The 115343-nt window shown below is 44.4% G+C and carries 100 protein-coding genes, 5 tRNA genes and 4 pseudogenes (1 of these 109 running past the window's edge); 39 read left to right on the top strand and 70 right to left on the bottom strand.

What is annotated here, in order from left to right:
• The 4 genes and pseudogenes from H8A87_RS11690 to H8A87_RS11675 all read right to left on the bottom strand — a co-directional run.
• Window positions 1-177, bottom strand: a pseudogene (locus H8A87_RS11690) (Tn3 family transposase); its annotated part reaches 344 nt to the left of the window's first position; the annotation flags it as partial.
• Between the two features lie 176 nt (window positions 178-353).
• Window positions 354-494 (bottom strand): IS1 family transposase, encoded by a 141-nt coding sequence (locus H8A87_RS20485; protein ID WP_198690133.1) that lies wholly within the window; start codon window positions 492-494, stop codon window positions 354-356.
• A 50-nt stretch (window positions 495-544) separates the two neighbouring features.
• Window positions 545-1849: an aminotransferase class I/II-fold pyridoxal phosphate-dependent enzyme gene (locus H8A87_RS11680; RefSeq protein ID WP_198690132.1), complete on the bottom strand. Its 1305-nt coding sequence runs from the start codon at window positions 1847-1849 to the stop codon at window positions 545-547.
• A gap of 257 nt (window positions 1850-2106) precedes the next feature.
• Window positions 2107-2304 (bottom strand): annotated as a pseudogene (locus tag H8A87_RS11675) (RNA 2'-phosphotransferase); the annotation flags it as partial.
• 62 nt (window positions 2305-2366) lie between these two features.
• Between H8A87_RS11675 and H8A87_RS11670 the strand changes: the two are divergent.
• Complete coding sequence (locus tag H8A87_RS11670) at window positions 2367-2630, top strand: PIN domain-containing protein (protein ID WP_232370193.1); 264 nt, start codon at window positions 2367-2369, stop codon at window positions 2628-2630.
• Window positions 2631-2699: 69 nt separating this feature from the next.
• Here H8A87_RS11670 and H8A87_RS11665 read toward each other — a convergent pair whose 3' ends face one another.
• The gene (locus H8A87_RS11665; RefSeq protein ID WP_198690140.1) at window positions 2700-3926 is read right to left on the bottom strand and encodes an RtcB family protein; all 1227 of its coding nucleotides are present in this window, start codon (window positions 3924-3926) and stop codon (window positions 2700-2702) included.
• A gap of 143 nt (window positions 3927-4069) precedes the next feature.
• Between H8A87_RS11665 and H8A87_RS11660 the strand changes: the two are divergent.
• From H8A87_RS11660 to pyrB, 5 genes and pseudogenes are all read left to right on the top strand, one after another.
• Window positions 4070-4330 (top strand): annotated as a pseudogene (locus H8A87_RS11660) (RNA repair transcriptional activator RtcR family protein); the annotation flags it as partial.
• A 58-nt stretch (window positions 4331-4388) separates the two neighbouring features.
• A complete protein-coding gene (gene rnz, locus H8A87_RS11655; protein WP_198690129.1) occupies window positions 4389-5306 on the top strand; it encodes a ribonuclease Z in 918 nt (305 codons plus the stop codon).
• 38 nt (window positions 5307-5344) lie between these two features.
• Window positions 5345-5773: a carboxymuconolactone decarboxylase family protein gene (locus H8A87_RS11650; RefSeq protein ID WP_198690128.1), complete on the top strand. Its 429-nt coding sequence runs from the start codon at window positions 5345-5347 to the stop codon at window positions 5771-5773.
• A gap of 45 nt (window positions 5774-5818) precedes the next feature.
• Window positions 5819-5977 carry a hypothetical protein gene (locus H8A87_RS11645; protein WP_198690141.1) on the top strand — a complete coding sequence of 53 codons (159 nt, stop codon included), beginning with the start codon at window positions 5819-5821 and terminating at the stop codon, window positions 5975-5977.
• 56 nt (window positions 5978-6033) lie between these two features.
• The gene (pyrB, locus tag H8A87_RS11640) at window positions 6034-6975 is read left to right on the top strand and encodes an aspartate carbamoyltransferase (RefSeq protein ID WP_198690127.1); all 942 of its coding nucleotides are present in this window, start codon (window positions 6034-6036) and stop codon (window positions 6973-6975) included.
• A gap of 862 nt (window positions 6976-7837) precedes the next feature.
• On the opposite strand, the gene H8A87_RS11635 is transcribed toward pyrB, so the two are convergent.
• Window positions 7838-10156, bottom strand: coding sequence for an FdhF/YdeP family oxidoreductase (locus H8A87_RS11635; protein WP_198690126.1), 2319 nt, complete (start codon window positions 10154-10156; stop codon window positions 7838-7840).
• An 824-nt stretch (window positions 10157-10980) separates the two neighbouring features.
• Here H8A87_RS11635 and H8A87_RS19875 point away from each other — a divergent pair.
• From H8A87_RS19875 to H8A87_RS11615, 4 genes are read left to right on the top strand one after another with little or no spacing between them, the layout of a single operon-like run.
• The gene (locus tag H8A87_RS19875) at window positions 10981-11634 is read left to right on the top strand and encodes a helix-turn-helix domain-containing protein (RefSeq protein ID WP_232370192.1); all 654 of its coding nucleotides are present in this window, start codon (window positions 10981-10983) and stop codon (window positions 11632-11634) included.
• A gap of 10 nt (window positions 11635-11644) precedes the next feature.
• Window positions 11645-12127, top strand: coding sequence for a hypothetical protein (locus tag H8A87_RS11625; protein ID WP_198690125.1), 483 nt, complete (start codon window positions 11645-11647; stop codon window positions 12125-12127).
• On the top strand, window positions 12124-12822 hold the full coding sequence (locus H8A87_RS11620; RefSeq protein WP_198690124.1) for a VUT family protein: 699 nt from the start codon (window positions 12124-12126) through the stop codon (window positions 12820-12822). Before H8A87_RS11625 ends, H8A87_RS11620 begins: the two co-directional genes overlap by 4 nt.
• Window positions 12819-13562, top strand: a complete 744-nt coding sequence (locus H8A87_RS11615; protein ID WP_198690123.1) for a metallophosphoesterase family protein — start codon at window positions 12819-12821, stop codon at window positions 13560-13562. Before H8A87_RS11620 ends, H8A87_RS11615 begins: the two co-directional genes overlap by 4 nt.
• A 117-nt stretch (window positions 13563-13679) precedes the next feature.
• Here the strand turns inward: H8A87_RS11615 and H8A87_RS11610 are convergent, their stop codons facing one another.
• Both H8A87_RS11610 and H8A87_RS11605 read right to left on the bottom strand, forming a co-directional pair.
• Window positions 13680-14897 carry a DUF819 family protein gene (locus H8A87_RS11610; protein WP_198690122.1) on the bottom strand — a complete coding sequence of 406 codons (1218 nt, stop codon included), beginning with the start codon at window positions 14895-14897 and terminating at the stop codon, window positions 13680-13682.
• A gap of 71 nt (window positions 14898-14968) precedes the next feature.
• Entirely contained in the window at window positions 14969-15715 is a 747-nt protein-coding gene (locus tag H8A87_RS11605; protein WP_198690121.1) for a M15 family metallopeptidase, read from the bottom strand.
• A 238-nt stretch (window positions 15716-15953) separates the two neighbouring features.
• Between H8A87_RS11605 and pyrI the strand changes: the two genes are divergently transcribed.
• From pyrI to nrdG, 4 genes are all read left to right on the top strand, one after another.
• Window positions 15954-16418, top strand: a complete 465-nt coding sequence (gene pyrI / locus H8A87_RS11600) for an aspartate carbamoyltransferase regulatory subunit (RefSeq protein WP_198690120.1) — start codon at window positions 15954-15956, stop codon at window positions 16416-16418.
• 142 nt (window positions 16419-16560) lie between these two features.
• Window positions 16561-16947 carry a 2-iminobutanoate/2-iminopropanoate deaminase gene (gene ridA, locus H8A87_RS11595; RefSeq protein ID WP_198690119.1) on the top strand — a complete coding sequence of 129 codons (387 nt, stop codon included), beginning with the start codon at window positions 16561-16563 and terminating at the stop codon, window positions 16945-16947.
• A gap of 223 nt (window positions 16948-17170) precedes the next feature.
• The gene (gene nrdD, locus H8A87_RS11590) at window positions 17171-19087 is read left to right on the top strand and encodes an anaerobic ribonucleoside-triphosphate reductase (protein WP_198690118.1); all 1917 of its coding nucleotides are present in this window, start codon (window positions 17171-17173) and stop codon (window positions 19085-19087) included.
• 4 nt (window positions 19088-19091) lie between these two features.
• Window positions 19092-19556: an anaerobic ribonucleoside-triphosphate reductase-activating protein gene (gene nrdG, locus H8A87_RS11585; RefSeq protein WP_198690117.1), complete on the top strand. Its 465-nt coding sequence runs from the start codon at window positions 19092-19094 to the stop codon at window positions 19554-19556.
• A gap of 92 nt (window positions 19557-19648) precedes the next feature.
• Here nrdG and H8A87_RS11580 read toward each other — a convergent pair whose 3' ends face one another.
• Window positions 19649-20080, bottom strand: coding sequence for a YhbP family protein (locus tag H8A87_RS11580; RefSeq protein ID WP_198690116.1), 432 nt, complete (start codon window positions 20078-20080; stop codon window positions 19649-19651).
• 116 nt (window positions 20081-20196) lie between these two features.
• Entirely contained in the window at window positions 20197-20448 is a 252-nt protein-coding gene (gene bhsA, locus H8A87_RS11575) for a multiple stress resistance protein BhsA (protein ID WP_198690115.1), read from the bottom strand.
• A 271-nt stretch (window positions 20449-20719) separates the two neighbouring features.
• Between bhsA and H8A87_RS11570 the strand changes: the two genes are divergently transcribed.
• Window positions 20720-21106: a GIY-YIG nuclease family protein gene (locus H8A87_RS11570; protein ID WP_198690114.1), complete on the top strand. Its 387-nt coding sequence runs from the start codon at window positions 20720-20722 to the stop codon at window positions 21104-21106.
• Here the strand turns inward: H8A87_RS11570 and H8A87_RS11565 are convergent.
• The 6 genes from H8A87_RS11565 to H8A87_RS11540 all read right to left on the bottom strand — a co-directional run bounded on the left by H8A87_RS11565 (window position 21060) and on the right by H8A87_RS11540 (window position 27320).
• Entirely contained in the window at window positions 21060-21578 is a 519-nt protein-coding gene (locus tag H8A87_RS11565) for a GNAT family N-acetyltransferase (RefSeq protein ID WP_198690113.1), read from the bottom strand. The two genes, H8A87_RS11570 and H8A87_RS11565, sit on opposite strands and share 47 nt — an antisense overlap.
• A complete protein-coding gene (gene ubiT, locus H8A87_RS11560; RefSeq protein WP_198690112.1) occupies window positions 21572-21952 on the bottom strand; it encodes a ubiquinone anaerobic biosynthesis accessory factor UbiT in 381 nt (126 codons plus the stop codon). The genes H8A87_RS11565 and ubiT overlap by 7 nt, the downstream gene beginning before the upstream one ends.
• Before the next feature lie 370 nt (window positions 21953-22322).
• Entirely contained in the window at window positions 22323-23525 is a 1203-nt protein-coding gene (locus H8A87_RS11555; RefSeq protein WP_232370191.1) for an ABC transporter permease, read from the bottom strand.
• Entirely contained in the window at window positions 23522-24667 is a 1146-nt protein-coding gene (locus H8A87_RS11550; protein ID WP_198690111.1) for an ABC transporter permease, read from the bottom strand. The genes H8A87_RS11555 and H8A87_RS11550 overlap by 4 nt, the downstream gene beginning before the upstream one ends.
• Before the next feature lie 12 nt (window positions 24668-24679).
• Complete coding sequence (locus H8A87_RS11545) at window positions 24680-25651, bottom strand: HlyD family secretion protein (RefSeq protein WP_198690110.1); 972 nt, start codon at window positions 25649-25651, stop codon at window positions 24680-24682.
• Between the two features lie 1075 nt (window positions 25652-26726).
• Entirely contained in the window at window positions 26727-27320 is a 594-nt protein-coding gene (locus H8A87_RS11540) for a tyrosine-type DNA invertase (RefSeq protein WP_198690109.1), read from the bottom strand.
• 982 nt (window positions 27321-28302) lie between these two features.
• Here H8A87_RS11540 and H8A87_RS11535 point away from each other — a divergent pair.
• From H8A87_RS11535 to H8A87_RS11520, 4 genes are all read left to right on the top strand, one after another.
• Complete coding sequence (locus H8A87_RS11535) at window positions 28303-31296, top strand: inverse autotransporter beta domain-containing protein (RefSeq protein ID WP_198690108.1); 2994 nt, start codon at window positions 28303-28305, stop codon at window positions 31294-31296.
• A gap of 206 nt (window positions 31297-31502) precedes the next feature.
• Entirely contained in the window at window positions 31503-33200 is a 1698-nt protein-coding gene (locus H8A87_RS11530) for a sensor histidine kinase (protein ID WP_198690107.1), read from the top strand.
• A gap of 2 nt (window positions 33201-33202) precedes the next feature.
• The gene (gene btsR, locus H8A87_RS11525) at window positions 33203-33922 is read left to right on the top strand and encodes a two-component system response regulator BtsR (RefSeq protein WP_198690106.1); all 720 of its coding nucleotides are present in this window, start codon (window positions 33203-33205) and stop codon (window positions 33920-33922) included.
• A 58-nt stretch (window positions 33923-33980) separates the two neighbouring features.
• Window positions 33981-34379, top strand: coding sequence for a hypothetical protein (locus tag H8A87_RS11520; RefSeq protein ID WP_198690105.1), 399 nt, complete (start codon window positions 33981-33983; stop codon window positions 34377-34379).
• Between the two features lie 145 nt (window positions 34380-34524).
• Here H8A87_RS11520 and H8A87_RS11515 read toward each other — a convergent pair whose 3' ends face one another.
• The 16 genes from H8A87_RS11515 to rlmE form a co-directional block, all read right to left on the bottom strand.
• Window positions 34525-36528, bottom strand: coding sequence for a DEAD/DEAH family ATP-dependent RNA helicase (locus H8A87_RS11515; RefSeq protein ID WP_198690104.1), 2004 nt, complete (start codon window positions 36526-36528; stop codon window positions 34525-34527).
• A 169-nt stretch (window positions 36529-36697) separates the two neighbouring features.
• On the bottom strand, window positions 36698-37588 hold the full coding sequence (gene nlpI, locus H8A87_RS11510) for a lipoprotein NlpI (RefSeq protein WP_198690103.1): 891 nt from the start codon (window positions 37586-37588) through the stop codon (window positions 36698-36700).
• A 182-nt stretch (window positions 37589-37770) separates the two neighbouring features.
• Window positions 37771-39909, bottom strand: a complete 2139-nt coding sequence (gene pnp / locus H8A87_RS11505; protein WP_198690102.1) for a polyribonucleotide nucleotidyltransferase — start codon at window positions 39907-39909, stop codon at window positions 37771-37773.
• A gap of 258 nt (window positions 39910-40167) precedes the next feature.
• A complete protein-coding gene (gene rpsO / locus H8A87_RS11500; protein ID WP_198690101.1) occupies window positions 40168-40437 on the bottom strand; it encodes a 30S ribosomal protein S15 in 270 nt (89 codons plus the stop codon).
• 175 nt (window positions 40438-40612) lie between these two features.
• Window positions 40613-41560, bottom strand: coding sequence for a tRNA pseudouridine(55) synthase TruB (gene truB / locus H8A87_RS11495; RefSeq protein WP_198690138.1), 948 nt, complete (start codon window positions 41558-41560; stop codon window positions 40613-40615).
• Window positions 41560-41970: a 30S ribosome-binding factor RbfA gene (gene rbfA / locus H8A87_RS11490; RefSeq protein ID WP_198690100.1), complete on the bottom strand. Its 411-nt coding sequence runs from the start codon at window positions 41968-41970 to the stop codon at window positions 41560-41562. The genes truB and rbfA overlap by 1 nt, the downstream gene beginning before the upstream one ends.
• 75 nt (window positions 41971-42045) lie before the next feature.
• Window positions 42046-44796 (bottom strand): translation initiation factor IF-2, encoded by a 2751-nt coding sequence (gene infB / locus H8A87_RS11485; RefSeq protein WP_198690099.1) that lies wholly within the window; start codon window positions 44794-44796, stop codon window positions 42046-42048.
• A gap of 25 nt (window positions 44797-44821) precedes the next feature.
• The gene (gene nusA, locus H8A87_RS11480; protein ID WP_198690098.1) at window positions 44822-46330 is read right to left on the bottom strand and encodes a transcription termination factor NusA; all 1509 of its coding nucleotides are present in this window, start codon (window positions 46328-46330) and stop codon (window positions 44822-44824) included.
• 21 nt (window positions 46331-46351) lie between these two features.
• On the bottom strand, window positions 46352-46804 hold the full coding sequence (gene rimP / locus H8A87_RS11475) for a ribosome maturation factor RimP (protein WP_198690097.1): 453 nt from the start codon (window positions 46802-46804) through the stop codon (window positions 46352-46354).
• 224 nt (window positions 46805-47028) lie between these two features.
• Window positions 47029-47105, bottom strand: a tRNA-Met gene (locus tag H8A87_RS11470).
• Between the two features lie 58 nt (window positions 47106-47163).
• Window positions 47164-47253: transfer RNA gene (locus H8A87_RS11465), tRNA-Leu, on the bottom strand.
• An 84-nt stretch (window positions 47254-47337) separates the two neighbouring features.
• Complete coding sequence (gene secG, locus H8A87_RS11460; protein WP_198690096.1) at window positions 47338-47676, bottom strand: preprotein translocase subunit SecG; 339 nt, start codon at window positions 47674-47676, stop codon at window positions 47338-47340.
• Between the two features lie 179 nt (window positions 47677-47855).
• Entirely contained in the window at window positions 47856-49193 is a 1338-nt protein-coding gene (glmM, locus tag H8A87_RS11455) for a phosphoglucosamine mutase (protein WP_198690095.1), read from the bottom strand.
• Between the two features lie 34 nt (window positions 49194-49227).
• Window positions 49228-50085 carry a dihydropteroate synthase gene (gene folP / locus H8A87_RS11450; protein WP_198690094.1) on the bottom strand — a complete coding sequence of 286 codons (858 nt, stop codon included), beginning with the start codon at window positions 50083-50085 and terminating at the stop codon, window positions 49228-49230.
• Window positions 50086-50210: 125 nt separating this feature from the next.
• Window positions 50211-52127, bottom strand: coding sequence for an ATP-dependent zinc metalloprotease FtsH (ftsH, locus tag H8A87_RS11445; RefSeq protein WP_198690093.1), 1917 nt, complete (start codon window positions 52125-52127; stop codon window positions 50211-50213).
• Between the two features lie 48 nt (window positions 52128-52175).
• Complete coding sequence (gene rlmE, locus H8A87_RS11440; RefSeq protein ID WP_198690092.1) at window positions 52176-52805, bottom strand: 23S rRNA (uridine(2552)-2'-O)-methyltransferase RlmE; 630 nt, start codon at window positions 52803-52805, stop codon at window positions 52176-52178.
• A 134-nt stretch (window positions 52806-52939) separates the two neighbouring features.
• On the opposite strand from rlmE, the gene yhbY reads away from it, so the two are divergent.
• Window positions 52940-53233 (top strand): ribosome assembly RNA-binding protein YhbY, encoded by a 294-nt coding sequence (yhbY, locus tag H8A87_RS11435; protein ID WP_198690091.1) that lies wholly within the window; start codon window positions 52940-52942, stop codon window positions 53231-53233.
• A gap of 110 nt (window positions 53234-53343) precedes the next feature.
• On the opposite strand, the gene greA is transcribed toward yhbY, so the two are convergent.
• Window positions 53344-53820 carry a transcription elongation factor GreA gene (gene greA, locus H8A87_RS11430; RefSeq protein ID WP_198690090.1) on the bottom strand — a complete coding sequence of 159 codons (477 nt, stop codon included), beginning with the start codon at window positions 53818-53820 and terminating at the stop codon, window positions 53344-53346.
• A 273-nt stretch (window positions 53821-54093) separates the two neighbouring features.
• Here greA and dacB point away from each other — a divergent pair, with 273 nt between their 5' ends.
• Entirely contained in the window at window positions 54094-55542 is a 1449-nt protein-coding gene (gene dacB, locus H8A87_RS11425; protein ID WP_198690089.1) for a serine-type D-Ala-D-Ala carboxypeptidase, read from the top strand.
• 75 nt (window positions 55543-55617) lie between these two features.
• Here dacB and cgtA read toward each other — a convergent pair whose 3' ends face one another.
• From cgtA to rplU, 3 genes are all read right to left on the bottom strand, one after another.
• Window positions 55618-56796, bottom strand: coding sequence for an Obg family GTPase CgtA (gene cgtA, locus H8A87_RS11420; RefSeq protein WP_198690137.1), 1179 nt, complete (start codon window positions 56794-56796; stop codon window positions 55618-55620).
• A gap of 132 nt (window positions 56797-56928) precedes the next feature.
• Window positions 56929-57186: a 50S ribosomal protein L27 gene (gene rpmA, locus H8A87_RS11415; protein WP_010845218.1), complete on the bottom strand. Its 258-nt coding sequence runs from the start codon at window positions 57184-57186 to the stop codon at window positions 56929-56931.
• Between the two features lie 20 nt (window positions 57187-57206).
• Window positions 57207-57515 (bottom strand): 50S ribosomal protein L21, encoded by a 309-nt coding sequence (gene rplU / locus H8A87_RS11410; RefSeq protein ID WP_010845219.1) that lies wholly within the window; start codon window positions 57513-57515, stop codon window positions 57207-57209.
• A 250-nt stretch (window positions 57516-57765) separates the two neighbouring features.
• Here rplU and ispB point away from each other — a divergent pair, with 250 nt between their 5' ends.
• A complete protein-coding gene (ispB, locus tag H8A87_RS11405; protein ID WP_198690088.1) occupies window positions 57766-58737 on the top strand; it encodes an octaprenyl diphosphate synthase in 972 nt (323 codons plus the stop codon).
• Between the two features lie 28 nt (window positions 58738-58765).
• Here the strand turns inward: ispB and H8A87_RS11400 are convergent, their stop codons facing one another.
• Together H8A87_RS11400 and H8A87_RS11395 are read right to left on the bottom strand one after the other, a co-directional pair.
• A complete protein-coding gene (locus tag H8A87_RS11400; RefSeq protein WP_198690087.1) occupies window positions 58766-59146 on the bottom strand; it encodes a DNA-binding protein in 381 nt (126 codons plus the stop codon).
• Between the two features lie 75 nt (window positions 59147-59221).
• Complete coding sequence (locus H8A87_RS11395) at window positions 59222-59569, bottom strand: DNA-binding protein (protein WP_198690086.1); 348 nt, start codon at window positions 59567-59569, stop codon at window positions 59222-59224.
• Window positions 59570-59756: 187 nt separating this feature from the next.
• Here H8A87_RS11395 and H8A87_RS11390 point away from each other — a divergent pair, with 187 nt between their 5' ends.
• The gene (locus H8A87_RS11390) at window positions 59757-60023 is read left to right on the top strand and encodes a helix-turn-helix domain-containing protein (protein WP_099112671.1); all 267 of its coding nucleotides are present in this window, start codon (window positions 59757-59759) and stop codon (window positions 60021-60023) included.
• A 112-nt stretch (window positions 60024-60135) separates the two neighbouring features.
• On the opposite strand, the gene mdh is transcribed toward H8A87_RS11390, so the two are convergent.
• Window positions 60136-61074: a malate dehydrogenase gene (gene mdh, locus H8A87_RS11385; RefSeq protein ID WP_198690085.1), complete on the bottom strand. Its 939-nt coding sequence runs from the start codon at window positions 61072-61074 to the stop codon at window positions 60136-60138.
• Window positions 61075-61509: 435 nt separating this feature from the next.
• Between mdh and argR the strand changes: the two genes are divergently transcribed.
• Window positions 61510-61980, top strand: a complete 471-nt coding sequence (argR, locus tag H8A87_RS11380) for a transcriptional regulator ArgR (RefSeq protein WP_198690084.1) — start codon at window positions 61510-61512, stop codon at window positions 61978-61980.
• A gap of 100 nt (window positions 61981-62080) precedes the next feature.
• Here the strand turns inward: argR and mpl are convergent, their stop codons facing one another.
• Entirely contained in the window at window positions 62081-63451 is a 1371-nt protein-coding gene (gene mpl, locus H8A87_RS11375; RefSeq protein ID WP_198690083.1) for a UDP-N-acetylmuramate:L-alanyl-gamma-D-glutamyl-meso-diaminopimelate ligase, read from the bottom strand.
• Window positions 63452-63624: 173 nt separating this feature from the next.
• Between mpl and fbp the strand changes: the two genes are divergently transcribed.
• The 3 genes from fbp (at window position 63625) to ppa (ending at window position 69325) form a co-directional block, all read left to right on the top strand.
• On the top strand, window positions 63625-64629 hold the full coding sequence (fbp, locus tag H8A87_RS11370) for a class 1 fructose-bisphosphatase (RefSeq protein WP_198690082.1): 1005 nt from the start codon (window positions 63625-63627) through the stop codon (window positions 64627-64629).
• A 468-nt stretch (window positions 64630-65097) separates the two neighbouring features.
• Window positions 65098-68532, top strand: coding sequence for an inverse autotransporter beta domain-containing protein (locus tag H8A87_RS11365; protein ID WP_198690081.1), 3435 nt, complete (start codon window positions 65098-65100; stop codon window positions 68530-68532).
• 262 nt (window positions 68533-68794) lie between these two features.
• The gene (ppa, locus tag H8A87_RS11360) at window positions 68795-69325 is read left to right on the top strand and encodes an inorganic diphosphatase (protein ID WP_198690080.1); all 531 of its coding nucleotides are present in this window, start codon (window positions 68795-68797) and stop codon (window positions 69323-69325) included.
• Window positions 69326-69434: 109 nt separating this feature from the next.
• On the opposite strand, the gene H8A87_RS11355 is transcribed toward ppa, so the two are convergent.
• Genes H8A87_RS11355 through tamA form a run of 3 tightly spaced genes read right to left on the bottom strand, consistent with a single transcriptional unit; the run spans window position 69435 to window position 75321 of the window.
• Entirely contained in the window at window positions 69435-69782 is a 348-nt protein-coding gene (locus H8A87_RS11355; protein ID WP_198690079.1) for a gamma-glutamylcyclotransferase family protein, read from the bottom strand.
• Between the two features lie 2 nt (window positions 69783-69784).
• On the bottom strand, window positions 69785-73582 hold the full coding sequence (gene tamB / locus H8A87_RS11350; protein WP_198690078.1) for an autotransporter assembly complex protein TamB: 3798 nt from the start codon (window positions 73580-73582) through the stop codon (window positions 69785-69787).
• Window positions 73579-75321 (bottom strand): autotransporter assembly complex protein TamA, encoded by a 1743-nt coding sequence (gene tamA / locus H8A87_RS11345; protein WP_198690077.1) that lies wholly within the window; start codon window positions 75319-75321, stop codon window positions 73579-73581. Before tamA ends, tamB begins: the two co-directional genes overlap by 4 nt.
• A 137-nt stretch (window positions 75322-75458) precedes the next feature.
• Between tamA and msrA the strand changes: the two genes are divergently transcribed.
• Window positions 75459-76136, top strand: coding sequence for a peptide-methionine (S)-S-oxide reductase MsrA (gene msrA, locus H8A87_RS11340; RefSeq protein WP_198690076.1), 678 nt, complete (start codon window positions 75459-75461; stop codon window positions 76134-76136).
• A gap of 156 nt (window positions 76137-76292) precedes the next feature.
• On the top strand, window positions 76293-77624 hold the full coding sequence (locus tag H8A87_RS11335) for a hemolysin family protein (protein WP_198690075.1): 1332 nt from the start codon (window positions 76293-76295) through the stop codon (window positions 77622-77624).
• Between the two features lie 104 nt (window positions 77625-77728).
• On the opposite strand, the gene H8A87_RS11330 is transcribed toward H8A87_RS11335, so the two are convergent.
• Window positions 77729-77935, bottom strand: a complete 207-nt coding sequence (locus H8A87_RS11330) for a DUF1107 domain-containing protein (protein WP_198690074.1) — start codon at window positions 77933-77935, stop codon at window positions 77729-77731.
• A 338-nt stretch (window positions 77936-78273) separates the two neighbouring features.
• Here H8A87_RS11330 and H8A87_RS11325 point away from each other — a divergent pair, with 338 nt between their 5' ends.
• Window positions 78274-78831 carry a YtfJ family protein gene (locus tag H8A87_RS11325; protein WP_198690073.1) on the top strand — a complete coding sequence of 186 codons (558 nt, stop codon included), beginning with the start codon at window positions 78274-78276 and terminating at the stop codon, window positions 78829-78831.
• Window positions 78832-78956: 125 nt separating this feature from the next.
• Here H8A87_RS11325 and cysQ read toward each other — a convergent pair whose 3' ends face one another.
• The 12 genes from cysQ to hflK form a co-directional block, all read right to left on the bottom strand.
• A complete protein-coding gene (gene cysQ / locus H8A87_RS11320) occupies window positions 78957-79700 on the bottom strand; it encodes a 3'(2'),5'-bisphosphate nucleotidase CysQ (RefSeq protein ID WP_198690136.1) in 744 nt (247 codons plus the stop codon).
• A gap of 220 nt (window positions 79701-79920) precedes the next feature.
• The gene (locus H8A87_RS11315; protein ID WP_198690072.1) at window positions 79921-80541 is read right to left on the bottom strand and encodes a peptidylprolyl isomerase; all 621 of its coding nucleotides are present in this window, start codon (window positions 80539-80541) and stop codon (window positions 79921-79923) included.
• Between the two features lie 457 nt (window positions 80542-80998).
• Entirely contained in the window at window positions 80999-81451 is a 453-nt protein-coding gene (gene rplI / locus H8A87_RS11310) for a 50S ribosomal protein L9 (RefSeq protein WP_198690071.1), read from the bottom strand.
• 38 nt (window positions 81452-81489) lie between these two features.
• Complete coding sequence (gene rpsR, locus H8A87_RS11305) at window positions 81490-81717, bottom strand: 30S ribosomal protein S18 (protein WP_000135199.1); 228 nt, start codon at window positions 81715-81717, stop codon at window positions 81490-81492.
• Between the two features lie 4 nt (window positions 81718-81721).
• Window positions 81722-82039 (bottom strand): primosomal replication protein N, encoded by a 318-nt coding sequence (priB, locus tag H8A87_RS11300; protein ID WP_198690070.1) that lies wholly within the window; start codon window positions 82037-82039, stop codon window positions 81722-81724.
• Window positions 82040-82044: 5 nt separating this feature from the next.
• On the bottom strand, window positions 82045-82443 hold the full coding sequence (rpsF, locus tag H8A87_RS11295) for a 30S ribosomal protein S6 (protein ID WP_198690069.1): 399 nt from the start codon (window positions 82441-82443) through the stop codon (window positions 82045-82047).
• Window positions 82444-82632: 189 nt separating this feature from the next.
• Window positions 82633-83370: a 23S rRNA (guanosine(2251)-2'-O)-methyltransferase RlmB gene (gene rlmB / locus H8A87_RS11290; RefSeq protein ID WP_198690068.1), complete on the bottom strand. Its 738-nt coding sequence runs from the start codon at window positions 83368-83370 to the stop codon at window positions 82633-82635.
• Window positions 83371-83511: 141 nt separating this feature from the next.
• On the bottom strand, window positions 83512-85956 hold the full coding sequence (gene rnr / locus H8A87_RS11285; protein ID WP_198690067.1) for a ribonuclease R: 2445 nt from the start codon (window positions 85954-85956) through the stop codon (window positions 83512-83514).
• Between the two features lie 44 nt (window positions 85957-86000).
• Window positions 86001-86420, bottom strand: a complete 420-nt coding sequence (nsrR, locus tag H8A87_RS11280; RefSeq protein WP_198690066.1) for a nitric oxide-sensing transcriptional repressor NsrR — start codon at window positions 86418-86420, stop codon at window positions 86001-86003.
• 182 nt (window positions 86421-86602) lie between these two features.
• Window positions 86603-87901 carry an adenylosuccinate synthase gene (locus H8A87_RS11275; RefSeq protein ID WP_198690065.1) on the bottom strand — a complete coding sequence of 433 codons (1299 nt, stop codon included), beginning with the start codon at window positions 87899-87901 and terminating at the stop codon, window positions 86603-86605.
• 245 nt (window positions 87902-88146) lie between these two features.
• Complete coding sequence (hflC, locus tag H8A87_RS11270; RefSeq protein ID WP_198690064.1) at window positions 88147-89148, bottom strand: protease modulator HflC; 1002 nt, start codon at window positions 89146-89148, stop codon at window positions 88147-88149.
• A gap of 2 nt (window positions 89149-89150) precedes the next feature.
• Complete coding sequence (gene hflK / locus H8A87_RS11265) at window positions 89151-90386, bottom strand: FtsH protease activity modulator HflK (protein WP_198690063.1); 1236 nt, start codon at window positions 90384-90386, stop codon at window positions 89151-89153.
• 123 nt (window positions 90387-90509) lie between these two features.
• Between hflK and H8A87_RS11260 the strand changes: the two genes are divergently transcribed.
• Complete coding sequence (locus H8A87_RS11260) at window positions 90510-90647, top strand: hypothetical protein (protein ID WP_198690062.1); 138 nt, start codon at window positions 90510-90512, stop codon at window positions 90645-90647.
• A gap of 61 nt (window positions 90648-90708) precedes the next feature.
• Here the strand turns inward: H8A87_RS11260 and hflX are convergent, their stop codons facing one another.
• From hflX to tsaE, 6 genes are all read right to left on the bottom strand, one after another.
• Window positions 90709-91989 (bottom strand): ribosome rescue GTPase HflX, encoded by a 1281-nt coding sequence (gene hflX / locus H8A87_RS11255; protein ID WP_198690061.1) that lies wholly within the window; start codon window positions 91987-91989, stop codon window positions 90709-90711.
• A gap of 97 nt (window positions 91990-92086) precedes the next feature.
• Window positions 92087-92389 carry an RNA chaperone Hfq gene (gene hfq, locus H8A87_RS11250; protein WP_198690060.1) on the bottom strand — a complete coding sequence of 101 codons (303 nt, stop codon included), beginning with the start codon at window positions 92387-92389 and terminating at the stop codon, window positions 92087-92089.
• Window positions 92390-92497: 108 nt separating this feature from the next.
• Window positions 92498-93439, bottom strand: a complete 942-nt coding sequence (gene miaA / locus H8A87_RS11245) for a tRNA (adenosine(37)-N6)-dimethylallyltransferase MiaA (RefSeq protein ID WP_198690059.1) — start codon at window positions 93437-93439, stop codon at window positions 92498-92500.
• On the bottom strand, window positions 93432-95420 hold the full coding sequence (mutL, locus tag H8A87_RS11240) for a DNA mismatch repair endonuclease MutL (protein ID WP_198690058.1): 1989 nt from the start codon (window positions 95418-95420) through the stop codon (window positions 93432-93434). Before mutL ends, miaA begins: the two co-directional genes overlap by 8 nt.
• Before the next feature lie 51 nt (window positions 95421-95471).
• Window positions 95472-96812: an N-acetylmuramoyl-L-alanine amidase AmiB gene (gene amiB, locus H8A87_RS11235; protein ID WP_408646911.1), complete on the bottom strand. Its 1341-nt coding sequence runs from the start codon at window positions 96810-96812 to the stop codon at window positions 95472-95474.
• A gap of 14 nt (window positions 96813-96826) precedes the next feature.
• Window positions 96827-97291, bottom strand: a complete 465-nt coding sequence (gene tsaE, locus H8A87_RS11230) for a tRNA (adenosine(37)-N6)-threonylcarbamoyltransferase complex ATPase subunit type 1 TsaE (RefSeq protein ID WP_198690056.1) — start codon at window positions 97289-97291, stop codon at window positions 96827-96829.
• Window positions 97292-97486: 195 nt separating this feature from the next.
• Here tsaE and queG point away from each other — a divergent pair, with 195 nt between their 5' ends.
• Both queG and H8A87_RS11220 read left to right on the top strand, forming a co-directional pair.
• On the top strand, window positions 97487-98644 hold the full coding sequence (queG, locus tag H8A87_RS11225; protein WP_198690055.1) for a tRNA epoxyqueuosine(34) reductase QueG: 1158 nt from the start codon (window positions 97487-97489) through the stop codon (window positions 98642-98644).
• Between the two features lie 396 nt (window positions 98645-99040).
• Window positions 99041-99286, top strand: a complete 246-nt coding sequence (locus tag H8A87_RS11220; RefSeq protein WP_198690054.1) for a hypothetical protein — start codon at window positions 99041-99043, stop codon at window positions 99284-99286.
• Between the two features lie 10 nt (window positions 99287-99296).
• Here H8A87_RS11220 and H8A87_RS11215 read toward each other — a convergent pair whose 3' ends face one another.
• The 4 genes and pseudogenes from H8A87_RS11215 to H8A87_RS11200 form a co-directional block, all read right to left on the bottom strand.
• Window positions 99297-100730: a 4-hydroxyphenylacetate 3-hydroxylase family protein gene (locus H8A87_RS11215; RefSeq protein WP_198690053.1), complete on the bottom strand. Its 1434-nt coding sequence runs from the start codon at window positions 100728-100730 to the stop codon at window positions 99297-99299.
• A gap of 438 nt (window positions 100731-101168) precedes the next feature.
• Window positions 101169-101400 (bottom strand): annotated as a pseudogene (locus H8A87_RS19870) (IS1 family transposase); the annotation flags it as partial.
• Window positions 101346-101546 carry a hypothetical protein gene (locus tag H8A87_RS19865; RefSeq protein WP_232370201.1) on the bottom strand — a complete coding sequence of 67 codons (201 nt, stop codon included), beginning with the start codon at window positions 101544-101546 and terminating at the stop codon, window positions 101346-101348. The gene H8A87_RS19865 and the pseudogene H8A87_RS19870, both read right to left, overlap by 55 nt.
• Window positions 101547-101878: 332 nt before the next feature.
• Window positions 101879-101954: transfer RNA gene (locus tag H8A87_RS11200), tRNA-Gly, on the bottom strand.
• 385 nt (window positions 101955-102339) lie between these two features.
• Between H8A87_RS11200 and H8A87_RS11195 the strand changes: the two genes are divergently transcribed.
• Complete coding sequence (locus H8A87_RS11195; protein WP_198690050.1) at window positions 102340-105720, top strand: indolepyruvate ferredoxin oxidoreductase family protein; 3381 nt, start codon at window positions 102340-102342, stop codon at window positions 105718-105720.
• Window positions 105721-105765: 45 nt separating this feature from the next.
• On the opposite strand, the gene H8A87_RS11190 is transcribed toward H8A87_RS11195, so the two are convergent.
• The 4 genes from H8A87_RS11190 to orn form a co-directional block, all read right to left on the bottom strand.
• Window positions 105766-105975 carry a hypothetical protein gene (locus tag H8A87_RS11190; RefSeq protein WP_198690049.1) on the bottom strand — a complete coding sequence of 70 codons (210 nt, stop codon included), beginning with the start codon at window positions 105973-105975 and terminating at the stop codon, window positions 105766-105768.
• 272 nt (window positions 105976-106247) lie between these two features.
• Window positions 106248-106323, bottom strand: a tRNA-Gly gene (locus H8A87_RS11185).
• A gap of 53 nt (window positions 106324-106376) precedes the next feature.
• A tRNA-Gly gene (locus tag H8A87_RS11180) sits at window positions 106377-106452 on the bottom strand.
• 199 nt (window positions 106453-106651) lie between these two features.
• A complete protein-coding gene (gene orn / locus H8A87_RS11175) occupies window positions 106652-107197 on the bottom strand; it encodes an oligoribonuclease (protein ID WP_198690048.1) in 546 nt (181 codons plus the stop codon).
• Window positions 107198-107308: 111 nt separating this feature from the next.
• Between orn and rsgA the strand changes: the two genes are divergently transcribed.
• Genes rsgA through pdxR form a run of 5 tightly spaced genes read left to right on the top strand, consistent with a single transcriptional unit; the run spans window position 107309 to window position 115335 of the window.
• A complete protein-coding gene (gene rsgA, locus H8A87_RS11170; protein ID WP_198690047.1) occupies window positions 107309-108367 on the top strand; it encodes a small ribosomal subunit biogenesis GTPase RsgA in 1059 nt (352 codons plus the stop codon).
• Window positions 108368-108401: 34 nt separating this feature from the next.
• Window positions 108402-109382 carry an archaetidylserine decarboxylase gene (gene asd / locus H8A87_RS11165; protein WP_198690046.1) on the top strand — a complete coding sequence of 327 codons (981 nt, stop codon included), beginning with the start codon at window positions 108402-108404 and terminating at the stop codon, window positions 109380-109382.
• Between the two features lie 25 nt (window positions 109383-109407).
• Entirely contained in the window at window positions 109408-112752 is a 3345-nt protein-coding gene (gene mscM / locus H8A87_RS11160) for a miniconductance mechanosensitive channel MscM (RefSeq protein ID WP_198690045.1), read from the top strand.
• Window positions 112753-112764: 12 nt separating this feature from the next.
• Window positions 112765-113964 (top strand): MFS transporter, encoded by a 1200-nt coding sequence (locus H8A87_RS11155; RefSeq protein WP_198690135.1) that lies wholly within the window; start codon window positions 112765-112767, stop codon window positions 113962-113964.
• Window positions 113965-115335 (top strand): MocR-like pyridoxine biosynthesis transcription factor PdxR, encoded by a 1371-nt coding sequence (pdxR, locus tag H8A87_RS11150; RefSeq protein WP_198690044.1) that lies wholly within the window; start codon window positions 113965-113967, stop codon window positions 115333-115335.
• Window positions 115336-115343: the final 8 nt, after the last annotated feature.

Raw genomic sequence — 115343 nt, 5'->3', positions numbered from 1 at the left:
AATGGTGCCATGGGGTATAGTTCCATTGCGGTTTGCTTTGGCAAGACGTTTCAAGGCATCTGCAAGTCGGGCTTTACGTTCGACAAGCCACTCTTTCGGATCTGCCGGAACGGCCAGCTTCGCATTAGCCAGCGCTACTGGCATAGGGAGCAAAATTTTCTTTATATCTCCGTGACGTTACTGGCGAAGATAACGGTGCCATTTTGAGTTTGGTCGCAAGAAAGTCTGGCTCACCGAGAGCGATGTATACACTTTCCCAATAGCACAAGCAGCCACAACCTGCATTATACGATAGGGAGGAATATGGGGTCAGCTTGCAAAACGAAAATTTTCCTACGCTAAAAGCTTAAAGCCTAACGTGAGTTTTCGTTCGACTGAGCGTCAGATCCCAAATAACGCTGATGACCTGCCCGAGATGTTCCGTTACGTACAACGATTTCTGAAGACTGGCTATGAGGGCAGGTGACAGAAACAACAGGTATAAGAAACTCCACTTAAAACAATGGAGTTTATCGAATCAATACGCCAGATCCATTATCGGGTGTTAATTATCACTCACTGGTGATGAGATTAGACCCAGTTCGACTCCGCAAGAACTAATAGCATCTATACAAAAATTAAGTTCATCATAAGTAATATTTGCACTTAAGTTTATTCTTATTCTGGCTCTTGATTTAGCAACGGCAGGATAAACAACTGGATTAACATAAACTCCTATCTCATGAAGTTTCCTTGTAAGATCGAATGCTTTATCCTCTTCGTATACGACTATGGGCACTATACTGCTTTCCGTATTCAATAATTCAAAGCCATATGAACGAAGTTTTTTTATGAAATATTTTGTTTTCTCTTCAAGTTCACAAGATATTTCTGGATGAGCTTGAAGAATCTCGACTGCCTTGATTACTGAAGCAGATACGGAAGGTGGTATTGATGCTGAAAATATATAAGGACTGGCCGCAGTTCGAATTATTTTCGCCGTTTCTTTATCTGTGGCGACAAAGCCTCCAATGCCTGGCAGACCTTTACTCAAGCTACCGGTTATGATGCTAACCTTCGCGGTTACTCCAAACAGATCGCATACACCACGCCCGTTTTTGCCAATATGACCAGTCCCATGGGCGTCATCAACGATTATCTTAGCGCCATATCTTTCACAGAGAGGAACAATCTCACTGAGTGGCGCAAGATCTCCATCCATACTGAAAACGCCATCAGTTACCAGAAATTTTCTTTCGATATGAGCGTATTTTTTAAGAATTTTTTCGATACTATTAACTGAGCAATGACGGTAGGTAATAACTTTAGCACCACTTAATTTCAAAGCATCATTGATAGACTGATGATTTAGCATATCACTTAATACTATATCTCCCTCCCTGCAAAGGGTAGAAATGGCGGCTATATTTGCAACATATCCGGAAGAAACAGTAATAACCTCTTCAACACCTAAAAACCTTGCTAAATCTTCTTCTAATTTAATATGTAGATTATTTGTGCCATTTAATAACCTAACCCCACTGGAAGTAGTTCCATAATTTTTAATAGCTTCGATAGCACATTTTTCTATTTCTAGATTACCATTGAGACCAGAGTAATTGTAAGAGCCTAAGTGAATAACCTTATGTACATTTCTATCACTCTGATAACGACTAAAACTCACGAGGGAGTTCTTCTTAGCATGAGTATGAAATTCCCTTTCTAGCATACCCATAAACCCCTGATCATAAAAATAATTGAATCTTTCAGAAGCCTCCTCTAAAAATTCATTACCCTGACAGATCTTTCCATTAAAAAAATTCTTAGTGCTATTATCTTTAATATAGGAATTCTTTTTTATGTTAGCCATAATTTTATGATCTCCTTATCAATAGTATATAAGTATTACCGTCGTCAGACTGATATACCAGATAATTGGTTTAACGTAGGTGTGGCGGAGCAGAGATTACCACCATCAATTTTTGCAACAATATTCTAGTACCCGGCGCAACACGGTTATATTTACATTGATCACAAAAACCTAAACAGGCTCGACGATAGTATGTGAACATCATTCTCAGCACGTTCAGTTTACGACACTACATGTGGCACACTACCTATATTTCAGCGGGTGGCCGTACCGTGATATAAAATGGCAGGAGGGATTTTCTCTTGGTAGCCAATATCTACCAATTGAGTGGAATGCCCCTGTACTGCCCTGATACGCTTCTGATCCTCAGAAATGGCAAACCGTTTTTTGTCATTAGTGGCGACAATTTGTTCGATAAGCGGATGACTCAATCGCTTACCGTGCTTGGCAGCACACCTTTGCCCATTTCGACCCAAGCGTTGCATATCCGCTTTGATTGAATGGTTAAGATTAAATCTTGCTTGCCAAACGACAAAACAAGGGGCTGGAAAATATCGTCAACACGTTTATTGAATCGATTACTGTTTACGATTGGGACAGTGCCGCGGCAAAAACTTATGGCGAACTCCGTGCCAACATGGAACAAATTGGTCGTGTTATAGGCACGATGAATCAACTGATTGCAGCTCATGCCCTGAGTAAAGGGCTGACGCTTGTTACCAGTGATGCTGCATTTGGGATGGTTAATGGTTTCAATATTGAAGACTGGGGCAAATATTGACAAGTGGGACCGTGGTCCCACTTAACCGACTACCTGTCTACGCCCTAACGGGCAATACTCTTTTAATTCTTATCCTTTTACGCACACCACCTGACGCAAGGTATGCACGATTTCCACCAGCGATGACTGTGCTTCCATCACAGCGTCGATATCCTTATACGCCATTGGGATTTCATCGATCACGTCGCTGTCTTTACGGCATTCCACATGTGCAGTGGCACGCTTTTGATCGCTCACGGTGAAGCGTTTTTTTGCCTCGGTACGACTCATTACGCGCCCCGCTCCGTGGCTACATGAACAGAAGCTTTCTTCATTTCCAAGACCGCGGACGATATAGCTTTTCGCTCCCATCGAACCCGGAATGATCCCCATCTGGCCTTTACGGGCAGATACCGCACCTTTACGTGTCACCAAAACGTCTTCACCGTAATGCTGCTCGCGCTGAACATAGTTATGGTGGCAGTTCACCGCTTCCTGCTGTGTCGTAAAGGGTTTTGGGATCTCGCTTGACAACACTTCAAGCACGTGGTGCATCATCACTTCCCGGTTCTGACGAGCGTAATCCTGCGCCCAACCTACCGCTTCCATATAATCGTCAAAATAGCGGCTTCCTTCCTCGAAATACGCCAAGTCGCGGTCTGGCAAGTTAGCGATATGCTGCTGCATATCTTTCTGCGCCAGTGTGATAAATAAGTTACCAATGGCGTTACCCACACCACGGGAACCACTATGCAGCATCACCCAAACGCGATCCGCTTCATCAAGGCACAACTCGATAAAATGGTTCCCCGTTCCCAGCGTTCCCAAATGCTGATGGTTATTGGTATTCAACAGGTTCGGGTATTTATCAGTAATACGCTTAAACCCATCCGTTAACGTCGCCCAATGTTGATCCACAATCTCCGGCGCTTTATTCCAAGAGCCTTTATCGCGGCCTCCACGGTTTACAGTACGCCCATGCGGTACAGCGGCTTCGATGACATGACGGATATTCAACAAGCTATCTGGTAAATCAGATGCCACCAGCGAAGTACGCACCGCGATCATTCCGCAACCGATATCCACCCCAACCGCAGCCGGAATAATGGCACCGCGTGTCGGGATCACGCTACCGATAGTAGAACCTTTACCGACATGGACATCCGGCATTACCGCCATATGTTTGAAGACGAAAGGCATCTTGGCCATGTTCTGCAATTGGATAATGGCTTTTGGATCAACCGGTACTCCGTTCGTCCACATTTTTACGGGCGCGCCATTCTCTTGCGTCAATAAGTTATAAGCGTTAGTTTTCATTTCAGTTGTTGTCATTTTTGTTATCCTTTAATTTGTACCAGCCCGTTTTGAACCCATGCTATTTCAGTGTGTTGACCCTTATAATTATTGCTAATTGCGTGCCAACTTTGAAAGAAAGCAGAAATATTTTTTATCTATTTGAAAAACAGCCAGAATTGCCGATTGATAAACTGGAATTGCTCTACCAAACCAATGACTATGTTTTGGCAGAGAGAGTTAAAGAGGATGTTGAGCAAGTTTCACCACAGACGGAAGTGGTGTTGCATGAAATCCAGATTGAAGATCCGTGGGATTTTGAAGAAGTTTATACTACGCTGCTGGATTTTGCCGTTTGTTACCCTTTTGATATTGAAAACGAAGAGTATCTGGTACATATCACAACCGGCACCCACGTTGCGCAAATATCTTGCCCGATTCGGTCTGGATTAGGATAGCATTCAACATCATTAGGAGAACGACAACATGGAACTGAAATTCTTAGGCACCAGCGCAGGCATTCCCACAAAAGAGCGCAACGTTACCAGCCTGATTCTCGATCTACACGGCATCCGCAACACGCTGTGGATGTTTGATTGCGGCGAGGGAACGCAACACCAGATCCTCCATTCCCCCATCAAAACCTCCAAGCTGGAGAAAATCTTTATCACCCACCTGCGTGGAGATCATATCTTCGGTTTGCCCGGATTATTGTGCAGCCGTTCGATGGGTGGTTCCACCGACCCCCTCACTCTATACGGGCCAACTGGCATACGGCAGTTTGTGGAAACCGCACTGCAACTGAGTAGCTCCTTCCTGACCTACTCTCTGGAAATTATCGAAGTCCAGCCTGGCCTGCTGTTTGATGATGGCGAACTCAAAGTCACGGCTTATGCCCTGAACCACCGAGTGGAATGTTATGGCTACCGTATTGAAGAACTCGACAAACCCGGCGCACTTGATGCCCAAAAGCTAAACCAGGATGGCATTCCCCGTGGCCCGTGGATGCAAACTTTAAAGCAAGGCGGCACAGTAACGCTGGAAGATGGCCGCACGATTTGTGGCAAAGATTATTTAGGCGTACCGATTCGTGGCAAGTCACTGGCCATTTTCGGGGATACTGAACCGACACCGGAAGCCCTGAAACTGGCTGCCAATGTTGATGTGATGGTGCATGAAACCACGCTGGAAGATGCGTTTGCCGCAAAAGCCAATGAGCGAGGACATTCTACGACCAAACAAGCCGCAACATTGGCGCGTGATGCCAAAGTAAAACACTTTATCGCTACACATATCAGCGGGCGCTATGGTATTGAAGATTACCCGCGATTATTGGCGGAATGTCGGGCAATATTTCCGAATACCGTGCTGGCCGAAGATTTTGCGGTATTTACAATTAAATAAACCCCTTCAACAAAAAATAAAAGATCTGAGAGATAAGAATGAATTACGCAAAAGTTTCACCTCGCATTATTAATCCGTTATATAAAAGCTATGAAGAAATCCATGCCTCTGAATTAGATCAAGCACTTATTCTGCTGGTAGAAACACGGGTATCACAAATTAATGGCTGCGCTTATTGCTGTCACCTCCATGCTGAAGAAGGCCGAAATAACCATGGAATAGAACAGGTAAAACTGGATAAATTGCCCGCGTGGTTCAATTCCAATATCTACAGCCCAAAAGAAAAACTGGCATTGGAGTGGTGTGAAGCCCTGACAACAAATCCCAAGCAAAGCACGCTGGATAAAATCAAAGAACACCTTGATGCTGTTTTTACAGAAAAAGAGATTGTTGACCTGACTGCGGCTATTTCCCTGATGAATGCGTTAAACAGAATGGCAGTGAGTTTAGGTGACAGAAATGAGTAGCTAAAACAAAAATTTCTTCCGGCAAACCTTGCGGTGAATGCTATCGTGAGTATAATGCGCGACGATTTGCTGGGAGAAAACATGAAAGATTGCGCTGCAAACTCTGTTACAAAACATCAAGCTAACGAAAAACTGTCTGCTGGCAGCGTGGGCGTATTGTTTTTCCCATTGCTCAACCGAACATTTAAAAAGCCCCTCAATTGAGGGGCTTTTTTTTGCCTGCCCAGTCCGGCTAGAAGTCATAAAAGAGGAACGTAAACATGGCTAACCCGTTATATCGCAAACATATCATTTCAATTAATGAGCTGAGCCGCACAGATCTGGAATTGGTATTGCAGACGGCAGCTGCATTGAAAGCCAATCCACAGACTGAGTTACTGAAACACAAGGTGATCGCAAGCTGCTTCTTTGAAGCCTCAACGCGTACCCGTCTCTCTTTTGAAACCGCCATCCAGCGACTCGGGGCTTCCGTAGTTGGCTTTGCTGACAGCAGCAATACCTCATTGGGTAAAAAGGGAGAGACGCTGGCTGATACCATCTCTATCATCAGCCAATATGCCGATGCGATCGTCATGCGCCATCCACAGGAAGGTGCGGCGCGACTGGCTTCTGAGTTTTCCGGCCATATCCCTGTCATTAACGCCGGCGATGGCGCAAACCAGCATCCAACCCAGACTTTGCTTGATCTATTCACCATTCAGGAAACCCAGAACAGACTGGAAAATCTGAAAATCGCCATGATCGGTGATTTGAAATATGGCCGCACCGTTCACTCACTGACGCAAGCACTGGCTAAATTTAATGGCAACCATTTCTGCTTTATCGCTCCGGATGCGCTCGCAATGCCAAGCTATATCCTGCATATGCTGGATGCAAAACAGGTAAGTTACAGCCTCCACACTAACTTTGAAGATGTATTGCCTGAACTGGATATTCTGTATATGACCCGTGTCCAGAAAGAGCGCCTTGACCCTTCAGAATATGCCAATATCAAGGCTCAATTCGTTCTGCGCGCTGCGGATCTGGTGAACGTTAAAGAGAACCTGAAAGTGTTGCATCCGCTGCCGCGGATCGATGAAATCACGGTAGATGTCGATAAGACACCATATGCTTACTACTTCCAGCAGGCGGGTAATGGCATTTTTGCCCGTCAGGCATTGTTATCTCTGGTATTGAATGAAGATGTTGTCATAGACAAATGATGAAATAGATCGCTAAGAAGAATAAATAGCCATTAATATTATGATCAAGGATATTTTCTCTTGGTCATAATATTATTTTACTCAAGAATAATTTTTATTTCCCTCGCCTAATAAGTAATTATCTCCCTTATGATTTTTTTTGTTATTACTTATCTCAACTTTCTGACACGCAAATAAATATAACAACGAGTGACAATTAAAATTCCAATAATTAATTTCAAATATACGCATATTTACAAGTACTTTTCTTATTTTAACCTGTTATGAAATTAGGCTATTAGCGTGCCGTTTCGATAACTTCGCTTTGCCACATTATCTTGATGGTGAATATTTTATGGGGCCATATTGACGAATACATTATCCGATATTTTGTTCATTCTCAGCCCGATCCAGATTTTAAAGAGACGTTCATTTACAACCGTTCACGAACAAACTGAATGAGCATTAGAAATAATCTGCCAAATTTCTAAATATTCCGGCTGACAATAAACAGATTGACGATATTAAATCATGCAAAGGCAAAATAATTACCATCAACAATATGCACATATTTGGGTAGAGTCCGTTGAAATGGATATTGAAAAAATGCTAAGTCGTTTGGACAAACACAACAACGATGATCAGAAAGACGTAAAGAACTGCATTCCGTTCTAACGTTAACTCCAGAATCAACAGTAACGAATAAACTGCTGATGATTCATGCAGCTAACTGGAAAAAGAGAAAATAGAGAGTCACCATGGCACAATATTGATTGCAGCTATGTACTAGCCAGCTCGGTTTTTAATGAAGATCGTATCATTATCTCCAAAAACCGAGCTTGAATCGACGTACTTATAACTCACTGTTTTAAAAATAAACACATTATACAATACGCTGAAGTTCAAACCTATTCTGTTCAGTGAGAGATAATTTCACCGGCACAGATTTTGAGGTTGGTGTGCCTGTACCATCACCAAAACTCGTCATTGGGACTAGTGGATTGGTTTCTGGATAGTAAGCGGCAAGGTTTCCGCGTGGAATGGTGTAAGCAACCAATTTGAAGCCAAAAACTTTACGCTGAATACCGTCATTCCATATCGTTTCGATATCGACCAAATCGCCAGCCTGATATCCCGATTGAGCAATATCTTCTGGATTCATGAACAACACTTCCCGTTGACCATAAACTCCACGATAACGGTCATCCAGACCATAAATAGTGGTGTTGTATTGGTCATGAGAACGCAGGGTCTGCAACGTGAAAGGAACGTCAGTGCCATCAATTTGTGGGAACAGTGTTTTCGGCAGCGGTGCATGGCTGAACTCAGCTTTTTTGCTCGGTGTCGTAAAACGGAATTCGGCTGCGGCATTGCCAAGATAGAAGCCACCGGGGTGTTCACATTTTTTATTAAAACCATCAAATCCGGGAATGGTCGCCGCAATATAATCGCGGATTTTATTGTAATCCCCCGCCAATTCCAGCCAGTTAATCGTCGCTGTATTACCCACCGTCGCATTGGCAATGCCTGCAACAATCGCCGTCTCAGAACGTTGGGTATCAAATAACGGTTTATTCACTCCCTCCGAGGCATGAACCATGCTGAAGGAATCTTCTACCGTCACAAATTGCGAGCCTGTAGCCTGAATATCCTGTTCGGTACGACCCAGTGTTGGCAGGATAAGAGCGCTTTTTTTACCGGTAACAAGATGGCTCCGATTTAATTTTGTGCTGATGTGTACGGTCAAGTCACAGTGTTTAAGGGCTTCTTCTGTACGTGGACTATCTGGAGCCGCTGCCGCAAGGTTTCCACCCAGCGCGATCAGAACCTTGATTTCATCACGCAACATAGCGCTCAATGCTTCCACAACATTATGGCCTCGGGCACGAGGGGGTTTGAATCCAAAATGGGCAGCCATGCTATCCAAGAAAGGCTTGGCGGGTTTTTCATTAATTCCCATCGTCCGGTTACCCTGCACATTACTGTGACCACGTACCGGACAAAGCCCGGCGCCGGGTTTACCCAACTGACCAAACAGTAACTGAAGGTTGACGATTTCACGAACGGTAACTAACGAATGTTTATGCTGAGTTATCCCCATTGCCCAAGTACAGATGACACGTTCTGCGTTCTGGTAAATAGTCGCCGCTTCACGCAATTGTGCTTCGGTCAGCCCAGATTGATTCTCGATAAATGCCCATTCAGTCGCGGCAACTTCTTGCAAGTAAGCATCCACACCTTCGGTGTAGGTTGAGATAAATTCCAGATCAAAAATACCTGATTTGCCTTCGGCCAGCAGAGCGTTATGGGTTTCCAAAAGCGCCTTAACCATCCCCCGTACTGCCGCCATATCGCCGCCGAGTTTGGGCTGGTAGTAACGGTGACTAATTTCTCCCGCCATTGGGGTGATCATTTCGAGCGGTTTTTGTGGATCAGCGAAACGTTCCAAACCGCGCTCACGCAAAGTATTAAAGGTGACGATGCGAGAGCCATTCTCAGCAGCATGCCGTAAGCTATGTAGCATCCGAGGATGATTTGTACCGGGGTTTTGACCGAATATAAAGATGGCATCAGCATGATCAAAATCTTGCAGCCGAATAGTACCTTTCCCAACTCCCAAACTTTGCAACATGCCGTAACCGCTGGCCTCATGGCACATATTGGAACAATCAGGAAAGTTATTTGTTCCCAGTACACGGCCAAACAATTGATAAAGCCATGAAGCCTCATTGCTGGCCCGGCCGGAGGTATACAGCTCAAGCTGGTTAGGGTTATCCATCGCCTTGATATGGCCGGCGATCAGGGCAAAAACATCATTCCAGCTAATCGGCTCATAATGATCCGTCTCCGGATTATAGCTCATCGGTTCAACGACCCGACCTTGATATTCAAGGAAGTAATCACTTTGCTGGTAGAGTTTACTGACGCTGTGAGTCGCGAAGAATTCCCGATCAACATACCGACGAGTCGCTTCCCAATTTACTGCTTTAGCACCGTTTTCACAGAAACTGAAAAGACTTTTGTTGTCATCTCCCCACGCGCATCCCGGACAATCAAAGCCTCTGGGCTTATTCATGCGCATCAGGTTAACCATATTTTTTAATGCTTGTTTACTATCAAAGACAAAACGGGTTGTTGCCTCCAGTGAACCCCAACCACCAGCAGCCGAGTGATAAGGTTTTATTTTTGATTTGAATTTCATAAAAATCTCTATTTTTTTATGTCGTGGTCAACACAGACTGGCCACAGATTTACAGGTGAACCAATAACGCCGATCTCATTCATTAGCGGGTTACCACCGATGTAATCATAGGGGCGAACCGAGCAGCCATGCTCCGTAATATAACCAAAAACTAAGCTATGGCCACCTGTTTATAATCATACTCTTATCCATCCATTGTGGTAATTATTCCGTGGTTAGATCACGAAAAAACCGAGCAATTGCGTGATTAACACTTCTATCTCAACCCCTCCACTTGCCATTTTCACCCAAATATATTTATTTAATTACAATATGTTATTACCTTAATGGATTGCATTGCATAGCGCAGTACTATGAGAACCCTAAATTGGATTTGCTACGCATGTGGGTAAAATTTCGCGATGTTTAGTGGCGATAATGAGTCACAACAATAGTGTGATGGAGATCAAATATACGATATCAGAGGTTGGGAGGTGAGTAAGGTTTCTATTTTGATTAGGAAGTAAAGGTTTCTCTTATGGTCGAAGTTAGAGGCTGCTGAAGGGTCATCACGATAGCCCCTAGTTGTGCGCATTAACATCTCCCGATCGTTATACTCAACAAGTAAACGTTGAGCATAGCGATCAGGAAGACTATTTCTTGACACAAATTACCCACATCCCACCATAAAGACATCATTCCTTTCTTTTCATATCCCTTCCTTAGAATCCGACATGAGCTATGGGGTTTCCCTGATGCCGAGCACTTGTATTACAAAATCTTAATAGATAACATAAGATTATAAATATCAACGCACGACAATATATTATCAAAGAGATGATATAATGCAAGAATCGAACAATATAAAAACAACTGAAGCTGATGTTCTGTTGTCCAACATCGCACAAAACATTGATTTTTTGATGAAAAAAAACAATATAGATTCACAAGCTCTGAGCAGGTTGACAGGTCTCGGAATTGCCACTATCAACAGTCTCAGACGTGGTGTTGGAAACCCTACGATTGCTACCATTTCATCCATTGCGGATGTATTTGGTGTAAATATTGGTGAAATTACAGACAATAAATTATCTGAGTCAAATGGGAATGAAGAAATTATTTCATCAGTACCTCTAGTTCGTTATGATGAATTGGATGGCTATACATCTGGGAAAATAGTCAACACAAACTTATATAAAATCAGTATTCAATATGATCAAGAAGGCTCTATTTTCGCAGTAGAATTTTCAAATAACCTTTTATCTCCATACTTTGACAGCAACACCATCGCAATAGTTTCTAAAACCGAAAGCTTTTGTGACAGTGATGTAGTTCTCGTAAAAATTAAAGATACTCCCATCTGTTTTAGACAGGTTTTTGTAGGTGAAAGTGGAGTCTACTTTTCAATATTAGGAATTGGAAACGAACGAAACACAGTCTTAACTCAGAATTATACAATAATTGGGGTTGTGATTAAATCAATTAAAAAATTAAAATAGGAAATGCATCATGGATAAAATAATTGATTTTTTCAAAAAAACATTCAGACCTCGTTATATATATAGCTTGCAGAAATTCGATCCAATAAAAGAAAAGGGATTTTACATATTGAAAGAGTTAGGAACACATACATGCATAAAAGCAACAGCAGAAGATATTTTTGAAAGTGATTTATTATACAATATCAATCCTGCCGATCTCATATTCATAACACGGTTTGAAGAATATGATATGAGAGAAAAACAGAAATTCGAAATAATAGAAGAGACGAGAGACTTGTCATTAATAATACAAAATGCATATTCTCGCAGACAGATAAATGGAAAAGAACTACTTGTAGATCAGAATATAGTGGAAAAAATAGACCCAACGAGCCTTGTAAGAATAGCCTATATGTCGGGCTTAAAAGATGGACGAAGAATTTCTGATGAAATCTCAAGAGATGAAAAAATAAAATCATCTAAATCCGCAAGATTAAAGGTGATAAAATGACTCAAAATTATCCCAATGACCCAAAATTAAAATATAACTCATTATTCATTTCTTTATCCGTCACAATAATGATAACTTGTGATGTTCTTGTATATAAGACCCTAGATTTTAATGGCTTTAAAATTACATTTAGTGGAATTTTGTTCTCATTTTATTTCCTTATATCCACGATTCAGACAGAGGTTTATGGATACAGGCAAGGAGTAAAAACTGTCTGGACCATAGTTTTATGCCAATCAATCTTTGTAATGATTATATTTATAGCATCGCATACTCAGCCCGAAAATAATCAAATATCAATGAATTTTAAGTCATTGTTTGGTGAATTCTGGCGTGTTATGGTGGGAACATGGACTTCTGTACCAATTTCTTACTTTATAAACGGGTTCGTTATCTCTACCTTAAAAAAAGTTTTTCTTGGTCGATTTTTTTTCATCAGATATATCATTGCTTCAATGATTACTCAGGCATCTCTTTTACTATCAGCATACCCTATAAGCCTCTCTTCAAAATATAGCTTCAATGAATTAATCATAATAATTGCAACAACATGGTCTTATAAGGTCTTCATGTCCATCATCCTTCTACCTGTAGGCATTGTCTTGGCAGATAAGATAAAAAAATTAGAGTCAACAGATACATACGATTGGAACATATCATACAACCCATTTCATTTCAGAGGTAATAAAAAATGAAAGTTATTCACTTAACAGACTTACATTTAACCCGAAGCAGAGAACAAAGAATGTTTGATGTAAGTACTTATGATAACTTCGATTTTGTTTTTGAGGAAATACGTAGGATAAAAAGCCTTACGGTAATAGAATTAGTTGTAGTATCTGGTGATATTTCAAATGATGGAGATGTTGACTCATATAGATATTTTTTAAATAAAATGGAGTCTCTAAAAACACCTTATATTGCTATACTTGGCAATCATGATATCAAAAGTAACTTTGATACAGCACTTACAGAAGAAGAATCCGAATATATCATCACCTCTTGTGAATATAACAATAATACTTGGCATATTATTTCTGTTGATACTGTTGTCGAAGGGGAAGATTACGGTTTTATATCTAAAGATAATTTTGCAGAGTTAGAAAGAAAAATCATTAAAAACAGCGGATTTAATACAGCTATATTCATGCATCATCATGCTATACCGGTTGATACACCAATTGTTGATAGCTGCATGCTGAACAACGCCAAAGAACTATTGGAACTATGTGATAAATATAAGGTTAGGTTTATTGGCAGCGGACATGCCCACACACCTCGCACTTGGCATCATAATAATATGACAACATGTGTTGCTCCTGCTGTTGCATTCCAATGGCTATTAGGCACAGAGACAGTAAAAATATCAACAGGCTTTGGTTTCAATATCATAAATTTCTCACCAGATTTATCTATAACATCATGCATTTATTAGTATCTATAACCCTTAGCTACTCTAAAGTTTGAAAGTTGAGTCCGCTGGCAGTCATGTATTCAAAAGTGGTCATCCTCACTCTTTGGATACATGACTGAAAAAATTAACGAATCTAAGCTACATCCTCCCCACCACAAAATAAACAAATGTCCCCACGTAATTCCCAATCACATAACCCACAGTGCCAATCACCATTATCGGGCCGACCAGATTGATCCAGCCGCGGCTGATTGCCATTGCTGCCGCAGTCGTTGGCCCACCAATATTGGCATTACAGGCAAGGATGCTTTCCTCAAGGCTGAATTTAAATATTTTCCCCGCAGCAAAGGTCAGTATCAGATTGAGCATGACAATCACAAGGACGAAGGCAAAGAGCAGTGGCGCATGGTTGAGAATGGCTTGTATGGATGCCGGTATGCCGATCACGACAAAGAACATGTAAATGGCGTAAGTCCCCAACTCTTGGGTGCCATTCAGTTTGCTGAATGTCTCTTTAAATATAGAGACAATAATAAAAGTCACGGTGGTAAGAAGCAGGTATTTATCAGTGATCAGGCTAAAAATCAGTTCTTGATAGATGTTGTTTGGTTGCCCAAGCAGGACTTTTAACCATGATGAGAGCTGAAATGACAGTGCGACAATAAAAATCGACCATGCCAATGATAAGGCGATGTCTTTCAGGGCAATGTTTTTCGGTTGCCAATACGCGGCTGCCAGAGTTTGGGATTTATCCAACTTGGGATCATTTTCTACTAAGTCAGTATGTGGACTGCCCCAGAATTTTCTCGCTACTGTCCAGCCGGATAAGATCATCAGAATAATAAAATAGGCTGCCATCATAAAGTGATCAGCAACAATGGTAGATGCCACCATGCTTTGGGAAGTTTCCAGCTTGGCGGACATTGCCGCAAAGTTAACACCTCCTCCCGTGTAAGAGGCAGATATCATGCCGCTGATTTTATCTAATTCTGGTATGTAGGCCCTGAAAAGCCAGAAAGAAACAATCGCACCAATCATGGTAGCGATGGAAGAAATCAAGAACAGCATCAGTAACCGCCCACTTTCTTTAAGAATGCTATGCAAGTTAGTTTTAAATAATAATAAGGGGATCGCCAATGGCAGGATATATCCCCAGACAGCATCGTAAGCAGGTGCTTCGGTAGGAATAATATTTAAATTGGAAGAAAAGACAGCAATTATCAATGCAATCACTGCTCCCGGTATTTTAGATGCCCATTTAAAACGCTGCTCCGCCATTATGGCGGCAGCGACGGCTATCATAATAAAAGCCCAGAGCATTAATGAGTTGTCGGCTGCAATGAATGTGTTTTTCATTATTTTCCCTGAAGTTTATCAAATCAAAAATAGGATATTCACGCACGCATTCATTAAATTATTGACTTATTTTAATGATGTGGTGTTCCATCTATCGCACCATAAATGGCAGACTGATTTTTATAAAATGCCCACAAGGAGTTACCGTAATCATAATGCCACCATTCAGTCGGTAAGCTACTAAATCCAACTTGAGTCATGGCTTGATATAATAATCGACGATATAAGGTGGCTGGCATATTTTTTTCTGGCGCTTTTTCTAACGCCGCAGTATAAGAAAGCTCACTGACTTCATCAAACTCTGTACCCAAAAACAGTACTTGACCGGATTCCATATCGAAAAGTGTTACATCCACGGAACCGCCCGTCAGATGAGGAGTGACTTGATTTTCTTCCACTGATGCTGGAGCCACAAACTGCTGCAACAGCCGCTGCTGTTCTTCAGGCGATAAGTCAGTATATTGAGCCGCTATTTTGGCCAGTGTTTTATCTTGCAATGCCTGCTGAGTTTCCCGTGAACGCCAGCCATCCAATACCAAAATCCCTAAATGGGCAGGCAGTAATTGTGATGCCATTATGAGTTTTTCAGCTACGCTTTTTCTCACCAAGCAATATTCAATGGAGCCTTTTATTCCCGCAAAAAAATAAACCGATTGCTGCTTTAATTTATCTGTATCAATAATGATCTCTAAAGGCTCATGACATTCATAAATAGGGATTTCACTAATTACCGACCAATCAAAGCCTCTCCCCACTGCAATTTTTTCCACAGTATTTTTATCCACGTCTATATTTTCAGAAGAAATAGATAGCAACATATTCGACCTTACACTGTAATATTAGAATAGCGAATATTTAAACAACAATATTTTTACAGATTAGCAACAGAAACACATACCATCAAATTTTATTTTCGTTCTATCAATGATTTAAATCGTCTTTTAAATTAAAGAGTTCATCAGATGAAATGCCAAATCGTCTGTGACAAAATAGACCGTTTTCCTTAATCCCCTAATATCTGGAGGAGGAATACCGAAACGGTATTCATGACACAACATGACTCAAGACCATCAACTACAAGTAGAAGCCATTAAATGTGGCACAGTGATCGATCACATTCCTGCTCATGTCGGCTTTAAATTATTGTCGCTGTTCAAACTGACCGAAACAGACCAGCGCATTACCATCGGCCTGAATCTGCCTTCCAATCATATGGGTAAAAAAGATCTGATCAAGATTGAGAATACCTTCCTGACGGAGCAGCAAGCAAACCAGCTCGCCATGTATGCGCCACAAGCCACAATCAATAACATTGAAAATTATGTTGTCGTCAAAAAGTTGCCAATCAATCTGCCAGAGCAAATCGACAGTATCCTTGTCTGCCCAAACAGCAATTGCATCAGCCACAATGAGCCAGTCGAAAGTAGCTTCCGCGTGATGTCAACCAAAGATGATGTGGTACTACACTGTAAATACTGTGAAAAAGAGTTTGATCGCCAAGCCGTCATCAATAACGATTAAGAGTCAATTCAGGCAATTTATACTCAACTTGAAAGAGGAAGGGTATATAAGAATGTCCTGTATCAATTGATGCAAGTCCAGGGATCACTATAATGGCGATCTCGCAAAATTTTTCCATTTAGACGTTAAACAGGAGTTTCTAATGTCACGTTCTATTCATACCGAGAATGCACCAGCGGCAATCGGCCCTTATGTTCAGGGTGTTGATCTGGGCAGCATGGTTATCACTTCCGGTCAGATCCCTGTTGATCCAAAAACCGGTGCTATCCCTGAAGATGTTACAGCTCAAGCCCGTCAATCTTTGGAAAACGTTAAGGCTATCATTGAGCAATCTGGCCTGAAAGTAGCTGATATCGTAAAAACCACGGTATTTGTCAAAGACCTGAATGACTTCACAACCGTGAACGCGGCTTACGAAGCGTTCTTCTCTGAACATAATGCGCCATTTCCTGCCCGTTCATGTGTTGAAGTTGCCCGCCTGCCAAAAGATGTGAAAATCGAAATCGAAGCGATCGCTGTTCGCAGCTAATTTGCCGTTTTCTCAGCCCTGATAACCTCGGTATCAGGGCTGTTATTTTCTGCCTGGCTTTCTCTCTTCCCTCCCAGTTAACTCTCTCTTTCTTTGTTTTAGATCAACTTTGTAGGTTGTATATTAGCTTAAATAATCTATATATTGTGCTTAAATAATAATAAATCACTATATGTAGTATTTATGCACAAGATTATCCACATCCAACAAAAAACGAGCATTCATGTCATTTTCGCCTGTGGATAACATATCGAGGAGCCCTATTGTGAATTCCCATAAATGGCATGATCGGTTAGATCAGGAAATTCGCGGCCTGATCGAGCAAAATAATTTCTCGCTGCTCAATGAAAACGCCAATAAAGACAGTAAAGTGATCCCAACCCAGCGTGATTTATTGGCTGGGATCGTCGCCAGACAGTATGCCAAACAGCATATGCTGCCGCATGATGTGATTCTGGCGCATGAAAAGGGAGAAATTCACTATCATGATCTGGATTACGCCCCGTTTTTCCCCATGTTCAACTGTATGCTGATCGATTTACAGAGCATGTTGACCGACGGCTTTAAAATGGGAAATGCAGAAATTGAGCCGCCCAAGTCCATTTCCACAGCCACTGCGGTTACTGCTCAGATCATCGCGCAAGTAGCCAGCCATATTTATGGGGGCACGACCATTAATCGCATTGATGAAGTCCTCGCGCCTTTCGTGAAAGCCAGTTATGACAAGCATCTGGCAATTGCGAAAGAATGGAAGATTACGGAGCAAGCCGCCTACGCAGAGGCTCGCACAGAAAAAGAGTGTTATGACGCTTTCCAGTCTCTGGAATACGAAGTGAATACGCTGCATACCGCCAACGGGCAAACGCCGTTTGTCACATTCGGGTTCGGATTGGGAACGTCAAAAGAATCCCGTCTGATTCAGATTTCTATTCTGCGTAACCGCATTGCTGGCTTGGGAAAAAACCGCAAGACCGCCGTCTTCCCTAAATTGGTTTTTGCCATTCGTGATGGGTTGAATCACCGATTTGGCGATCCCCACTATGACATCAAATTATTGGCGCTAGAGTGTGCCAGTAAACGCATGTATCCCGATATTCTCAATTATGATCAAGTGGTCAAAGTGACGGGATCGTTTAAAACACCAATGGGCTGCCGCAGTTTTCTCAGCGTTTATGAAGAAAACGGGCAGCAAATTCACGAAGGACGCAATAATTTGGGGGTAATTAGCCTGAACCTGCCCCGCGTTGCGCTCGAAGCTAAAGGTGATGAAACCGCTTTCTGGCAACTTTTGGATAAGCGTTTGTTGCTCGCGAAAAAAGCCCTGATGACTCGAATTTCTCGCCTCGAAAATACTAAGGCTCGCGTTGCTCCGATCCTCTATATGGAAGGTGCTTGTGGTGTACGCCTAAAAGCCGATGACAATATTGCCAGGATTTTCAAACAGGGTCGCGCGTCTATCTCGTTGGGCTATATCGGCATCCATGAAACGATAAATGCGTTATATGGTAACCATATTCATCTCTTCGATGATGAACAGCGCCAACAGAAAGCTATCTCCATCATTAAACGTTTACGTCAGGCAGTTGATCAATGGAAGCTGGAAACGGGCTATGGGTTCAGTCTGTACAGTACGCCAAGCGAGAATTTATGCGACCGTTTCTGCCGTCTGGATACCGCCGAGTTTGGTGTGATTCAAAGTGTCACCGATAAGGGCTATTACACCAACAGCTTCCATCTGGATGTGGAGAAAAAGGTTAATCCTTACGATAAGCTGGATTTTGAAGCCCCCTATCCACCATTGGCAAATGGCGGCTTTATCTGTTACGGCGAGTATCCCAACCTGCAACATAATTTGAAAGCGTTAGAAGATGTTTGGGATTACAGCTATTCACGCGTTCCTTACTATGGCACCAATACGCCAATTGATGAATGTTACCAATGTGGTTTTACAGGAGAATTTGCCTGTACCAGCAAAGGGTTCACCTGCCCTCAATGTGGCAATCATGACTCGGCCCATGTTTCAGTGATCCGCCGTGTCTGCGGCTATCTCGGCAGCCCCGATGCCCGCCCATTCAACACTGGCAAACAAGAAGAAGTGAAACGCCGCGTAAAACATCTCGGCAATGGACAAATGGGTTAATGCCATGAATTATCATCAATATTATTCGGTTGATGTGGTGAATGGCTCTGGAACCCGCTGTACGCTGTTCGTGTCAGGCTGTTTGCATCAATGCCGTGGTTGCTACAACCAAAATACGTGGCGGGTTGATTCAGGTCAGCCTTTTACGCTGGTGATGGAAAATCAAATCATCGCTGATCTGAAAGATCAGCGCATTAAACGACAAGGTTTATCATTATCCGGCGGCGATCCCCTGCATCCCCATAATGTCCCCGCCATACTGCAACTGGTTAAGCGTGTAAAAGAAGAGTGCCCAGATAAGGATATCTGGCTATGGACAGGCTATGTCCTCAATGAATTAAACGATATTCAGCAAGAAGTTATCAGCTATATCCATGTGTTGGTGGATGGGAAATTTGAACAAGCGTTGTATAACCCCACGTTAATTTGGCGGGGCAGCCATAATCAGGTCATCCACTATTTGCGATGACGAATAATGATAATATCCACGAACTACTATAACTGGATGACGATGCACTGAATGACAATGTACTGAATGACAATGTACTGAATAAAGAGGCATTAACGCTGCCAATGCAATTTTTTGCCAAAACCGAGGGTATTATCCACCATTTTTATTTCATTCAGATTGAGTTGCCAGATAGGAGATTTGGCTGTTAGCGCGATCGGAAAACGGCGGCAGTAACGTGCTCTGGCAACAGTTTCGGCTTCACCTGCCAACAGAATCACTTCACCGCGAAATTGGATGCCCTTGATTTGAGCAATGTTACGTGTTTGACCAGCCACAGTACCTGCAACGACAGGATTTTTTTTCATCATCTGACCGTGACGGGTGTCAGATTCAGTCATAAACCAAAATACCATGCTATCGGCATCAAAGACATAAAAGCAACTCGCACACCATAAATCTTGGGTTGAGGAAGTGCAAAGCGTGAATACATGTTGTTTGGTGAGATATTGGCAAATAATTAAATTTTTTTTATTTAAGTCCATATAGTTCCATGCCGTTATTTTAATCTACCACTAACAGAACACGACTGAACTTTGTCCGGTTACGTGCTCTGAATTTGACTAGATAAACCAAGAGGATTATATGGAAACACTATAAATTATTTATAGATTTCAGCAACTCCATTGAGTTTATTTTGACCATTTGCAAAAATAACACGGAAATAGGCTGCACCAGCTTTGTCAGCTTTTTTGGATAACTCTTCGGTCAGGCTATCTAGTGTAGCTGCACCAGTAACTGAGACAACACCAATTTTATCACCTTTAGTATCTTTAACTTCAGTAGCGGCAAGTGAACCAAATGAAATAGCACCTAATGCTAAAATAGCTACGATATTTTTTACAACTTTCATCTTTCGATCCTCTGTTTACTCTTAAAATAGGGTCTATCCCCTTGTGATGTGGATCATGTTATACGCCTGCTTAGAAAATGATAATTAGCAATTCTTGCTATAATTTTTCAATTATTTTGAATAAAAAACACTATCATTACTTGCCAAATTGCATATATTTTAAAATAATTCATCAAGTTACCTTGATAAAACACCAAAAATTCAGCCCATAATCAAACAACACATTAATTTCACATGGTAATCAAACAATGAAAATCATTAAAAATAAATAATGAATATTAAAGTATCTAATTGGTATATCTACCTGATCAGAACAAAAAATGGCTCCTTGTATACCGGAATCACCACCGATATATCTCGTCGATTTATGCAGCATGCATCTGGAAAAGGCGCAAAATTTCTAAAGGGAAAAGGGCCATTGACGCTGGTCTATCAAAGTTTGGTAAGAGATCGGGGAGTGGCGTTGAAGGTAGAATATCGCGTGAAAAGACTCCGTAAACAACAAAAAGAGAGGCTGATTATAAATCAGCCTCTCTGTATAACGACTTATTTGATAACCATCGGTTTATCTGAGAAGTTTTTCGCCCAATCAGCGAACCCTCAAGAAGCAATCACCCAGACAGCGACCATAAATTCTCAAAATGAGGGGGATAAGTAACCAGACCATGACAATCTCCCAGTGAAATATCAGCCAGTGTGTAGATCAGGAAATAATCTTCACAATCAGGCCACTGGCAATACAATTGATATTCATTGGCAAGATTGAAACCAAAACGGTGGTAGTACGCGGGATCCCCTAATACCACAACCGCTCCATATCCAAACTCATTTAAGCTATCCAGCCCTTCATAAACCAATTTTTCACTAAGCCCATGATGACGGTATTGTTCATCCACCGCCAATGGTGCCAGACCAACCCACTGGTGATCTTCACCATTGATATCAACTGGCATGAAACCGGCATAGCCAACTACATGACCTTCATCGTCAGTCGCAACAATGCCCAGTGTCAACAAACCATCTTCTCTTAATTGATTAATTAACTCAGCTTCTGCCGATGTCTCAAAAGATTGACGCAGCAAGCGATCAATCCCCGCAGCATCGACCGGAATTTCGACCCTGATTAACATGGCGATAACGCGCGATCGTGCTGATCGGCGCCCTCTTTCTGTCCCGCTTTGATAAATTCAGCCAGACGCAATAAACCAAAGCGAAGAATGGATGGCATAGACTCCAGTTCAATGGAATCCGTCAGATTTTTCACATGCAGTCCCAATTCTGTGTTTCCTTCAATCTGTAAACGACGCTGAAAAAACAGTGTATCAGGATTCTCCCAGCGAGCAGCCAAAAACTCCAGTTCCCCTTCAGCCAATGCCTCTCGAAATTGCCAACCAAGAAACTGTTCCAGCGCCTGACACTGTAAGACAAAAGGGGTCGTTTTCAATGGGAAACGCAGTAATGCAGTCCCTTGATTTACCAAATGGGAGTGGATTTTATCTAACACAGCTCAGACTCCTTTTCGTGCAAAGTGACGTGCTATTCTGCCAAAATCCTGCTGTATTTCCCGATCCTACATCAAGAATCGATAATAAATTCCTTATCACAAAACGTCCACAAAACAAACTCCGGAAAAAGTCATTTTTTTGAACATGAGGGCGTTGTCCATGGCAGTCGTACATGACAACCCTACATGATGACCAGCATACCCCTGTGACATTTGCACGGAAACTGCCCCAAATCAATATATTTCATTATTTGGCTCACTACAGTTGTCGCTGGTACAGTGAAAGAAACACAGGAGATAGGGGAAACAGCCTGCATGGGTGACAGATATTTCCCCACAGTTATTTTCCCACAATGATTCAATATCAATATTAGCTATCAGCCTGCTCGGTTTTTCCCCTTGTAGGTAAAAACCGCTTAATGCGCTGGCCGGTATCCCGCCATTCCCCATTACGCAACATACCGACAAAAATGCCCAAGATCATATACATTACGCCAAGAAGCAGCATCATGCCGATATCCTGAAACACACTGTGCAATGACAACCCCATTTGGTTGACCCCTGCGATCGCTTTTGTCGCCCATGTGGATGGCAAAGCCGATGAAACCACTCTTACCCAATCTGGCATCGCCTGAAGCGGCCAAATCGTGCCTGAAATATAGAAGATAGGTGTAGTAATAAAGGCCAGTGTCAGGTAGATCATTTCCACGCTGCGCAGGCACTCTGTGACCAATTTGCCCAGCCCCAATACTGCCAACAGGAATGGGAATGTCAGTAGCAGCACGAGGTAAATCGGTGCATCTTGTCGATACCCCAACACCCACGGCCACAGGACAAAAAAGATCACCGACAGGAACAGCCAAATGGGGATCAAGGCAGACAATGCCCCCAAATAGACGGGGAGCGGCGGATTGCCTTTAGGCGTGCCACGTATGGCAATACTGGCGCGAATACAGGCAATTAATAAGGAATGCTGCAACAACATGACCAACAAACCAGGAAACACTATCGCGGCATAGCTGACACCCGGATTAAATAATCCGATGGTTTCTCCTCGAATAGGTTGCAGCAAGATTTTCACCTGCTCTATGCTAAAACCCGCTTTCAAAAGCAGTACGCCGTTATACTCTGACAAGAGTTGCTGATAGGCCAACGCCAAATCTTGCTGGATTTGCCCATTGGCAAGGCGATTGGTGGCATCCCCATAAACGGGAACTGTCACGTTTTGCCCATTCAGCAAATGTTTTTCAAAACCCATAGGTACGATAATAATGGCAAAGATTTCTCGCTGTAGCATGTCACGACGGGCATCACCGAGATTGTTATAGCTTTGGGTTTCAACTTTCGCCGTAGAATCGATATGGCGGATCAGCGCGCGGCTCGCATGGCTGTTATCCTGATCGATCACCGCAACAGGTAAGTCCCACAAGGAAGGACGAACGTAGACCAAACTCATCACACACAACGAAACGATCAATAATAACCACATGGGCTTTTCCAGCATGCCCAGAAATACGTTGCGAAATGTCTGCCAGTACAATTTCCAATTTACTTGTCCATTACCCAGCATCATGCGGCTCCTTCTGATTGGTTAAGTCGCTTCCACAGGCGATTGCGGATCAAGAAGCCACAGACCGCAGGATAGATCAGCAATATCAGGCAAACATGCAGGATAATCTGTAGTGATACTTCCCGCAGGAAGATATCAAACATGGCATTCAAAGCATGAGTTAATGGTTCAAGATTAGAAATAATCCTTGCCGGCAAGACCATTGATAGCTCAGGCACCACCATGCCAGAAAAAGTCATCGCGATACTGACTAACATCCCAATCAAGGAGTAGGCGGTTATTGCGCTGCTGGTGAAGGTAAACAGCAGTAGACCAATGCTTTGCGCAGCAATGACATAGAAAAAACCAACAATCGGCATGTACAACGGATTGCCCGTCACTTTTGCATCAGAAAAAACAACCAGTGCCGTGATTTCCACCATCAGTAACAGTGTGAAAATCAGGGTATAAGGCACCAATTTTCCCAATAATGCCCCCACGAAAGATTTTGTGCTCAAGAGCTGCTTTCCTCTGGCCATTGTGTAAATGGTGCATGTCACCACGAAAAGCTGTAATAGATGGATGATCGCCGCAAATTGTTGGTAATAAATATAACTGCCGCTGGCGTTAAACAGGCTGTCATAGGACATGGTGGCTTTAGCTAGAGGGGGAAGCTGCCGACCTATTTCGGAAGCAATAATTGCACGATATTTTGCATTCGTTTCCGCCATCAATCCGCTGAAATCTTGAATTGAGTAACGCCCTGCACCATAAAACAACGCATTGTAATACATGCTCACCGCAGGTTGCTTTCCACTTAAGGCATCTTTTTCAAAATTCTCAGGGAAATAAAGCAACGCATAATCCTGAGCACTGCTCAGGCGCTCCAAAGATTCTGTCAGGTTATTGTCATAAGATTTGATATCCGCATGGGGTGCGGCATTTAAGTTACGACTCAATGTACGGGACAGAGTACTCTGATCATTGTCTACCACCGAAACAGGTAAGTTGAACAGCGTTCCTTCCGAAAAATTTGCACTGATTAGGATAAACAGCAACAGAGGGAACAACCAACTCAGCCAGTGAAAAATCGGGCTGTGAAGTGCAGCCCTGAGTTCTCGTGTAAACTCCAGTTCAAAACTGCTCCACGCGGCTTTTCTGTTCATCAGGCCGCCACCTTACTTATTCCAAAGCCACAATGCGCTCATGCCAGGACGTAACCCATCAACGGGTTGCAATGGGTATAACCGGATCTCAAACGTTCTCAGGTCAAAATCCCCCGTAGCACGGGTTGCACGTTTTGTCGCATAATCTCCCATTGGCGCGATATAGCGGATTTCAGCCTCAATCTCTTTGTTGTCCAGTGCGGGTACACGCAGTTTAATTTTGTCACCCTTGCGAACTTTCGCCAGAATATCTTCGCGCAGGTTATAGACAAAGTAAGCCTGTGGGATACGCACCAATGTCACCAATGGACTATTGGCATTAAAAAGTTGGCCAACTTCTGCTGGCAGTGGCCCGACTTCACCATCAACGGGGGCTTTTACCTGTAGATCATCGTTCTGGATTTTCAATTCACGCAGCTTTTCTTCTACTTCATTCAATGCCGCCTGATACTGTTGTCGTAATTCGATACGATCTCCGTTTTTCCCTGCATCCAACTCTGCTTTAGCCCCCAGCATTTTTTGGTAGGCAATATCCCGTGCATTGCGCGCATTATCCAGTTCACTGGTAGATATATAACCTCTGGTTGACATATTGCTGAAACGATCAAATTCACGTTGTGCGTTCTTGTACCCTGACTGAGACTGTGCAAGGGTAGCCTCTAAATTGCGAATACTTTCCTCACGTGTCCCATGCAGGGATAATTCAAGTTTTGCCTTAGCCTGATCACGAGCAGCTTGCGCCGCAGCGACTTTGGCGACCAGTTCAGGACTGTCAAGGCTTACCATCAGTTGCCCAGCGTTGACATCATCTCCTCGCTCAACATTGAGTTTAACGACCCGACCAGTGGCTTTGGAAGCAACGATGATTTCTGGCGCATCGACTTCTCCTTGCAATAACAGCTCTTGGTTGTGGGAACGGAAAAGCACTGCCATTGCGATCAGGAAAATAATTAGTAATATTGTGAAAAGTGTTCTTTTCTTCATTATGTTCTGTAAGCCTCAAGCGTACTATCAGGTCAAAGGTCTCTATAAAATTAACGACATAGTGTGACACTACGGAGTAAGATTCTTTTTAGAAATCAGTGCGCCTGATCACTGACAAAAAGAAAATTCCCATCAAAAAACACCAAACAGCCCAATTCAGTCTAAATATTAAACACCACCCAAATTTTAGCACTTCTCAGCCAAACCACCCTCAATATAGTTATAAATATCGACATAAATCAGATTAATGCCAATTAATAATATATACACAATAAAAAATACCATAATATCAGCATTATATTTCCATCAAAACAAAGTATTTAATATATCATCATTTAAATTAAAAATAGTAATTTACAAAACAATTAGTTAAGAAATATTTATGTAACTTAACTTAATAAGGAAATAAAAAAGTGGGCTTATGAAAAAACCGGACTATTTCGATAACAAATAGTAATTATATTAATTGCAATTGTTTCTTTTTAAGATAGATTAATATTAATTCCCATTTTTATTAAAAATAGATATTTGTAAGGAACAAAGTAATGAAATTAACTCTCAGGATAAGGTTTTCTTATGCAATAAAATTGCACATTAAAATTTTATAATTATTACAACAAGTGTTTATACATTAACCTGGCAGAATAAATGAGTACCATTTTGTCGTGTCATGAATTCCAATCAGGTATTTTTTAGCAATAAAGACTCGTTAACTTGACATTAGGACAAAATAAAAAATAAATATTTCTTGTGTATTATTAAATTTCACGTAAAAAATAAAAATCATCACCATATAGAATATGGTCAATAAAATAGTTAACAGCAGAAAATAAATTATTTTTTGGATAAGAATTATCATTCTTATCCCCATTACGTTGTTATGATTTTGCTGGAGAACTGGAGAATAGTAAAAACCGGACAGATCACTGTGATCTTTCCGGTCTGCTTTTCTATATATCGATAGGATATTTACCCTATTCAGGCAATATGCACGATTTGAAGATAAAATTTGATAAGTCTATTGTGGAAAAAGGCACAAGCCCTATCATAAAATATACTTAAAATCAATAAATTACTAAGATATAAGATATTTTCCACCATCAATTTTCAGCTTTTGATTACGTTGCCACACTTTCTGAAACCGCTCTGGATTGCTGGCGGTATAGTGCATAGTATGGCGTATATTGCGATGCCCCAAATAATCCTGAATCAGCCGGGTATCCAACCCCTGATTAGCAAGTTCAAATCCACAAGAATGTCGCAATTTATGTGGGTGCAACTTGATGGATAACCCAGCCTGCTCCCCATATCTTCCCATTAATACATGAACCCACTGGCGTGATAATTTACCTCCCTTGCGCGAAGGAAATAGCCATGAAGAGTCTCGGTATACCGTATTGCTATTTCTGACTTGCAACCATTTTAAGATAAGATTTTTTTCCGTTTCTGAGATAGGGTGCGTTGTCGAAAAGCCATTTTTTAATCGCTTTATGTAAATGGTTTTTCCTGCGAAATCGATATCGGAGACTTTTAATGAAGTCAACTCACTCACACGTAGGCCATGAATATAAGTTAAGTACAGCAAACACTGATCCCGTTCTTTATTTACAGAATTAGTTAATACAGCAAAAACACGATTCCATTCGTCTTGTGTGATGTATTTTCTCATGACAATCTCCAATAAAACGAATCTAGCACTACTCCAATTTCACACTTTCTGTTTGAACAGAATACCGACATAATAAGAATATCATTATGCCTATCATTCTTACGGCAATAAGGTCTCCCCTGATACATAAATATCAGTTAATAATGATTTTGCGATCATTTTTTAGTCTATTGCATAAAGAATTTCAACTTTAGTAATTATATGACCTATGCGCAATTTTGCAGAATATAAATAATATCTAAATCACAAAAAAAACAATAAATAATTGTCAAGCATAATGAACAGTGCTGCCTCTCTTACATAATAAATTATCAATGTTATTCCTTGTCTATTTTTTAATCTTTTAAAAATAACGCTTCAATTATCGTTGACCATGAACAGCAAAGATTAATTTTACATGTGACGGTTTAACAATGACTGTACATTATTAAACCGTCTGTGTAGAAAAAGGAAAACGAAAGTAAATAATAGATAATAACAATATGTTAACCAATCATATTCTCTTATATTTTGTGCTGTTTTTATTTTGATCTACTTGAGAATATCAAGATAATATAAAGAAAAATGATAACTATTTGTTTTTATTAAATTAATGCAATAAAACATATTTTAACTATTATAAGAACGCCTAATACCACTAAACCCACTTTTTCTCCCTCACTCCCTGTTTTACTTAGAATGATTGATATCGAAAGTTATATTGATCAATAAATGATTTTATGTTGGAATAAAAAACCTTACAAATAACAAATTCTAGATCAATCATCTAGTTGTTAACCAACAAACAGAATTTGTTAACTATTTCGTGAAATCTCAGATCAGGCAATGCCGTGTTGTCATCCTTTTATTCCGTCATTATCTGACGTTTTTCCCCTGACTACACGGCTCATGGCTGGCAGAAAATAGAACCTAATATCCTGAAATGGGTAGGTTTACTGCTGGTTTTCACCTGATATTTTTTTATTGTTACGGGTTTATAGCTATGAACAAAAAATTCGATAAGCCGTGGCTACAGAATCAGCAAGACTTGCTGAAACGTGTAGCTTGGGTGAACATTATCACTCAATTTGTGTTTCCGGTTGCTGCCGCGTTTACTTCCACTATTGTTACTGCCAAAACACATACGACTTTTCAAAATGAAAAATGGGCGATACTGACAGAGCCTTATATCCTGACGTCAGGGGAAACCGTCAATACCATCGCTAAACGTTATGGTTTAACAGTTACCGAACTAAAAGAAATCAATCAACTACGTACTTTTGACAAGCCTTTTACAGCACTGGGGGCCAGTAGCGAAATTGATGTCCCAAAACCCCGGAACAATAAATGGCTACCTTTTAACTATTCTTCATTAGACAAAGCATCCACTACAGATGAAAGCTCCCTTCGTCTGGCTGAAGTTGCCTCCCGAGTGGGTAATTTACTCACCAGTGACAGAATTGGGAATAACGCAGAAAGCCAATTAAACAATCTGGCGATGGGGGAAGCTAATCGGCAAATTCAAGATTGGCTGGGTCGCTACGGCACAACGCGTGTGCAAGCGAATATAGATAGTCATGGCCGCCTGAATGGCAGTCAGTTTGATATGCTGCTACCTCTGTATGATACCAGCAGCCAAGTGACTTTTACTCAGTTCGGCCTACGCCATATCGATAAACGCAGCACCGTTAATATTGGATTAGGGCAACGCCATTTTTTTGGTGGCTGGATGCTGGGCTACAATGCTTTCCTTGACCATGATCTTACCGGCGATAATACTCGGTTTGGCCTTGGTGCAGAATACGCCCGTAATTACCTGAAACTAAGTGCAAACGGTTATTTCCGCTTAAGCAACTGGAAAGAGTCTCATCTTCTGACCGATTATGATGAACGCCCAGCCAATGGGTTCGATCTGCGAGTACAAGGTTATATACCCGCCTTACCACAACTTGGCTGTAAGTTAGTGTATGAACAATACTTCGGTGATGAAGTCGGGTTAATAAATAAAGATCACCGCGGGAAGAATCCTTCTGCCCTTACTGCTGGAATTAATTATACCCCGATCCCATTACTGACTTTCGGTATTGACCGCAGACAAGATATGTCCGGTGGCGGAGAAACTCAGTTCAATATGGAAGTGAATTATGAAATCGGTACGCCGTGGTCGAAACAGATTGACCCGGGTGCCGTCACGTCCAAACGAACTCTGCAAGGCAGCCGATATGATTTGGTCGATCGAAATAATCAGATCGTTCTGGAGTACCGAAAACGTGAAGTGATCTCTCTGGCAATGGAAAACCTGCTTATCGGCCATGCCGGTGATACCAAACCTCTCCATATCAGTGTCAGCAGCAAGTATGGATTTAAAGACATCCAATGGGAAGCTGCGAGCCTGTTTGCCAATGGTGGTAAAATTGGGCATCAAGGTGGTACACACTATCTGCTGACCCTGCCAAAATATCAATCTCAAGGCAACAATACCTATACCGTGGAAGCTGTTGCTTACGATGAGCACGGCAACGCTTCCAAACACGTAGAAATGCAGGTGCAGGTACTCCCCGCAGAAATCAATGCCAGTAAATCCACTTTCACTGCAAAAGATAAAGAGCTGTTGGCTGATGGACGCTCAACTACCCTCCTGACATTGACCCTGAAAAATAAGGATGACAAACCAATCCGCGGGCTTGCCTCAGATATCAAATTGGTCACCAGTGGATTAAACGGAGCAGTCAACGACCCGAAGATCGAAAAGATGAAAGAAACCCAATCCGGTGTCTATGAATCCCTGCTCACTGCCAGCGAAAAGATCGGGGTACTGAAGATTACGCCGCAAGTGGATGGAATTATCATCAAGCCCATTGAGATCATGTTCGTACATCCTGAGGCACCGCTTATCAAGAATCTGACCATCATCGGCAAGTTGGAAATGGGGCAGAAATTGGGTGCCACCTATACCTTTAACGCCAATCACGGCGATACAACGGATAAATCGCGCTATGTGTGGGGCAATAAGGGCAATATTGACATGACCAAAGGCCATACGATCATCGATTCAGGCCAGATCCCTGAATATACTTTGACACAGGCAGATGCGGGTACAGTGAAAGAGATTGCTGTGCAAGCACAAAACGCGCTTGGCCTTATCGGAAATACCCGGATCGTTGATACCAGCATGAGTGCCGAACAAGGAAACGAGACTCATGATGGTGGAAAAGGTGGTACGGTCAGAGGGCTTGCCGATAATATGACGATCACGGTGAGTGCTGATAAGGTTAAAAAAGACGAACCGATCACACTGAAAATCAAAACGCTAAACCATGGACAATTGGTCCGAAATGTAGCCGTCAGAGTAAAAGCCATTAAGACAGTGAATCGTCATAATGACGCTCAGAAAACTACGGTATTGCTCAATGGCGCATCAGGCGTGTATCAAGACTTCACCGATGATCAAGGTATGCTGTCTATTACCGTGACCGATCCGAACGGACTGGGTGTGAAGACTACGCTGTCTGTCTCAGTGGACGGTACTGCTGCTCCACAAACTCAAGATGTCATCTTTACTGTCGCAACCAGCCCAGACGTCGCCGGGGCCAATTTTTGGGGACATATGGCTGAAACCGCAGTGGGAGCAAATGGAGCTGTCTTTAGCCGACCTCGATTACTAATAGAGCTACAATCTCTTGATATGAAAAGAGTGGACAAATTTCTTGAAAATGGTGAACTATGGCCGCGTCGCGTCTATAAGGGAGCCGAATGGTATTGTAAGAGAATACATGGCACATTGCCGACAAAAGACGACTTGATGAGCCTGTACACAGCCCACATAAACAATACAATGCATGACCTGTACGGCTGGCCACAACATCGCTCCTATCGTTCTGCGACGCCAGGGACAGATCAACGAGGAAGAAACGCACATTATGCCGTGAACATAGACGAAGGATTCGAACATGTTATCAGTGAGAAAGTCAACGATTACGTCATCTGTAAGCAATAACACCGTTTGTTATAAGTAATAACACCATTTACTTTCTATTACTTTCTCTCAATTTTTCCTTTCTTATCCGCCCCTTGGGGCGGATAATTCTTCCCCGTTCCTATAAATACGTTATCCTGCCAACGCCCTATTGACGGCATTAAATTCAACCTTTGATAATGGGGCCTTAAATTTATTTATCGTCATTAATCACGCAGTGAAAAAATATGTACGAATTTAACCTCGTTTTGTTACTACTTCAGCAGATGTGTGTCTATCTGGTGATTGCTTGGTTGCTGAGTAAAACCCCTCTGTTTATTCCCTTATTGCAAGTTACTGTTCGCCTACCACATAAGCTGATGTGTTACGTGGTTTTTTCCATCTTTTGCATTATGGGAACGTACTTTGGGCTAAATGTTAATGATTCGATTGCCAATACTCGCGCGATTGGTGCCGTATTAGGTGGTTTTCTCGGTGGGCCAACGGTAGGGGCGATGGTGGGATTCACGGGAGGACTACATCGTTATTCCCTCGGAGGAATGACTGCGTTCAGTTGTATGGTATCCACCATTGTAGAAGGCGTATTAGGTGGCCTTGTACATATTTACCTGATGAAACGAGGGCAGATTAATAAATTGCTGAATCCATGGACGGCTGCCATTGTTACTCTCTTTGCTGAATGCACCCAAATGGGCATTATCCTGTTGCTTGCAAATCCTTTCAGTGAAGCACTGAATCTAGTAAAAGATATCGCCGCTCCCATGATCGTCGCCAATAGCATTGGCGCAGCCATGTTTATCCGCATCTTATTGGACAGACGCGCCATTTTCGAAAAATACACCAGCGCCTTTTCTGCCCAAGCCTTAAAAATTGCTGTCTGTACAGAAGGGATCCTGCGCAAAGGATTCAATGAAGACAACAGCATGCGTGTGGCAAAAGTTATCTATCAGGAATTGGAAATCGGGGCCGTCGCGATCACTGACAGAGAGAAATTACTGGCGTTTATTGGTATCGGCTCTGATCATCACTTGCCCGGGACGCCCATAGCCTCAGAACAGTCGTATCGCGCGATTGAAAATAATGAAGTGGTATATGCCGATGGTAATGAAACGCCCTATTGTTGTTCCCTTAGCCCAATTTGTAAACTTGGCTCTGCTCTCGTGATCCCTTTACGAGGAGAAAATCAGCAAGTAATCGGCACTATCAAACTTTACGAAGCCAAAAATCGTTTATTCAGTTCTATCAATCGTACATTAGGTGAGGGAATTGCCAGCCTGCTCTCTGCCCAAATTCTTGCCGGACAGTATGAACGGAATAAGCAATCTTTGCTGCAATCAGAAGTGAAGCTGCTTCACGCGCAAGTGAATCCTCACTTTTTATTTAATGCCCTAAATACATTACAAGCGGTGATCCGTCGGGATAGCCAGCAGGCAGGCCAGCTTGTACAGTATCTCTCGACATTCTTCCGTAAGAATTTGAAGCGACCTGAAGAAATTGCCACGCTGGAGAATGAGATAGAGCATGTGAATGCTTACTTACAAATTGAGAAAGCTCGCTTCCGTGAACGCCTTCAGATTGCCATAGAGATACCAGAATCTCTGCACAATGCAAAATTGCCTGCGTTCTCCCTACAACCGATGGTTGAAAATGCCATTAAACATGGCACGTCACAGTTACTTGATACAGGAAGAATTACGATAAGAGCCCATCAGGAAGCCAATTTGCTATTGGTAGAAATTGAAGATAATGCAGGTCTTTATTGCCCCAAAAAAAGGGGGGATGGACTTGGGATGAGTCTAGTAGATAAACGCCTACAGCTTCGTTATGGTAAACAGTATGGTGTAAGAGTTGATTGCCAACCAGAGGAATTTACCCGTGTCATTTTATGTTTACCATTGGAAAAAAAGGCTAAAAAAGCGGCGTAAATATGAATGTATTGATTGTTGATGATGAGCCACTGGCTCGTGAGAATCTACGTTGCCTGCTTGAGGAGGAAACGGATATTCAAATCATCGGTGAATGTACCAACGCGGTGGAAGCGATTGGTGCCATCCATCGCCTGAAACCAGATGTTGTTTTCCTCGATATTCAAATGCCCCGCATTACCGGGCTGGAAATGGTCGGAATGCTCGATCCTGAGCATCGCCCTTATATCGTTTTTCTGACTGCGTTTGATGAATATGCGGTGCAAGCCTTCGAAGAACATGCGTTCGATTATTTAATGAAGCCACTGGAAAAAGAGCGTCTGAGTAAAACGTTGCAACGGCTGCGTTCTGGCTATCAAAAGCAAAATATAGCGGATCTACAACGTGAAGATGAGCAACTGAAATATATTCCCTGTACAGGACATAGCCGGATATGGCTGATGCCGCTGGATGATGTTCTGTACGTCACTTCTCGGCTGAGTGGTGTGTATGTTATGAGCGCCAATAGGCAGGAAGGTTTTACCGAGTTGACCCTGCGCACGCTGGAAACCCGTACTTCACTGACCCGCTGTCATCGTCAGTATCTAGTCAATATGTCCCACTTGCGGGAAATTGTTTTTGGGGAAAGTGGGCAGGCGGAGCTGGTTCTGAGCAATGATGACCGTATTCCAGTAAGCCGTCGTTATTTGAAACCCCTTAAAGAAGAACTGGGGTTAAATTAATCGCTGCTTAGGGCATAATTTCCTGACCCTACAGGAAAAATAAACAAAGGAAATGCCCTTGACGGATTTTTATCTCAAAATTAAAACGAACCGAATGATCCTGAAGAACCTTAATAATCAGAAAGAATTGGAGATTGAAGGTAATTTCAGTACCTCACGTTTGCTGGTCGGTGACTTTTATAACGCAAAACTTCAGTTAAATACTCTGCTCAATCAGCATGGCTTTCTGAAAGGAATTAAGCAGCTTTTTGAGTGCAAACACCGTGTGCTTGTCCATCCATTGGCTCAAACCGAAGGCGGTCTATGCTCCGTAGAAGAGCGGATTTTGCAGGAAGTAACCCACATTGGTTTCAACGACAAGTTAAAGAAAGTTATTATTCATCAAGGTGAGTACTTACTTTCAGATGTTGAGGTCAAGGCCGAATTGAGTAAATGTATCCCTAAACAACCAGCCTGAGTTCAAATGCAAAAATCTCATGTGACACAATAGTAAAAGCCCTTTCTCCGTTAAGAGAAAGGGCTTTATTTTCAATGCATCATTGCGATATTTTCAATGCAACGGTTAAGCCAACGAAACAAGTCAATGAAACGTTGATGTATGCTTATGCGTTACCAGTGCTTTGACGGCGACGTGGTGCACCACCATTGGAATCATCGTTGCTGCGACCGCGGAAAGAGCCACGCTCACCACCACCACCACGACGTTCATTGTTAAAACGACGACCACCGTTATTACCATTACTCAAACTATCACGGTCACGACGTGGGCCATTGCTACCATTAGCATTAGCACTACCGCCATTGCCAGCGCTACCGCCGTTACCATTACGGCCGCCACCACGACGCTCACGGCGTTCGAATGGTTGTGCATCACCCATCAACTGCATGTTCAGTGGCTTGTTCAGAATACGGGTACGGGTAAAGTGAGACAGTAATTCTCCTGGCATCCCTTTTGGCAGTTCAATCGTAGAGTGAGTCGCGAACAGCTTGATATTACCGATATAACGGCTGCTAATATCACCTTCGTTAGCAATCGCACCAACAATGTGACGAACTTCAACACCATCATCACGACCCACGTCAATGCGATACAGTTCCATATCACCCACGTCACGACGTTCACGGCGAGGGCTGTCACCTTTGTCACCCCTGTCGCTTCTGTTACCTCTGTCGCTTCTTTCGCCTCTATCGCCTCTATCGCTTCTTTCACGATCGCCAAAACCACTAGTATTACGACGACGGTCATCACGATCGTTGAATTCACGGCGAGGACGGCGAACTGGGTCTGCTGGCAGAATTAGCGGGCGCTCACCTTGTGCCATTTTCAGCAGGGCTGCAGCCAGTGTTTCCATATCCAGCTCTTCACCAGTACCCAGCTTAGCCAACAGTGCACGATATTGATCCAGATCGCTGCTTTCCAGTTGTTGCTGAACATTAGTCGCGAATTTCTCCAGACGACGCTGGCTCAGAAGTTCTGCATTTGGCAGTTCAACTTCTGGGATCGTCAGTTTCATAGTGCGTTCAATGTTACGCAACAGACGACGTTCGCGGTTTTCAACAAACAGCAGGGCACGACCCGCACGACCCGCACGACCAGTACGGCCAATACGGTGTACATAGGACTCTGCATCCATTGGGATGTCGTAGTTAACTACCAAACTAATGCGCTCAACATCCAGACCACGAGCGGCAACATCGGTCGCAATCAAAATGTCCAAACGACCATCTTTCAAACGCTCAAGTGTCTGCTCACGCAGAGACTGATTCATGTCACCATTCAGTGCCGCAGAGTTATAACCGCTACGCTCCAGAGCCTCTGCCACTTCCAGTGTTGCATTTTTGGTACGCACGAAAATAATCGCAGCATCAAAATCTTCTGCTTCAAGGAAACGTACCAGCGCTTCATTTTTGCGCGCGCCGTAAACAGACCAGTAGCTTTGGCTGATGTCAGGACGGTTTGTAACGCTGCTCTGAATGCGAACTTCCTGTGGGTCATTCATGAAACGACGAGTAATACGGCGAATCGCTTCAGGCATGGTCGCTGAGAATAGCGCTGTCTGATGTTCAGCAGGGATCTGGCTCATGATGTTTTCAACATCTTCGATAAAGCCCATACGCAACATTTCGTCGGCTTCATCCAGTACCAAACCTTTCAGGTTGGACAGATCCAGTGTTCCACGTTTCAGGTGATCCAGCAGACGGCCTGGCGTACCCACTACAACTTGTGGCCCCTGACGCAGAGCACGTAATTGGACGTCATAACGCTGTCCACCGTAAAGCGCAACAACATTCACATTGCGCATATGCTTGGAGAAATCTGAACATGCTTCAGCAACCTGCACCGCCAGTTCACGGGTTGGCGCTAACACAAGGATCTGTGGAGCTTTAAGTTCAGCATCAATGTTATGCAGTAAAGGCAGGCTAAATGCCGCAGTTTTACCACTACCAGTCTGTGCCATGCCCAGCACATCACGACCGTTCAGCAGGTGAGGAATACATTGTTGTTGAATAGGAGAAGGCTTCTCGTAGCCCAAGTCTCCCAGTGCAGCAAGAATAGGTGCTGATAAACCTAAATCAGCAAAAGAGAGTTCAGTCTCAGTGGTCATGTAATGGTGCCTTATTAATCGTGGCGGCCAGTCTACATAACACAGTGAAAAGAATTTCTGTCATTTTCATTTAAAATGTGAACTGGCTCAAATTATGTTATTAAACGAACAAACAAGCCCCCACCTATCAAGATGTGGACTTAAAAATCTTTATAAAAATGTTCGTCAGCTATTGTTGGTTCGATTCCGATAAATCATCTTGTCTTTGGCCTAGTAGCGCCAATTCCAACAATGCGTAGCGGTGCTCAACAAAGTTATGAACATTGTTAGCTACCGTCAGCTTGAATAACGCAACTGCGCTATCCTCATCCCCCAGACTTAGGTAATGTTTACCTAAATAGAAGTCAGTTTCACTGAGATGCTCAGCGAGCGAAGTGTTATCCGTTGAAGTCTGTTGTAAACGCTCCATCAGTATCTTCTCACTGATTTTGCCCAAATAGAATTCAACGATATTCCAGCCCCATAGCCCCCGGTTCGCTTTGTCAAAATGGTGCGACAAATTCGTCATTGCAACCTTCGGGTCGACTTTCTCTTCCACAAGGTACAACCACAACGAACGGAAGGGATCATTTGGATCGTCTTGATAAAACGCCTGCAGATCATCCTGCGCCAATCGATAGCGGCCACCGTAATACAGTGCGATGCCGCGATTCATTCGCGCGTAATTGTAAGTTGGATCAAGCTCTAAAACAGAATCAAACGCTTCATAGGCAGAATCAAAATTGCCTGCCTGCGTAAAATAAATTCCTAGATAATTAAAAATCTCAGGAATATCAGGACGGATAGACAAAGCCACTGAAAAATCATTCTGTGCCAATGCCCTCAACCCTAGGCTATCATACAGCACACCTCGTTCATATAAAAGCTGTGCATACTCATCTTCCGTAAGTGACCGACTCGCAAGTATTTGCTCCATGCGTGCCAGAATAACCTCTTGTTGCAATGTCGGTTGTAATGGAATAGCAATAATTTCATTTTTACGCCACCCAGTGCTAGTGCTGCCACATCCCACAAGGAGAAAAATAACCGCAACATAACACCAGCGCAGAAAAGAATTCATTTCCCACTCCCGAAGTCAGACATTAATCAGAATGCCCTGTTACTCCACCCACATTGTATATTTCAGGCATCTTGCCCAAAATTAACTTACTCTCATCTTTCAAGCTACCGCCAAGCTGTAACTCGAAATCTATTGAGTATAAACGGCGCCCTTTTTACAGGACGCCGCTCTTTACGTCAAATTTATTCTACTGTTGGTTCTGGTGACTGTGATGCTTCTTCGGTAGTCATCAATGCTTCTTTCATGCTCAGGCGGATACGACCCTGACGATCGATTTCCAGTACTTTAACGGGTACTTCCTGGCCCAATTGCAGATAATCAGTGACTTTCTCAACACGTTTGTCCGCGATCTGAGAAATGTGTACCAGACCTTCTTTGCCGCCGCCGATGGCAACAAATGCACCAAAGTCAACAATACGGGTCACTTTACCGTTATAGATGCGACCCACTTCAACTTCGGCAGTGATTTCTTCGATACGGCTGATAGCGTGACGCGCTTTGTCACTGTCAGTTGCCGCAATCTTCACAGTACCATCATCTTCAATTTCAATGGTGGTGCCAGTTTCTTCTGTCAATGCACGGATAACAGAACCACCTTTACCAATCACATCTTTGATCTTGTCTGGATTAATCTTGATGGTGTGAATGCGTGGTGCAAATTCAGAGATATCGTTACGTGGGCTCTGGATTGCCTGCTCCATCACACCCAGAATGTGCAGACGAGCACCTTTAGCTTGATTCAGAGCAATCTGCATGATTTCACGGGTAATGCCTTCAATTTTGATGTCCATCTGCAATGCGCTGACACCATCACGGCTACCCGCAACTTTAAAGTCCATGTCGCCCAGATGATCTTCGTCACCCAGAATGTCAGACAGAACAACAAAGTTATTCCCTTCTTTCACCAGACCCATAGCGATACCTGCAACGGCTGCCTTAATTGGCACACCCGCATCCATCAGTGCCAGTGAAGCACCACAGACAGAAGCCATAGAAGAGGAACCGTTGGATTCAGTGATTTCAGACACTACGCGGACGGTATATGGGAATTCGCTGGCACTTGGCATCACGGCCAATACACCACGTTTTGCCAGACGACCGTGACCGATTTCACGACGTTTTGGTGAACCGACCATGCCAGTTTCACCGACAGAGTATGGAGGGAAGTTATAGTGGAACAGGAAGCGGTCTGTACGCTCACCCATCAGTTCATCAATAATTTGGGCATCACGCTCTGTACCCAGTGTTGCAGCAACCAGTGCCTGAGTTTCACCACGGGTGAACAGAGATGAACCGTGAGTACGTGGCAGTACGCCAGTGCGAACGTCCAGAGCACGAACCATGTCTTTTTCACGGCCATCAATACGAGGCTCGCCACGCAGAACACGGCCACGAACAACGTTTTTCTCTAGAACAGCCAGTACGTCAAGAACTTCGCTCTCTTCCAGTTCAACGCCTTTTTCCGCAGATTCTGCCAAAATAATCGCAGAAACTTCTTCTTTGATGATATTAACCTGAGCGTAACGTTCTTGCTTCTCAGTAATGCGGTAAGCGTCACCCAGACGGCTTTCTGCCAGTACAGCAACACGGTCATGCAGTGGCTGGTTGATAGGCTCAGGTGCCCAATCCCATTTTTCTTTACCTGCTTCAGCGACCAGTGCATTGATGTTCTCAATGACAATCTGCTGCTGGTCGTGACCAAATACAACAGCACCCAGCATTTGCTCTTCTGTCAGCAGCTCCGCTTCGGATTCTACCATCAATACCGCACCTTCTGTACCCGCAACCACCAGATCCAGACGGCTGTTCTTCAGTTCATCGCTGGTTGGGTTCAGTACGTACTGATCGTTTATATAACCCACGCGTGCAGCGCCAATTGGGCCATTAAATGGAATGCCAGACAGTGCCAGTGAAGCAGATGCACCGATCATGGCAACGATATCAGGGTTCACCTGTGGGTTAACAGAAACTACTGTCGCGATAATTTGAACTTCGTTCAGGAAACCTTCTGGGAACAGAGGGCGCAGAGGACGGTCAATCAGACGGGCAACGAGGGTTTCACCTTCTCCCGGACGGCCTTCACGACGGAAGAAACTTCCCGGAATACGGCCAGCAGCGTAAGTACGCTCCTGATAGTTAACGGTCAGGGGGAAGAAATCCTGCCCTGCTTTCATTTTTTTCTGACCCACAACGGTAACAAATACCGCAGTGTCATCCATATTTACCATGACAGCGGCTGTCGCCTGACGAGCCATCATGCCGGTTTCGATGGTCACGGTGTGCTGACCATACTGGAATTTACGAACTATCGGATTCAGCAAAATAATTTACCTTTATTAGTGTTGCCAACCTTAATTCTCAGCAACAATGGATTTTCTCTTCTTGCTACACCCTCACGACTAATGACAGTGCTCACTCCTTTAAGGACTCTCATTAGCCGCGCGAGTCACTGTAGCGGAAGAGGTTCAAATTTTAGAAACGATAGAAACAGTGTTTAAATTTCTCAATACTGTTTTCTAAATCCCGTTTCCTAGAAGAAAAGGGGCCCGATTAGGCCCCTTTTCTCTGAAACTCATCGATTAGCGACGCAGTCCCAGACGCTCAATCAGAGCAGTATAGCGTGCCAAATCTTTACGCTTCAGGTAGTTCAGTAACTTACGACGCTGTGCAACCTTTCTCAGCAGACCACGACGGCTGTGGTGATCTTTTTTGTGCTCTGAAAAGTGACCTTGCAGCTGGTTGATGTCAGCAGTCAGCAGTGCGATCTGAACTTCGCTGGAACCACTGTCGTTAGCGCCACGGCCAAAATCAACAATAATTTGCGCTTTTGCAGTAGTACTTAGAGACATAGTATAACTCCAAATATGTAGTTTAAAATGACAAGTGCCGATCTCTAATTCAGCAACTCATATATAGACGCGGTATTCTACGCTGCAAATAGGTGAAGCGCAAGACAGCACAATTGTTGCCATTCACCACTTCTATACAATTTGCCTGCTTCAAATTCCTTGTCCGTTACTATCATTATTCAATTTCAGTTTCAACAACCAGACGGCGCGGAGCCACCAGCCCATCATCATCAATCACCGCAATGCCGATGAATTTATTTTCATCCCCTTCGGTGACACGTACCCATTCGCCCGAAGCCAGATCATGTCTGCTTCGAACTGGCTGCCCCTGTTTAAAATAAGACGCAACCACGGATGCTAAATGAATCACAGGAAAATGAGCAACGGCGGTATCCATCGGCAGCAGCAATGGGTCAAGCAATTCTCCCGCTTCAATCTCTTGAGCTTCGGCCTGTTGTTTTAATTCATATAACTGTTCCAGCGTCACCATTCTTTGGTTGGGGTAATTGGCTACCTGTAAACGGCGCAGATAAATTACATGAGCGCCACAGCCCAAAAGTTCACCCAAGTCATCAATGATGGTGCGGATGTAAGTTCCCTTGGAACAGTGAATTTCCAATTCCAGTTCATTCCCTTCCCAGCGAATGAATTGCAATTCATAGACAGTGATAGGACGCGCTTCCCGCTCTACTTCAATACCCTGACGGGCATATTCGTACAGTGGTTTTCCCTGATGTTTCAATGCAGAGTACATGGAAGGAACCTGCATGGTATCACCACGGAATGTATCCAATGCAGCATCAAGCTGAGATTGGGTGATTTGTACTTCGCGTTCACTAATGATTGTTCCATGTGAATCCGAAGTATCTGTACGCTGCCCCAAACGAGCAATCACTCGATAGCGTTTATCAGAATCCAGCAGGAATTGGGAAAATTTGGTTGCTTCGCCAAGACAAATCGGCAGCATACCAGTTGCCAGAGGATCCAGCGCACCAGTATGGCCCGCCTTATTGGCGTTGAAAATCCGCCTTACTTTCTGTAACGCATCATTGGAGGAAATATCCTGCGGCTTATCCAGCAACAGTACACCGTGTATCGCACGGCCTCTACGACGGCGCCCCATCATTTTTCCTCGTTGTGATCCGTAGATGCACGGCGCTGCTCGTCATTTTTCACGACGTTGCTGACCAAGTTCGACATACGCATCCCTTCCACCAGAGAACTGTCATAAGAAAACGTCAGTTCAGGAATGACGCGCAGGCGCATCGCTTTACCCAGCAGGGAACGAATGAAACCAGAGGCTTCGTTCAATGCCTTGATACCCTGTTCGACTTTGTCTGAATTATGCCCTTCCACCAGTACATTCAGAAAGGTCACAAACACTTTGGCATAAGCCAGATCGCGGGAAACCTCAACACCAGAGACTGTCGCCATTCCGATACGGGGATCTTTGACTTCTCGCTGTAAAATGATGGCAATCTCTTTTTGCATTTCCTGTGCAACGCGCTGAGCCCGACTGAATTCTCTTGCCATTGTTATATCTCCTGACATTTTGGGGGGCATTAAGCCCCCCAAGAATGGAATGAATCTATTGGGTATATAATGGTATTAATCGATGGAGCGTTTAATTTCAATCACTTCAAAGACTTCAATCATATCGCCAACACGAACATCATTGTAGTTCTTCACACCGATACCACATTCCATACCATTACGGACTTCGTTAACATCATCCTTAAAGCGACGCAGGGATTCCAACTCACCTTCATAAATCACCACGTTATTGCGCAGGACGCGGATCGGGTTATTACGCTTGATGGTACCTTCCGTCACCATACAACCAGCAACAGCACCAAACTTCGGTGACTTAAATACGTCACGGACTTCTGCAAGACCCATGATCTGCTGCTTGTATTCTGGTGCTAGCATACCGCTCATAGCCTGTTTAATCTCATCAATCAGACTATAGATAACGGAATAGTAACGCAGATCCAGACTTTCGTTTTCGATGACACGACGTGCTGAAGCATCAGCACGAACGTTGAAGCCCAGAATAATTGCGTTGGATGCTGCTGCCAGAGTCGCATCAGTTTCAGTGATACCGCCCACGCCAGAACCAATGATTTTCACTTTCACTTCATCAGTAGACAGTTTCAGCAGTGAGTCACAAATTGCTTCACATGTACCTTGAACGTCAGTTTTCAGAACGATGTTCAGTTCTGATGCCTTACCTTCTTCCATGCTGGCAAATAGGTTTTCCAACTTGGATTTCTGCTGGCGAGCCAGTTTCACTTCGCGGAATTTACCCTGACGATACAGAGCCACTTCACGCGCTTTTTTCTCGTCACGAACAACGGTCGCTTCATCACCCGCAGATGGAACGCTGGACAGACCCAATATTTCTACTGGAATGGATGGACCAGCAGACGTCACTTCACGGCCGAGCTCGTTGCGCATCGCACGGATACGGCCATATTCGAAGCCACACAGGACAATGTCGCCTTTGTTCAGAGTACCAGACTGAACCAGAATGGTTGCAACTGGACCACGGCCTTTATCCAAGAAGGATTCAATGACCACACCGTTCGCCATACCAGTACGTACGGATTTCAGTTCCAGAACTTCTGCCTGAAGCAGGATTGATTCCAACAGTTCATCAATACCAATACCGGCTTTAGCAGAAACGTTGATGAACTGAGTTTCACCGCCCCATTCTTCAGGAATGATGCCGTACTGTGAAAGTTCGTTCTTCACGCGATCAGGATCGGCTTCTGGTTTGTCGATCTTATTCACTGCAACGACTACTGGTACGCTGGCAGCCTTGGCGTGCTGGACAGCTTCTATAGTCTGAGGCATAACGCCATCATCCGCAGCCACAACCAGAACCACGATATCCGTTGCCTTTGCACCACGTGCACGCATGGAGGTAAACGCAGCATGGCCTGGGGTATCCAAGAAGGTGATCATGCCTTTTTCAGTTTTCACATGATACGCACCAATGTGCTGGGTAATGCCGCCCGCTTCTCCGGAAGCCACTTTAGTGGAGCGGATATAGTCCAGCAGAGAGGTTTTACCGTGGTCAACGTGACCCATGATGGTAACAACTGGTGCACGAAATTCTGCCAGCGTTTCACCCGTATCACGATCACTCATCAGCGCTTCTTCCAGCTCGTTTTCACGACGCAGGATAACTTTGTGCCCCATTTCTTCGGCAACCATTTGCGCAGTTTCTTGATCGATAACTTGGTTTATGGTCACCATTGCCCCCATGTTCATCATAGTTTTGATGACTTGGGAACCTTTAACGGCCATTTTGTTAGCCAGTTCAGCGACGGTAATTGTCTCACCAATCATGACATCACGGTTAACCGCTGCAACAGGTTTGGTGAAGCTCTGCTGTAAGGTGCTAGGCTTGCGCTGTTTGCCTTTGTTACGACCTACTGCGCGTGCTTCTTCGCGATCAGCTTTAGATTCAGAATGTTTGTTATTCTTCTTCTGGCGGGTAGCTTTGCCGCCACGGGTGCGGGCACGACGCTCACCTTCAACTTTGGCGTCATTTTCATCTTCCGCATCACGGGCATGACGGGAAGTGGTTACGTGATAATCACTGTTTTCACTATTAACATCAGAGTCGTTAGACCATTTGTCTTTATTTTCTTCTGCCATTCGACGCGCTTCTTCTGCAACACGTTTCGCTTCCTCTTCAACCTTACGGCGTACTTCTTCTTCAGCTTTGCGTTTTAAATCTGCTGCTTCGGCTTCACGACGCGCTTTTTCATTTTGCGCGGCAGGCTCAGTCTGAACTGATTTTGGTTTGTTTTCGGTATGTTGCTTAGTCACTTTTTCTTTTTCCGCTGCCTCACGTTGAGGCAGTTCAGCCTCTTCACGGTTGGCTTTTTCTTCTGCTTCACGTTGAGCGCTCGCTTCTACTTCACGCTTCGTCTGTTGTTCAACGTCACGTTTAGCTTGTTCTTCCACGAGTTTCTTCGTTTCAGCTTCAAGCTGCGCTTTCTCTTCTACCTCGCGCCGAGCCTGTTCTTCCGCTTTAGCTTGTTCAATCGCGTCGCGGTTTACATATGTGCGCTTTTTGCGGACCTCAATCGCTACCGATTTACTTTTGCCACCGGTGCTAGGAACGTTCAGTGTACTGCGCGTTTTACGCTGTAGTGTCAATTTACTTGGCTGGCTGCCAGAACCGCCTTGTTCGCGGTTCAAGTGAGCCAGCAAAGCTTCTTTTTCTTTCTGGGAAACAGAGTCAGTTGCGATTTTCTGAATGCCAGCATCAGCAAATTGCTGGATCAAGCGTTCAACCGAAGTCTGGATCTCTTCTGCCAGTAATTTTACGGTTACCTCTGTCATTCTGTTCCTTCCTGCTACAGTTTATTTATGCATCATCGCCAAACCAACAGATATTACGGGCTGCCATAATGAGTTCTCCTGCTTGCTCATCATTCAGTCCTTCGATATCAGATAAGTCGTCGATACCCTGCTCGGCAAGATCTTCCAGAGTACAGATGCCACGGGCAGCCAGGTTAAACGCCAAAGTACGCTCCATGCCAGGCAGATTCAATAAATCTTCGGCAGGTTGCTGATCACCAAGACTCTCTTTCTGAGCCAGTTCCAGCGTAGTCAAGGCCGCTTTTGCGCGTTCACGAAGAACTTCAACGGTTTCTTCATCAAGGCCCGCTACTGCCAGAAGTTCATTAATTGGCACATAAGCCAGTTCTTCCAGTGTAGAGAAGCCTTCCTCGACCAATACGGTGGCGAAATCTTCATCAATGTCGAGATGCTTAGTAAATGTATCAATAGAAGCATGTGCTTCTGCTTGATGTTTTGCTTGTAGCTCTTCCGCAGTCATGACATTCAGTTCCCACTTGTCATCACCACGATGCTTTTTCAACAGCTGTGCTGCCAGACGAACGTTCTGACCATTACGGCCAATCGCCTGAGCAAGATTGCTGTTTTCTACGGCAACATCCATTGTGCAGTTATCTTCGTCAACCACAATAGATGCAACATCCGCTGGAGCCATTGCATTAATGACAAACTGTGCAGGATTATCGTCCCACAACACGATGTCAATTCTTTCACCGCCCAACTCACTGGAAACGGCCTGTACCCTTGCCCCACGCATACCTACGCAGGCACCAACAGGGTCAATACGCTTGTCGTTGGTTTTCACTGCGATCTTCGCACGGGAACCTGGATCACGGGCAGCAGCTTTGATCTCAATGATCTCTTCGCCAATTTCAGGTACTTCGATGCGGAACAGTTCAACCAACATCTCTGGACGAGAACGAGTGATGAAAAGCTGTGCACCACGCGCTTCAGGACGAACATCATACAGGACACCGCGCACGCGGTCACCTGGACGGAAGTTTTCCCGTGGCAACATATCTTCACGCAAAATAACCGCTTCAGCGTTATTACCTAAATCCAGAGTAATATTTTCGCGGTTCACTTTTTTGACCTGAGCAGTCACTATTTCACCTTGCTGCTCACGGAATTGATCAACTACCATCGCACGTTCAGCTTCACGTACTTTCTGTACGATAACCTGTTTTGCGGTCTGGGTTGTGATGCGGTCAAAAGTCACCGATTCAATTTGATCTTCAATATAACCACCCAGATCAATTTCTGGCTCTTCATATTTAGCCGCTTCCAGTGTGATTTCACGCGTTGGCTGGGTAACTTCTTCTACAGCTAACCAGCGACGGAACGTATCAAAATCACCGGATTTGCGATCGATGCAAACGCGAACTTCGATTTCCTGCTCATACTTTTTCTTGGTGGCTGTCGCCAGTGCAATCTCTAATGCTTCGAAGATTTTTTCACGAGGGAGAGATTTTTCGTTAGAAACCGCTTCCACAACAGCCAGAATTTCTTTATTCATCCTAGTTGCCTCATCCGAACTTTAAAAGTGGGGTACCAGGTTCGCTTTCTGGATGTTGCTCAGTGCGAACACTTCGTCTTTTCCATCCACCGTAACCGTAATCATTTCACCATCAACAGCCTTGATGATACCTTGCCATCTGCGACGGTTCTGCATTGCCATGCGTAAAACCAAATTGACTTCTTCATCCATAAAACGCTGGTAATGTTCAGCCTTAAACAGTGGACGCTCAAGCCCCGGTGAAGATATTTCCAGGTTATAAAGTACTGAAATCGGATCTTCAACATCAAGCACTGCACTGACCTGGTGGCTAACATCAGCACAATTATCAACAGTGATACCCTCTTCACTATCGATATAGACCCGCAGCGTTGATACACGTGCGCGAATGAACTCCAAGCCCACTAATTCAAAGCCCAAAGCTTCAACTGGTGCTGAAATCATCTCTGTTAATTTTTGCTCTAATGTGGACAAGCCCACCCCCAAGACATAAAAAAAGGGCTATATTAGCCCAGTAGTTCTGCTGTCAAATAACAAAAAACCCCGATACTCGGGGCTTTATGCAACTGGACCCTGTTTACTGCCAGTGGTCTCAACCAACTTCTTTCTATACCTTTCAAAACAACCTTGCAATTTAGGATCGATATCATAATGGCTGCTGAATGACTACTCTGGAAAAGGTACATGTTATTAAGAAGTGGTTGCGGGAGCCGGATTTGAACCGACGACCTTCGGGTTATGAGCCCGACGAGCTACCATGCTGCTCCATCCCGCGTTCGAAAACGTGGCAAATCTTACGCTGATAATACTAAAAACGCAAGTTTCTAGATTAATGGTGCCGAGGACGGGACTTGAACCCGTACGCCCGTTGTTTAGGCACTACCACCTCAAGGTAGCGTGTATACCAATTTCACCACCTCGGCACTGAGTTATAGGACTGTCATTTTAATGGTTAGCTATATTAACTATTTAAACCAACAACCCTACTTCAATTCTGTTATTGAAATTTACTGTGGGATATCACTATTTGTTTTTGCTGGCGCTGCCGGAACTTCTACTTGTTTTTCAACTTTGACAGGATCAGCAAGATTATCCCATTTACTGCTTGAGGCCGTTTTATTACTAGTCATGTTACCAAGAATCAGACTGATAACAATAAATAACGTTGCTAAAACAGCTGTCATACGGGTCATGAAGTTACTAGAACCCGATGAACCAAACAGTGTGTTAGATGCACCCGCACCGAAAGAAGCCCCCATATCAGCACCTTTACCCTGCTGTAGCAGAACCAGAGCAATTAGCCCGATACCAACCAGCAAGAATATACCTAAAAGAGCTTCATACATATGTTGTACCCGTTTCCTCGTGGGGTTTACCACAATTTCGTAGCGACGTTATATTACATCACCCGCTCACAAAATTAAAAAAATTAACTTATTGAGCGGGTGTGAATACTAACCAAAGCATTTCCGACAAGCAAGGTTAATTTTAAATACTGACTCTGATCGGAGAAAAAATCAACAAATCAACCCATTTTTTTCACAGCGTCAGCAATACGATGCGCCAGTGCTGTGACTTGTTCTTCATCTTCGCCTTCTACCATTACACGGATCAATGGCTCTGTGCCAGATTTACGCAACAGAACACGACCGCGACCATTCAATTCAGTCTCAACTGATTTAACGACTTCAAGCACAGGTTCTGATTGCAAGGGATCGGTATTACCTGCAAAGCGAACGTTAACCAGAATTTGAGGTAGAAGTTTCATACCACTGCACAGGTCATGCAGGCTCATATTATTGCGTACCATTGCACTCAGAACTTGCAATCCAGCAACAACACCATCACCTGTCGTGGTTTTGTCCAGCAAGATCACGTGGCCTGAATTTTCAGCCCCCAGACGCCAGCCTTTTTCCTGCAATTTTTCCAGTACATAGCGATCGCCGACTTTCGCACGTTCAAATGGGATGCCAAGCTGCTTTAATGCCAGCTCTAACCCCATATTACTCATTAACGTACCCACTGCTCCGCCACGTAGCTGACCTTGTCTCAATGCTTCGCGCGCAATGATATAGAGGATCTGATCGCCATCAACTTTATGGCCCAAATGATCGACCATGATGATACGGTCACCATCACCATCAAATGCCAGACCAACATCCGCCTGTTCTTCCAGTACACGCTTCTGCAATAGACGAACATCTGTGGCACCACACTCTTCGTTGATATTGATGCCATTCGGCTCACAACCGATGGTAATAACATCCGCTCCCAGCTCTCTGAGAACGTTGGGGGCGATATGATAGGTAGCACCATTGGCACAATCCAGAACAACTTTTAATCCATTTAAATTTTGTTCGCTAGGGAATGTTCCTTTACAAAACTCAATATAACGGCCCGCCGCATCAACAATCCGATTTGCACGTCCTAATTCGGCTGATTCCACACAAGTCAGGGGTTTCTCCATTTCCGCTTCAATCGCTTCTTCAACATCATCTGGCAGTTTGGTGCCGTCAATGGAGAAAAATTTAATGCCGTTATCATAGTAAGGATTATGGGAAGCTGAAATAACAATGCCAGCTTCTGCGCGGAAAGTACGTGTCAGATATGCCACGGCAGGTGTCGGCATAGGGCCAGTAAAGGATGCAGATAACCCCGCGGCGGCCAAACCTGCTTCTAGAGCAGATTCCAGCATATAACCTGAGATTCGGGTATCTTTACCAATGATAATTTTGCGAGAACCATGACGTGCCAGCACTTTTCCCGCGGCCCAACCAAGTTTCAAAACAAAGTCGGGGGTAATAGGGGTATTACCTACTTTGCCACGGATACCATCAGTACCAAAATATTTACGGTTACTCATAAATTTCTTTTCCTTTGCTGAACGTATTCTTTGCTCACAGCGTATTTTTTGCTGACATCGTGTTCTTCGTAGACAGTGTTGCTTGAACGATTTGCATTGCCTGAACGGTTTCTTTTACATCATGTACACGAATAATTTGGGCACCTTGCATGGCTGCAATCACAGCACAAGAAACGCTTCCTATCACACTCTCCGGCGGTGGTACATGAAGCAATTTACCAATCATGGACTTACGTGACATTCCCACCAGAATCGGCAAGCCCAAATGATGGAATTCTTGCAAATGAGCCAATAGATGATAATTATGCGACAAGTTCTTACCAAAACCGAAGCCAGGATCAAGAATCAGGTTGTTTTTTGCGATACCTGCCGCAACACAAAGCTCAATTTGCCATATCAGGAATGTTTTTACTTCCGACAAGACATCTTCATAGTGAGGTTCAGTTTGCATCGTGTGGGGTTGCCCCTGCATGTGCATCAAGCAGACCGGCAATCCGGTTTTTGCCGCTGCATCAAGTGCACCAGGTTCCTGTAACGCACGAATGTCATTGATAATATGAACTCCGGCTTTGGCTGACTCCCGCATCACAACAGCTTTTGAAGTATCCACCGAGATCCAGGCATCGAAACGCTGCGCCAATGCCTCAATCACGGGAACAACGCGATCCAGCTCTTCCTGCTCACTCACCTCATCCGCACCAGGACGTGTCGATTCTCCTCCCACATCGATAATAGTTGCGCCTTCCTCGATCATTTTGGCGGCATGTCTCAGCGCGGTATCAAAGGTATTATGGGTTCCACCATCAGAGAAAGAATCGGGAGTAACGTTCAAAATTCCCATTACTTGTGGGCAGGAAAGATCGAGGATACTGCCTCTGGCTGTCAGTTTCATCGCTAGGGTGCCTTAATGTCAAAAACCCCAAGATGGGCCTGGGGTTTAATTTAAGAAGTACAGTCTGTCAAATCCAAGGACAACAATTTGTTATTGTCCTTGGTTTGATAAGGTTGTTAACCACGTTATGCGGTTGGATTACCATCCGCAGGTTTCGAAGCTTGTTGCGGAGATGACGTATTATGACGATTATTGCCGCCATTATTATTGTCACCTTCCCAACCTGCTGGTGGACGTACTGCTGTTCGATTCATCAGGTCATCAATCTGAGGAGCATCAATGGTTTCATACTTCATCAACGCATCTTTCATTGTGTGAAGAATATCCAAATTATCCATCAGAATCTGACGTGCACGCAGATAGTTACGATCAACGAGAGCTTTCACTTCATGATCAATTAAACGCGCGGTGTCTTCAGACATATGTTTCGCTTTAGCAACCGAACGACCGAGGAAGATTTCACCTTCTTCTTCCGCATACAGCAATGGCCCCAGTTTTTCTGAGAAGCCCCACTGTGTCACCATGTTACGTGCAATAGATGTCGCTACTTTAATATCATTGGACGCACCGGTAGAAACACTATCTACACCATAGATAATTTCTTCAGCTAAACGCCCGCCATATAAAGTTGAAATTTGGCTTTCCAATTTCTGACGACTTGCGCTGATCTGATCGCCTTCTGGCAAGAAGAATGTCACACCCAACGCACGGCCACGAGGAATAATCGTGACTTTATGAACAGGATCGTGTTCTGGCACCAGGCGACCGATGATGGCATGACCTGCTTCATGATATGCCGTGGATTCTTTCTGTTCCTCCGTCATAACCATTGAACGACGTTCCGCACCCATCATGATCTTATCTTTGGCTTTTTCAAACTCAACCATAGAAACAACGCGTTTGTTACCGCGAGCAGCAAACAAAGCAGCTTCATTTACAAGGTTTGCCAAGTCCGCACCGGAAAAACCAGGTGTACCACGGGCAATGATAGATGCATCAATGTCAGTATCAAGCGGGATACGACGCATATGGACTTTCAAAATTTGCTCACGACCACGAACGTCAGGCAGACCAACAACTACTTGACGGTCAAAACGGCCAGGACGCAACAGTGCAGGATCCAGAACATCAGGACGGTTGGTTGCCGCGATAACGATAATGCCCTCATTACCTTCGAAACCATCCATTTCAACCAGCATCTGGTTCAATGTCTGTTCACGCTCATCGTGTCCACCACCCAAACCAGCACCACGCTGACGGCCTACTGCATCAATTTCGTCAATAAAGATGATGCAAGGTGCGGCTTTCTTCGCCTGTTCGAACATGTCACGAACACGGGAAGCACCCACACCAACGAACATTTCGACGAAATCAGAACCGGAGATAGTAAAGAAAGGCACTTTCGCCTCACCTGCAATGGCTTTTGCCAGCAGCGTTTTACCGGTACCTGGAGGGCCAACCATCAAAATGCCTTTCGGGATCTTACCGCCGAGTTTTTGGAAACGGCCGGGTTCGCGCAGATACTCAACTAATTCACCCACTTCTTCTTTTGCTTCGTCACAACCAGCAACATCGGCAAACGTGGTTTTAATCTGATCTTCTGTCAACATGCGGGCTTTGCTTTTACCAAAAGACATTGCCCCTTTACCGCCACCGCCTTGCATTTGGCGCATAAAGAAGATCCAGACGCCAATCAGCAGTAGCATTGGGAACCATGAAATGAAGAGAGTCGCCAACAGGCCTTGTTGTTCTGGTGGTTCACCAATAACTTTTACCTGTTTATTGAGTAGGGTATCCAGCAGCTTCTCATCCTGAATAGGCATATAAGTGCTGTATTTTCCACCGTTGTCTTTCTTAGTGAAATCAATGTCACGACCCGAAATACGTACTTCGCTTACTTGATTCTGCGATATCTCATTGATGAAGTTAGAGTAATCCACCCTACGACCACTAGAATCGCCGGGACCAAAACTCTGGAACAATAACATCAAGACAACTGCGATGACTAACCAGAGAATCAGGTTTTTCGCCATGTCACTCAAGGGATTAACCTCATATTACAACTGTGTTAACAAATAGTAGTCAGGGTACTACACTTTCCGCCCTGTCGCTACAATGTATACTTCACGTGATCGTGCCCGCGAAGCTTCTGGTTTACGAATTTTTATCTTCGTAAAAAGGGAGCGTATTTCCCTCAGGTATTCATCAAAGCCCTCTCCCTGAAACACTTTGACGACAAAACTACCCCCAGGGGCCAGCACATCACGACACATACCCAACGCTAATTCAATCAGATACATGGATCGGGGAATATCGACCTCGGGGGTCCCACTCATATTGGGAGCCATATCCGACATGACGACCTGGACTTTATTATCACCAACTCTCTCAAGCAATGTTTTCAATACAAGTTCATCACGAAAATCCCCTTGAAGGAAATCGACCCCAACTATCGGATCCATTGGCAGAAGATCACAAGCGATCACTCGCCCGCTATTGCCAATCTGACTGACTACGTATTGAGACCACCCCCCCGGAGCAGCGCCTAAATCAACAACGGTCATGCCCGGTTTAAAGATTTTGTCGCTTTGCTGTATCTCATCAAGTTTAAACCAAGCGCGAGAGCGAAGCCCTTTTTTCTGCGCCTGAAGAACATATTTATCACTAAAATGCTCCTGTAACCAGCGACTTGAGCTTGCTGAACGTTTTTTATTGGCCATTGTTATTTCCAACTATACTAATAGAGAGCCTTGTTTTTTTGCGATCTCATATCAAACCACACCACACTTTTATGGTGATAGATATGAGATGGCGGTAGAATATGTCGTTTTCAATCCCAACTAAGCAAAAAACGATGACTCTTAACAAGAAACAAGTCCAATACCTGAAAAGCCTCGCTCATTCATTAAAGCCTGTCGTTATGATCGGCAACAACGGGCTGACCGAAGGCGTATTGGCTGAAATAGAACAAACTCTTTCGCATCACGAGCTTATCAAAGTCAAAGTAGCGGGCGAAGACCGCGAAATCAAAACTTTGATCGCTGAAGCGATTGTTCGTGAAACTGGTGCACATAATGTGCAAATTATTGGGAAAATACTAGTTCTCTACCGTCCATCGAAAGAACGCAAGATTAGTCTACCTAAATAATCACGGCATATTTATACAAAAGTGCCATATTTATTTACCATGATAAAAAAGGCCAAGTTTGGCCTTTTTTTCTTCCATGGCAACGTGAGAGCCGATTGCCATGGTATTTATTAGAGATAATCCACGTTCAAAACTTCGTATTCTACTTGACCGCCAGGCGTGGTGATCACAACAACATCATCCGCTTCTTTACCAATCAGGCCACGGGCAATCGGTGAATTCACAGAAAGAAGATTTTCTTTGATATTCGCTTCATCATCACCCACGATACGGTAAGTTTGCTCTTCATTTGAGTCCACATTCAGTACCTTTACCGTTGCCCCAAAGATCACACGACCGTTGTTGGTCATCTTCGTGACATCAATCACCTGTGCATTGGAAAGTTTGGCCTCAATCTCCTGAATACGACCTTCGCAGAAGCCCTGCTGCTCACGAGCGGCATGATATTCCGCATTCTCTTTCAAATCACCGTGCTCACGCGCATCAGCGATTGCGGTAATAATTTGAGGGCGACGTACATTTTTCAAATGTTCTAATTCTTCGCGCAATTTATCCGCGCCACGTACCGTCATCGGAATTTGTTTCATTTATCAAACCTCTAAATCAATCCTAAGCCCAAACAACATCTTCCTGATTTTTGTAATAACAGCACAATGAGCACACCCTATCAGGCGGGCCTCCAGACAATAAAAGGAGTGTAAACCCAGCATAATCTGAAGTTCACATACATATTTTACCTGCTAATCTATCATTCTAACGTAGAGTTGATGATGGATCATCGTTTACTTTTCCCTGAATTGCACCTTAGTATTATTAATACAAATATTATTGAAATACATCCACCTTCATATGCGAGATCTATGGCTCTTTTAAAAATTACCAGCAGAATAGCTTGTATGCTCAGTTTGAGCCTGAGTGTTTTCAGTGCAAATGCCTCTTTAATCGAAGAAAGCGCTCAATATTTGCCTGCGGGGACTAATGCCTTATTTATCGCCCAAAAAGTTGGCGCAAAAAACCCCTTAATTGATTATCACGGACAACAAATGGCATTACCTGCAAGTACGCAGAAAATTGTGACGGCATTGGCAGCCCTGCTACAGCTTGGTAAGGATTACCATTTTGTAACAACACTGGAAAGTGATGCGAATATCTCGGATGGCGTATTAGAAGGTAATCTGACGGCTCGCTTTGTAGGCGATCCGATGCTCACACGTTCGCAACTGCGCAATATGGTTGAGGCATTAAAACAATCCGGCATAAAACAAATTGATGGCGACCTCGTCATAGACATTTCAATTTTCGCCAGCCACGATAAAGCGCCTGGCTGGGTATGGAACGACATGACCCAGTGTTTCAGCGCCCCTCCAGCCGCCGCAATTGTGGATAAAAACTGCTTTTCGGTTTCACTTTACAGCTCAGAGCAACCCGGTGAACTAGCATTTGTCCGTGCTCCCTCTTTTTATCCTGTTAATGTACTCAGTGAAGTAAAAACTTTAGCCAAAGGCTCACCAGAAGCAAAATACTGCGAACTTGATGTCACTTCAGGTGAATTGAACCGATATACCCTCACAGGCTGCCTCACTCAGCGTGATGAACCACTCCCATTGGCATTCGCCATCCAGAATGGTGCCAGTTATGCCGGTACGATTCTGAAAAATGAACTGAGTATTGCAGGTATTGAATTAAGAGGTCATATACGACGCCAATCGATTCCTGAGCAACCCAAAAAGATCCTCGCCCTGAATCAATCAATACCGTTACATAATATGCTAAAAATCATGTTGAAAAAGTCAGATAACATGATTGCGGATACCCTCTTTCGTACCCTTGGCCACCGCTATTTTAACGTTCCCGGGACATGGCGGGCAGGCTCTGATGCAGTTCGTCAGATTTTGAAACAAAAAGCCGGCATTGATTTAGGCAATACCGTCATGGTGGATGGCTCAGGCCTTTCACGCCACAATTTAATTACACCTGCAACCATGATGGAGATATTGCAATTTATTGCTCTACATAATGATGAACTAGATTTCATCTCCATGCTGCCTCGGTCAGGATATGATGGTACTTTGGCTTATCGCCCTGGACTGCACGAAGCAGGTGTGGATGGTAAGGTATTTGCCAAAACGGGGTCATTGCAAGGAGTTTATAATCTTGCCGGGTTTATCACTGCCACCAGCGGACAGCAAATCGCTTTCGTCCAATTTATCTCTACTTACTCAGTTTCCCCCGAAGATCAACGAACCCGTCGTGTTCTATTGACGCGTTTCGAAAATCATTTATATAAATCGTTATACCAGAATCATTAATCAAAAACGGTTAAACGGAAAAAGGGCGCTAAAAAAGTAGCGCCCTTTTGTCATATTCGACGTCTTACATGAAGACTAATGTTTATAAATAAACTCAACGCCTTCGTCGTCTTCTTCGTCCCAGTCGTCATCCCAATCATCACTATCACCATCATCAGGCGATTGCTGCAACTGTTCCTTATGGTAGTCATCCCACATGAATTCAACTTTTTCAGGTTGGGCTTCTTCCGACGCTTCCAGACTACGAGGCTGCGTCTTCATGAACTCCATAATGTCCCAGCAAAGCTCTTTCACGCCCTGACGGTTCATAGCTGAAATCATGTAATAATCGCCTTCCCAACCAAGCTCATCAGCAATGTTTTTTGCCCGCTGTTTAGCTTCTTCTGGATCGATCAAATCAACTTTGTTGAATACCAACCAACGTGGTTTTTCTGCCAGTTTTTCACTGTACTTATGCAGCTCTTTGATGATGATACGAGCGTTTTCAACCGGATCAGATTCATCGATTGGGCAGAGATCAATCAAGTGCAGCAATACACGACAACGTTCCAAATGTTTCAGGAAACGAATGCCCAAACCAGCACCATCTGACGCTCCTTCAATTAAACCGGGAATATCCGCTACCACAAAGCTTTGCTCGTTATCCATGCGCACAACACCAAGGCTTGGTACCAATGTTGTAAATGGATAATCAGCGACTTTAGGTTTTGCTGCCGAAACAGCACGAATAAAGGTGGATTTGCCTGCATTTGGCATCCCCAGCATGCCCACATCTGCCAACAGCATGAGTTCCATCATCAGCTCGCGGCTTTCTCCTGGTGTTCCCATGGTTCTTTGACGCGGAGCACGGTTCACAGAAGATTTAAAGCGGGTATTACCAAGACCGTGGAAACCACCTTTTGCGACCATAAAACGCTGTTCATGGCGCAGCATGTCTCCAAGCACTTCTCCTGTGGCAATATCACGCACACGGGTTCCTACTGGAACCTTAATGGTAATATCCTGACCACGTTTACCTGTGCAATCGCGACTTTGTCCATTTTGACCACGTTCAGCGCGGAAGGATTTTTCAAAACGGTAGTCAATCAGCGTATTGAGGTTTTCATCTGCCAGCAGATAGACGTCACCGCCGTCACCACCATCACCGCCGTCCGGTCCACCTTTTGGAATATATTTCTCTCGACGGAAGCTGACGCAACCATTGCCACCATCTCCCGCTACAACCAGTATTCTGGCTTCATCTACAAATTTCATCATTTTTCTCCGTAGGATAGCCACTATAATGCTGGATGGCTGCTGTACCCAGAGATGGCATAATCCAAAATATAAAAAGCCCCGCAACACACATTGCAGGGCTTCCGATTCGACTAAGATTCAAAAAAAAAATTATTCAGCTTCGATGCTGATAAATTTACGATTTTTTGGACCTTTAACTTCGAATTTAATTTTTCCGTCAGCTAATGCGAACAGGGTGTGGTCACGACCACAACCTACGTTGTTGCCTGCGTGGAATTTAGTACCACGTTGACGAACGATGATGCTGCCTGCTAAAACAGACTCACCACCAAAACGTTTTACACCCAGACGTTTACTTTCAGAATCGCGACCGTTACGAGTCGAGCCGCCAGCCTTTTTGTGTGCCATTAATCTGCTCTCCTAAAATCTTAAGCGATGCCAGTGATTTTAACATCGGTGAACCACTGACGGTGGCCCTGCTGTTTACGGCTGTGTTTACGACGACGAAACTTAACGATTTTAATTTTCTCGCCACGACCGTGAGCAACAACTTCAGCTTTAATTTTAACGCCTTCAACTACTGGAGCGCCGATTTTGATATCTTCGCCATTAGCGACCATCAGCACCTGGTCAAACTCAACAGTTTCACCTGTTGCGATGTCCAGCTTTTCCAAGCGAATTGTTTGGCCTTCGCTTACTCGGTGTTGTTTACCACCACTTTGGAAAACTGCGTACATATAAACTCCGCTTTCCGCGCACCCCCTAAAATTCTTCCCAGAGCGCGCTATAAAATATTCACAATAGGGCGCGAATTCTACGCAAAAACCGCTTGGAAGACAAGTGCAGAATTAGAACAGATGAGAAAAAAACGGAGTTTTTCAATTGTCATTTATTTGAACGGTTTTTCAAGTACAATCGATATATCGTGATATCTATTGATATGCTAATTAATGAGTACAGCTCTGCATCGGAGCCCAAAGCCAAAACATGAATTTAGAATCGATAATGAAGCTCACCGCTGATGATATGGCAGCGGTTAATGAAACCATTCTTAACCAATTAAATTCTGACGTTGCGCTGATCAACCAACTTGGTTACTACATTATCAGCGGCGGTGGAAAGCGTATTCGCCCAATGATTGCAGTACTGGCTGGCAAAGCGCTGCATTGCGAAGAAGAAAAACACATCAAAGTTGCTGCCTTGATTGAATTTATTCACACTGCAACATTGTTGCATGATGATGTCGTTGATGAATCTGACATGCGCCGTGGCAAGGCAACGGCCAACTCCATTTATGGCAATGCAGCCAGTGTCCTTGTGGGCGATTTTATCTATACGCGCTCATTTCAGATGATGACCGGCCTTGACTCCATGCGCGTATTAAAACTGATGTCTGACGCTACAAATGTCATTGCTGAAGGTGAGGTGATGCAGTTGATGAACTGTAATGATCCTGATATCTCAGAAGATGATTATATGCGCGTCATTTATAGTAAAACGGCCCGCCTGTTTGAAGTCGCTGCACATTCAGCAGCCATTCTCGCCAATGCAACCCCTGAGCAAGAAATAGCACTGCGTGATTATGGCCGTTACCTTGGCACTGCGTTTCAGTTAATTGATGATCTGCTTGATTATGATTCAGATAACAGCACGCTCGGTAAGAATACAGGGGACGACCTCAATGAAGGCAAACCCACATTACCCCTTCTGCACGCCATGAACCATGGAACACCGGAACAGTCCGCACTGATACGCGGTGCCATTGAGAAAGGAAATGGCCGCCATTTATTGGATACCGTACTAGCAACAATGAAACAATGTGGTTCACTTAAATACACCCGCCAACGTGCGGAAGAAGAAGCGGATAAGGCCATTTCAGCGTTGCAAATACTGGAAGACACTCCATACAAGGCGGCCCTTGTGGGGTTAGCCCATGTCGCCGTACAGCGACTTTCCTGAGCCGAAATCAATCAGTATCCCAGATTGTTCAATCTGGGATACTGTCTTTACTATCAAACTCTTGAATTCCTACGTATTGGACAAGGCTAGCGAGCCCTTTTCTCAAAATGAACTTAACCATTCGTTCCCTTTCGGATTTGGTCAACTGATAGTACGCTTCCACCCAAATCATAAATGGGTCCTGTCGTTTATTCCGGTAATACTCGACTGAATGTTCACTGACAGTCAGTACATTCAGAACTTCTTCAGGCAAACTGCTGACACTATATTCGAGTGCCTTTCCCTGCACTCCACGCTTACGCCGTTGTTCCCAGCCCTCGCGTCTTGCCATCAGATTAACTCCTTGGGGAGACGATGGCAGCCCTGCGAGGCCGATGAGTTCCTTTGCAGAATACCATTCTTTTTTCATCTCTTTCTCCTCGCTTTGTACTGGAACAGTGAAGAAAAAGCCAAATTTTAAACATTTGGCTTTTCAAAAACTGCCTCAAGTAGCTGTGATTTTTTCCAAAAAACTTCTTATGCCATCTCGTAATATCACTGCGATAATTACCTCCTTTTCTTCCTCGGTGAGTAAATTAAATGCACTTACCCAAATGGATAAAGGATCTTGTCTCTGAACCTGATATTCCGCTGATGTTTCATGAAGTTCCAAAGCCGACAAGGTTGATTCAGGAAAACAAGAGTAATGGTATTCAATCGCCCTTCCTTGAACACCTGCTCGTTTTTGCCTCAACCATTCTTCACGTTTTGCTCTGGCATTAACTCCTTGTGGTGATCTAGGTAACTCGCCTACACCGGTCAACTCCATTGCCGTATACCACTCTTTTTTCATAATGTTTCTCTATTTTTGTAACCAAGTTCAAAAAAGAAGTTATTAAGAAAAAATTAGAAATATTTTTAGAAAAAATAATGTTATTTTATTTTCTTAATAACAGATTCGTGTTCGTTATTAATTTCACACTAACACTTTAGTTATACCACTAATGTGGCTTCAAATTTAATAGGAAAGGATTAAAAAAATGATTTCTATGAAATCGGATTGGCATCCTGCTGATATTATTGCCGCTTTACGTAAACGTGGAACCACGCTGGCAGCGGTTTCTCGTGAAGCGGGGTTGAGCTCATCAACTTTGGCGAATACACTTTCTCGCCCATGGCCCAAGGGAGAATGGATAATAGCGAATTACTTAGAATTGCATCCGTCTGAAATATGGCCAAGCCGTTATTTCGATCCCCATACAGGAGAACTATTAGAAAGAAAAGTTCGAGATAAAAAGAATAATTAGCTATCAATATAATTCTTCAAAGAAAAACCGCTAGTTATTTTCAAACTAGCGGTTTTAGTTATCTAATATATTTAACTTAATTCGTATATTAATAAATTACGAATTAAGCAAATTAACCATTAATAAATTCTTCGCCCAATTTAATATCCTTCTTCAAAACATCCAGCATGTTATCTAATGACTTCTGTTCAAAATCACTCAGATTGCCAATATCTAAACGTTCTTCGATACCATTTTTACCTACGCGAACAGGTTGAGCGAAGAAACGGGCATATTTGCCGTCACCTTCAACATAGCTGCATTCGATAACGTTGCTTTCGCCTTGCAGACCACGGAGCAGAGAAAGCCCCATACGTGCTGCTGCCTGTCCCATAGACAGGGTTGCAGACCCGCCACCCGCTTTCGCTTCAACCACTTCAGTACCTGCGTTTTGGATACGTTTGGTCAATGCTTCAATTTCTTCATCAGTGAAGCTAACACCTGGAATTTGAGAAAGCAGGGGCAGAATAGTCACGCCTGAATGCCCACCAATCACCGGAATTTCCAGTTCTTCTGGTTTCTTGCCTTTCAGTTCAGCAATAAAGGTGTTGGAACGGATAATATCCAGCGTTGTCACACCAAACAGACGGTTCTTATCGTAAACGCCTTCTTTTTTCAGAACCTCAGCCGCAATTGCCACGGTGGTATTGACTGGGTTTGTGATAATCCCGATTAGTGCTTTTGGGCACGTTTTGGCAATCTGCTGAACCAGATTACGAATGATCCCCGCATTGATATTGAACAGATCGGAACGATCCATACCAGGTTTACGTGCCACGCCCGCAGAGATCAGTACTACATCTGCGCCTACCAGTGCAGGGGTTGCATCTTCACCCGCAAAACCAGTGACTTTCACTGCCGTTGGGATATGGCTCAGATCGGCTGCCACACCTGGGGTCACCGGAGCAATATCATACAAGGAAAGTTCTGAACCTGAAGGAAGCTGGGTCTTGAGTAGAAGGGCAAGTGCCTGACCAATACCACCGGCTGCACCGAGAACTGCAACTTTCATCCTGATACTCCTTAAATGAGTGCTGTAAATCACTACGTATTAAAAACAATCTGTTAACAGCCAGATTATCCACCTAATGGCTTGATGATAGGACATCAAAGTTGTTTTATTCTAGACAAAAGGCTTATCTGTTAATGAGATAACGGACACTTTTTTGAGAATTATTCCAGTTATATCATTAATCAATTAATTGATTACCTTACACTTCCCTTTCTCATCAAACAACACCATTTAATTAACAATACATTTACTATGTTTAATCTGTCAGAAAAAAATGAGCAAAAATAACATTATCAATTCCCTAACGATCAATAGGGTAATATGGGAAGAATATGCATTTATGTTCTATATTTTGGTTTTTTCTTCTCTTTCTTGAATAAAAATTCACTCTTTCGCATAATGTCTGCCTCATAATGGATTCAACGATGGTGAAATATGCGTGTTCCTTCGAAACAGGAAGATTTGGTAAAAGCTTTCAAGGCATTATTGAAAGAAGAAAAATTCAGCTCTCAAGGTGAAATTGTTTCAGCACTTCAGGATGAAGGGTTTGAAAATATCAACCAATCTAAAGTTTCCAGAATGCTGACGAAATTTGGTGCTGTCCGAACCCGTAATGCAAAAATGGAAATGGTTTACTGCCTACCAGCAGAACTGGGGGTGCCCACGGCCACCAGCCCATTAAAAAATCTGGTATTAGATGTCGATTATAATCATAGCGTTGTGGTCATACGTACCAGCCCAGGTGCAGCGCAGTTAATTGCACGCCTGTTAGATTCATTGGGTAAAGCAGAAGGGATTCTTGGCAGCATTGCGGGCGATGACACTATTTTTTCCACGCCAGCACAAAACCTTACGACAAAACAGTTGTATGAGGCGCTCCTCAATCTGTTTGATCAAGAACTTTAATCCGGCTCTGCTGTATACCAATAAAACCAACAAACATACACGGCAGATCAAGGGGATCGTCCAACGGGTGCGATCCCCCCTATTCTGACGAATGCCTCAATTAAACCGCATGTGCTTTCTTAGCCAATTCAGCCAGCAATTTCTCGTGAATGCCACCAAATCCACCGTTGCTCATAATCAAGATATGATCGCCCGGCTGTGCCGTTTCAACAATCATCCGAACCAAAGTATCAATATCAGCACTCCAACGAGCGGGCTGAATACACTGTTCAGCAATTTCAATAACCTGCCACGGAATATTGGTCGGCTGATAGAGAAAGACTTCATCGGCACGTCCCATGGAAGGCGCGATATCATTTTTGCTCATGCCCATTTTCATGGTATTCGAACGAGGTTCCAGCACAGCAAGAATACGGGCCATTCCGCCTACTTTACTTCTCAACGCTTCCATTGTGGCTAAGATAGCCGTCGGATGATGAGCAAAATCATCATAAACCGAGATACCGTTCACTTCTCCACTCAGTTCAAGGCGACGGCGGGCATTGATAAACTCACCCAGTACCTGGCAGGCATCCGCAGGTTGAACCCCGACATGATGGGCTGCCGCAATTGCGATCAAACCATTATGCATATTGTGTTCACCAACTAATGACCAGTTCACTTCACCAACCCATTCGCCATGATGGAATACTTGGTAGTTACTACTATCCTGACTGACTTTCTTCGCCTGCCAGTTCCCGGTTTCCCCTAACTGCTCTAGCTCACTCCAGTATCCCATTGAGAGTACATGTTTCAGATTAATGTCATTATCAGGAACAATGATCTTACCCATGCTCGGCACAACTCTGACAAGATGATGGAATTGTTTTTGAATAGCTGCCAGATTTTCGAAAATATCGGCATGATCAAATTCAAGGTTGTTCATGATCAGTGTGCGGGGACTGTAATGCACGAATTTTGAACGCTTATCAAAAAAAGCACTGTCGTACTCATCCGCTTCAATCACAAAAAACGGGCTTTCGCCGATTTGTGCTGAAACCTCAAAATTACCCGGCACACCACCGATCAGAAATCCCGGTTTATAACCACACTGTTCTAGAATCCATGCCAGCATGCCAGCCGTTGTTGTTTTACCGTGTGTTCCTGCGACAGCCAATACCCAACGTTCAGGTAACACGTGATCATGCAACCATTGCGGACCAGAAGTATAAGGAATGCCACGATCCAGCACCGCTTCTACACAAGGATTGCCACGTGTCATAGCATTACCAATGATCACCATATCCGGCTCAGAATCGAGTTGAGCAGGATCGTATCCTTGCACCAGCTCAATACCCTGTTTTTCCAGCAAGGTGCTCATTGGTGGATACACATTGGCATCGGAGCCAGTCACCTCATGACCCAATGAACGAGCAAGGATCGCCAGCCCTCCCATGAAAGTACCGCAAATGCCAAGAATATGAATACGCATTTATTTCTACCCAATATCATGAACTGTATCACTATTCTAACCATCAAATCGGAGATTAGAAATGCAATAGCCTATGAATCATTTGATTCTTTAGCTAAACTGCCCGCGCATGAGTGCGACACAAAACGTGAAGCACGCTTTCTAAAACCACAATCAAATTCAAGGCCTTTGTCATGAAAACATTAGGCGAATTCATCGTCGAAAAACAGCAAGACTTTCCTCATGCTACAGGTGAACTGACCGCACTGCTATCTGCCATCAAATTAGGCGCCAAAATCATTCATAGGGATATCAATAAAGCGGGTCTGGTGGATATTTTAGGCGCTAGCGGTGTATCCAATGTTCAGGGCGAGGTTCAGATGAAACTGGATCTGTATGCCAATGAAAAACTCAAGGCAGCCCTGAAAGCACGCGGTGAAGTTGCAGGTATCGCTTCTGAAGAAGAAGACGAGATCGTTATTTTTGATGGCGACCGAGCAGAAAATGCGAAGTATGTTGTTTTGATGGATCCACTGGATGGTTCTTCGAATATTGATGTAAACGTTTCCGTCGGGACTATTTTCTCGATTTACCATCGAATTACTCCGATCGGGCAGCCTGTAACTGAAGAAGATTTCCTGCAACCGGGGAATCGTCAGGTTGCAGCAGGTTATGTGGTTTATGGCTCATCCACGATGCTGGTTTATACCACAGGTTGTGGCGTTCATACTTTCACTTACGATCCTTCCCTTGGCGTTTTCTGTCTAACCCATGAAAAAGTCCAATTCCCAGAAAAAGGCAATATGTACTCTATCAACGAAGGGAACTACATCAAATTCCCAATGGGTGTGAAAAAGTACATCAAATATTGTCAGGAGCAAGATGAGGAGACCCAACGCCCTTATACGACTCGTTATATCGGCTCTCTGGTTGCTGATTTCCACCGCAACCTGCTGAAAGGCGGCATCTATATTTATCCAAGCACAGCAAGCCATCCAACCGGAAAACTGCGCCTACTGTACGAATGCAATCCAATTGCACTCTTGGCAGAACAGGCCGGAGGAAAAGCCAGTGATGGTGCAAACCGCATTCTGGATATCGTGCCAAATCAATTGCACCAACGTGTGCCTTTCTTTGTCGGCACAAAATCGATGGTAGAGAAAGCAGAAAGTTTTATGGCTGAGTTTCCGAGTGAGTAAGCAGTTCGATTAAGTGATGAATTAAAGAGGCGAAACCCCGCCTCTTTAAATATTCCCCATCTTTCAAGCCACAGCTTTGTTGGCTACATATACTCATTACAATCACGCAGTTATAATAAAATTATATATTCCCCTAATTATTTTCTCTCTTAAAGCAGTGCGGAAACTTGAGATCTATTATTCGTATATTCCCACAGATAATTCACATAATTACTGAAATCACCTCTTTTTTTCATGAAAAATAAAATCAATCACCAGTACAAATAAAGCGATTACTTTTTGTTAGCAGCTGATAATAATTTTTCATTACGCAGGATAACAAAAGCTTTCCTAATGTATGTAGGTATGGGGAATATTATCTTTTTTATATTAATGAGATAGCTATACCCAATAAAACTGTAAATTTTAACATCAAAGATGTGACACTTAAGCGCTGGCGACAGCCCATATTTTATGAGGAATTCATATATGGACTTGTATATTAGTCATAAAGTCATTCGGCTTTCTGTTCTGGTATATTCGCTTTTTTTACCGTTTACTCCGATGAGTGCATTTTCGGTAGGTGAAAAAGCTCATGATAATAAAACAGAAAGAAAATTCTTACAGAAATCGGAAAGTGAAAATAACACCAATAATGTGGAAGATGATAAAGCGGGCATCATTGCCAAAAATATCCATAAGGTTGGTAATATGCTGTCCTCTTCCCCATCCCAGTTAACGGAGCAGGCTAAATCCTACGCGTTGGGGAAAATAAATAATACGATATCCACGGAAACCCAAAAATGGCTGTCCCAATTTGGGACAGCCAGAATTAATTTTTCCCTCGATAGAAAAGGAAAATTGGATAACGGCTCCTTGGATCTGCTGTTACCGCTCTACGACAATAAAACGGATTGGCTGTTTTTCTCCCAATTAGGTTATCGCAATAAAGACAGTCGCCATACCCTAAACCTTGGTCTCGGTGGCCGTTATTTCACGCCCAGTTGGATGTATGGCTTAAACACCTTCTTTGACCATGATGTGACAGGAAAAAATAAACGTTTGGGATTGGGAGGAGAGGCCTGGACGGATTACGTCAAACTTTCTGCCAATACATACTGGCGCCTGAGCAATTGGCATCAATCACCGAAAGAACGGGACTACGAAGAACGCCCAGCCAATGGGTTTGATCTGAACAGTGAGTTCTTCTTGCCAGCTTACCCGAATCTTGGCGGTAAATTGAGTTATGAACAGTACTTTGGCGATAACGTCGCTCTGTTCAATCGCGATACCAAGCAGAAAGATCCTAGCCTTGCCCGATTTGGCCTGAATTATACCCCTATCCCACTAGTAACCATGGGTGTGGATTATAAGCTCGGGAGTGGTGGGAGTAGTGAAACCCTCTTCCAAGCTAATCTGAATTATCGTTTTGGTACGCCTTTTGATGCCCAAATCTCACCTGATAACGTTGCTTCCATGCGCACATTAGCGGGAAGCCGTTATGATCTGGTTGAAAGAAACAACAACATCGTACTGGACTACAAGAAAAAGCAGGAGTTAACCATTACTCTGCCAGATACCCTAAGCGGGCATGGCTCCCAATCCGTTCGAGTGGACGCCAAGATTACTTCCGACAAACCACTGAGGGAAGTTAATTGGAAAGCCAGTAAAGGATTCAGGGAAAACGGAGGAATTATCTCAAACAATGATAGTTATGCAGAACTCGTGTTGCCGAAGTATGTTAACAAAGGAACCAACAGATATACCCTGTTTGCCACCGCTGAAGAAAAAGAGGGTGGTAACCCCAAAACAGCTCAAATGAGTGTAGTCGTTGAGCCTTTTATCATTAAAGACCAAAGCATCGAGCCAAATGGGAAAGGCCCCGTGATTGCCGATGGTAATTCATTCTATAATCTGGCGGCAACCATCACCTACGGCAATAAAGATAATGCTCCTCTCCCGGGAAATAGAGCGATTCCTGGCGTAAACTGGAGCATCGAACCATCTAATTCCAATGCAAAATTGCTCTGGGAGCCATCAGGAACAACCAATGACCAAGGTCAGTTAACCGCGACCTTGAGCAGTACCACCCCCCTCAGCAAAGATACCAAGGTTTATCTGACAATGGATGGTATGGACAAAATGGAGATAAAAAGCGATACACCACTCACTTTTACGAGTGTTAACTCCAAATACCAGATCACTCAGCAGCAGATTGAGCCAACAGCGCCGCTCTCAATTCATGACAAAGATAATAGTTATATCTTTACGGCCACGATATTGGGTCAGGACGGGAAACCACTGGAGAATCAGAAGATTGAAGCTAATTGGACTGCAACCCCTAATGATGGCGTGGAATTGAAACCGAGTGGCGGCACCAACAACACCACCAACGATCAGGGACAATTGAGTGCGACTTTGAAAATTACCAAAATCAAAGCTCAGGACATCACTGTTACACTTTCTATTGTGGATGGTCCAAATGAGGTGTTTAAGCCGGTCAAATTTGTCGATGATGCCAACGAATCTATTAAGATCAAAGAAATTAAGTTGGAGAGCCCTGGACCTTACCCAGCAACGGGTAACAAGTTCAAAGTGAAGGCTCAACTAATCAAGCAAAGTGGCACTTATGTTAAGAATGAACCAGTGAAATTAAAATGGACCACAGTAACAGAACCTGCGGGATTACAGGGATTCCATATTGAACCATCAGGAAGTACTACTGCGACACCAGATAATAAAGGCTGGGTCACAGCTTATTTCACCAGCACCCAAGCTGTGAAAAATGCCAAAATTGGATTGTTGCTTGTTGAGGAGAATTTAGAAGCCCTCTCTGATGCATTCGATTTTATCGCACCGACACCAGCGGTTCTGAACGCTTCGCTCGGCGAAATAACTCCACCTACTGGATCATTGATAGGTGATGGAGAAACAAAGTATCCCTTTAAGGTGAAAGTAATTGGCACAGGAGGCACAAACCCTATGCCATACCAAAGCCTTTCGGGTGTCACATGGAGTATAAAAGACAATAAATTGCCAGACAATGTTAAGATCCATGCTCCTGAGAATCCGACCACGGATGCAGACGGTTATTTGACTGCCTCTTTGACGAGTAATGTCGGTACTGTTGATGCTGTTATTGTCCAAGTATCCTTAGATGGTGCACCCGGGAAACAATCCGCCCCTGTGAACTTCGAGGCTGTAGAACAACTAGCAGGCATGCGGATGACAACAAAAGGCACATCCAACAGTAAGGATATCCCTTCTACACAACAGGAAAGGCCTTACAACGTCCATACCGAACTAGTAGTTACCCTACTAACACCGGAAGAAAACAAAGAGATACTCTTGGGTGGCCCGCATGATGTAAAAATCGAGTCTTCCAATACAAACATAGCGAAGGTAGATGATAAAGGTCGGATTACATTCCCTCTTGAGACTTTTGACATAGGCCAAGGGCCGACAAAGGTTACAGCCTCGGTAACAAATAAGGGAACAGGCAAAAAGTCGACCTATGTTTATACTTTCAACCCTCAAATATATGTATTTCTCCCAACAACCGACAAATCTCATGTGGGTGGCGTTTTGGATCGCACTTTTGAATGTAAATCCCTTGATCCGAAGTACACTTATAACCGCGACGCAATCACTCTGACTTTACAAGACATAGGAGCAACTGACACATACCTTACCGAAAACTCATACAGTTATGAGTATGACAAAGTCCATTTCCCAGACTTCGGAGTTTTAGCTACACCTAATAGTGACAATCCGTACCTTAAAGTCTGGAGCTACGATACGAAGCATGGTGAGGCATATGACTATCGTAAAAGGGAATTATTACCTTTCGATGAAGTGAAAGAGGTTGATGTTAACACTGAAACTAAAGTTAAATTAATATGTAAACTTAGGTTTGAAGAATAAGACTGACTGCTAGATTAAGTCGCGATTAATACAGAATAAGTACAGGCTCAATAATAATTGGGTCTGTGCTTTTTTACAGTATTCTTCTCCTGCTGTTTTATCGAAATGCTCCCACTTCACATCATTCAGTATCAAACAAGAAATTTCCAATAACTTCACTTCTCTGGTAGCTGCCTGCAACCGAAAAATCCGAGGACATTAAGCCTGTTTTGGCTATAATACCCCACACTCCATTTTGGTTTGAAATTGAAGGAAACCTTTTATGAGCCTGAACAACGTACCAGCAGGCAAAGATCTGCCTGAAGATATCTATGTCATCATTGAGATCCCTGCGAACGCTGATCCGATTAAGTATGAAGTAGACAAAGAATCTGGTGCTCTGTTTGTAGACCGTTTCATGTCAACAGCTATGTTTTACCCATGCAACTACGGCTACATCAACAATACCTTGTCCCTTGACGGTGACCCAGTTGACGTACTGGTTCCAACTCCATACCCATTACAGCCAGGTTCCGTTATTCGCTGCCGTCCAGTCGGTGTTCTGAAAATGACCGACGAATCTGGTGAAGATGCGAAATTGGTTGCAGTTCCTCATACCAAACTGAGTAAAGAATACGATCACATCAAAGATGTGGACGACCTGCCAGAACTGCTGCGGGCGCAAATCACTCACTTCTTTGAGCACTACAAAGATCTGGAAAAAGGCAAGTGGGTTAAAGTTGACGGTTGGGACAATGTCGAAGCGGCTAAAGCTGAAATTATGTCTTCTTTCGAACGCGCTGCAAAAAAATAATCCTAACGGATAACAGCAGGTTTTGATTCCCAAAAACCTCTGTCCCCTATAGGGACAGAGGTTTTTGTTTAGCTTCCGATTTTATTAACAAACAGCGAATCGCTGGTCTTTATTCTTCTCCGTCGCGTTTTAACCAATCACCACTTGTTATCCGACACAATCCCTCGACAGGCAATTTATAGAGATAGATCCATGCCTTGCCGTAAGGTGTTTCAATGAGTTCCCTTTGGTACTCCTGATAGTTCTTTTTCAACTCATCCAGCTCTGTCAGGATGGATGGCGAAATGCGATATACTTCGCATTCGATTGTCCCTTCGCCACGAATAACCGCCGGATAATGCCCAAGATCATAAATTTCATAACCTTCTAACCTGTGTTTTCCTAACAGTTGAGCATCTGTCATCCAGTGATGATTACCTTGTTTGCGCCTCAGGCTACCATAAACAATAACTCGCATTTTTAAAACTCAAACTCATAGAGCAGATCTAAAGCTTGATCAATACCAGATACTGCTTCTAGATACAATCTTGGCATAACACGGTAACGTAATGTCAATGTCGCCAAAGAGTCAAAAATACCGACACCATATTTCACTTGTAAGTCTTTGGTAATCCTACCACTGACAACAACCTGGGACTTATCGCCAACACCCTGAGTATCCAAAGCCAGATCAGAGACACCGAAAGTTTCCCCAATTTTACCGACCAATTGACCACTCTGGGCGACTCCCAAACCAATCAACATGGCGGTCATCTGAGAGTTATCGGAATCCCCTTTTTCCAGACCTTGCCCACGCAGAAGATAGGATAGCGCTTCCTGCTGTGATTTGGCCGGATCAGAGAAAACCTCTACTTTGGGCTTATCCGCCAATCCTATTACTCTCACACCAGCAATCACATTATTCGCTGTCGATTCTGGGTTACGGATAGCTTCAATGTTCAACAATGGCTGATCTGGCGGGCCAGAGAACATAATTGTCCCCTTGCGCACCTGCAAATCTTGCCCATAAGCATGGAAGCGCCCCTCTGGAATATCAATCTGACCATTCAGTCCCAATCCCTGTTGATCTTGAAGAACTTTCAACGCGCCTTTAAGCTGTGCTTTCAGACCAAATGCACTCAGGCGCACATCATCACCAATATGAATATTTAAGTTGCTTTGAATCAGAATAGGCGATTTTTTCTTCCCTATCGGCTGGAGGTTTTTATCTAGCATCACTTCGTCGGAAGAAACACCTACCGCTGATTCCGGCAATTCCTGTACCGTAATACGCGCCCACGGAATATCCACATTGCCGTTGAGTTTCAGTAAGTTTGGTGTCGCTTCCAGCACCAAATCCGGGCTGATATCTATCTTCACCATCGGTGGAACGGTTACACGTAATTTGTCGCCATTAGCTGCGATTCTGGCATACCATGCATCCAAATTGCGCCAATCAGCATGACCATTCAGATTTAATTGCCCCTTAGGCGTTTTAATCATGCCATTCAGATCAGAACGGACGCCATCAAAATGAACGGCCAACTGGCCTTGGGAGATATCGAATGGCAACCAATGGCTGCTCATTTGCAGATCATCAGCTTTAAGTAAGCCAAATAACAGCGGATTCTTGGCGTTTCCACCAAGACGCAAATTTGCATTCAATCCTCCTTCCGCTTTTTCACCTTTACCTAAGATAGGCTTAATCAGCTTCAAGGAGAGATCTTGAATATCTACATTCCCCGATAATTTACGGCTGCCTTCTAAATCAGTCACCTGAATATTACCGTTCAATTGACCATTACCAGCCAGTTTGAATAGCCATGCCAAATTTGCCTTGCCATTTTTCAGCCCTGCATTCAAGGTTAGTGCGTCAAAAGCAACCGGTAACGTAATACCTTCCACCATCTGACGAACTTGAACACCGTTCCCTTGCAATGTAACGTTAGCTTGTGGCAGCCCCTGATCTGCCGTCCATTTAACATCGGCATGACCACTGAATACACCCTTAAGTTGAGTGCTTTTATCAAGAAATGGCTGGATCATGGCTAAATCAAAGCGTTCAAGTGCAACTTGTGCATGACCGCTGGTTCCCGCTTCAATCGGTTTTGAGATACAAACATGAGCATTAGGATTGAGCCAGCAGTGAGCACCAATTGTTGCTTTCTGCTGTAAATTCAAGTAATCGATGGCTATCGCCTTGCTCAACCGCCATTCACCGACAGGAGTATCAAAGTAAGTATTATTGATATTGCCTTTCCAACGCTCCTGCTGGCGATCAAAACTGCCACTGAGCGCTAATTGGCCTGATACCGGATCACCCTCAATTTTCAGCTGTAAATCGTGCTTCTTTTCTGTGCCCTTAGCATTAAGCATCAGGTTTTTAATGGTCAAGTTAGCCTGTTTTAATTGGCTCACCACAACCGATAGCTGCCCTTGAATCTGTTCCGCCGAGCGCACATCTCCCTTAATCGTGGCGCTATCCACCCGCAGATCATCCTGCCACCGAACCCCACGTGCATTCAAATCTGCCACAATTTGGGGAGCCTTCATATTGCCACGCAGTTTGACATTGCCAGTAATCAGACCGGCCAAACCAGGCAGTAAGCCGTTTAATTGGGGCGCATTAATTTCACCATCCAGTTTCCATGCTTCATCTGTAAGCCGCCCTTGCACATTTAGCGTGTTACGCCCAAACACAAGATCGAATTGGGGGATATCCCACTGTCCAGCCGCATTACCCGATGCCTTGCCATACGCTTTGACCACATTCTGCTTTACATAACCATCAAAGGCAATTTCAGGGATCTGGAGTTGCCAGCTCCCCCCATACAGGCTACCGCGCACTGCCATTTTGCCATCCATTTTGGCAGGCCATTCCGGCCACTGTTTGGCCGTATTGATACCATCCAGAATTAGCTTGGCGTTCCAGCTAATGGCCTTACTCCAGTCAACGGTACCAGTGACATCCGCTTTACCCTGTAGTACGGCTAGACGCAATCGAGTTAACCTAAGCAATTCTTCATTCCCTTTCGCATCCAGCATCAGCGATGCTGGGGGAATATCATTCCCCTTGATACCAGAACGAAGGGAAAGATCGTAACTACTGGCTTGACCATTCAGGCGTAGCTTGACACCTTCAAGCTGATACTCCGGTTTGCCTTTCAATGGCCATTGAAGTTGTTTGCTTTCCAGCGTCAGGCGGATAGGCAAACCCGCCTTTGCCAATTCAGTCTGGGCATCCAGACTGGCAACGATAGGCCCAGAAAGATGCAACGCGAGCTCAAGCTGCTGCAACAGGGCACCATTCAGCGTTAAATCAACCTGTTGACCTTGCAGTTCATTCAGATTGACATTATTTAAATGATCTACCTTGCCTTTAATCGCCAATTTGACTGGCCACCGTTCAGAGAGCTTTGCCGTTCCCTGTATTGCAAGTGATCCTTCCGGTACTTGCACACTCAAGGTTTTTACATCAACTTGCTGCCCCTGATTACTGGCTTGCAGCCGCAGGTCATTAATCGTGATATCGGTATCGCCTGTCAACCGAAGCTGATTGCCATGAATACCTTCTACTGTGATATCAAGGGGAATAGGAACACTAGACAACTCCGCTAAAAGAGGCTTGGCAAACAACGCCTTCAACGTTTTACTCAATGATTGTTCAGGTTCGGCCTGCTGCGTAGTCTTTTGTGCTGTTTTTTGTACCGCACTAACTTGTTCAGGTGGCGTCTTTGGCAAAGCCACCAATAGGTTGTTGATTTCTGTCGGCTTTAATATCAGCTGTTTTTCCCGCCACTGAGCGCCAGCCTTAAATTCATCCAATGAAATGGCGATATCATCTACCTTGACGTGGATATTTTTCAAAGAAAGCAAATCCAGTGAGATAGGATATGGTGTTTTCAATTCGGTCAATGGTTCCGATTTAGGTGACGGTTCCGATAGCGGAAGCTCAGCCGTATTCACCGAAACGGCGACACCTTCAGTCGTCAGGGCATTGACACACACATGGCTGTGTTTTAAACAGGAAAGTCGTAGAGAGAGGTGTAAATTATCAGCGCTAACGTTGACTCCCGGCATTTGATATTTAACACCCTTTAGCGTTAAATCACGCCAACCTCCACTGACACTGGCAATATCCAATCCAGGAACCCAGCGTGCTGCACTGTTAATCACAAAGTGCAGACCGGTTTGTGTACCCACTAATCCCACAAACGTCATCAATAACAGACCAACAATCAGCAGGAAAACAATACTAACCCTTTTCACCCACTTCATAGTTCAGCCCCTAAACCGATATAAAATTCAACATTATGACTGTTTGGATCTCCGACTGGAGTCGCCAGATCAAATTTTATCGGCCCAACGGGTGAAGCCCAGCGCACACCAATTCCTGCGCCTGTTTTGAAGTTACTCTTTCTAATATCATCCACCGCTTCACCTGAATCTACAAACAAGGCACTCCACCAATTACCGTAAATATTGTATTGATATTCCAAAGAGCCCACTGCTAACTTTGATGCCCCAACTAATTTACCTTTACTGTCTGTCGGTGAAATTTTCTGGTACTTATACCCACGAATGCTGCGATCACCCCCTGCAAAGAAGCGGAGATCCGGTGGCACTTTGTTAAATTCATTGGTTTCTATCCAGCCCAAATCCGCCCGTACCACAACACGGTGATTATCCTGATAAGTTCTGATCCAGACGTGATGAGCTTGTAACACGAGAAAATCCACATTGGACTGCCAGGTCGTGTCAGAAATATCAATCGAATAACGCTGGCTATCGCCCCAATAAGGCATAGTGCCGCCACGCTGACGAATACGGCTGACATTTGCCCCCGGATAAAACAACATTGTGGTATTTGTCACGTTGGCCTGCGTAAAGTGGCTGAGACTCCAGCGAAGATTAACACCGTACTGCCAGCCTGTGGAACGATCCCAGTGACGGGAAAGGTTCAGCGTTGCCGTATCCGAAATGGTATCGTTGATATCTTTACGTTTATAACCGGTTTGCAGTTGATAATATTCTTCGAGAGGATTGACCTTGAGTGGCATTTTGTAGGATGCGTCAATAAATTGCTCTGGCTCAGAAAGGTTAAGGCTGGTACTCAGGCTATGCCCGCGTGAGTTGAGCCATGGTTTTTTCCATTTTGCCTGAAGACGGGGGCCAACATCCGTTGCATATCCGCCCCCCAATTCAACATAGTTGGCAGAACGAGGCACCAAAGAAGCATCCAGTGGCAACCATTTATCCTTACTCTCGCGCCCTATTTTAAAATCGGGTACAACAACCGCAGAGTTAAACCAGCCAGTATCCACCAGACGACGGTTGAATTCCGCCAATTGTTCTGAGGTGTAATATTCACCTTGCTTGAAGGGAATAAGATTCTCCAGGTAAGTTTCACGAATTTGCGAGCCGTGGAATGTCACAGGGCCAAAATGATAACGTTGTCCGCTGTCGAAATCGAAATCCCAAATGGATTCGTGCAGCTCTTTTGATACCCCTAATTCGCTTTTCTTCATCACAGCATCAAAATACCCTTTTTTGACAGCCAGATTAGTGAATGCGCCCTTAAGATTTTCATATTCGCCGTGATTAAGGATTGCCCTTTCTTTTGGCGTATTTTTTTTGATGAGAGCAGCGTAATCTTTATCTGTTTTCGCGCCACCTTCCAAATTAACATTCACTTCAGCAACTCGCACAGGCTCACCAAGCGTAACCTGTGCAGTCAAAACAGAACGAGCAGGCGGGGTGTTCTCTTGATAGATAAATTCAACGGTGGGATCATAATATCCCAATGGACGAAGCCCTTGTCGTATCGCTTTCTCCACACGTGCTCGAAAACGGCCATCAGGAGAAACTTCATCGGTACTGATATTTGAAAGTTGCACTCTGGCATTTTTTTCCAATTCGCCAGAAAGCCCTTCTACTTTCAATCGTAAATTTGCACTATAAGCCGATGGAGTTGCGATAGTTACAAAAAGCGCACATATGAGGGGATATCGTGACACTCGAACTCCTAATATTTATCTATCTGTAGGGTAAAATCTAATAATATACAAATGCTGCAATAAATTAATTCTGGTAAAGTTTTAAATATATACAAGCAACACATAACCATAAAATTCGTGAATAACGGGAGAGAATCTTGCCAAATTCAGCCAATGAAAGCCAACATGTTTCCTCACAGGATGTGGCATCAGGAAATATAGCGTCAGGAAATACTTTACCTGGTAGGGCAATCCCATTAACTGTATCACCCTACCATGCCATCACACAGCATGCGATAGATAACATCCCAGAAAATAGGGAGGTCGCCTATGTAGGAATGGGATGTTTCTGGGGCGTTGAGCGCCTTTTCTGGCAACAGGAAGGCATTTACACCACCTCTGTAGGTTACAGTGGCGGCGCTACGCCAAACCCGACTTATGAAGAAGTTTGCACCGGCTTAACCGGACATGCTGAAGTAGTCAAAATCGTATTTGATCCTACCAAAATCACTTATGCACAGATATTAACTCTGTTCTGGGAAAATCACGATCCTGCCCAAGGCATGCGTCAGCATGGTGATATCGGTACACAGTACCGTTCTGCCCTTTACACGATTTCATCACAACAGCATGAGCAGGCAATCGCCAGCCGTGACCATTTCCAGCAAGCGATGGTGCAAAATGGTGACCAACGTACGATCACTACAGAAATCTGCGAAGCTGGGCCATTCTATTTTGCGGAAGATTACCATCAGCAGTATCTCTACAAAAACCCAGAAGGATATTGTGGATTAGGTGGTATTGGAATCTGTTTCCCTCCAACGCACAGAAACTAGCCGACTTAGTTAGCCCAATGTTATAGTCGTTGGGCTAACTTTATTTATCTTGCGGCATCCCGCCGCAATATTTTTATTTGTATAATTTTTCATCTCGCCTCCAGTGCTATTCAAATAAAACCTACCTTATTGCTGGAGATAAAACACGGATACTTTATGTTAAACAGTTTATTAGTGATACTTTTGCTTTGTGCTATTAGCGCATTTTTTTCGTTATCAGAAATTTCTCTGGCTGCGTCAAGAAGAATCAAATTAAAACTCATGGCCGATGAAGGGAACCTCAATGCTGCCCATGTCCTTAAGCTGCAAGAAACGCCAGGCATGTTTTTTACCGTTGTCCAAATTGGCCTGAATGCTGTGGCAATCTTTGCCGGGGTTGTGGGAGAATCCGCTTTTTCGCCAGCCTTGAAAACCTTGTTTATGAAATTCATGCGCCCAGAATGGGCAGATCAACTGGGTTTCAGCTGCTCTTTCATCATCGTCACTAGTGCCTTTATCCTGCTTGCTGATTTAACCCCTAAACGTATTGGTATGATTAAGCCCGAAGCCGTTGCCGTGAGAATTGTCAACCCAATGCGTTTCTGTCTGACAATGTGTCGCCCGCTGGTCTGGTTATTCAATGGACTCGCTGACTGTATCTTTAAAATCTTCAAGATCCCGATGGAACGTAATGAAGATATCACCTCCGACGATATTTACGCTGTCGTTGAAGCGGGTGCAATCGCAGGGGTACTGCGCAAACAAGAGCATGAGTTAATTGAAAATGTTTTCGAACTGGAATCCCGCACCGTACCTTCTGCCATGACCTCACGTGAAAGCGTGGTGTATTTTGATAAAAATGAAGATGAAAACAGTATCAAAGAAAAAATCTCCACCCATCCCCACTCAAAATTTCTTGTTTGTGATGGCGACATTGATCATGTCATCGGTTATGTGGACTCGAAGGATTTGCTCAACCGCGTCCTGAGCGGACAAAGCCTCAATCTGAAAGATGGTGTTCAAATCCGCAATGCCTTAGTGATCCCAGATACTCTCTCACTTTCTGATACATTGGAAAGTTTCAAGGCTGCCGGTGAAGATTTCGCGATCATTCTCAATGAGTACGCTTTGATGATGGGAGTCATTACGCTTAATGACGTTATGACCACTTTAATGGGTGACTTAGTCGGTCAGGGACAGGAAGAGCAAATCGTTGTCCGTGATGAAAATTCATGGCTGGTTGAAGGCGGCACGCCGATTGAAGATGTCATGCGGGTACTGGATATTGATGATTTTCCAGACTCCAGTAATTATGAAACCATCGCCGGTTTTATGATGTTCCGCCTGCGGAAAATCCCAAAACGCACAGATTTTGTGAAATTCAGTGGTTATAAGTTTGAAGTGGTGGATATCGATAACTACAAAATCGATCAATTGCTGGTGACAAGAGTTGTCGATACCATCGCTCACCCCAATCAACCCTGCCCCGAACAGCAGTATGAAGCGTAAAAAACGCACCAGATCAAAAAACGGCCGCAAGGCCGTTTATGGTACTAATGATGTGCTATCGATCAAGGCACATATCTATCAGTAAATGGGCAATTGCAGAAAAATCACCCCATTTCGGTCTGTAGGCGCAACACTTGCTGGTTAACTTCGCTCATTACATGGAAATGACGTTTATCTTTTATCTTTGGAAGTAAAATTTTTCCGTAGTTAAATTCAAAAGCGCCCATGTCCTTGATGTATAAACGCCCACGAAATAGAGTTTTTACGTAGAGAGCAATTTTCAGTGGATTATAATGGTGAAAGATTTTCATCTCTATTTTTTTCCTCCCATGCTTCTTACGATACCATTCTATTGCATCACACTATTTCATCACACAATCAGTGAATCAAAAGACACATCACCGTTATGCAGAATATATAGACTACGTATATGGAAATTTGTTCCCCGAGCACTGAGATTCAATCTCTAATTTTACTTAACACAATGAAATTACAGAGTATTACTTTGCAATAGTGCCTTATTTACTGATATTTTATTCTGAATGTTATCAAATTGTTTACTTCGTTGAGGACAGACCAGTTAACAAGCGCTATGCTGAATATGACGTTCCCTGATAACATGCAACACCATGATAAATAAGGAATAAATATGATAAAAAACATTACGTTATCTGCAATATTGAGTTTAATGCCAATATTCGCATTCGCCCATAACATCACATTGGAACAACAAGTCCCTGCGGTCAGTGTGCCAGATAAAGGTGAACTGTTGCTCAACGATGACAAATTCAGCTACCAAAATTGGAGCAGTGCTGAACTTCCGGGAAAAGTCAGGACTATCCAGCATATCGCTGGTCGGAGTGCCGCAAAAGAGATGAATGACCCCTTGATTCAAGCATTGAAAAGCGCCGATCTGCCCAAGGAAAAATATCAAACAACCAGCATCGTGAATACCGATGATGCTATTTTTGGCACCAGCGTCTTTGTTCGTAGTAGCCTAGAAGACAGCAAAAAGCAGTTCCCGTGGTCACAATTTATTGTCGACAGTAATGGGCTGGCCAAAGAAGCTTGGGGGTTAGAACCCAAAAGTTCAGCAATCATTGTGCTGGATAAAAACGGTAATGTGAAATTTGTCAAAGACGGCAAGTTAAATAACGAAGAGATCACACACGTTATCAGCCTAATCGAAGAAGAACTAAAAAAATAATCTGAATCTCAATCAGATTTTCAGTCACGGTAATTTTAATATTAGTGCAGTGATAATGGTCCTACAGCAGTGAGCCATTATCACTTTAATCTTAAAAAAATAATCTTAAAAAAACATTATCAACCTCAAAAAATACTGACCCTAAACCCCGGATTCAGGAAAGATTCACGCGGCGTGTAATTAAGTGTTTTCCCTTCCCAATCCGTCACATGTGCACCTGCGGCAATTGCAACAGCATGACCCGCACCAGTATCCCAGATATTAGTTGGCCCAAAGCGTGGGTAAAGTTGAGCTTTTCCTTCTGCAACCATGCAGAACTTAAGTGAAGATCCGACTGAAAGTGTATTGTGAATCCCTAACTGGGCAAGATAGTCTTTCAATTCCTCATCATCTCTGTGAGAACGGCTAACTACCACGATTGGCGGCGTCGCAGGAATAACTTTAATCGGAAGAATCTGCCCATTGGCTTCCTTCCACGCCTGACGCCCTTGCCCTGAATACAGGACATTCTGCACAGGGACATAAACAACCCCCATCACAGGGACACCATTTTCAATCAATGCAATATTAACGGTAAACTCGCCATTTCGACGGATAAACTCTTTCGTGCCATCCAATGGATCAACCAGCCAGTAACGCTGCCAGTTTTTTCGTTCTTCCCAAGCAGGCGGATCTTCTTCTGATAACAACGGAATATCAGGCGCAATACGTAATAATCCAGCTTTAATGACCTTATGGGCAGCAATATCCGCAGCGGTAACAGGTGAGTCATCCGTTTTATGTTCTACTTGCAACGGTTGGTCAGCCTGATAGACCCCCATGATCGCCGCTCCTGCTTCCCGTGCCAATTGGCAGATCTGTTGTAGCATCATACACCTCTGCATTCATTGTTCAGCTATCCTTTTAGACCTTCAAATTGCAACTTGTTTGACCATGGTGCAAATTGAAATCTATTTTGGGTATATCACTTGAAGCTACATTTTTAGCGCACTTTTTACTGGAATAGCGAATACTTTATTCCGCAATTATTCCTCAATGCACGCAAAAAAATAGCCGGCTAACCGGCTATTTACTTGACTCTGTAGAGAATTACAGGATTTCCAGTAATTCTACTTCGAAAATCAGCGTGCTGTAAGGAGGAATGGACGCGCCTGCACCACGCTCACCATAAGCCAGATTGTGAGGAATATAAAGCTCCCACTTAGAACCTACTGGCATCAGGGTCAGCGCTTCAATCCAACCTGGGATAACGCCGCTGACTGGAAATTCTGCTGGCGTACCGCGCTGAACTGAACTATCAAATACAGTGCCATCGATCAGGCGACCAGTATAGTGAACACTAACACGATCAGTGCGAGCTGGAATCGTTCCCTCACCTTGTGTCAGGACAGAAAACTGCAAGCCAGATTCAGTACTGCTTACGCCTTCACGCTGAACATTTTCTGCCAGGAATTTTTTGCCTTCTTCTGCCATCGCCTGCTGGTGTTCCTGACGAACGCTATCAGCACGTTCATGTATCTCACGTAGTGCACGATGCAGTTCTTCCACAGGAATAGCGGGAGCACGGCTTTCCAGCGCATCACACAACCCTGCCAACAGTGCTTCTGGCTCCAGACCTTGTAAGCCTGATTCCAGTAATTGCTGCCCAACCTGCAAGCCAATACCGTAACTTGCCCGCGCTTCAATAGACTCAAAAGAAGGTGTTATCATGAAATTACCTGTTATTAAATGAGTGAAGAGTCAAGCATAACAGCACTGTCTGGACGGGTAAACGCGTGAAGGGGGTTTAATCGGACTCAATAACGTAAAACACCAACTATTGAAGTATAACTGCATCATGACAATGGCATGTATAATAGCCAAATGGAATTAATGGTCTGCTACCCAATAACGACAAAAATTAAAAACTACCCTTTCGAAGTTTCACTCCCTGGAGAGCCTGCTTCAGTAACACTTGCCGATAAAAGTAAAAAGCGTTGATTAGCGCACCAAAAATGCAAAGTTTAAAAGCAAAGCCACATTGGCTTAATTGGATAAAATCAGAGAGATTACGACATTTCTTCTAGGCTGCTGACTGATACAACATTTTTATTTTTGAATGTTTATTAAACAAAAAACGCCGGCAATGCCAGCGTTTTTTGTCACATGTTCTTCAGCTAATCAGAGATTAAGCTTCTGGAACGATGTTAACGTTCAAGTGCGCGAATACATCGCTGTGTACTTGGAAGTGAACTTCGTGCTCACCAACAGTACGCAGAACGCCGTTAGACAGGCGAACTTCGCTCTTAGATACTTCAACGCCAGCAGCAGTAACTGCATCAGCGATGTCACGAGTACCGATAGAACCGAACAGTTTACCTTCGTCACCCGCTTTAGAAGCGATAGTTACAGAACCCAGTGCATTGATTTTCTCTGCACGAGCTCCTGCTGCTGCCAGAACGTCAGACAGTTTAGCTTCCAGTTCAGCACGGCGAGCTTCGAAAAATTCGACGTTTTTCTTAGTTGCAGGAACAGCTTTGCCCTGTGGCACTAAGAAGTTACGGGCATAACCCGCTTTAACGTTAACTTGGTCACCCAGGCTACCCAGGTTCGCTACTTTATCAAGCAGAATAACTTGCATTACCTTATCCTCTCAAAGTCGTTAATGGACTGAGCCTATTACTGATGGCGATCAGTATAAGGCAACAAAGACAGGTAGCGCGCACGCTTGATAGCACGAGCGAGCTGACGCTGGTATTTTGCACGAGTGCCGGTAATACGGCTTGGTACAATTTTACCGCTTTCGGTAATGTAGTTTTTCAGCGTAGCAATATCTTTATAATCGATCTCTTGTACGCCTTCCGCTGTGAAGCGGCAGAACTTGCGACGACGGAAATAACGTGCCATTTGGCTAGTCTCCAGAATCTATCAATTCAATCTGCTCGGCATGAAGAACCAGTTTACTAAGACCATTACGCCCATGATGGGAGTTAATGAATCCTGAAACAGTTATTCGACTGCCGACCGTTATACTGCGAGTATATTCCTGTAACAACTGTCCGCTGGCAATAACGGGCATTCTGCACCATGATTGCCTGCTAAATCCGGCTTCCTGTTGCTGTGAACGATGTTCAAGCACAAACTGACAATGTGGAATACCGGATGGACTGATCCTTCGTATCGGTGTCTTGCACACTGTGCCAGAAAGCACCAAACGATTGGTTGTCACAGTGATTACTCTTCAGAATCCCCAGCTTCATCAACATCATCAACCAGGCCTTCTTCTAAGACCAGATCACGGCCGCGACGTTCGTCTTTAGCCTTAACCATTGGTGATGCTTCAGTTACTGCGTGCTTAACGCGCATAACCATGCTGCGGATAACGGCATCGTTGAAGCGGAAGTTAGTTTCCAGCTCATCAATCGCTTCTTGTGGCGCTTCAACGTTCAGCAGAACGTAGTGAGCCTTGTGCAGTTTGTTGATTGGGTAAGCCAGTTGACGACGACCCCAGTCTTCCAGACGATGAATCTGACCTTGCGCGTTAGTGATAGTCGCACTGTAACGCTCGATCATGCCCGGAACCTGTTCGCTTTGGTCAGGATGGACCATAAAAACGATTTCGTAATGACGCATTAGCATTGCTCCTTACGGATTATTCAGCCTCCTGTCAGGGTCAGCCGTGGCCCATGGAGGCAAGGAACGTGTTTAGTACGGCTGAAAAATTGACGCATCAATATACCCGTACAAAATAAAAAACTCAAGGCACGGGTAGAGAAAAACGCATTTATTCTTCTTTCAACTCATTTAATGATGGATAAAAAATTACTGGGCACTTCTCTGGCGCACGATTTCAAACAAGCATACCCCTGTTGCAACCGATACGTTCAGGGAAGAAACTGAACCCGCCATTGGAATACTAGTCAATTCATCACAGTGCTCGCGAGTCAGCCGACGCATACCTTCACCTTCTGCGCCCATTACCAAGGCCATGGGGCCCGTTAATTTGCTCTCGTATAACGCATGAGTGGCTTCGCCAGCAGTTCCCACAATCCAAATATTGTGTTCTTGCAACAAACGCAAAGTACGCGCAAGGTTGGTAACACGAATCAGTGGGACGCTTTCTGCGGCACCACAGGCGACTTTTTTGACTGTGGCATTCAGTTGCGCAGAGCGATCACGGGGAACGATAACTGCATCAACACCCGCTGCATCCGCAGTACGCAAGCAAGCCCCCAGATTGTGTGGATCAGTTATTCCATCGAGTACCAGCAGGAATGGACGCTCCAACTTAGATAATAAGTCAGGTAAATCATTTTCCTGATACTGACGTCCCGGTTTTACCTTTGCAATAATACCTTGGTGTACAGCACTTTCTGTCTGGGCATCCAACCATTGGCGATTGGCTAGTTGTACCGCAATACCGATACTTTCCAGTTCCTGCAACAATGGAGTTAAGCGACGATCTTCTCGCCCTTTCAATACATAAACTTCCATGAATCGCTGTGGATCGCTCTCCAACAAAGCTTTAACGGCATGGATACCGTAGATAATTTCACTCATGACTAACTGATACCTAACTCACTGATATCTCTATACCCCCATGGGGTATATATAGTATCGAAAAAAAATGGAGGGCGGCTGAAACCGCCCTGACTATCTGTTTTACAGACTGTTTTTACTGACTATTATTTCTACGGACGACTAGCTCACGCTTTTTTTCACGCGCTTCGCTTTTAGTTTTGCCGTAATTTTTTTGGTTTTATCTGACGGTTTTTTCTTTTTGCTTGGCTTATCACTTGTTGGTTTCGGCTCTTCCGCTTTTTTCTTTTTGCGGACAGCGCTGTCTGGCTCAAAATTGGCTGATTTTTTATGATCACGGCCTTTTTTACCATTTTTACGCTCTGGTGTGCCTTTTTTCGTCTTGTCACGCACAGTTTTACCTTGATTACGCGCTTTACGAGTCGTTGAAAGCAAGGTGAAATCAATATTACGTTCATCCATGTGAACGGCTTCCACACGGATCTCAACCTCATCACCGAGGCGATAAGTCTGTCCAGAGGATTCACCAATCAAACGCTGACCAACATTATCGTATCTGTAATAATCATTATCCAACGTCGAAACATGTACCAAACCGTCAATGAACAGATCATTCAAACGGACAAAGAAACCAAAGCCTGTAACGCTGGTAATCAATCCCGTGAAAACATTGCCCACCTGATCTTGCATGAAATCACATTTCAGCCAGTCTGCCACATCCCGTGTCGCTTCATCTGCACGACGCTCGGTCATGGAACAATGGTTGCCCAATTGCAGCATGTGCTCCATGTCGTTGTGCCAACCCCCCGTCGGAGTCCAGCTATGCTCTACGGCACCATCCTCTTGCGCCAACAAGTATTTGATCGCGCGGTGTAGTGCCAAATCGGGATAACGACGAATTGGCGAAGTAAAATGAGAATAAGCACGCAGTGCCAAACCAAAGTGTCCCCGATTATCAGGTTCATAGATCGCCTGCTTCATGGAGCGCAACAGCATGGTTTGCAGTAATTCGTGATCCGGTCGATCTGCGACGTCTTTCATCAATTGCGCATAATCTTTCGGTTCTGGCTTCATGCCACCCAATAAGCTCAGACCAAGCTCGTTGAAGACTGAACGCAGGTTCAGAATACTCTCTTCTCTCGGTCTATCATGAATACGATATAACGCCGGCTCATCGTGCTTTTCAACAAAGCGGGCTGCCGCAATGTTAGCTAGAATCATGCACTCTTCGATAAGTTTATGGGCATCGTTGCGTACAACTGGCTCAATTCTTTCAATGCGACGTTCTGCGTTAAAGATAAACTTGGCTTCTTCAGATTCAAACGAAATAGCCCCACGCTGCTCACGCGCTTGCTCCAATGCCTGATAAAGTTCATGCAGATGCTCAATATGTTCCACCAGTGGCTTGTAGTGCTCACGCTGCTCTTGATCGCCCTGCAAGATCTTCCAGACTTTCGTATAGGTCAAACGCGCATGGGATTTCATCACCGCTTCGTAAAACTTATAGGAAGATAACTTTCCTTGGGCGGAAATGGTCATTTCACACACCATACACAGGCGATCAACTTCTGGATTGAGAGAACACAATCCATTCGACAGTACTTCCGGCAACATCGGTACAACCTGAGAAGGGAAATAGACCGAATTACCACGGCTGCGCGCTTCTGTATCCAAAGGCGTTTGCGGACGAACGTAGTAACTGACATCGGCAATCGCAACCCACAAACGCCAACCGCCACCACGTTTTTTCTCGCAATACACCGCGTCATCAAAGTCACGGGCATCTTCGCCATCGATCGTCACCAGCGGCAATTCACGTAAATCGACGCGGCCCTGCTTGGCGGATTCCGGGACATTTTCATCCAGATCAACCACCTGTTTTTCTACCATTGGCGGCCAGCTATGTGGGATTTCATGGGTACGAAGCGCAATGTCAACTGCCATGCTCGTTCCCATGGTTTCACCCAGAACTTCAACAATTTTACCGATCGCTTTAGTTCGACGGGTCGCGCGATTCGTTAACTCAACCACCACGACGTTACCCATTCTTGCCCCACAAATTTCCTCTTTAGGGATCAAGATATCGAAGCACAGGCGACTATCATCGGGGACGACAAATCCCATGCCTGCGTCCATAAAGTACCGACCAACAATTTGGCTGCTCTTTGGCTCCAAAACCCGCACGATACGTACTTCAATACGCCCTTTTCTGTCTGGTCGCAGAGGCTGCGCCAGAACAACATCACCATGGATCGTCATTTTCATCTGCTCGGCGGACAGATAAAAATCTTCTTTGTGGCCTTCCACTCGCAGGAAACCATAGCCATCACGGTGTCCAATTACCGTACCTTTCAACAAATCCAGCCGCTCTGGCAACGCATAGCATTGACGGCGGGTAAAAACCAACTGCCCATCACGTTCCATTGCCCGCAAACGGCGGCGCAATGCTTCCTGTGCTTCTGCATTAGTTAACTGAAGTTCTTGTGCTAATTCCTGACGGCTTACCGGAGTGGTGTGTTTAGAAATGATATCCAAGATGTATTCACGGCTTGGAATTGGAGATTCGTATTTTTCAGCCTCTCGTTCCTGAAAAGGATCTTTTGACATCGTCATTCCTCTGTTGTCATCAGTAAGCTGTTTATCCCCTTGTTTCACTTAGTCAAAAGCAATTGATAAAGGGGACGATTGTCTTTGACCATATCGGCCAAAGTATGTTTATCCAACTCTTCCAAAAAATTCGCTACCGCTTGATTCAGGACTAATTTTAAGCGACATGCAGGCGTGATTTGACAGGCACTACAGTTAACCAATGAAAGTGGCTCTAATGAACGAACCACATCACCAATTCTGATCTCGCTGGCCGGTTTACCCAGACTAATGCCACCATTTTTTCCCCTGACAGCATTCACCAACCCTAAGTGACTCAGTTGATTGATGATCTTTACCATATGGTTACGTGAGACACCATAAACTTCAGTTACCTCTGTAATGCTCGTCATTTGGCCTTCCGGTAAAGAAGCCATATAAATCAGGGCACGTAATCCATAATCGGTAAAACTGGTTAACTGCACACTCACCTCTGGGAGACTGAATATAACGGAGTTTATTTGGAACCAAAAAATATTTGTTTATTGGTTTTCGTTAGTTGTTCATCATTATGTGGGTATTTTAAAAATTAAGCAAAACGAGCGACCTAAAAGCAAAAACCGGGCATTAAGCCCGGCTATGTGTACCTAAAAGATTAAACTATCAATTAAGCATCAAATGGATCACGCAGGATCATAGTTTCTGCGCGATCTGGGCCTGTAGAAATAATATCAACAGGAACGCCAGTCAGCTCTTCTACACGCTTGATGTAGTTCAGTGCAGCTTGTGGCAACTGGCTGTGATCTTTCACACCAAAAGTGCTCTCATCCCAGCCTGGCAGGGTTTCATAGACTGCTTCAAGACCTTCCCAGTTTTCTGCCGCCAGTGGCGTAGTGTCAATTACAGTGCCATCAGGCAAGCGATAACCAACGCAGACTTTCACTTCTTTCAAGCCATCCAGCACGTCCAATTTGGTCATGCAGAAACCGGACAGGGAGTTAATTTGGATCGCGCGACGGATAGCAATGATATCCAACCAGCCAGTACGGCGGCTACGGCCTGTAGTAGCACCAAATTCCTGACCTTTCTGACGCAGGTATTCACCCGTCTCATCAAACAGTTCGGTTGGGAATGGGCCTGCACCAACACGGGTGGAGTAAGCCTTGATGATACCCAGAACATAGTCAACGTAACGTGGACCCAGACCGGAACCAGTCGCAACGCCACCCGCAGTGGTGTTGGAAGAAGTCACATAAGGATAAGTGCCGTGGTCGATATCCAGCAGTGTACCCTGCGCACCTTCGAACATCACCAGCTCACCTTTCTGAGTTGCTTTGTAGAGCAGGTCAGAAACGTCAACTACCATGCCAGTCAGGATATCAGCAACAGCCAGAATGTCATCCAGTGTTTTCTGGTAATCCACAGCAGGTTCTTTGTAGTAGTTAACCAGCTGGAAGTTGTGGTAATCGATGATTTCTTTCAGTTTGACAGCGAAGGTTTCTTTATCAAACAGATCACCGACACGCAAGCCACGGCGTGCGACTTTGTCTTCGTATGCAGGACCGATACCACGGCCAGTTGTACCAATCGCCTTGGCACCACGCGCTTTTTCACGGGCATTATCCAGTGCGACATGGTAAGGCAGGATCAGCGGACAGGCTTCAGAAATAAGCAAGCGCTCACGTACAGGAATCCCACGTGATTCAAGCTCTTTCATCTCTTTCATCAAAGCATCTGGTGCTAAAACGACCCCATTTGCGATAATGCTAATGACATTTTCACGTAAGATCCCAGATGGGATTAAGTGGAGAACGGTTTTTTCACCGTTGATGACTAGTGTATGGCCCGCGTTATGGCCCCCTTGATAACGAACCACATACTTAGCTCGTTCAGTCAGCAAGTCGACGATTTTACCCTTGCCCTCGTCACCCCATTGGGTGCCCAATACGACAACGTTCTTACCCATTTCAAAAGTTCACTCGGTTGCTTAAAAATGGATTCTACCATCTCATTTAGCACCTTTCAGTATTTTTTGTCACTTCTGTTATTTCGTTTCGTTATATAAATGGACTGCTAAGTAAGCATTAGTAATGATGGCAATACACAAAAAAGCCACTGTACGTTTTTTTACAGTGGCTTAGGATGCGACCAAATATGCCAGCCGCATTTTGTCAATTAAGTGACTTAAGGTAATTTACCTGCCAAAACCACTTAATTATTCGTATTATGATGCTGCTTAGATGGATCTCTCATATAACGGAAGAAATCGTTATCTGGGCTGAGTACCATGATGTTGCCGTCATTCTTGAAGCTATTTTCGTAAGCACGCAGGCTACGGATGAATGCATAGAATTCAGGATCTTCGCTGAATGAATCAGCAAACAACTTGGTTGCTTGCGCATCACCTTCACCACGTAAAACCAATGCCTGACTGTATGCTTCTGCCTTGATTTCAGTCGCTGTTTTATCAGCGGCCGCACGGACTTTCTCAGCTTCTTCCAGACCTTGTGAACGATGGCGACGAGCTACAGCTTCACGTTCTGCGCGCATACGCTGATAAATCGCGCCTGAGACTTCATCTGGCAGGTTAATTTGCTTGATACGAACGTCCACAACTTCAATCCCCAGAGCCGCCATACTATTCGGGTTCAGGATCAGTTGCTTGCCTTTCGTTTCTTTCTCTACACGAGCTGCTGCCGAAGCAATCTCATTATCTGCGTTTGAGTCATCTTCATTCGTTCCCAAGTTCAACGCATTACGCACATCTGTCGTCAAACGGCCACGAGAATCCGTCACGATGCCACGCACATCCAGACGACCAATTTCAGAACGCAGACGGTCACTGAATTTACGTTTCAACAGCAATTCAGCCTGAGAAATTTCTCCATTACCTGTAGCCAGATAATAGCGGCTGAAATCTTCAATACGCCATTTCAGATAAGAGTCAACAATCAGGTCTTTATTTTCACTTGTCAGGAAACGGTCAGCCTTGATATCCATAGTCTGGATACGGGCATCAAGCGTTTTAACAGTTTCAATAAATGGAATTTTGAAATGCGGCCCAGGTTGATAAACCAGTGGCTTATTTTCAGAGTCACGCATAACTTTGCCAAAACGCAGCATAATACCACGCTGACCTTCATACACGATAAATATAGACGAATACAGCACAACCAATACGGCGGCAATAGCAAAGGCGAACGACTTACGCATGATTATGGTCTCCCTTGTCTTAGCGTATCACCACGCGGGTTGTTTGAATTGCTAGAGCTGTCATAACCAGAATTGTTATAACTTGAGTGCCCTTGTGTCGATGTTGAATGCGTCGTGTTACTCTGTTCCGAAGTTACCTTCGCGTCCGACTGAAGTTTTGGTATTTCAGATTGTTTACGCAGAACTTGATCCAACGGCAATACCAGCATGTTGTTGCTCTTTTCGTTCGCAATAATTTTACGGGTATGACTCAGAACACGTTCCATCGTTTCAATGTAAAGACGTTCACGGGTAATTTCCGGTGCTGCTTTATACTCAGGCAGAATTTTGGCAAAACTTGCCACTTCACCCTGTGCATTCAGTACCACACTAACTTTATAGGCTTTGGCTTCTTCAATAATCCGTTGAGCATCACCCTTGGCGATCGGCAGAACGGAGTTTTGGTAGGCTTCTGCTTCACGAATGGTTTTCTGCTCTTCTTCACGGGCTGCGATAACATCATCGAATGCGGCTTTCACCTCTTCTGGTGGGCGCGCAGCCTGGAAGTTAACGTCCAGCAGAGTGATCCCCATGTTGTACGGACGAATAGTTTCTTCCAGTACTTTTTGAGTATCGTTACGCACAATCGTACGATCCGCTGTGAGGATTTTTTCCATTGTGTATTTGCCAACCACACCACGCACAGCACTGTCTGTTGCTTGATGCAGGCTGTTGTCAGGATTGGTCACATGGAAAAGATAGGCAGCAGGGTCAGTTACACGATACTGAACGTTCATTTCAGCACGCACAACGTTTTCATCAGATGTCAGCATGACACCCGATGTCGCCAGTTCACGAACAGATTCGACGTTAACGGCACGTATTCGATCGATAAACGTCATTTTCCAGTTCAAGCCAGGCTGAACAATGGAGCTGAATTTACCCAATCGAGTAACCACGCCACGTTCTGTTTCTTTAATCGTATAGAAACCACTTACAACCCAGACAGCAACTGCAGCAGCAACGGCAAGACCAATAAGACGCCCGCCAAATTTAGGGTTCTGTTCAGAACCATTTCCACCTTTGTTTCCACCGAGACCACCGAGTTTTGCACTCAGTTTACGGAACAGATCGTCGAGATCAGTTGACCCACGGTTTCGACCACCTTTCTTGTTGCCGCCGGAGTTGCCGCCATTATTATTGCTGCTTCCCCACGGGTCGCGGTCCTGTCCGTTATTACCGGGCTGATTCCACGCCATGTTTTAGCTCCACTTTTTAGTTTTTTACTGGTTTTTCAGAGGTGACTGCTCTCCACCCAGACGGGTGAGGCTTCCCACTTCACAGGCCGTTGCCTGTCCCTGACAGGTCTGACAGCGGCCTCCATGGGCAGAAACGACGAACTTCGTCGTTTTTGTAAGCAACCAATATTATTGGGTGATACTTTTGACAGTGCCAGTCCAGTCACTGCAATTCTGGCACGGTCATTTGATCACCGCCATTCCATTACCGCTACTCCATGACTATAAGTACCCTGAAATGGCGGATAAAATGATACCTTGTTTGTTGCCCTGCGCCAATCAATCAGACAACATAGTCAGGTAAATTTGGTTCTTGTTTACACAGGCGGCACCAATCCACCATCGGCATTCTGACTTCAATACCAACCTGACCGTTTTCTTCCATCCATTCACGCTCAATAGCCTGAAGCTGATAGAAACGACTGCGCAAACGCCCCGCTTCTGGTGGAAGATGCAATTCATAGTGTGCGATTTCACCTGAAAGGAGCTCGGTCAACACTTGTAATAACAGCGGAATACCTTCGCCAGTCTGTGCAGACAACCATACCCTGACAGGACGATTTTCCTCATCGCGGTCAATGCGTGGAATAAAATCTTCCAACATATCGATTTTATTCATCACCAGTAGCGAAGGGATTTCGTGGGATTCAATCTCTTCAAGAACACTGTCAACAGCGATAATGTTTTCATCAAGACGGTTATCCGCCGCATCGACGACATGCAGCAACAACCTCGCCTGTCGAGTTTCCTGCAAAGTAGCCTTGAACGCTGCCACCAAATCATGGGGCAAGTGACGGATAAAACCTACCGTATCCGCCAAAACAACGGTGCCAACATCATTTACGTCTATACGGCGCAGTGTCGGGTCCAGGGTGGCAAAAAGCTGATCGGCAGCATAGACTTCTGCTAAGGTTATTCTATTGAATAAACTTGATTTCCCTGCGTTAGTATAGCCAACAAGGGAGACGGTAGGGATATCTGCTTTATTGCGTGCCTGACGCCCTTGTTCACGCTGTCTTTCAACTTTGCTGAGGCGCCCCAAAATCTGTTTGATTTTGTCACGCAGCATACGGCGGTCACTTTCCAGCTGGGTTTCTCCGGGACCACGCAGACCGATCCCCCCTTTTTGGCGTTCAAGGTGAGTCCAGCCCCGAACCAGACGGGTAGACAGGTGACGCAATTGCGCCAATTCGACTTGCAACTTGCCTTCGTGCGTTCTTGCCCGTTGAGCAAAAATATCCAGGATCACTCCCGTGCGATCAACGACACGGCATTGGCACAAGCGTTCAAGATTACGTTCTTGAGCAGGGCTGAGTGTATGGTTAAACAACACCACATCTGCGCCGCTGTTTTTGACAGCATCGGCAATTTCCTCTGCCTTGCCCCCTCCGACAAAATATTTCGGATGAGGTGCCTTTCGGCTTCCCGTTACAATCTGCACAGGAGAAACACCTGCGGAAGTCACCAATGATTCGAATTCACTGAGATTTTCCGTATCTTTTTCCTGTGAGAAGAAAACATGCACCAGAACGGCTAATTCTCCGCCTTCATAACGATCAAACAACGGTGAAACCCCTCAGGCTGAGTAGAAATCCATAGGAAAAAACATAGGTAAAGTCTCCCTACCTATGTTTTTATTTACGTCAAGTACGGTCACTGATTTATTCAGCGCCATCACTTTCCTGTTGTGTTGCTGGGTTAGTGCCAGCATGATAGTTACCAACGCCAGTCGGCGCATTTTGGTTGCTACCGTGATGAGACACAGGACGGGAAGGCACAACAGTAGAGATAGCGTGTTTATAAACCATCTGACTGACCGTGTTTTTCAGTAAAATGACAAATTGATCAAAAGATTCAATCTGACCCTGTAATTTGATGCCGTTGACCAGATAAATAGAAACCGGGACCCTTTCACGCCGTAAAGCATTCAGGAATGGATCTTGCAAAGATTGCCCCTTAGCCATTCTATATTTTCCTTATTTTGTTGTTTTTAACTAAGAACCTATTGGTTCGAAAAAGTAACTACTCAAAAGTGACACTTTGTACTGATCAATTGTACACAATCAATGAATTTATGTACTAATCACCTGTATGACTGTATTTAGCGCTTGTTTAGGTTGATCACTATCCAACCAAGTCACATCTTTCCAACTCCTGAGCCATGTGATCTGACGCTTTGCCAGCTGGCGTGTCGCACAGGTACCACGATAAACCATCTCATCATGAGATATTTCGCCCGCGAAGTATGACCACATCTGACGATAACCAACACAACGAATGGAGGGTAAATCTGTATGCAAATCACTACGAGCATAAAGCGCTTTCACTTCATCTTCAAACCCTGATTTGATCATTTGTTCAAAACGGGCGGCGATACGCTGATGCAAGATTTCACGGCTTGCAGGTGCGATAGCAAATTGATGAACGCAATAAGGTAATATTTCTCCAGACGTTTCAGTCAATGCAGTTAGAGTTTTACCCGAAATTCGAAAAACTTCCAGTGCACGAGTAAGACGTTGTGGATCATTAGGATGAATCCTTGCAGCCGAAACTGGATCGATCTCCTGTAATTGCTGATGCAATGCATCCCACCCAATCGCCACCGCCTGCTGCTCGATTTGCGCCCGAACTTCAGGATTTGCAGAGGGCAAAGGTGATAATCCTTCCAGCAATGCTTTGAAATATAGCATGGTTCCACCAACCAGGAGTGGAATTCTCCCTGCAGCCGTGATATCTGCCATTTCTTTCAGGGCATCACGGCGAAAATCAGCAGCAGAATAAGTTTCAGCGGGATCGAGCATATCGATCAAACGATGGGGTGCCAGTGACTGCTCTTCTGCGGAAGGTTTTGCTGTTCCAATATCCATCCCACGGTAAACCAGCGCAGAATCGACGCTGATCAATTCAACTGGAAGGTGCTGACGCAAAGCGATCGATAACGCCGTTTTTCCTGAAGCCGTTGGCCCCATGATGAAAATGGCGGTCGGCAGATGTTGAGTTTTTAAATCACTCATGATTAAGAAGTGCCACCACTGCTTGTAAATCAATTAACTGTAATAACCCTTCCGGCGGGGAACCCACCAGTTGAGGACAAAGACGCTCGACATCAGCCAAAAGCTGGACAGCTTGTGCGACGTTCCACGTTTCATGCTCGCTACCCACATGACGGGAGAGCCAAATTGCAACCTGCTCAATAGAGGCTACTGACTGCTCCCCAAGATAGCCCAACAGCTCCGGCAGAAGTTTCGGCAGGTTCTGTTGGCGCAAAGGCAACGATACCGCATGAATGGTTACTTTTCCATGCGCGACTGTAGATTCAATGCCAAAAGTCTTTAATAGCTCACCATTCTGCTTCAAGGCTCGCATTTCTGCCTGATTGAGAGCAAGTTTCAACGGGATCAATAATGGCTGAGGTTTCAGACCCTGCTCCCCTGGCGTTAGTTGTGCCTGTTTAAGCCAGCGTTCAGCAACTGGCAGAGAGAGCACCCCTACTCCCAATGAAGATTCAGTCAAGGCATAACAACCTGCATAAATGCTCAATACTTTTCCGAAACTATATTTTTCGAAACTATAATTGCTGCCAAAACCAGCATTGCTGTTTTTTCCCTGCTCCGAGTGCACCGATGTGACAGAAACAGGCATTGGGTGAGAAATTGACGGACCGGAAATTGACGAACCAGACGCTGAGGCGTTTTTTTCCGGAAATAATGGTCGTTTTTCTTCCGGTGCAAACTGCATCAATTTTTGGTACAGCTCACCCTGTTTTTTCTGGTAATTTTCTCCATGATGCAATGGCTGCGTTTCACGGCCTGAATATTGGCGTTCTCCATACTCCTGATTCCTGCCATTATCTCCATTATCATGACGTTGAGAAGATGCAGTATCTGCTGGCACGACACTCTTCCGGAGGAAATGGTTTTCTCCCGCAGAAGGGCGATTCTCCGGCACCCAGCTTGCAGTAGGCTCCTGACAACCGAGTTCTAATTCAGCTCCCTTGCCGCGTTGTTTCAATACCGCAGCCACGCCTTGATAAATAAAATCATGCACCAAACGTGATTGATGGAAACGTACTTCATGTTTAGCCGGATGCACATTGACATCCACCTGATGCGGATCAATCTCCAGATACAGAACATAAGTTGGCTGCTGCTCACCCTGAATCAAGTCTTGATAGGCTTGACGAATCGCATGATTAATCAGCCGATCCCGCATCATGCGCCCATTGACATAGCAATATTGAATATCGCTTCCTGCCATGGCACTCATGGGGTCAGCAACCCAGCCCTTAATGGAAAGGGAATCATGCTGCCATGACAACGCCAAAACCTGCTGCACAAACGCCGCACCACAAATCGCCGCCAAGCGCCGTTCATGCTGCGATTCGTCTTTGGCAGGACGATACTGACGCATCAACTTTCCATTGTGATTCAGGTTGACGGCCACATCCAGCCGCGCCAGTGCAATCCGACGCACCACTTCATCAATGTGACCAAACTCCGTTTTTTCCGTTCTCAGGAATTTGCGGCGGGCTGGCGTGTTATAAAACAGATCCAACACTTCAACCGTCGTTCCTACAGGATGAGCGGCAGGTTTAACCGTCACTTCCATATCACGGCCTTCCGCATAAGATTGCCATGCTTCTGTTTGGCTTTCAGGACGGGAAGTCAATGTCAGCCGCGAAACAGAACTGATACTGGCCAGCGCTTCCCCGCGAAAGCCCATGCTGACAATCGCTTCCAAATCATCCAACGAAGCAATTTTACTGGTGGCATGGCGCGCCAGTGCCAATATGAGATCCTGTTGACTGATTCCACAACCGTTATCACGAATTCGGATCAACTTTGCGCCGCCACGTTCAATATCAATATCAATCCGAGTAGCGCCGGCATCAAGGCTATTTTCCACCAATTCTTTCACCACAGATGCAGGGCGTTCAACCACTTCACCGGCGGCAATCTGGTTTGCCAATTGTGGAGGTAATATCTTGATAGCCATTATTCGACCTTATCTTACGATTTAGAGCCTATTCTGATAGGCGTATATTGGTTACTTTGGCGCGGACTGCAATGGATTAGCCTGAAAATAGTGACGTAATCCAAGATGAATAGCTTGCGCCAATTTCTCCTGATACTGATTGGAACCCAGCAATTCTTCTTCAGAAAAATTGCTGATAAAGCCTGTTTCCACCAAAATGGACGGGATATCCGGAGAGCGCAAAACACCAAGGCTCGCATGCTCTGGTGTACGTTTATGCAAAGAACCAATCCTAGTTAGCTGACTCAATATTTGCATGGCAGCATCATAGCCGACACGCTGGGAATGGCCGAATTGCAAATCTAACACCGCCTGACTCAAATAAGGATCAGTACCATTGGCGAGGACGTCTCCCGCACCACCCAGCAATTCCGATTGTTTCTCATGCTGCTCCAGCCAGTTCCCCAATTCATTGTTTGCTCGACGATTGGAGAGCACCCAAACAGAAGCACCTCTGGCACTGCGATTAGGGGCGGCATCTGCATGAATCGATACCAGCATATTAGCCTTATGCTTGCGAGCCACCTCGGAACGCCCTGCCACAGAGATAAAATAATCTCCATTGCGCGTCAACACAGGCTTAAACATGGGATCACTACGCAAACGGGCTTCCAGCTTACGTGCAACACTAATAGTTACATTTTTTTCTTTCAATCCCCGCTGCCCAATCGCACCGGGATCTTGCCCGCCGTGTCCTGCATCAATGGCAATAACAATCGGATGTATACCTTTCCCTCGTGCAGTTTGGATAACCTGTTTTTTCACACCCTGCTCATGTTGATTCGATGCTGGCTGCTTCATAAGCGGGACATCATTAGTTAGTAACCGCTTACTTTCATTTTGTGACGTATTATTCTTGAGTGCCGATGAATTATTCACCGCCCCATTGGCTTTTAACGTCATCCGCACCTGATATTGACTACCGGAGTTTTTCACCGTAGCGGAGTTTTTTACTGTAGAAGTAGCCGTGGCCTTATGTGCCAATTCCAGCACAATCCGCTGATGATGTGCATCAGGCGACTGGCTGGAACGAACCTGTTTTACCAGATCCTGACCGGATAAAAGCATCGGCAACCCAACGATTTTACCAGCTTGGCGAATATCCACTACCAGTCGTTCAGGGGAATGCAGAAGAAAAAATCGATAATCAGGTTGCCCGCCAGTGAATTCCAACGTTACTGTGGCTTCAGATGGGCTATTACTCACATGAACATTCGACAACGTAGCCGCTGCGGCTGTCATCATGACCAATTGGCTCAACATGACAAACAAAGTACAGGACATCACCCAGTGGGCGTGCCATTTTTTGCTTATGTTCACAAAAAAGGCATTCACGAAAAAGGCATTCATCATGGACGGGTATTCCTTCATAAGGACGTCAAATTATCCAACAGACTTTCACCATACTCAGATAATGCGACAAAACGCGCCTGTCGCCCTTCACTGTCATAACTCAAGTGCAACTCAATATCGGCATCAGGCAAAACCCCTGCTCCCTGTTGAGGCCACTCCACCAAGCAAATGGAATCCTGATGGAAATAATCACGGATACCCATAAATTCCAGCTCTTCAGGGTCGGCCAGACGGTACAGGTCGAAATGATAGACAGGCCGTGGCTGTAGGGAGTAAGGCTCGACCAGAGTATAAGTCGGACTTTTTACATGTCCCTGATGGCCGAGTGCCTGTAGGAAACCACGACTGAATGTGGTTTTTCCGGCGCCAAGATCGCCATATAAATAAATAACATAGCCGCGATCGCCGACTGACGCCACTGCATTGCCCAATGCAACGGTGGCATTTTCATTTGGAAGTGATAAAACGAGTTCTTTCATCGAAAAATATCTATTTTATTTATTGAATTAGAGCCTAATCAGGTAGACATATCAGCGAAATAGCTTAACCGATAACCATAACATAACTCAGTCATTGTCATTGGACATCTTCTGTACCGCTGTATATCGCATTTTTTGTATTCAACCTACACTATGTTAATCTACGCTGCTCTTGCAGCAGTAAATTGATATTCCATGGCAACTCCTCTCGATCTGAATCTTCTAGCAGCAAACATCAAGCAATGGGGTATTTCCCTTGGCTTCCAGCAAGTCGGCATCTGTGACACCGATTTATCGGCAGAAGAACCGAGACTACAGGAATGGCTTGATAAGCAAAACCACGGCGAAATGGATTGGATGGCACGTCACGGCATGATGCGCGCGCGCCCTCATGAACTGTTGCCCGGAACTTTGCGGGTTATCAGCATACGCATGAATTATCTACCTGCTAAAGCGGCTTTTGCCAGTACACTTAACAATCCGCAAATGGGCTATATTAGCCGCTATTCGCTGGGCAGAGATTATCACAAACTGCTACGCCAACGTCTCAAAAAACTGGGCGATAAGATCCAAGACTATTGCATCGCTCATGAATATCAGGGAACTCTGAATTTTCGCCCTTTTGTCGATTCCGCTCCTATTATGGAACGTCCACTGGCAGCAAAAGCGGGGCTTGGATGGGTTGGTAAACACTCACTTATATTAAATCGGGAATCGGGTTCTTGGTTTTTCCTTGGTGAATTGCTGATTGATCTTCCCCTACCGATTGATACCCCCCAAGAAGAACAATGCGGACGCTGCGTAGCCTGCATGACAACCTGTCCGACAGGTGCCATTGTTGAACCTTACACCATTGATGCTCGGCGCTGCATTTCTTATCTGACAATTGAATTGGAAGGTGTGATACCGGAAGAATTTCGCCCATTGATGGGCAATCGGATTTATGGCTGCGATGATTGCCAGCTTATTTGCCCATGGAACCGTTTTTCACAATTAACGGATGAGGCTGACTTCAGCCCCCGGGCCGCACTGCATGCCCCTGAACTACTTAATCTATTCAGTTGGAATGAGGAAAAGTTCCTGCGTATTACAGAAGGCTCGGCCATTCGCCGCATTGGGTATTTGCGCTGGCTACGCAACATTTCCGTTGCCTTGGGCAATGCGCCTTATCAAGATGATATTGTGTTAGCGTTGGAAAAAAGAACTGGCTTGAGTGAAGTGTTGGATGAACATATCCGCTGGGCTATCGCTCAACAAATAACCAGCCGCAATGCTAATGCAATTGAAGTTCAGACCTCACAACAAAAACGATTGATACGAGCAATTACCAAAGGCTTACCCAGAGATGCTTAATTATCAAACAATCGAATTTCTTGTTAAAAAAGCCGTCTATTTCCTTGTGAATAAAATAAAAATGCTTTGCTGATCAAAGAACAAACAGAGAACAATTATTAATCAGTGAATTTTTAAATGAGGTTAATTACTTTCATTAATCAATAAGTTAAGTATGTACTATTGTGTTGAATGATAAATCAAAACATCCAAATACAGGAAAGCCTCCCTGTGGATAACTCTGTGTAACAAGTAGAGCATCATCGGGTAACTCAATATGGCAGTAATCTTAAATACTGTGGATAAAAAACAAGAATTGAATTCTAGTGAATTCAGCCGCGAAATAAAAATCCACTCATCCATTCTAGACGCTAGTGGAGAAATTTTCCTCTGTCTCTCCAAAAATGAGGCGGCATTATGGACTTGTTAATACAGGATAGCAAGCGCTTATCGACAATTTATTTTGGTAGGGATTATATTTTGGATGGAGGTAAGATAACGATTGGAAAATACTCCAATATCCAGCAAGAAGTGCCAACATCTCTACGCCGGCACTCTTCCCTCTTCGGCTATATCTACTACTATATCCACATCCACTATTACTATATCCACTACACCTATTATGGTGGTCACGGTGGTAGTAAGATGATGGTAGTCGGATAAAAAGGCCAGACTAGAGCATTTTGATCTTTTCAACCAATTCCTTCGATGATTCCCAATCATACTGATCGTAAAGGCGCCCTAGCGTTTGATAATGAGCTCCGGCATAAAACAATTCATATTGATGATGTCTTGATGCGAACTCTGACCCCACAGCATCCCATACTAATTTCATCAATCTGACCCTTTCGACAGGAGAAACAATGGATGAATACTGAGTCTTCTCAATAATACTTAAAATCTCATCATTCTCTAAATCCGCCTCACTTGATGGCAACATCAAAATGCCTCCACCAGCCAGTTTCCTTATCGTTTCCAACACCTTTGGGTATATTGACTGCGAGATGACCCGATACGTATAAAGTTGAGTTTTATCAGGTATATAAAATCCGTTATAAACTTTTGGGCAATGGATCACACTATTAAACAGCCCCTCAACATTCATTGCATAGCAGGCTAACTGTGCAAGTGATTCCTTCACTGCCGGGTACTGGCAAACACCGTTTGTCTCAGTCATTACCTGAGCTAATCCAGTTAAAAAGTGTAATTTCACTGCGTAACGAGCCAGACTTTGAATATCCATCAAAATTTCCGTAGCAGTTGAGTCTAACTGCTTAAGGCACATCTCAATGTCTTCACAGATAAATACTCGCTCCCAAGGCACCAAAACATCATCAAAATAGAGCATTGAATCATTTTCATCAAACCGAGACGACAATGGATAATCCCTGGAATTTGCCTCTAATTCGTAAGAGCGCCTTGAAAGGATTTTTATGCCTTTCGTATTAAGTGGCATGGCAAAAGAAAGTGCATATCGCTCATCAACTCCTGATGTAAGCGGTTTATGAGTACCAACTAAAACCTCATCAGCCAGTGCTGCTCCCGTAGCCAGCATTTTCGCGCCTCTGACAATAATTCCCTTAGCATTCTTTTCCACCACCCCAAGAGTGTGATAGATATTCTTGGTATGCTCACCGGGTGTTTTTGAACGATCACCTTGCGGATTAACCAATGCGTAAGTCAGATAGAGATCCTTCTCACTCACAAAGGCAAAATAATTTCTCAAAGCATCGGCGCGTTCTTGCGAGTAAGATTCAAATAACTCAATGTGCGTTATCATTCCCGCCAGCGCCGATGCAACATAATCGGGACTTCTTCCGAGCCAACCAACCGTCTGTTTAGCCCACTCATATGCAGCATGACCGCGCGCAATCAATATTTCAGGCGTAGTAGGCAACTGCCAGTACAGACTCATCTGCTCCCCGGCGTCTGTCCTGAAAGCCATTCTATCGGCATGCTCAACTTTATAATCATATAATTTCGCAACAGACCTAATCGCATTCCTAAACGCGGGATGATCCACATGATTTGTGACCTTCTCTCCATTAATAAAAATAATCCTCCCATCACGCAGATCATCGATATATTTTTCTCCAGTTCTTATCATCTTTTCTATACTCCTCCCGCTAGCGACGATTTTTTTAAAGGTTTAGAAAAGAAGTTTTTCTAATCAGCACTGAATATCTAATATACAAAGACAGTTGCCCCTATTTTGAGAACAGGCATAACTACAATATATATGTGTATCATTAAAATATTGCTGAAAATGAGGAGCTATTAATGTCACCAACATCTACTGTGATTATCCTACAAACGCAGGTTTTCAGTGATGATCATGAGGATACATTACCTTCCCAGTGCTAAAAAAAGAACTTACTTTTCAATATACTGAGGTATATTCCTGTGGATTAGCTAGAAAAGCGATATCAAATTCCAACATCATCATGATCGCGAATAACAGGTGAGATAACTTAATCCATGGTAGTTATAGTTTTAAACTAGGCTTATTAAAATTCTATAGATTTAAAATATAAAAAATATAGGGTCATGATGCCAAAGGATTGTAATGATGTTTTTCAATATATGCGCCGATGACTTTTTCATGGATTTCTATTGAGCATGAATAACCAATTATTCTTCTTGCCAATCGCTTGATAAGGATGTCAATAAGTCGAGCAATTTTCGGCAGGTGGCATCAGTTCGGGGCCGAATACATGGGCTATCACCAGTTTCCTTTTCGTTTCAAAAAAATACCACAGCCAATGACGTTGTTTCTTTTCGCTGAAAACATGCCTGCCCATTGTCTATCACTCATAGCCCCTGTGCCATTATCGGTGAGTAGATCAATGAATACATCTTCTGATTTTAAAATAAATGGATTTAATCCAGCCTCTGTATTTTTGCATTGAGTTCTGGTTATCATTCCAAGGTTCCGGTGCAGATCTCAATATAATCATTTTCCTCAAATAATAATCATAGGATGCTATTGATACATTAAATATGATTTCAGTATCGCAATTTACTCATCATTGAGGTCGATTTTTTTATTGTGATTCAGTATGTGTTTGCAACTATCCCGTGATCATGTGGTAGAACAAATAGAGTTATCCGGTAGTTTTTACCTGAATAATGTTGGCGCAATTTACCAAGCTGTTTGCCTTGGCGTAGGAATTCATGCCGGCACTGATTGATTGGGTGGTATTGTATTGGAAAGAAATTGAAGAACTGAAATAAGCAGAATGGAGTGAAAGTGATTGGAGCGGGAAACGAGACTCGAACTCGCGACCCCAACCTTGGCAAGGTTGTGCTCTACCAACTGAGCTATTCCCGCGTCGCTGACGGCTAATAATAGCCTGAAATACCTGAATACTAATTTGAATACCTGTTAACTCTATGAGTCACAAGATAGTTTGTCTAACCTACATATCAGGAGTGGGCGCTATTATGAACATGTTCAGATAAGATGGCAAGCCCTTTGCACCTATCTCCGTGCTAAACGCTCAAAAGATATTCGCTCAATTTTGACACAAAAAGCTGATGCTATCACTCTCACAATTAACTAAAATACCTAACCCCCCCTTTAAATTTAACACTAAATAAACGAATAACTAACATCTAATAAGATTTATGCTTGTCGTAAGCATTTTGCGGAAATAGATTAACATCAATTTTGGTCGTTACTTAGATGATTATTCTCTTCAGAGAGGGTCAAAAACATGGCTCGATATTATCAATCTAAATTTGTCACGGGTACTGACGCTCTGGTTGACCTTCTACTCGCTCAGGCTGAGTTGGATGAGATCCACAATCTCAACACAGCGGGATTCGTTTCAGGCTATCGTGGCTCGCCTTTAGCCCGTCTAGATCAAGTATTATGGCAACACAGCAAAGAACTTATCCAAGCCAATATTCGCTTTCAGCCTGCTGTCAATGAGGATCTCGCGGCAGATGCACTGGTAGGTACACAGAAAGTGGAATCTGACCCAGACAGACAGGTTAGCGGTGTCTTTGGGATGTGGTACGGCAAAGGGCCGGGAGTAGATCGCTCTGGAGATGCTCTCAGACATGGCAATGCCTATGGCTCCTCTCCACACGGTGGAGTGCTGGTTATCGTCGGAGACGACCACGGTTGCGTCTCTTCCTCCATGTCCCACCAATCTGATCTCGCCATGATGGCGTGGAGTATGCCCATTTTGCATCCTGCATCGGTTGCTGATTATCTCGATGTGGGTTTGTGGGGCTGGGCTGCATCACGCATCAGTGGTGCATGGATTGGGTTCAAGGCAATCAGTGAAGTCGTAGAAAGTGGTGCAATCAGAGAAAGTAAGCCATTTCCTGATTATAAAATTCCTCAAATTGATCCTGGCCCTGATGGGCTGCATTGGCGCTGGCCTGATCTCCCCGGCCCGCAGATTGAAAAGCGTTTATCCTATAAACTGAAAGCCATTGAAGAGTTTGCCAAACTTAACCCCATTGATCATCTCCTTGCCCCCTGCGAACATCCACGAGCATTATTAATAACGGTTGGCAAAGCCCATAGAGATGTAATGGAAGCCCTGCGCGCCGGAGGCCTAACCCCTTCCGAACTGGCACAACAAGGAGTCGCTTTTCTCCATGTCCGTTTAGTCTATCCTTTATCACCGCTTCTCAGCGAACTGGCTACACAAGTCAGCGATATTTTTGTCATTGAAGAGAAAGCGGCCATCGTCGAAATGCTGCTCGCGCATCAGTTGGTTAAGCGACAAAAAAGTGTCAATCTGGTAGGTAAGCATAACCATCTTGGTCAAAAACTGTTGCCCACAGACGTTGAATTACGCCCTTCACGGGTCGCAGTCCCGCTTTCCGGATGGCTACAACAATACAATCTATTTCTTTCCGTACCGCCAGAATGGTCAACAGCCATCGTTCCGCACGATGCCACTTTGCCAAAACGTACACCGTATTTCTGTGCGGGGTGCCCTCATAGCACTTCAACCCGCGTGCCGGATGGTAGCCAAGCCCAGATTGGCATTGGATGTCATGTCATGGCAGCGTGGATGGATCGCAACACAGGCAGCGGCCTCGCGCCAATGGGAGGCGAAGGTATCGACTGGATAGGACATGCCCCTTTTGTTAATCGATCCCACGTATTTCAGAATCTGGGTGATGGTACTTATTTTCATTCCGGTCATTTAGCCATTCGCCAATCAGTCGCTGCGGGAAGCCACATTACTTATAAGTTGTTATTTAATGATGCCGTGGCAATGACAGGCGGGCAGCCTCTGGATGGAAACATTACCATATCGCAGATTGCCTCTTCGATGCTTGCAGAAGGTGTGAAAGAAGTCGTTGTCGTGACGGATGATCTTGATAAATACCAAGATAAAAACATCCTTCCTCCCAATGTGAAGCTTTATGGGCGGGATTATCTCGAAGATGTACAGAAACGTTTTCGAGAGATCGTGGGCGTGACAGTAATCATCTACGATCAAGCCTGTGCCACGGAACTGCGCCGTAAAAGAAAGCGGGGCTTAGTCCCAAAAGCGCCGCGTCGCGCCGTCATTAACGAGCTGGTTTGTGAAGGATGCGGTGACTGTCAAATACAATCGAATTGCCTTGCCGTGATCCCTGCCAAAACGCCTTTAGGCACTAAACGCAAAATAGATCAGCACGTTTGCAACTCAGACTTATCCTGCCTGAAAGGGTTTTGCCCCAGCTTTATCACCGTCGAAAATGCCAATCCACGCCCCGATCTCAGCAAAATCATCTCACAGGACGAATTAGAAGAAATTATCCATAAGTTACCACTACCCACGCTTGCCTCTGCGGAAACGCCTTATGAAATCCTGTTAGTCGGCATCGGTGGTACAGGCATCGTCACCGCAGGACACCTACTTGCAAATGCCGCTCAGTTAGATAATTGCTCCGTCAGTCTGCTCAATTTTACTGGCTTTGCTCAAAAGGGAGGAGAAGCCATAACCCATGTACGGTTATGCCGTGATACGAATAAACTGCATCAAGTCAGGATTGATCGGGGACGCGCCAATCTGGTTATCGCCGCTGATTTAGTTGCTGCGACAGGACAAAATTCACAGGAAGTGATGTCGAGAGGCTCGACGAAATGCATACTGAACACCCATGAAACGCAAATTGGCATTATGCTTCGAGCCCCCATGCTGGATTTGGATCATCCCAAAATGCTAGAGATCCTTCACCAACACACTCAGACATTACTCTCCATTGATGCAGAGATGATGGCGGCTTATCTGGTGGGTGACAGGAACCAAACAAATATCATATTAATCGGTTATGCTTGGCAACTCGGCAAAGTTCCGATCACGTTATCTTCTATCAACAGCATCATTCAAGAACTAGGAAAATCAGCAGATAATGCTCGGCGGGCTTTCCATATAGGCCGCATTGCTGCGGTACAGCCAGATATCTTGCAGAAATACCTGAATATCAATCCTCAAGAAAGCATAAAAAGTTTGGACGACCTTATTATGCATCGATATCAATTGCTGGTTGATTATCAAAATGAAAGATATGCAATGCGTTATCTCAACCGCATTGCGCAAGTCCAAATGGTCACTCAACAGATTGATGCAGACGAAATCACCAAATCTATTGCTGAAAATTTATTCAAACTAATGGCGTATAAGGACGAATATGAAGTTGCCCGCCTGTACGTCAAAACTGGTTTTTTCGATAAACTCCACTCTCAGTTTGATAATACGGATAAAATTCGCTTTCACCTCAGCATTCCCTTTTTCAACCGTAGAGATCCTCGCACAGGTCAACGAGGAAAACGGGAATATGGTTCGTGGATCATTCCTATATTCCGCTTCATTGCCGCATGTAAGCCACTGCGTGGTACCGCTTTCGATATTTTTGGCTATCAGGAAGAGCGTAAGCAGGAAAGAAATTTGCTGCTTGAATATGAGCGATTAATTGATTTTCTGATCGAAAAACTGGATCGCAATAACTTGGCAATCTGTCAGCAACTCGCGGAACTACCCGATCAAGTACGTGGCTTTGGCCATGTGAAGCAGAAGGCAATAAAAAACATGATGGAACGTAAGGAAACATTGCTGAAAGAACTGGAAAAGAAAGTGTGATTATGGAAATTGGACATCATCAATGGCAATGATGTCCAACAACTCTCATTCTTTCCAACTACTACATTCTTTCCAACTACTATAGTAAGCACGTAACCGTTTTGTGATCTGCTCATCACGACAAGAAAATGCAACCAACTCAGGGGGTGGCGTATAAATTTCATCGATAGATTCAACTTGCGCCCGATACTTACTGAGTAAACCTTCGTGGATTGCTTCATCCCATCCCGGGCTAATGCTTCTGGCTATCGGCATATCACAGATGTTTTCTGATTCAACAGTGTTATCGACAGCAAACGTGCCACAACATCAGGCTGGCCTTGCAGGTGCTGTGTGAATACTGTGTGGAACTTGGCCCGACGGTTAGGCTTGCTTCGTTAATGTCAGTAATTGCTCACAAGCCACCCTTCTGCCACGAGTCAAACCGTACCATAGGTGAAGTTAGATATGTTGAAAACGAAAAAAGCACCAAAAGGTGCTTTTTTCTATGGCTTGCAGATTTATATAAAAATCTACAGTCCTGAATTTGGAGCGGGAAACGAGACTCGAACTCGCGACCCCAACCTTGGCAAGGTTGTGCTCTACCAACTGAGCTATTCCCGCATTTCTTATGGCTGCTGTCAGCCTGACTCTTCACACCTAGATAACTTTTTATTTGGAGCGGGAAACGAGACTCGAACTCGCGACCCCAACCTTGGCAAGGTTGTGCTCTACCAACTGAGCTATTCCCGCGTAAATTTTGGTGTGCTTGTACTTTTGAAATTATTCATCGGTACGGGGAGCGCATTATACGAGGAATTATTCTTCTGGCAAGCCCTAAGGCACAAAAAATCGCGTCTTTTCTCTGATTGATGATTAAATCGGCAAATTACCCGCTTAACCATCAACACAGGGATTAATTTATAGGCATCTTTGTACTGAACACCGCATTTTATTTTTGGATAAAATGCTCGCGGTAATACACCAACTCAGCAATTGACTCCCGAATGTCATCCAATGCCTGATGGGTATTTTTCTTGCTAAGTCCCGCCAGCATTTCGGGATTCCAACGACGAGCCAGTTCTTTAAGTGTACTGACGTCCAAATAACGGTAGTGAAAATATTTTTCCAACTCAGGCATATAACGGAATAGGAAACGACGATCCTGCCCCACACTGTTGCCACATATTGGCGATTTTCCTGCTGGAATCCACTGCTCCAGAAAGGCGATAGTCGCTTTTTCTGCCTGCGCATCATCAAACTGGCTCTGTTTCACACGTTCAACCAACCCACTGGCAGTATGCGTCCGTACATTCCAATCGTCCATCAATGCCAGCTGCTCGTCGGACTGATGTACGGCAATCACAGGCCCTTCCGCAAGGATATTCAATTCCGAGTCAGTAACGATGGTCGCAATTTCGATTATGCGATCACGCTCTGGATCTAACCCGGTCATCTCTAAATCTATCCAGATAAGATTGTTCTCACTTTTTGACATGATATATCCTAGTTTCCTTCAAAAGAGGTAGTCTGTGTCCGTGGTGTATCATAACGTTTTTGATCACTCACAGCGATAATCAGCAAGATAGATGAAATTAAGTGAGGTTCGGTGGCTAAAAATAAACTCTCCAAAGGGCAGCAACGCCGTGTGCAGGCCAACCATCAGCGCAGGCTGAGCAGGGCTGATACCAATAAACCAGAAATGGATGACAGCCAGCTTGGTGAGCCGCAGGAAGGGCTGGTAATCAGCCGATTCGGGCAACATGCCGATATTGAAGCCGCAGATTCTTCCATACAGCGTTGCAATATCCGCAGGACAATCCGCTCATTGGTGACCGGCGATCGCGTCGTATGGCGCCCTGCGTTGCAACTCCAATCTGATGTCAAGGTTAATGGGATCATAGAAGCGGTTCATGAACGCACTTCTGTTCTCACTCGCCCCGATTACTACGATGGTATCAAGCCCATTGCATCAAATATCAACCAAATCGTGATTGTTTCCGCTATCCTGCCTGAACTCTCACTGAATATTATCGATCGCTATTTAGTCGCATGTGAAACACTCAATATCGAGCCTTTGATCGTACTCAATAAAATCGATCTGCTGGATGCCGAAAGCCGTGAATGGGTCAATAGTGTCATGGACATCTACCGTCATATCGGTTATCGCGTACTGGAAGTTTCCAGCCATACCAGCGAAGGTATCCCTGAGCTCATCTCCCTGCTGGCTGATAAAATCAGCATCTTTGCGGGGCAATCTGGTGTCGGCAAATCCAGTCTGCTCAACACCCTGCTGCCTGATAATGAAAAAGATATTCTGGTCAATGTAGTCTCAGATAATTCCGGGCTCGGTCAGCATACCACCACCACCGCCCGCCTTTACCATTTTCCACTAGGGGGAGACGTGATCGACTCTCCGGGCGTCCGTGAGTTTGGATTATGGCATCTAACGCCAGAACAGGTTACACAAGGCTTTGCCGAATTCCGCGAATACCTTGGAGAATGCAAATTCCGTGATTGCAAACATCAGGATGACCCAGGATGCGCCTTAAGGGAAGCGTTGGAAAAAGGGGCCATAGCAGAAGAACGTTTCGAAAATTACCACCGGATTCTGGAAAGTATGGCACAGGTTAAACCACGCCGAAATTTCACAGACGGCCAAAAATAGGACAATAATTAACGATATCCTGACATTCAAAATAATGGCAGGTACAATAGTAGACTTTTGTCCAATTTGCCAAGAAAAAATCCAAGAGGTTGACGTGCTGGATAATCTTAAAATCAAGTTACAATATTTACTGCCAAAACAATGCATTACAAACTTGGCAGGCTGGTTTGCCAATAAAAAGGCTGGCTGGCTGACACAGCTTGCAATCAAGGCTTTCTCCAAAGCCTATAAAGTGGATATGAATGAAGCAAAAAATTCTTCATTCACCGCTTACTCAACATTCAATGAATTTTTTGTCCGTCCCCTGAAAGAGGATATTCGGCCTATCGTCAACGAAGCCAATCAACTGGCTCTGCCAGCAGATGGAACCGTCAGTCAGCTTGGGGCGATCCGTGAAGATCAAATTATTCAGGCTAAAGGCCACTACTACACCATAGAAGCCTTGTTGGCAGGTCAGTATCAACTGGCAGAGCAATTCCGTAACGGTCAGTTTATCACCATTTACTTATCGCCAAAGGATTATCACCGTGTCCATATGCCATGCGACGGTGTACTCAAAGAGATGATCTATGTTCCTGGCGATCTGTTTTCAGTCAATCCATTGACGGCAGCCAATGTTCCAAATCTGTTTGCACGTAATGAACGTGTCATCTGTTTATTTGAAACGGCATTTGGGCCAATGGTACAGATTTTGGTTGGGGCGACCATTGTCGGCAGTATTGAAACGGTCTGGGGTGGCTGTGCTACGCCACCACGTGAAGGCATCATCAAACGCTGGACCTACCCCGCAGAAGGTCAGGAAGGTGCGGTTGCCCTCAAGAAAGGAGAAGAAATGGGACGCTTCAAACTCGGTTCAACGGTTATCAACCTGTTTACTTCCAATCAGATTAATTTTGCCAATAGCTTATACAGTGGTTCACAAACCCGCATGGGGGCGCTCATGGCGCAGGCTATCACCGCAGAAGAACCTGCCGTGAATGCCGATGAATCAGTGAATAAAGATATCGTCAGCTAATTTTAGTACTAAGGAGCCCCTTATTGTGCGCCTGATTATCAGTTTACTTCTCAGTCTGTTGATTGCGAATTCGGCTTTTGCCGCTACAACACAGTTGGATGAAACCCAACTGAAACAAGAACTGAAGCAAGCTGGAGGTAGTAAGAATTCACAAGATTCTGAAATCGCGCAAGCACTTCAAGGGGCAATAAATTGGGTTAATGATACAAAATCCGCCGAGGAGCGCACTCAAAAATATCAACAGTCGATTGATGATTTTCCTTCCATCATCAGAGAACTGCGCCAGAAAATTCTGGCTGAAAGCCATGCGATTTCCCCCATTCCTGCCAATCAGCCTATCAGCGATTTAGAGCAGCAAATTATCCAGACTAGTAGCGAATTACTGGAACAAGGACGCCAATTACAGCAAGAGCAGGATAAAATCCGGGAAATCAGCGACTCCATGAACCAGTTGCCTCAACAACAGGTTGAGGCAAAGCGCCTGCTGGCCGAGGCGACGTCCCGTCTCCAATCCTTGAGTCCATCTTCCACACCACTGTCCGAAGCACAATTGACATTGGCTCAAGCAGAAATCAATGCGCGTAAAGCGGCGACCAATGAACTGGAAATGGCACAACTTTCTGCCAATAATCGGCAGGAAATTGCTCGCATACGCGCTGATTTATTTAAAAAACGCTATCAACGGTTGGATCTTAAACTCCAACAATTACGCAGTCAGTTAAATATCCAACGCCAGCAGAAAGCGGAATCCGCACTTGAACATACCGAAATGCTGGCGGAACAGAGTGGCGGGAAACTCCCACAGTTTTTGCTGGATGAGCTCCAGCAAAACCGCGAATTATCGCAAATGCTCAACCAGCAAACTCAGAGCATGGATTCCATTGGCTCACAACAGCGCAAGGTAGCCAGCGATATTCTTCAAGTTCGCCAAACACTGAATACCATCCGTGAACAGGCGCAATGGCTAAAAGATTCTACAGCACTTGGAGAAGCCTTAAGGGCTCAAGCCTCTCCGATCCCTGATATACCAAAATCCCAGCAACTTGACAGAAGTATTGCCGAATTGCGGGTCGAAAGACTGAAATATGAGGAAATGCTGGAACGCTCACAGCGTGACACCGACCAGACATCTCCCTCGAATAACTCACTGACTCCGGCACAAAAGCAAGTTTATGAGTCACTTATCCGAACTCGAAAAGAATTATTAAATTCTCTGCTCTCAGGATATGACAACGAAATACTGGAACTGACAAAGCTCAAAGTAGCCACCAGCCAATTAAACGATGCCCTGAAAGAAGTGCAGGATGCAACTCACCGCTATTTGTTCTGGGTCGCTGATGTCAATCCTATCTCGCTGAATTATCCGCTGCTGGTGGTGCAAGATCTGACACGCCTGCTGTCTCTGGATACGTTCTCACAGCTGGGCGTAGCAATCCATAGCATGTTGACCACGCAGGATACCCTGCTCTATTTGCTGGGTACTTTGCTACTAGTGATTTTCAGTATTAGCTCACATCGCCAATACCACGCCTTTCTTGAGCGTTCCAGCAATCGCATCGGCAAAGTGACACAAGATCATTTCTCTCTTACCTTGCGTACGGTTTTTTGGTCCATCGTCGCGGCATTACCACTGCCGATGCTCTGGTCAGCCATTGGTTATGGTCTGCAAAATGCGTGGCAGTATCCGATGGCTAACGCAATAGGCAATGGCGTGCGTGCGACAACACCAGTTCTGTGGGTCTTTATGCTCAGTGCAGCATTCGCCCATCCCAATGGTTTATTTATCGCGCACTTTCGCTGGCCGGAAGAACGCATAAAACGGGCAATGCGTTTCTATCGCCTGTCCATTTTCCTGATCGTGCCTCTCATGATGGCATTAATCACCTTTAATCATTACAGCGACCGAGAATTTACTTCAACCCTCGGCAGACTCTGCTTCGTGATGCTCTGTATTTCACTGAGTTTGGTGACCAGCAGCCTAAAACGCGCCGGCATTCCACTTTACATGGACAAACATGGCTCAGGCGAAAATATTGTTAGCTCAGTCCTGTGGTGGATACTGCTCTCTGCTCCGATCTTAGCGGCACTTGCTTCGATCCTCGGCTATCTGAAAACATCACAGGCACTGCTCGGTCGTCTGGAAACGTCTGTCGCCATCTGGTTCTTCTTACTGGTCATTTACCATATTATTCGTCGATGGATGCTGATCCAACGACGCAAAATTGCTTTTGAACGGGCAAAACAGCGCCGTGCAGAAATATTGGCCCAACGTGCCAAAAGTGAAGAAGACTCAGCCAATATCAATAGCAGTGTAGAAGGCTCGATCGAAGTTGAAGAGCCAGTCATCGATTTGGATGCAATCAGCGCCCAGTCACTGGGGTTAGTACGTTCGATCCTGACTATGATTGCGCTCGTTTCATTCATCCTATTATGGTCTGAATTACATTCAGCCTTCTCTTTCCTTGAGAATATCCGGCTCTGGGACGTTAGCACCACCGTCAACGGCGTCGATACCTTCCAACCCATTACCATGGGTTCGATATTAATTGCGATCTTAGTTATCGTCATTACAACGCAGCTTGTCCGTAACCTGCCAGCACTGTTGGAACTCGCTCTGTTGCAGCATTTGGATCTGACTCCGGGTACGGGTTATGCCATTACGACGCTAACCAAATACAGCCTTACCCTCATTGGCGGTCTAGTTGGTTTCTCGCTGGTAGGCATCGAGTGGTCGAAATTGCAATGGCTGATTGCTGCGATGGGTGTTGGTCTTGGTTTCGGCTTACAGGAGATTTTCGCCAATATTATTTCCGGCCTGATCATCTTGTTTGAAAAGCCGATCCGAATTGGCGATACCGTAACTATCCGTAACCTGACTGGCAGCATCACGAAGATCAATACGCGGGCAACGACCCTGTCTGACTGGGACAGAAAAGAGATTATCGTTCCCAACAGAGCATTCATTACTGAACAATTCATCAACTGGTCACTGTCTGATACGATCACCCGTATTGTCCTGACGGTTCCTGTACCGGCTGATACTGAATCCGCAAATGCCACCGACATATTAATGACCGCTGCCAGAAGCTCACCATTAATTCTTGATAACCCGATGCCGGAAGTGTATTTAGTGGATTTGCAACAAGGTATTCAGATTTACGAATTACGTGTCTACGCGGCAGAAATGGGGCATCGTATGCCTGCCCGTCATGAAGTACATCAATACATTTTGCAGGAATTCCGCAAACACGGTATTACGTTGCCATTCCCACCGTTCCAGGCACGTGTTGATATTTTCGGGCAAGAAATCCGTAGTGCTACAACTAATTTTTCGGGTCGTAATCCTCCACGTAAGCCGGGAGAACTATAAGGCTATTTCAACATCATTAGGCGAATACCTTTTCAAGTTAGCGGGTTACTGGCATTAAATGGCGTTTCCATTTTGGGAAACGCCATTACTGAAATTGCTATTCCGTGGCTGATTCTGGAAATCTCGGGCAGCCCGCTATTAGTCGCCACCGTGATGTCCGCAAAAATTCTGCCATTGATTTTCTCTATTTTCTTTAGCGCACAATTAGTAGATAAATACGGGGCATTCCGCATCTCACTATTATCTGATTTGGTAAATTTCCTGAGTGTCTTGCTGATCCCCGTGTTTTATACGATGGATATCCTGCACTTTTACTTATTGGCTATTTTGTTAATATTTTCCACCATCTTGGATTCTCCGGGACGCTTGGCAAAAGATGTAATGCTGGCAAAGGAGATCAAACAGAATAAAAGCGAACATGAGTTGATCAATGGAATCAACAGTACCATTGAGAATATTTGCGATTTGGTCGGCCCCATCGTTGGATCATTGATTATTGCCATGCTCGGTACGATCAATGCTCTGTATTTCGATGCAGTGAGTTTTTTAGTCGTTGCATTAGGGCTGATTATTCTGAAAAAACACTTCGTCGCCGATATCAATGAAGTGACGGTAATTTCCTCCCAGCCACACCATTATTTTCTTGAAGCATTCAGGTATATAAAATCCGAAAAAGAACTTTTCTCGGTACTTATCATCAGTTCGGTAGTGAATTTTGTTATCACACCGTTTCTGATTGTTTATTTACCGTATGTGAATAAACAAGAATTTAATTCCGTTTTGAGCCTCGGTGTCTCAATGACCTGCTTTGGCGTAGGAACAACACTTTCTTCATTGCTGTATGGTAATTATGGCAAGCATTTTTCCAGCAACCGCATCATCCTTTCTGGCTATGGCCTGCTCGTACTATTCCTGATATCGCTGAACCTGTACAGTGGGCAATATGTCTTGTTCACCCAGCTTTTCGTCATTGGCATTTGCATTGGTTTTGCTGGACCAGTCGAAGTCACGCTGATCCAGCGCCAAGTTCCAGAACACCTGTTTGGTCGAATAATGACACTGTTTTCCTCCACGCGATTCCTTGCCGTACCTGTTGGATATCTCTGTTTTGGTGCAGTACTTGAATCCAGATTTGCCGAGCAAACGCCGCTGATCATGGCTATCGTGGTATTGGGGGGGTTAATGGTTTACGGGTTGATGCAAGAGAGATAAATGAAAGCGACAATTGTTCAGCCTAACACCTTACAAAGAGATACCTCTTCACCACTTTATCGCCAGATATACCAGCGTTTTATTCAGGCCATTACCCAAGGGTCGTTACAACCTGAGCAACGCGTGCCATCTATTCGTGAATTATCCAATGAACTACAAGTTTCTCGCAGTACGGTAGAATCCGCTTACACATTATTGCTCAGCGAAGGCTATCTTGAAGCAAGAGGACAAGCAGGTACGGTTGTGTCACCACGACTTGCTGACATGGCGTTACAATCCTCTAAATCTCTTGTACCATCGCCTGTAAACGTGGCAGATCTATCACTGTTCGACTCGGCTTCAGCCACTGACCCACTGCCTTATCAGCTAGGATTGCCGGCATTGGATCTCTTTCCCCGCAAATTATGGAATACCCTTACCGTCAGGCAACTACGCTTACAAAGCCGACATATGTCCTATCCTCAACCTACGGGTTACCTGCCATTGCGCGAAGCCATCGCTGCTTACCTTCAACTATCACGAGGTATACACTGTTCACCACAGCAAGTATTTATTACAGCAGGCTATCGCGGTGCTCTCAGTCTGATCGGGCATACCTTGCTACAATCAGGGGATCAAGTGTGGCTTGAAGATCCTTGTTTTCCCCCCAGTTATCATTTATTGACCCAAATGGGAGCTGAGATTGTTCCGATACCTGTCGATCAACATGGAATGAATATCGCAATAGGTAAAATGCACGCACCAAATGCACGCTTTGCATTAGTCACACCAGCCCACCAAAGCCCATTGGGAGTTACTTTGTCAATGACACGGAGGCAGGAGCTTTTAACTTGGGCAGAACAGAGTCACTCTTTTATCATCGAAGATGATTATGACAGTGAATTTCTATACGACGACCGCCGCCAGCCTGCACTAGCCAGTTTGACCCCGAATAATGTTTTGTATATTGGTACATTCAGCAAAGTCCTGACTCCAGCACTCCGGCTCGCTTATCTGGTCGTTCCCCACCATCTGTTAGCACCTTTTATGGCCGCATGTCATGCTTGGCATGATGGGTGTCCCTTATTGCAGCAATCCGTCGTTACCAACTTTATGCAGGAAGGACATTTCTCACGTCATTTACGTAAAATGCGTACCGCCTATGCTCAACGTAGGCAAATGGTGATTGAGAGCTTAAATCAGGTTTTTGATACCCACCTTCAATTCGATACTCCTGTTGGTGGATTGCATTTACTGGCAAAACTCAACCAACATGAAGATGATGTCGCATTGGTTCAACATGCCAGAAAACATGGATTTGGTATTGCTGCATTGTCCTCACGAGGATTAGGCACTGGTTGTGGCAAGGGGCTGCTATTACTACAGTCGTAATTGCTCTG

It is taken from the genome of Xenorhabdus lircayensis, assembly GCF_016306625.1.
GTDB classification, from domain to species: domain Bacteria; phylum Pseudomonadota; class Gammaproteobacteria; order Enterobacterales; family Enterobacteriaceae; genus Xenorhabdus; species Xenorhabdus lircayensis.
This window is presented reverse-complemented; position numbering and strand designations above follow the sequence as displayed.

Bases quoted from the DNA above. Each gene is read 5' to 3' on its own strand.
- H8A87_RS11680 (WP_198690132.1), bottom strand. From the start codon at position 1,849: ATGGCTAACATAAAAAAGAATTCCTATATTAAAGATAATAGCACTAAG.
- H8A87_RS11665 (WP_198690140.1), bottom strand. From the start codon at position 3,926: ATGAAAACTAACGCTTATAACTTATTGACGCAAGAGAATGGCGCGCCC.
- rnz (WP_198690129.1), top strand. From the start codon at position 4,389: ATGGAACTGAAATTCTTAGGCACCAGCGCAGGCATTCCCACAAAAGAG.
- H8A87_RS11650 (WP_198690128.1), top strand. From the start codon at position 5,345: ATGAATTACGCAAAAGTTTCACCTCGCATTATTAATCCGTTATATAAA.
- pyrB (WP_198690127.1), top strand. From the start codon at position 6,034: ATGGCTAACCCGTTATATCGCAAACATATCATTTCAATTAATGAGCTG.
- H8A87_RS11635 (WP_198690126.1), bottom strand. From the start codon at position 10,156: ATGAAATTCAAATCAAAAATAAAACCTTATCACTCGGCTGCTGGTGGT.
- H8A87_RS19875 (WP_232370192.1), top strand. From the start codon at position 10,981: ATGCAAGAATCGAACAATATAAAAACAACTGAAGCTGATGTTCTGTTG.
- H8A87_RS11625 (WP_198690125.1), top strand. From the start codon at position 11,645: ATGGATAAAATAATTGATTTTTTCAAAAAAACATTCAGACCTCGTTAT.
- H8A87_RS11620 (WP_198690124.1), top strand. From the start codon at position 12,124: ATGACTCAAAATTATCCCAATGACCCAAAATTAAAATATAACTCATTA.
- H8A87_RS11615 (WP_198690123.1), top strand. From the start codon at position 12,819: ATGAAAGTTATTCACTTAACAGACTTACATTTAACCCGAAGCAGAGAA.
- H8A87_RS11610 (WP_198690122.1), bottom strand. From the start codon at position 14,897: ATGAAAAACACATTCATTGCAGCCGACAACTCATTAATGCTCTGGGCT.
- H8A87_RS11605 (WP_198690121.1), bottom strand. From the start codon at position 15,715: ATGTTGCTATCTATTTCTTCTGAAAATATAGACGTGGATAAAAATACT.
- pyrI (WP_198690120.1), top strand. From the start codon at position 15,954: ATGACTCAAGACCATCAACTACAAGTAGAAGCCATTAAATGTGGCACA.
- ridA (WP_198690119.1), top strand. From the start codon at position 16,561: ATGTCACGTTCTATTCATACCGAGAATGCACCAGCGGCAATCGGCCCT.
- nrdD (WP_198690118.1), top strand. From the start codon at position 17,171: ATGTCATTTTCGCCTGTGGATAACATATCGAGGAGCCCTATTGTGAAT.
- nrdG (WP_198690117.1), top strand. From the start codon at position 19,092: ATGAATTATCATCAATATTATTCGGTTGATGTGGTGAATGGCTCTGGA.
- H8A87_RS11580 (WP_198690116.1), bottom strand. From the start codon at position 20,080: ATGGACTTAAATAAAAAAAATTTAATTATTTGCCAATATCTCACCAAA.
- bhsA (WP_198690115.1), bottom strand. From the start codon at position 20,448: ATGAAAGTTGTAAAAAATATCGTAGCTATTTTAGCATTAGGTGCTATT.
- H8A87_RS11570 (WP_198690114.1), top strand. From the start codon at position 20,720: ATGAATATTAAAGTATCTAATTGGTATATCTACCTGATCAGAACAAAA.
- H8A87_RS11565 (WP_198690113.1), bottom strand. From the start codon at position 21,578: ATGTTAATCAGGGTCGAAATTCCGGTCGATGCTGCGGGGATTGATCGC.
- H8A87_RS11555 (WP_232370191.1), bottom strand. From the start codon at position 23,525: ATGATGCTGGGTAATGGACAAGTAAATTGGAAATTGTACTGGCAGACA.
- H8A87_RS11550 (WP_198690111.1), bottom strand. From the start codon at position 24,667: ATGAACAGAAAAGCCGCGTGGAGCAGTTTTGAACTGGAGTTTACACGA.
- H8A87_RS11545 (WP_198690110.1), bottom strand. From the start codon at position 25,651: ATGAAGAAAAGAACACTTTTCACAATATTACTAATTATTTTCCTGATC.
- H8A87_RS11540 (WP_198690109.1), bottom strand. From the start codon at position 27,320: ATGAGAAAATACATCACACAAGACGAATGGAATCGTGTTTTTGCTGTA.
- H8A87_RS11535 (WP_198690108.1), top strand. From the start codon at position 28,303: ATGAACAAAAAATTCGATAAGCCGTGGCTACAGAATCAGCAAGACTTG.
- H8A87_RS11530 (WP_198690107.1), top strand. From the start codon at position 31,503: ATGTACGAATTTAACCTCGTTTTGTTACTACTTCAGCAGATGTGTGTC.
- btsR (WP_198690106.1), top strand. From the start codon at position 33,203: ATGAATGTATTGATTGTTGATGATGAGCCACTGGCTCGTGAGAATCTA.
- H8A87_RS11515 (WP_198690104.1), bottom strand. From the start codon at position 36,528: ATGACCACTGAGACTGAACTCTCTTTTGCTGATTTAGGTTTATCAGCA.
- nlpI (WP_198690103.1), bottom strand. From the start codon at position 37,588: ATGAATTCTTTTCTGCGCTGGTGTTATGTTGCGGTTATTTTTCTCCTT.
- rpsO (WP_198690101.1), bottom strand. From the start codon at position 40,437: ATGTCTCTAAGTACTACTGCAAAAGCGCAAATTATTGTTGATTTTGGC.
- truB (WP_198690138.1), bottom strand. From the start codon at position 41,560: ATGGGGCGCCGTCGTAGAGGCCGTGCGATACACGGTGTACTGTTGCTG.
- rbfA (WP_198690100.1), bottom strand. From the start codon at position 41,970: ATGGCAAGAGAATTCAGTCGGGCTCAGCGCGTTGCACAGGAAATGCAA.
- infB (WP_198690099.1), bottom strand. From the start codon at position 44,796: ATGACAGAGGTAACCGTAAAATTACTGGCAGAAGAGATCCAGACTTCG.
- nusA (WP_198690098.1), bottom strand. From the start codon at position 46,330: ATGAATAAAGAAATTCTGGCTGTTGTGGAAGCGGTTTCTAACGAAAAA.
- secG (WP_198690096.1), bottom strand. From the start codon at position 47,676: ATGTATGAAGCTCTTTTAGGTATATTCTTGCTGGTTGGTATCGGGCTA.
- glmM (WP_198690095.1), bottom strand. From the start codon at position 49,193: ATGAGTAACCGTAAATATTTTGGTACTGATGGTATCCGTGGCAAAGTA.
- folP (WP_198690094.1), bottom strand. From the start codon at position 50,085: ATGAAACTGACAGCCAGAGGCAGTATCCTCGATCTTTCCTGCCCACAA.
- rlmE (WP_198690092.1), bottom strand. From the start codon at position 52,805: ATGGCCAATAAAAAACGTTCAGCAAGCTCAAGTCGCTGGTTACAGGAG.
- yhbY (WP_198690091.1), top strand. From the start codon at position 52,940: ATGACTCTTAACAAGAAACAAGTCCAATACCTGAAAAGCCTCGCTCAT.
- greA (WP_198690090.1), bottom strand. From the start codon at position 53,820: ATGAAACAAATTCCGATGACGGTACGTGGCGCGGATAAATTGCGCGAA.
- dacB (WP_198690089.1), top strand. From the start codon at position 54,094: ATGGCTCTTTTAAAAATTACCAGCAGAATAGCTTGTATGCTCAGTTTG.
- cgtA (WP_198690137.1), bottom strand. From the start codon at position 56,796: ATGAAATTTGTAGATGAAGCCAGAATACTGGTTGTAGCGGGAGATGGT.
- rpmA (WP_010845218.1), bottom strand. From the start codon at position 57,186: ATGGCACACAAAAAGGCTGGCGGCTCGACTCGTAACGGTCGCGATTCT.
- rplU (WP_010845219.1), bottom strand. From the start codon at position 57,515: ATGTACGCAGTTTTCCAAAGTGGTGGTAAACAACACCGAGTAAGCGAA.
- ispB (WP_198690088.1), top strand. From the start codon at position 57,766: ATGAATTTAGAATCGATAATGAAGCTCACCGCTGATGATATGGCAGCG.
- H8A87_RS11400 (WP_198690087.1), bottom strand. From the start codon at position 59,146: ATGAAAAAAGAATGGTATTCTGCAAAGGAACTCATCGGCCTCGCAGGG.
- H8A87_RS11395 (WP_198690086.1), bottom strand. From the start codon at position 59,569: ATGAAAAAAGAGTGGTATACGGCAATGGAGTTGACCGGTGTAGGCGAG.
- H8A87_RS11390 (WP_099112671.1), top strand. From the start codon at position 59,757: ATGATTTCTATGAAATCGGATTGGCATCCTGCTGATATTATTGCCGCT.
- mdh (WP_198690085.1), bottom strand. From the start codon at position 61,074: ATGAAAGTTGCAGTTCTCGGTGCAGCCGGTGGTATTGGTCAGGCACTT.
- argR (WP_198690084.1), top strand. From the start codon at position 61,510: ATGCGTGTTCCTTCGAAACAGGAAGATTTGGTAAAAGCTTTCAAGGCA.
- mpl (WP_198690083.1), bottom strand. From the start codon at position 63,451: ATGCGTATTCATATTCTTGGCATTTGCGGTACTTTCATGGGAGGGCTG.
- fbp (WP_198690082.1), top strand. From the start codon at position 63,625: ATGAAAACATTAGGCGAATTCATCGTCGAAAAACAGCAAGACTTTCCT.
- H8A87_RS11365 (WP_198690081.1), top strand. From the start codon at position 65,098: ATGGACTTGTATATTAGTCATAAAGTCATTCGGCTTTCTGTTCTGGTA.
- ppa (WP_198690080.1), top strand. From the start codon at position 68,795: ATGAGCCTGAACAACGTACCAGCAGGCAAAGATCTGCCTGAAGATATC.
- H8A87_RS11355 (WP_198690079.1), bottom strand. From the start codon at position 69,782: ATGCGAGTTATTGTTTATGGTAGCCTGAGGCGCAAACAAGGTAATCAT.
- tamB (WP_198690078.1), bottom strand. From the start codon at position 73,582: ATGAAGTGGGTGAAAAGGGTTAGTATTGTTTTCCTGCTGATTGTTGGT.
- H8A87_RS11335 (WP_198690075.1), top strand. From the start codon at position 76,293: ATGTTAAACAGTTTATTAGTGATACTTTTGCTTTGTGCTATTAGCGCA.
- H8A87_RS11330 (WP_198690074.1), bottom strand. From the start codon at position 77,935: ATGAAAATCTTTCACCATTATAATCCACTGAAAATTGCTCTCTACGTA.
- H8A87_RS11325 (WP_198690073.1), top strand. From the start codon at position 78,274: ATGATAAAAAACATTACGTTATCTGCAATATTGAGTTTAATGCCAATA.
- cysQ (WP_198690136.1), bottom strand. From the start codon at position 79,700: ATGCTACAACAGATCTGCCAATTGGCACGGGAAGCAGGAGCGGCGATC.
- H8A87_RS11315 (WP_198690072.1), bottom strand. From the start codon at position 80,541: ATGATAACACCTTCTTTTGAGTCTATTGAAGCGCGGGCAAGTTACGGT.
- rplI (WP_198690071.1), bottom strand. From the start codon at position 81,451: ATGCAAGTTATTCTGCTTGATAAAGTAGCGAACCTGGGTAGCCTGGGT.
- rpsR (WP_000135199.1), bottom strand. From the start codon at position 81,717: ATGGCACGTTATTTCCGTCGTCGCAAGTTCTGCCGCTTCACAGCGGAA.
- rpsF (WP_198690069.1), bottom strand. From the start codon at position 82,443: ATGCGTCATTACGAAATCGTTTTTATGGTCCATCCTGACCAAAGCGAA.
- rlmB (WP_198690068.1), bottom strand. From the start codon at position 83,370: ATGAGTGAAATTATCTACGGTATCCATGCCGTTAAAGCTTTGTTGGAG.
- rnr (WP_198690067.1), bottom strand. From the start codon at position 85,956: ATGTCAAAAGATCCTTTTCAGGAACGAGAGGCTGAAAAATACGAATCT.
- H8A87_RS11275 (WP_198690065.1), bottom strand. From the start codon at position 87,901: ATGGGTAAGAACGTTGTCGTATTGGGCACCCAATGGGGTGACGAGGGC.
- hflC (WP_198690064.1), bottom strand. From the start codon at position 89,148: ATGCGTAAGTCGTTCGCCTTTGCTATTGCCGCCGTATTGGTTGTGCTG.
- hflK (WP_198690063.1), bottom strand. From the start codon at position 90,386: ATGGCGTGGAATCAGCCCGGTAATAACGGACAGGACCGCGACCCGTGG.
- H8A87_RS11260 (WP_198690062.1), top strand. From the start codon at position 90,510: ATGGGCAGAAACGACGAACTTCGTCGTTTTTGTAAGCAACCAATATTA.
- hfq (WP_198690060.1), bottom strand. From the start codon at position 92,389: ATGGCTAAGGGGCAATCTTTGCAAGATCCATTCCTGAATGCTTTACGG.
- miaA (WP_198690059.1), bottom strand. From the start codon at position 93,439: ATGAGTGATTTAAAAACTCAACATCTGCCGACCGCCATTTTCATCATG.
- mutL (WP_198690058.1), bottom strand. From the start codon at position 95,420: ATGGCTATCAAGATATTACCTCCACAATTGGCAAACCAGATTGCCGCC.
- amiB (WP_408646911.1), bottom strand. From the start codon at position 96,812: ATGATGAATGCCTTTTTCGTGAATGCCTTTTTTGTGAACATAAGCAAA.
- tsaE (WP_198690056.1), bottom strand. From the start codon at position 97,291: ATGAAAGAACTCGTTTTATCACTTCCAAATGAAAATGCCACCGTTGCA.
- queG (WP_198690055.1), top strand. From the start codon at position 97,487: ATGGCAACTCCTCTCGATCTGAATCTTCTAGCAGCAAACATCAAGCAA.
- H8A87_RS11220 (WP_198690054.1), top strand. From the start codon at position 99,041: ATGGACTTGTTAATACAGGATAGCAAGCGCTTATCGACAATTTATTTT.
- H8A87_RS11215 (WP_198690053.1), bottom strand. From the start codon at position 100,730: ATGATAAGAACTGGAGAAAAATATATCGATGATCTGCGTGATGGGAGG.
- H8A87_RS19865 (WP_232370201.1), bottom strand. From the start codon at position 101,546: ATGATAACCAGAACTCAATGCAAAAATACAGAGGCTGGATTAAATCCA.
- H8A87_RS11195 (WP_198690050.1), top strand. From the start codon at position 102,340: ATGGCTCGATATTATCAATCTAAATTTGTCACGGGTACTGACGCTCTG.
- H8A87_RS11190 (WP_198690049.1), bottom strand. From the start codon at position 105,975: ATGCCGATAGCCAGAAGCATTAGCCCGGGATGGGATGAAGCAATCCAC.
- orn (WP_198690048.1), bottom strand. From the start codon at position 107,197: ATGTCAAAAAGTGAGAACAATCTTATCTGGATAGATTTAGAGATGACC.
- asd (WP_198690046.1), top strand. From the start codon at position 108,402: ATGGCAGGTACAATAGTAGACTTTTGTCCAATTTGCCAAGAAAAAATC.
- pdxR (WP_198690044.1), top strand. From the start codon at position 113,965: ATGAAAGCGACAATTGTTCAGCCTAACACCTTACAAAGAGATACCTCT.